The 111,678-nt window shown below is 69.2% G+C and carries 113 protein-coding genes and 4 tRNA genes (2 of these 117 running past the window's edge); 85 read left to right on the top strand and 32 right to left on the bottom strand.

The window, feature by feature from the left end:
* Both ACSQ18_RS12160 and ACSQ18_RS12155 read left to right on the top strand, forming a co-directional pair.
* A protein-coding gene (locus ACSQ18_RS12160; protein ID WP_436037650.1) for an AMP-binding protein crosses the window boundary here: on the top strand, window positions 1-152 show its 3' portion. Its footprint begins 1,048 nt before the window's first position; 152 of the gene's 1,200 nt are visible here — the last part of the coding sequence; the start codon falls outside the window, past its left edge; it ends in the stop codon at window positions 150-152.
* 25 nt (window positions 153-177) lie between these two features.
* Window positions 178-1,167, top strand: a complete 990-nt coding sequence (locus ACSQ18_RS12155; protein ID WP_436037649.1) for a 1,4-dihydroxy-2-naphthoate polyprenyltransferase — start codon at window positions 178-180, stop codon at window positions 1,165-1,167.
* 76 nt (window positions 1,168-1,243) lie between these two features.
* On the opposite strand, the gene ACSQ18_RS12150 is transcribed toward ACSQ18_RS12155, so the two are convergent.
* Complete coding sequence (locus ACSQ18_RS12150) at window positions 1,244-1,519, bottom strand: DUF4229 domain-containing protein (RefSeq protein ID WP_436037648.1); 276 nt, start codon at window positions 1,517-1,519, stop codon at window positions 1,244-1,246.
* A gap of 129 nt (window positions 1,520-1,648) precedes the next feature.
* On the opposite strand from ACSQ18_RS12150, the gene ACSQ18_RS12145 reads away from it, so the two are divergent.
* The 3 genes from ACSQ18_RS12145 (at window position 1,649) to ACSQ18_RS12135 (ending at window position 4,925) form a co-directional block, all read left to right on the top strand.
* Entirely contained in the window at window positions 1,649-2,119 is a 471-nt protein-coding gene (locus tag ACSQ18_RS12145) for a PLDc N-terminal domain-containing protein (RefSeq protein WP_436037647.1), read from the top strand.
* A gap of 1 nt (window position 2,120) precedes the next feature.
* Window positions 2,121-3,920 carry a 2-succinyl-5-enolpyruvyl-6-hydroxy-3-cyclohexene-1-carboxylic-acid synthase gene (gene menD / locus ACSQ18_RS12140; RefSeq protein ID WP_436037646.1) on the top strand — a complete coding sequence of 600 codons (1,800 nt, stop codon included), beginning with the start codon at window positions 2,121-2,123 and terminating at the stop codon, window positions 3,918-3,920.
* Between the two features lie 141 nt (window positions 3,921-4,061).
* Window positions 4,062-4,925 carry a PPK2 family polyphosphate kinase gene (locus ACSQ18_RS12135; protein ID WP_436038438.1) on the top strand — a complete coding sequence of 288 codons (864 nt, stop codon included), beginning with the start codon at window positions 4,062-4,064 and terminating at the stop codon, window positions 4,923-4,925.
* Window positions 4,926-5,010: 85 nt separating this feature from the next.
* On the opposite strand, the gene ACSQ18_RS12130 is transcribed toward ACSQ18_RS12135, so the two are convergent.
* Window positions 5,011-6,288, bottom strand: coding sequence for an isochorismate synthase (locus ACSQ18_RS12130; protein WP_436037645.1), 1,278 nt, complete (start codon window positions 6,286-6,288; stop codon window positions 5,011-5,013).
* Between the two features lie 211 nt (window positions 6,289-6,499).
* Window positions 6,500-7,942 carry a DUF222 domain-containing protein gene (locus ACSQ18_RS12125; RefSeq protein ID WP_436037644.1) on the bottom strand — a complete coding sequence of 481 codons (1,443 nt, stop codon included), beginning with the start codon at window positions 7,940-7,942 and terminating at the stop codon, window positions 6,500-6,502.
* 64 nt (window positions 7,943-8,006) lie between these two features.
* Between ACSQ18_RS12125 and ACSQ18_RS12120 the strand changes: the two genes are divergently transcribed.
* The 5 genes from ACSQ18_RS12120 (at window position 8,007) to ACSQ18_RS12100 (ending at window position 12,581) form a co-directional block, all read left to right on the top strand.
* Entirely contained in the window at window positions 8,007-8,261 is a 255-nt protein-coding gene (locus ACSQ18_RS12120; RefSeq protein ID WP_436037643.1) for a hypothetical protein, read from the top strand.
* Window positions 8,262-8,314: 53 nt separating this feature from the next.
* The gene (gene ubiE, locus ACSQ18_RS12115) at window positions 8,315-8,980 is read left to right on the top strand and encodes a bifunctional demethylmenaquinone methyltransferase/2-methoxy-6-polyprenyl-1,4-benzoquinol methylase UbiE (RefSeq protein ID WP_436038437.1); all 666 of its coding nucleotides are present in this window, start codon (window positions 8,315-8,317) and stop codon (window positions 8,978-8,980) included.
* A 105-nt stretch (window positions 8,981-9,085) separates the two neighbouring features.
* Window positions 9,086-10,147, top strand: coding sequence for a polyprenyl synthetase family protein (locus ACSQ18_RS12110; protein ID WP_436037642.1), 1,062 nt, complete (start codon window positions 9,086-9,088; stop codon window positions 10,145-10,147).
* A gap of 68 nt (window positions 10,148-10,215) precedes the next feature.
* Complete coding sequence (locus ACSQ18_RS12105; protein ID WP_436037640.1) at window positions 10,216-11,589, top strand: FAD-dependent oxidoreductase; 1,374 nt, start codon at window positions 10,216-10,218, stop codon at window positions 11,587-11,589.
* 23 nt (window positions 11,590-11,612) lie between these two features.
* A complete protein-coding gene (locus tag ACSQ18_RS12100; protein WP_436037638.1) occupies window positions 11,613-12,581 on the top strand; it encodes an alpha/beta hydrolase in 969 nt (322 codons plus the stop codon).
* A gap of 23 nt (window positions 12,582-12,604) precedes the next feature.
* Here the strand turns inward: ACSQ18_RS12100 and ACSQ18_RS12095 are convergent, their stop codons facing one another.
* On the bottom strand, window positions 12,605-14,803 hold the full coding sequence (locus tag ACSQ18_RS12095; protein WP_436037637.1) for an FG-GAP-like repeat-containing protein: 2,199 nt from the start codon (window positions 14,801-14,803) through the stop codon (window positions 12,605-12,607).
* A 92-nt stretch (window positions 14,804-14,895) separates the two neighbouring features.
* Window positions 14,896-15,384 carry a YajQ family cyclic di-GMP-binding protein gene (locus tag ACSQ18_RS12090; protein ID WP_144806136.1) on the bottom strand — a complete coding sequence of 163 codons (489 nt, stop codon included), beginning with the start codon at window positions 15,382-15,384 and terminating at the stop codon, window positions 14,896-14,898.
* Window positions 15,385-15,764: 380 nt separating this feature from the next.
* Here ACSQ18_RS12090 and ACSQ18_RS12085 point away from each other — a divergent pair, with 380 nt between their 5' ends.
* The 10 genes from ACSQ18_RS12085 (at window position 15,765) to ACSQ18_RS12040 (ending at window position 25,137) form a co-directional block, all read left to right on the top strand.
* Window positions 15,765-16,886: a LacI family DNA-binding transcriptional regulator gene (locus ACSQ18_RS12085; RefSeq protein WP_144806135.1), complete on the top strand. Its 1,122-nt coding sequence runs from the start codon at window positions 15,765-15,767 to the stop codon at window positions 16,884-16,886.
* A 9-nt stretch (window positions 16,887-16,895) separates the two neighbouring features.
* Window positions 16,896-18,188 carry an extracellular solute-binding protein gene (locus ACSQ18_RS12080; protein WP_144806134.1) on the top strand — a complete coding sequence of 431 codons (1,293 nt, stop codon included), beginning with the start codon at window positions 16,896-16,898 and terminating at the stop codon, window positions 18,186-18,188.
* 71 nt (window positions 18,189-18,259) lie between these two features.
* Window positions 18,260-19,201: a carbohydrate ABC transporter permease gene (locus tag ACSQ18_RS12075; RefSeq protein WP_436037634.1), complete on the top strand. Its 942-nt coding sequence runs from the start codon at window positions 18,260-18,262 to the stop codon at window positions 19,199-19,201.
* A complete protein-coding gene (locus ACSQ18_RS12070) occupies window positions 19,201-20,142 on the top strand; it encodes a carbohydrate ABC transporter permease (RefSeq protein WP_436037632.1) in 942 nt (313 codons plus the stop codon). Before ACSQ18_RS12075 ends, ACSQ18_RS12070 begins: the two co-directional genes overlap by 1 nt.
* A 56-nt stretch (window positions 20,143-20,198) precedes the next feature.
* Entirely contained in the window at window positions 20,199-21,167 is a 969-nt protein-coding gene (locus tag ACSQ18_RS12065; protein ID WP_436037630.1) for a family 43 glycosylhydrolase, read from the top strand.
* Window positions 21,168-21,176: 9 nt separating this feature from the next.
* Entirely contained in the window at window positions 21,177-21,665 is a 489-nt protein-coding gene (locus ACSQ18_RS12060; protein WP_301037980.1) for an FBP domain-containing protein, read from the top strand.
* An 85-nt stretch (window positions 21,666-21,750) separates the two neighbouring features.
* Window positions 21,751-21,835 (top strand) — tRNA-Tyr (locus tag ACSQ18_RS12055).
* Between the two features lie 109 nt (window positions 21,836-21,944).
* The gene (locus ACSQ18_RS12050; RefSeq protein ID WP_436037628.1) at window positions 21,945-22,883 is read left to right on the top strand and encodes an SH3 domain-containing protein; all 939 of its coding nucleotides are present in this window, start codon (window positions 21,945-21,947) and stop codon (window positions 22,881-22,883) included.
* Between the two features lie 127 nt (window positions 22,884-23,010).
* Window positions 23,011-24,129, top strand: coding sequence for a hypothetical protein (locus tag ACSQ18_RS12045; RefSeq protein ID WP_436037627.1), 1,119 nt, complete (start codon window positions 23,011-23,013; stop codon window positions 24,127-24,129).
* Window positions 24,130-24,204: 75 nt separating this feature from the next.
* A complete protein-coding gene (locus tag ACSQ18_RS12040) occupies window positions 24,205-25,137 on the top strand; it encodes a VOC family protein (RefSeq protein WP_436037625.1) in 933 nt (310 codons plus the stop codon).
* Between the two features lie 21 nt (window positions 25,138-25,158).
* Here ACSQ18_RS12040 and ACSQ18_RS12035 read toward each other — a convergent pair whose 3' ends face one another.
* Complete coding sequence (locus ACSQ18_RS12035) at window positions 25,159-25,638, bottom strand: MarR family winged helix-turn-helix transcriptional regulator (RefSeq protein WP_436037624.1); 480 nt, start codon at window positions 25,636-25,638, stop codon at window positions 25,159-25,161.
* A gap of 100 nt (window positions 25,639-25,738) precedes the next feature.
* Here ACSQ18_RS12035 and ACSQ18_RS12030 point away from each other — a divergent pair, with 100 nt between their 5' ends.
* Entirely contained in the window at window positions 25,739-26,650 is a 912-nt protein-coding gene (locus ACSQ18_RS12030; protein ID WP_436037623.1) for a hypothetical protein, read from the top strand.
* Between the two features lie 12 nt (window positions 26,651-26,662).
* Here ACSQ18_RS12030 and ACSQ18_RS12025 read toward each other — a convergent pair whose 3' ends face one another.
* Window positions 26,663-28,309 carry a phytoene desaturase family protein gene (locus tag ACSQ18_RS12025; protein WP_436037622.1) on the bottom strand — a complete coding sequence of 549 codons (1,647 nt, stop codon included), beginning with the start codon at window positions 28,307-28,309 and terminating at the stop codon, window positions 26,663-26,665.
* A gap of 32 nt (window positions 28,310-28,341) precedes the next feature.
* Here ACSQ18_RS12025 and ACSQ18_RS12020 point away from each other — a divergent pair, with 32 nt between their 5' ends.
* The 4 genes from ACSQ18_RS12020 (at window position 28,342) to ACSQ18_RS12005 (ending at window position 30,866) form a co-directional block, all read left to right on the top strand.
* Window positions 28,342-29,163, top strand: a complete 822-nt coding sequence (locus tag ACSQ18_RS12020; protein WP_436037621.1) for an inositol monophosphatase family protein — start codon at window positions 28,342-28,344, stop codon at window positions 29,161-29,163.
* A 133-nt stretch (window positions 29,164-29,296) separates the two neighbouring features.
* Window positions 29,297-30,628, top strand: coding sequence for a peptidoglycan DD-metalloendopeptidase family protein (locus tag ACSQ18_RS12015; protein ID WP_436037620.1), 1,332 nt, complete (start codon window positions 29,297-29,299; stop codon window positions 30,626-30,628).
* Window positions 30,629-30,692: 64 nt separating this feature from the next.
* A tRNA-Thr gene (locus tag ACSQ18_RS12010) sits at window positions 30,693-30,764 on the top strand.
* 25 nt (window positions 30,765-30,789) lie between these two features.
* Window positions 30,790-30,866: transfer RNA gene (locus tag ACSQ18_RS12005), tRNA-Met, on the top strand.
* A 190-nt stretch (window positions 30,867-31,056) separates the two neighbouring features.
* Here ACSQ18_RS12005 and ACSQ18_RS12000 read toward each other — a convergent pair.
* Entirely contained in the window at window positions 31,057-31,329 is a 273-nt protein-coding gene (locus tag ACSQ18_RS12000) for a tyrosine-type recombinase/integrase (protein ID WP_436037619.1), read from the bottom strand.
* Window positions 31,330-31,694: 365 nt separating this feature from the next.
* Here ACSQ18_RS12000 and ACSQ18_RS11995 point away from each other — a divergent pair, with 365 nt between their 5' ends.
* Both ACSQ18_RS11995 and ACSQ18_RS11990 read left to right on the top strand, forming a co-directional pair.
* Window positions 31,695-32,495 carry a hypothetical protein gene (locus tag ACSQ18_RS11995; protein WP_436037618.1) on the top strand — a complete coding sequence of 267 codons (801 nt, stop codon included), beginning with the start codon at window positions 31,695-31,697 and terminating at the stop codon, window positions 32,493-32,495.
* A 286-nt stretch (window positions 32,496-32,781) separates the two neighbouring features.
* The gene (locus tag ACSQ18_RS11990; protein WP_436037617.1) at window positions 32,782-33,441 is read left to right on the top strand and encodes an NYN domain-containing protein; all 660 of its coding nucleotides are present in this window, start codon (window positions 32,782-32,784) and stop codon (window positions 33,439-33,441) included.
* Between the two features lie 135 nt (window positions 33,442-33,576).
* On the opposite strand, the gene ACSQ18_RS11985 is transcribed toward ACSQ18_RS11990, so the two are convergent.
* A complete protein-coding gene (locus tag ACSQ18_RS11985) occupies window positions 33,577-34,038 on the bottom strand; it encodes a hypothetical protein (RefSeq protein WP_436037616.1) in 462 nt (153 codons plus the stop codon).
* 53 nt (window positions 34,039-34,091) lie between these two features.
* Between ACSQ18_RS11985 and ACSQ18_RS11980 the strand changes: the two genes are divergently transcribed.
* The gene (locus tag ACSQ18_RS11980; protein ID WP_436037615.1) at window positions 34,092-34,655 is read left to right on the top strand and encodes a hypothetical protein; all 564 of its coding nucleotides are present in this window, start codon (window positions 34,092-34,094) and stop codon (window positions 34,653-34,655) included.
* 8 nt (window positions 34,656-34,663) lie between these two features.
* Here the strand turns inward: ACSQ18_RS11980 and ACSQ18_RS11975 are convergent, their stop codons facing one another.
* Window positions 34,664-35,185 carry a hypothetical protein gene (locus ACSQ18_RS11975; RefSeq protein WP_436037614.1) on the bottom strand — a complete coding sequence of 174 codons (522 nt, stop codon included), beginning with the start codon at window positions 35,183-35,185 and terminating at the stop codon, window positions 34,664-34,666.
* A gap of 161 nt (window positions 35,186-35,346) precedes the next feature.
* Between ACSQ18_RS11975 and ACSQ18_RS11970 the strand changes: the two genes are divergently transcribed.
* Complete coding sequence (locus tag ACSQ18_RS11970; RefSeq protein WP_436037613.1) at window positions 35,347-35,616, top strand: hypothetical protein; 270 nt, start codon at window positions 35,347-35,349, stop codon at window positions 35,614-35,616.
* On the opposite strand, the gene ACSQ18_RS11965 is transcribed toward ACSQ18_RS11970, so the two are convergent.
* The 3 genes from ACSQ18_RS11965 to ACSQ18_RS11955 all read right to left on the bottom strand — a co-directional run bounded on the left by ACSQ18_RS11965 (window position 35,613) and on the right by ACSQ18_RS11955 (window position 37,220).
* A complete protein-coding gene (locus ACSQ18_RS11965; RefSeq protein WP_436037611.1) occupies window positions 35,613-35,906 on the bottom strand; it encodes a hypothetical protein in 294 nt (97 codons plus the stop codon). The genes ACSQ18_RS11970 and ACSQ18_RS11965 overlap by 4 nt on opposite strands.
* Before the next feature lie 147 nt (window positions 35,907-36,053).
* Window positions 36,054-36,863: a hypothetical protein gene (locus ACSQ18_RS11960; protein ID WP_436037610.1), complete on the bottom strand. Its 810-nt coding sequence runs from the start codon at window positions 36,861-36,863 to the stop codon at window positions 36,054-36,056.
* 126 nt (window positions 36,864-36,989) lie between these two features.
* Entirely contained in the window at window positions 36,990-37,220 is a 231-nt protein-coding gene (locus ACSQ18_RS11955) for a hypothetical protein (RefSeq protein ID WP_436037609.1), read from the bottom strand.
* 688 nt (window positions 37,221-37,908) lie between these two features.
* Here ACSQ18_RS11955 and ACSQ18_RS11950 point away from each other — a divergent pair.
* The 12 genes from ACSQ18_RS11950 (at window position 37,909) to ACSQ18_RS11895 (ending at window position 50,951) form a co-directional block, all read left to right on the top strand.
* Window positions 37,909-38,616, top strand: a complete 708-nt coding sequence (locus tag ACSQ18_RS11950) for a GntR family transcriptional regulator (RefSeq protein ID WP_436037608.1) — start codon at window positions 37,909-37,911, stop codon at window positions 38,614-38,616.
* Complete coding sequence (locus ACSQ18_RS11945; protein WP_436037606.1) at window positions 38,613-39,506, top strand: dihydrodipicolinate synthase family protein; 894 nt, start codon at window positions 38,613-38,615, stop codon at window positions 39,504-39,506. Before ACSQ18_RS11950 ends, ACSQ18_RS11945 begins: the two co-directional genes overlap by 4 nt.
* Before the next feature lie 19 nt (window positions 39,507-39,525).
* On the top strand, window positions 39,526-40,488 hold the full coding sequence (locus tag ACSQ18_RS11940) for a carbohydrate ABC transporter permease (RefSeq protein WP_436037605.1): 963 nt from the start codon (window positions 39,526-39,528) through the stop codon (window positions 40,486-40,488).
* Window positions 40,485-41,369 (top strand): carbohydrate ABC transporter permease, encoded by an 885-nt coding sequence (locus tag ACSQ18_RS11935; protein WP_436037604.1) that lies wholly within the window; start codon window positions 40,485-40,487, stop codon window positions 41,367-41,369. The genes ACSQ18_RS11940 and ACSQ18_RS11935 overlap by 4 nt, the downstream gene beginning before the upstream one ends.
* A 39-nt stretch (window positions 41,370-41,408) precedes the next feature.
* A complete protein-coding gene (locus ACSQ18_RS11930) occupies window positions 41,409-42,701 on the top strand; it encodes an ABC transporter substrate-binding protein (RefSeq protein WP_436037603.1) in 1,293 nt (430 codons plus the stop codon).
* Window positions 42,702-42,783: 82 nt separating this feature from the next.
* Window positions 42,784-44,301 (top strand): FAD-dependent oxidoreductase, encoded by a 1,518-nt coding sequence (locus ACSQ18_RS11925; protein ID WP_436037602.1) that lies wholly within the window; start codon window positions 42,784-42,786, stop codon window positions 44,299-44,301.
* A 360-nt stretch (window positions 44,302-44,661) separates the two neighbouring features.
* Entirely contained in the window at window positions 44,662-45,978 is a 1,317-nt protein-coding gene (locus tag ACSQ18_RS11920; RefSeq protein WP_436037601.1) for an ABC transporter substrate-binding protein, read from the top strand.
* Window positions 45,979-46,033: 55 nt separating this feature from the next.
* Window positions 46,034-46,924, top strand: coding sequence for a carbohydrate ABC transporter permease (locus tag ACSQ18_RS11915; protein WP_436037600.1), 891 nt, complete (start codon window positions 46,034-46,036; stop codon window positions 46,922-46,924).
* Entirely contained in the window at window positions 46,921-47,811 is an 891-nt protein-coding gene (locus tag ACSQ18_RS11910; protein WP_436037599.1) for a carbohydrate ABC transporter permease, read from the top strand. Before ACSQ18_RS11915 ends, ACSQ18_RS11910 begins: the two co-directional genes overlap by 4 nt.
* Window positions 47,808-49,304 carry an FGGY-family carbohydrate kinase gene (locus ACSQ18_RS11905; protein ID WP_436037597.1) on the top strand — a complete coding sequence of 499 codons (1,497 nt, stop codon included), beginning with the start codon at window positions 47,808-47,810 and terminating at the stop codon, window positions 49,302-49,304. The genes ACSQ18_RS11910 and ACSQ18_RS11905 overlap by 4 nt, the downstream gene beginning before the upstream one ends.
* 25 nt (window positions 49,305-49,329) lie before the next feature.
* Window positions 49,330-49,983, top strand: coding sequence for a class II aldolase/adducin family protein (locus tag ACSQ18_RS11900; protein WP_436037596.1), 654 nt, complete (start codon window positions 49,330-49,332; stop codon window positions 49,981-49,983).
* An 8-nt stretch (window positions 49,984-49,991) separates the two neighbouring features.
* Window positions 49,992-50,951 (top strand): ketose-bisphosphate aldolase, encoded by a 960-nt coding sequence (locus ACSQ18_RS11895; protein WP_436037595.1) that lies wholly within the window; start codon window positions 49,992-49,994, stop codon window positions 50,949-50,951.
* A gap of 42 nt (window positions 50,952-50,993) precedes the next feature.
* On the opposite strand, the gene ACSQ18_RS11890 is transcribed toward ACSQ18_RS11895, so the two are convergent.
* On the bottom strand, window positions 50,994-51,785 hold the full coding sequence (locus ACSQ18_RS11890; RefSeq protein WP_436037594.1) for a DeoR/GlpR family DNA-binding transcription regulator: 792 nt from the start codon (window positions 51,783-51,785) through the stop codon (window positions 50,994-50,996).
* A gap of 92 nt (window positions 51,786-51,877) precedes the next feature.
* Between ACSQ18_RS11890 and ACSQ18_RS11885 the strand changes: the two genes are divergently transcribed.
* The 5 genes from ACSQ18_RS11885 (at window position 51,878) to ACSQ18_RS11865 (ending at window position 56,596) form a co-directional block, all read left to right on the top strand.
* A complete protein-coding gene (locus ACSQ18_RS11885) occupies window positions 51,878-52,852 on the top strand; it encodes a LacI family DNA-binding transcriptional regulator (protein WP_436037593.1) in 975 nt (324 codons plus the stop codon).
* Between the two features lie 105 nt (window positions 52,853-52,957).
* Window positions 52,958-54,472: an FGGY-family carbohydrate kinase gene (locus tag ACSQ18_RS11880; protein ID WP_436037591.1), complete on the top strand. Its 1,515-nt coding sequence runs from the start codon at window positions 52,958-52,960 to the stop codon at window positions 54,470-54,472.
* The gene (locus ACSQ18_RS11875) at window positions 54,469-56,100 is read left to right on the top strand and encodes a fucose isomerase (RefSeq protein ID WP_436037589.1); all 1,632 of its coding nucleotides are present in this window, start codon (window positions 54,469-54,471) and stop codon (window positions 56,098-56,100) included. Before ACSQ18_RS11880 ends, ACSQ18_RS11875 begins: the two co-directional genes overlap by 4 nt.
* 38 nt (window positions 56,101-56,138) lie before the next feature.
* A complete protein-coding gene (locus ACSQ18_RS11870) occupies window positions 56,139-56,375 on the top strand; it encodes a hypothetical protein (RefSeq protein WP_436037588.1) in 237 nt (78 codons plus the stop codon).
* A 41-nt stretch (window positions 56,376-56,416) separates the two neighbouring features.
* Window positions 56,417-56,596 carry a hypothetical protein gene (locus ACSQ18_RS11865; RefSeq protein ID WP_301037959.1) on the top strand — a complete coding sequence of 60 codons (180 nt, stop codon included), beginning with the start codon at window positions 56,417-56,419 and terminating at the stop codon, window positions 56,594-56,596.
* 37 nt (window positions 56,597-56,633) lie between these two features.
* Here the strand turns inward: ACSQ18_RS11865 and ACSQ18_RS11860 are convergent, their stop codons facing one another.
* A complete protein-coding gene (locus ACSQ18_RS11860; RefSeq protein ID WP_436037587.1) occupies window positions 56,634-57,041 on the bottom strand; it encodes a hypothetical protein in 408 nt (135 codons plus the stop codon).
* On the bottom strand, window positions 57,023-57,412 hold the full coding sequence (locus tag ACSQ18_RS11855) for a hypothetical protein (protein WP_436037585.1): 390 nt from the start codon (window positions 57,410-57,412) through the stop codon (window positions 57,023-57,025). The genes ACSQ18_RS11860 and ACSQ18_RS11855 overlap by 19 nt, the downstream gene beginning before the upstream one ends.
* A gap of 130 nt (window positions 57,413-57,542) precedes the next feature.
* Between ACSQ18_RS11855 and ACSQ18_RS11850 the strand changes: the two genes are divergently transcribed.
* The 10 genes from ACSQ18_RS11850 to ACSQ18_RS11805 all read left to right on the top strand — a co-directional run bounded on the left by ACSQ18_RS11850 (window position 57,543) and on the right by ACSQ18_RS11805 (window position 67,128).
* On the top strand, window positions 57,543-57,755 hold the full coding sequence (locus ACSQ18_RS11850) for a DUF2945 domain-containing protein (RefSeq protein WP_436037584.1): 213 nt from the start codon (window positions 57,543-57,545) through the stop codon (window positions 57,753-57,755).
* Window positions 57,752-58,384, top strand: coding sequence for a DUF1684 domain-containing protein (locus ACSQ18_RS11845; RefSeq protein WP_436037582.1), 633 nt, complete (start codon window positions 57,752-57,754; stop codon window positions 58,382-58,384). Before ACSQ18_RS11850 ends, ACSQ18_RS11845 begins: the two co-directional genes overlap by 4 nt.
* An 828-nt stretch (window positions 58,385-59,212) precedes the next feature.
* Window positions 59,213-60,043, top strand: a complete 831-nt coding sequence (locus ACSQ18_RS11840) for an aldo/keto reductase (RefSeq protein WP_436037580.1) — start codon at window positions 59,213-59,215, stop codon at window positions 60,041-60,043.
* A gap of 120 nt (window positions 60,044-60,163) precedes the next feature.
* A complete protein-coding gene (locus tag ACSQ18_RS11835) occupies window positions 60,164-60,403 on the top strand; it encodes a hypothetical protein (RefSeq protein ID WP_436037578.1) in 240 nt (79 codons plus the stop codon).
* A gap of 117 nt (window positions 60,404-60,520) precedes the next feature.
* Window positions 60,521-62,248, top strand: coding sequence for an ABC transporter ATP-binding protein (locus tag ACSQ18_RS11830; RefSeq protein ID WP_436037577.1), 1,728 nt, complete (start codon window positions 60,521-60,523; stop codon window positions 62,246-62,248).
* On the top strand, window positions 62,245-64,266 hold the full coding sequence (locus ACSQ18_RS11825) for an ABC transporter ATP-binding protein (protein ID WP_436037575.1): 2,022 nt from the start codon (window positions 62,245-62,247) through the stop codon (window positions 64,264-64,266). The genes ACSQ18_RS11830 and ACSQ18_RS11825 overlap by 4 nt, the downstream gene beginning before the upstream one ends.
* A complete protein-coding gene (locus ACSQ18_RS11820; protein ID WP_436038436.1) occupies window positions 64,197-65,057 on the top strand; it encodes a sulfite exporter TauE/SafE family protein in 861 nt (286 codons plus the stop codon). The genes ACSQ18_RS11825 and ACSQ18_RS11820 overlap by 70 nt, the downstream gene beginning before the upstream one ends.
* A gap of 69 nt (window positions 65,058-65,126) precedes the next feature.
* Window positions 65,127-65,573: a MaoC family dehydratase N-terminal domain-containing protein gene (locus ACSQ18_RS11815; protein ID WP_144806113.1), complete on the top strand. Its 447-nt coding sequence runs from the start codon at window positions 65,127-65,129 to the stop codon at window positions 65,571-65,573.
* Window positions 65,570-65,992 carry a MaoC family dehydratase gene (locus ACSQ18_RS11810; RefSeq protein ID WP_436037574.1) on the top strand — a complete coding sequence of 141 codons (423 nt, stop codon included), beginning with the start codon at window positions 65,570-65,572 and terminating at the stop codon, window positions 65,990-65,992. The genes ACSQ18_RS11815 and ACSQ18_RS11810 overlap by 4 nt, the downstream gene beginning before the upstream one ends.
* Window positions 65,992-67,128: a UDP-N-acetylmuramate dehydrogenase gene (locus ACSQ18_RS11805; RefSeq protein ID WP_436037572.1), complete on the top strand. Its 1,137-nt coding sequence runs from the start codon at window positions 65,992-65,994 to the stop codon at window positions 67,126-67,128. Before ACSQ18_RS11810 ends, ACSQ18_RS11805 begins: the two co-directional genes overlap by 1 nt.
* 55 nt (window positions 67,129-67,183) lie before the next feature.
* Here the strand turns inward: ACSQ18_RS11805 and ACSQ18_RS11800 are convergent, their stop codons facing one another.
* The 4 genes from ACSQ18_RS11800 to aceA form a co-directional block, all read right to left on the bottom strand.
* Window positions 67,184-68,383 carry a pyridoxal phosphate-dependent aminotransferase gene (locus ACSQ18_RS11800; RefSeq protein WP_436037570.1) on the bottom strand — a complete coding sequence of 400 codons (1,200 nt, stop codon included), beginning with the start codon at window positions 68,381-68,383 and terminating at the stop codon, window positions 67,184-67,186.
* Between the two features lie 68 nt (window positions 68,384-68,451).
* Window positions 68,452-68,787 carry a YciI family protein gene (locus ACSQ18_RS11795; RefSeq protein WP_436037569.1) on the bottom strand — a complete coding sequence of 112 codons (336 nt, stop codon included), beginning with the start codon at window positions 68,785-68,787 and terminating at the stop codon, window positions 68,452-68,454.
* A 97-nt stretch (window positions 68,788-68,884) separates the two neighbouring features.
* Window positions 68,885-70,519, bottom strand: a complete 1,635-nt coding sequence (aceB, locus tag ACSQ18_RS11790) for a malate synthase A (RefSeq protein ID WP_436037567.1) — start codon at window positions 70,517-70,519, stop codon at window positions 68,885-68,887.
* 333 nt (window positions 70,520-70,852) lie between these two features.
* Window positions 70,853-72,184 carry an isocitrate lyase gene (gene aceA / locus ACSQ18_RS11785; protein ID WP_436037565.1) on the bottom strand — a complete coding sequence of 444 codons (1,332 nt, stop codon included), beginning with the start codon at window positions 72,182-72,184 and terminating at the stop codon, window positions 70,853-70,855.
* 159 nt (window positions 72,185-72,343) lie between these two features.
* On the opposite strand from aceA, the gene ACSQ18_RS11780 reads away from it, so the two are divergent.
* The 5 genes from ACSQ18_RS11780 to ACSQ18_RS11760 all read left to right on the top strand — a co-directional run bounded on the left by ACSQ18_RS11780 (window position 72,344) and on the right by ACSQ18_RS11760 (window position 77,585).
* Entirely contained in the window at window positions 72,344-73,813 is a 1,470-nt protein-coding gene (locus tag ACSQ18_RS11780; RefSeq protein ID WP_436037564.1) for a helix-turn-helix domain-containing protein, read from the top strand.
* A gap of 213 nt (window positions 73,814-74,026) precedes the next feature.
* Window positions 74,027-74,551: a hypothetical protein gene (locus ACSQ18_RS11775; RefSeq protein ID WP_436037563.1), complete on the top strand. Its 525-nt coding sequence runs from the start codon at window positions 74,027-74,029 to the stop codon at window positions 74,549-74,551.
* Between the two features lie 169 nt (window positions 74,552-74,720).
* Window positions 74,721-76,169, top strand: coding sequence for a ferredoxin reductase family protein (locus tag ACSQ18_RS11770; protein ID WP_436037561.1), 1,449 nt, complete (start codon window positions 74,721-74,723; stop codon window positions 76,167-76,169).
* Between the two features lie 28 nt (window positions 76,170-76,197).
* Entirely contained in the window at window positions 76,198-76,746 is a 549-nt protein-coding gene (locus ACSQ18_RS11765) for an FMN-binding protein (protein ID WP_436037560.1), read from the top strand.
* A complete protein-coding gene (locus ACSQ18_RS11760; protein WP_436037559.1) occupies window positions 76,743-77,585 on the top strand; it encodes an FAD:protein FMN transferase in 843 nt (280 codons plus the stop codon). The genes ACSQ18_RS11765 and ACSQ18_RS11760 overlap by 4 nt, the downstream gene beginning before the upstream one ends.
* 9 nt (window positions 77,586-77,594) lie before the next feature.
* Here ACSQ18_RS11760 and ACSQ18_RS11755 read toward each other — a convergent pair whose 3' ends face one another.
* From ACSQ18_RS11755 to ACSQ18_RS11745, 3 genes are all read right to left on the bottom strand, one after another.
* A complete protein-coding gene (locus ACSQ18_RS11755) occupies window positions 77,595-78,563 on the bottom strand; it encodes a sensor histidine kinase (protein ID WP_436037557.1) in 969 nt (322 codons plus the stop codon).
* Window positions 78,560-79,240, bottom strand: a complete 681-nt coding sequence (locus tag ACSQ18_RS11750; RefSeq protein WP_436037555.1) for a response regulator transcription factor — start codon at window positions 79,238-79,240, stop codon at window positions 78,560-78,562. Before ACSQ18_RS11750 ends, ACSQ18_RS11755 begins: the two co-directional genes overlap by 4 nt.
* Before the next feature lie 145 nt (window positions 79,241-79,385).
* Window positions 79,386-80,906, bottom strand: coding sequence for a PucR family transcriptional regulator ligand-binding domain-containing protein (locus tag ACSQ18_RS11745; RefSeq protein ID WP_436037553.1), 1,521 nt, complete (start codon window positions 80,904-80,906; stop codon window positions 79,386-79,388).
* Between the two features lie 125 nt (window positions 80,907-81,031).
* Between ACSQ18_RS11745 and gabT the strand changes: the two genes are divergently transcribed.
* The 14 genes from gabT (at window position 81,032) to rplA (ending at window position 94,314) form a co-directional block, all read left to right on the top strand.
* Window positions 81,032-82,387, top strand: coding sequence for a 4-aminobutyrate--2-oxoglutarate transaminase (gene gabT, locus ACSQ18_RS11740; protein WP_436037552.1), 1,356 nt, complete (start codon window positions 81,032-81,034; stop codon window positions 82,385-82,387).
* Window positions 82,388-82,581: 194 nt separating this feature from the next.
* Window positions 82,582-83,940, top strand: coding sequence for a flavin monoamine oxidase family protein (locus ACSQ18_RS11735; RefSeq protein WP_436037550.1), 1,359 nt, complete (start codon window positions 82,582-82,584; stop codon window positions 83,938-83,940).
* Window positions 83,937-84,155, top strand: coding sequence for a hypothetical protein (locus ACSQ18_RS11730; protein WP_436037548.1), 219 nt, complete (start codon window positions 83,937-83,939; stop codon window positions 84,153-84,155). The genes ACSQ18_RS11735 and ACSQ18_RS11730 overlap by 4 nt, the downstream gene beginning before the upstream one ends.
* Window positions 84,152-85,039 carry a universal stress protein gene (locus ACSQ18_RS11725; protein WP_436037546.1) on the top strand — a complete coding sequence of 296 codons (888 nt, stop codon included), beginning with the start codon at window positions 84,152-84,154 and terminating at the stop codon, window positions 85,037-85,039. The genes ACSQ18_RS11730 and ACSQ18_RS11725 overlap by 4 nt, the downstream gene beginning before the upstream one ends.
* On the top strand, window positions 85,036-86,592 hold the full coding sequence (locus ACSQ18_RS11720) for an APC family permease (RefSeq protein ID WP_436037544.1): 1,557 nt from the start codon (window positions 85,036-85,038) through the stop codon (window positions 86,590-86,592). Before ACSQ18_RS11725 ends, ACSQ18_RS11720 begins: the two co-directional genes overlap by 4 nt.
* Entirely contained in the window at window positions 86,589-88,061 is a 1,473-nt protein-coding gene (locus tag ACSQ18_RS11715; RefSeq protein ID WP_436037542.1) for an NAD-dependent succinate-semialdehyde dehydrogenase, read from the top strand. Before ACSQ18_RS11720 ends, ACSQ18_RS11715 begins: the two co-directional genes overlap by 4 nt.
* A gap of 18 nt (window positions 88,062-88,079) precedes the next feature.
* On the top strand, window positions 88,080-89,444 hold the full coding sequence (locus tag ACSQ18_RS11710) for an NAD-dependent succinate-semialdehyde dehydrogenase (protein WP_301037931.1): 1,365 nt from the start codon (window positions 88,080-88,082) through the stop codon (window positions 89,442-89,444).
* A 97-nt stretch (window positions 89,445-89,541) separates the two neighbouring features.
* Window positions 89,542-89,979: a pyridoxamine 5'-phosphate oxidase family protein gene (locus ACSQ18_RS11705; protein WP_436037540.1), complete on the top strand. Its 438-nt coding sequence runs from the start codon at window positions 89,542-89,544 to the stop codon at window positions 89,977-89,979.
* Between the two features lie 166 nt (window positions 89,980-90,145).
* Window positions 90,146-90,218, top strand: a tRNA-Trp gene (locus ACSQ18_RS11700).
* 69 nt (window positions 90,219-90,287) lie between these two features.
* On the top strand, window positions 90,288-90,551 hold the full coding sequence (gene secE, locus ACSQ18_RS11695) for a preprotein translocase subunit SecE (RefSeq protein ID WP_144806091.1): 264 nt from the start codon (window positions 90,288-90,290) through the stop codon (window positions 90,549-90,551).
* Window positions 90,552-90,618: 67 nt separating this feature from the next.
* Window positions 90,619-91,665: a transcription termination/antitermination protein NusG gene (nusG, locus tag ACSQ18_RS11690; RefSeq protein ID WP_436037538.1), complete on the top strand. Its 1,047-nt coding sequence runs from the start codon at window positions 90,619-90,621 to the stop codon at window positions 91,663-91,665.
* A 345-nt stretch (window positions 91,666-92,010) separates the two neighbouring features.
* Window positions 92,011-92,841, top strand: a complete 831-nt coding sequence (locus ACSQ18_RS11685; RefSeq protein WP_436037536.1) for an endonuclease domain-containing protein — start codon at window positions 92,011-92,013, stop codon at window positions 92,839-92,841.
* A 338-nt stretch (window positions 92,842-93,179) separates the two neighbouring features.
* Window positions 93,180-93,611, top strand: a complete 432-nt coding sequence (gene rplK / locus ACSQ18_RS11680; protein ID WP_144806088.1) for a 50S ribosomal protein L11 — start codon at window positions 93,180-93,182, stop codon at window positions 93,609-93,611.
* Window positions 93,612-93,624: 13 nt separating this feature from the next.
* Window positions 93,625-94,314: a 50S ribosomal protein L1 gene (rplA, locus tag ACSQ18_RS11675; protein WP_144806087.1), complete on the top strand. Its 690-nt coding sequence runs from the start codon at window positions 93,625-93,627 to the stop codon at window positions 94,312-94,314.
* Between the two features lie 66 nt (window positions 94,315-94,380).
* Here rplA and ACSQ18_RS11670 read toward each other — a convergent pair whose 3' ends face one another.
* Window positions 94,381-94,662, bottom strand: coding sequence for an acylphosphatase (locus ACSQ18_RS11670; RefSeq protein WP_436037534.1), 282 nt, complete (start codon window positions 94,660-94,662; stop codon window positions 94,381-94,383).
* A 46-nt stretch (window positions 94,663-94,708) separates the two neighbouring features.
* On the opposite strand from ACSQ18_RS11670, the gene ACSQ18_RS11665 reads away from it, so the two are divergent.
* Window positions 94,709-95,056, top strand: a complete 348-nt coding sequence (locus ACSQ18_RS11665; RefSeq protein ID WP_436037532.1) for an iron chaperone — start codon at window positions 94,709-94,711, stop codon at window positions 95,054-95,056.
* 67 nt (window positions 95,057-95,123) lie between these two features.
* On the opposite strand, the gene ACSQ18_RS11660 is transcribed toward ACSQ18_RS11665, so the two are convergent.
* A complete protein-coding gene (locus ACSQ18_RS11660; RefSeq protein WP_436037530.1) occupies window positions 95,124-95,774 on the bottom strand; it encodes a LysE/ArgO family amino acid transporter in 651 nt (216 codons plus the stop codon).
* 70 nt (window positions 95,775-95,844) lie between these two features.
* Between ACSQ18_RS11660 and ACSQ18_RS11655 the strand changes: the two genes are divergently transcribed.
* Entirely contained in the window at window positions 95,845-96,726 is an 882-nt protein-coding gene (locus tag ACSQ18_RS11655) for a LysR family transcriptional regulator ArgP (protein WP_436037528.1), read from the top strand.
* A 20-nt stretch (window positions 96,727-96,746) separates the two neighbouring features.
* Here ACSQ18_RS11655 and ACSQ18_RS11650 read toward each other — a convergent pair whose 3' ends face one another.
* The 4 genes from ACSQ18_RS11650 to ACSQ18_RS11635 form a co-directional block, all read right to left on the bottom strand.
* A complete protein-coding gene (locus tag ACSQ18_RS11650) occupies window positions 96,747-97,778 on the bottom strand; it encodes an NADP-dependent oxidoreductase (RefSeq protein WP_436037527.1) in 1,032 nt (343 codons plus the stop codon).
* 134 nt (window positions 97,779-97,912) lie between these two features.
* Window positions 97,913-98,371 carry a MarR family winged helix-turn-helix transcriptional regulator gene (locus ACSQ18_RS11645; RefSeq protein ID WP_436037525.1) on the bottom strand — a complete coding sequence of 153 codons (459 nt, stop codon included), beginning with the start codon at window positions 98,369-98,371 and terminating at the stop codon, window positions 97,913-97,915.
* Window positions 98,372-98,381: 10 nt separating this feature from the next.
* A complete protein-coding gene (locus tag ACSQ18_RS11640; protein ID WP_436037524.1) occupies window positions 98,382-100,073 on the bottom strand; it encodes an MDR family MFS transporter in 1,692 nt (563 codons plus the stop codon).
* A gap of 174 nt (window positions 100,074-100,247) precedes the next feature.
* The gene (locus ACSQ18_RS11635) at window positions 100,248-100,937 is read right to left on the bottom strand and encodes a YqaJ viral recombinase family protein (RefSeq protein WP_436037522.1); all 690 of its coding nucleotides are present in this window, start codon (window positions 100,935-100,937) and stop codon (window positions 100,248-100,250) included.
* Window positions 100,938-101,074: 137 nt separating this feature from the next.
* Between ACSQ18_RS11635 and ACSQ18_RS11630 the strand changes: the two genes are divergently transcribed.
* The 3 genes from ACSQ18_RS11630 to rplL all read left to right on the top strand — a co-directional run bounded on the left by ACSQ18_RS11630 (window position 101,075) and on the right by rplL (window position 103,276).
* On the top strand, window positions 101,075-102,034 hold the full coding sequence (locus tag ACSQ18_RS11630) for a DUF4349 domain-containing protein (protein WP_436037521.1): 960 nt from the start codon (window positions 101,075-101,077) through the stop codon (window positions 102,032-102,034).
* A 292-nt stretch (window positions 102,035-102,326) separates the two neighbouring features.
* Complete coding sequence (rplJ, locus tag ACSQ18_RS11625; protein WP_301037909.1) at window positions 102,327-102,842, top strand: 50S ribosomal protein L10; 516 nt, start codon at window positions 102,327-102,329, stop codon at window positions 102,840-102,842.
* Window positions 102,843-102,886: 44 nt separating this feature from the next.
* Window positions 102,887-103,276 carry a 50S ribosomal protein L7/L12 gene (rplL, locus tag ACSQ18_RS11620; protein ID WP_144806078.1) on the top strand — a complete coding sequence of 130 codons (390 nt, stop codon included), beginning with the start codon at window positions 102,887-102,889 and terminating at the stop codon, window positions 103,274-103,276.
* Between the two features lie 72 nt (window positions 103,277-103,348).
* On the opposite strand, the gene ACSQ18_RS11615 is transcribed toward rplL, so the two are convergent.
* The gene (locus tag ACSQ18_RS11615; protein WP_436037518.1) at window positions 103,349-104,404 is read right to left on the bottom strand and encodes a LacI family DNA-binding transcriptional regulator; all 1,056 of its coding nucleotides are present in this window, start codon (window positions 104,402-104,404) and stop codon (window positions 103,349-103,351) included.
* A gap of 236 nt (window positions 104,405-104,640) precedes the next feature.
* Between ACSQ18_RS11615 and ACSQ18_RS11610 the strand changes: the two genes are divergently transcribed.
* From ACSQ18_RS11610 to ACSQ18_RS11600, 3 genes are all read left to right on the top strand, one after another.
* Entirely contained in the window at window positions 104,641-105,978 is a 1,338-nt protein-coding gene (locus ACSQ18_RS11610; RefSeq protein ID WP_436037516.1) for an ABC transporter substrate-binding protein, read from the top strand.
* A gap of 103 nt (window positions 105,979-106,081) precedes the next feature.
* Window positions 106,082-107,221, top strand: a complete 1,140-nt coding sequence (locus tag ACSQ18_RS11605) for a carbohydrate ABC transporter permease (RefSeq protein ID WP_436037515.1) — start codon at window positions 106,082-106,084, stop codon at window positions 107,219-107,221.
* Window positions 107,221-108,177 (top strand): carbohydrate ABC transporter permease, encoded by a 957-nt coding sequence (locus ACSQ18_RS11600; RefSeq protein ID WP_144806074.1) that lies wholly within the window; start codon window positions 107,221-107,223, stop codon window positions 108,175-108,177. Before ACSQ18_RS11605 ends, ACSQ18_RS11600 begins: the two co-directional genes overlap by 1 nt.
* An 89-nt stretch (window positions 108,178-108,266) precedes the next feature.
* Here the strand turns inward: ACSQ18_RS11600 and ACSQ18_RS11595 are convergent, their stop codons facing one another.
* Together ACSQ18_RS11595 and ACSQ18_RS11590 are read right to left on the bottom strand one after the other, a co-directional pair.
* Window positions 108,267-109,046, bottom strand: coding sequence for a DUF305 domain-containing protein (locus ACSQ18_RS11595; protein WP_436037513.1), 780 nt, complete (start codon window positions 109,044-109,046; stop codon window positions 108,267-108,269).
* Between the two features lie 13 nt (window positions 109,047-109,059).
* Window positions 109,060-109,791, bottom strand: coding sequence for a DUF3105 domain-containing protein (locus tag ACSQ18_RS11590; protein ID WP_436037512.1), 732 nt, complete (start codon window positions 109,789-109,791; stop codon window positions 109,060-109,062).
* A 212-nt stretch (window positions 109,792-110,003) separates the two neighbouring features.
* Between ACSQ18_RS11590 and ACSQ18_RS11585 the strand changes: the two genes are divergently transcribed.
* Together ACSQ18_RS11585 and ACSQ18_RS11580 are read left to right on the top strand one after the other, a co-directional pair.
* Window positions 110,004-111,329 (top strand): multidrug effflux MFS transporter, encoded by a 1,326-nt coding sequence (locus tag ACSQ18_RS11585; protein WP_436037511.1) that lies wholly within the window; start codon window positions 110,004-110,006, stop codon window positions 111,327-111,329.
* Window positions 111,330-111,363: 34 nt separating this feature from the next.
* Window positions 111,364-111,678, top strand: partial view of a phosphatase PAP2 family protein gene (locus ACSQ18_RS11580; protein WP_301037903.1) — the start only. 315 nt of this gene lie beyond the right edge of the window; the window shows 315 of its 630 coding nt (coding positions 1-315); its start codon is at window positions 111,364-111,366; its stop codon lies off the right edge, out of view.

The raw sequence follows: 111,678 nt of genomic DNA, 5'->3' as shown, positions 1-111,678 counted from the left end.
GCGCGACCGTCGGCGACGCGGTGGGAGCGCCCGCGCGTCCCCGCGGCATCCTGTCGGTGCGGGAGCTCCCGCTCCTGCCGAGCGGCAAGCCCGATCGGCGCGCGCTCGCCGAGGCCGCACGTCGGGCCGCTCCCTCCGAGGCAGCTCCCTAAGAGCCGCACTCTAAGATGAGGGTTCGTGGCAGCCAGCACCCGTAAGAACACCCGCAAGAAGAAGTCCGGCAGCAAGAGCGCGGCGCGTACCGGCGGCAACCCGCAGAAGGTCCGCGTCTCGGGAGATCCCCGCCAGGTCGCTCGGGCCACCGCCGGCGACTGGATCGCGGCGGCGCGGCTACGCACCCTCCCGTTGGCGATCGCGCCCGTCGTGATCGGAACGGGCGCCGCGCGCGTCGTCGACAATCGCTTCCACTGGCTTCTCGCTCTCGCGTGTCTGCTGGTCGCGCTGGCGTTGCAGATCGGCGTGAACTTCGCCAACGACTACAGCGACGGCATCCGCGGCACCGACGATCACCGGGTGGGTCCCGCGCGACTCACAGCCTCTCGCAAGGCGTCGCCGCGGGCGGTGCTCACGGTCGCGCTCGTGTTCTTCGGGATCGCCGCGGTGGCGGGGATCGCGATCGTCGTGCGCACGGGGCACTGGTGGATGCTGGCGGTCGGCGCCGTCTGCATCGTCGCCGCCTGGTTCTACACGGGCGGCAAGCGGCCGTACGGCTACTACGGCCTCGGCGAGGTCGCCGTCTTCGTCTTCTTCGGACTGGTCGCGACGCTCGGCACGACGTTCGTGCAGGCCGGTGTGCTCCCCGACGAAGCGTGGTTCGGCGCCGTCGCCGCCGGCCTCCTGGCGTGTGCGGTGCTGCTGGCCAACAACCTCCGCGACCTCGACCAGGACCGTCTCGCCGGCAAGCGCACGCTCACGGTGCTCATCGGCAAGCGCGCGACGCAGGTGCTGTTCACCCTGCTGATCCTCGCGCCGTTCGTCATCGCCGCCGTGCTCGCGCTGGTCTATCCGATCGCGTGGCTGTCGCTGCTGGGGCTGCTCCCCGCGCTGGCCGCCGTGCTCATCGTGTGGACCTACCGCGACCCGCGGGAGCTCGTGGTGGCGCTGAGCGTGACCTCGCTCACGGCGCTGGCGTACGCCGGCTTCCTGTTCTGGGCGTTCGTCGGCTGAGGGCGCGGATTACTCCGGCGGCTGATCACTCCGGCCGGCTGATCACTCCGGGCGGCTGATCACTCCGGGCGGCTGATCACTCCGGGCGGTCGGTGACGGCATCCTCGACGTCCTCGTCGGTCGCTTCACGAGCGGCACGCCGAGAGGACTGGCGCGCGGCGAGGTCGGCGGTGAGGTCGTCGAGCGGTCGGCGCAGGAAGAGCATCGACAGGCTGAGGCCGATGAGTGCCGCGAACAGGGCGGAGAGCCAGTACTGCTCGCGCATGATCGGGATGAGCATCATGAGCCCGAACGGAACGAAGAAGGCCGCCAGCCGCAGAGCCGAGTAGACGAGGGCCGAGCGTGCACGCATGCTCCCAGTTTACGCGTGACCGCCGCACCTCTCCCGGCGTCGGCGCCGGCCGGTGCGCCCCGCGACAGGCCCGAGTGACGCCCAGGGTCTTCGGAGGCCGGTGGTCGCGCCGGAGCCTAGGATGGAAGGGTGGCGCGCGTGTACCTCATCCTGGCGCTGTTGGCCATCACTTTCTGGGTCTACAGCATCGTCGATTGCGCGTTGCAGCCGCCCACCCGCCACCGCGGGGTCAGCAAGCCCATGTGGCTGCTGATCGTCGTGCTGCTGCCGGTGGTCGGCGGCATCCTGTGGTTCGCGATCGGGCGCTCGCGCCGCCGGAGCGCCGTGATGTTCCGTGCGCCCGACGACGATCCCGACTTCCTCGGTCGCATCGGTACCGTGAGCGATCAGGACGAGCGCATCCGCCGCCTGGAAGAGGAGCTCGCCGCGCTCGACTCGGAGGCGGACGACCCCCGCGAGGGGCTCAGCGGTGACCCGCGCGATGACCCGCGCGACGACCTGCGAGGCGGTGACGGTGACGGCTCGGAGACTCCGGGTGCCACGCCGCCTGCCGACGGCGATGTCGACGGCACGCCCGGGCCCCGCGGCAGCCGCAGCTGACATGACCGCAGCGAGTGACGACGGGCGTTCCCCGGCGACGGATGCCGCCGCCGCTCTGCTCGGACGCCTCGTGGAGCGCGGCGTCGCGCACGTGGTCGTGAGCCCCGGTTCGCGGTCGCAGGCGCTCGCGCTCGTCGCGGCAGAGTTGGAGGCTCGCGGGCTGGTGCGTCTGCACGTGCGCATCGACGAGCGCGCGGCGGGTTTCACGGCGCTCGGAATCGGCCGCGAGACGGGGATGCCGGCCGCCGTCGTCTGCACGTCCGGCACGGCCACGGCCAACTTGCTGCCCGCCGCGCTCGAGGCGCACCATGCGGGGGTGCCGCTGCTGCTGCTGACCGCGGATCGTCCCCCGGAGCTCCGCGGCGTGGGTGCGAATCAGACGACGCGCCAGCCCGGCATGTACAGTGCCGCGACCCGGTGGGAGGCCGATCTCCCCGTGCCGGAGGACGTCGATCCCGACGGCGCCGGTGAGCAGTCGGCCATGCTGCGCCGCGTGGCCGACGAGGCCGTCGACGCGGCGCTCGGCGCGGGCACCCGTCAGGCCGGGCCGGTGCATGTGAATCTCCCGTTCCGGGAGCCGCTCGCGGGCGCGCTTCCGGCGTGGCTGGGAACACCTCCGCACGCGCCTCGCGTCGAGCCGCAAGACCTCGGCGAGCCGGTGGCCGTAGAGGCCGACCCGTCGGGCGCGCTCTACCAGGGCGGCGGGGGTATCGGTGAGTCGGACGTTCCCGCCGATCCCGACGACGATCCGTTCGTGCTCGTCCGCGGGCCGCGCACGCTCGTCATCGCCGGCGCGGATGCCGGGCCTGCCGCGGAGGACCTCGCCCACCGCGGCGGGTGGCCGCTCGTGGCGGAGATCGTCAGCGGCGCGCGCTTCGGCCGACAGCTCGTGCACGGCTACCGGGAGCTGTTGCGCGACCCCGACCTCGGGGGCCGCGTGGAGCGCGCGGTCGTCTTCGGGCATCCGACGCTCAGCCGCGAGGTGGTCGCGATGCTGTCGCGCGAAGACGTCGAGGTGATCGCCGTTCGCGGCCCGGGCGAGCCGCTCAACCTCAACGGCGAGACGGCGGCGGTCGACGGCGTCGTCGTCGCGGCCGGCGACGCGGACCGGGAGTGGCTGGGGGAGTGGATGCGCGCGTCGCGCGCGGCAGCGGTCGATCTGAGCCCGCCCGCGCCCGACGCGGAGGGCCTGGCATCCGCCGAGCCGAAGCAGCGGTTGGGGGCGATCGCCGCGGAGCTGGATGCGATCCGGGCGCCTCTCGATCGCGCCGCCCTCGTCGATGCGGTGTGGCGCGCGTCGTGGCCACACGACCGCCTGCTGTGGGCGGCGTCGCGCCTGGTGCGTGTGGCCGATCAGGTGCTGCCGGGCAAGAAGGTGCCGGTGCACGCCAACCGCGGCTTGGCGGGGATCGACGGCACCGTGGCGACCGGCATCGGGATCGCTCTCGCGAGCCAGCAGGACGGACGTCCCGGGGTCACCCGCATCGTCATCGGCGACCTGGCGTTCCTCTACGACGCGGGTGCGCTGCTGCTGCCGGCGGGCGAGACGGCGCCGCGCGTGCAGGTGATCGTCGGCAACGACGGGGGTGGCACCATCTTCGACGGGCTCGAGGTCGCGGGGGTCGCGGGGGAAGCGGCGATGGACCGCGTGCTCTACACGCCGCAGACCGTGCGGCTGGACGCGCTCGCGGATGCGTACGGCGCGCAGTATGTGAAGGTCGACACCCGCACGGCTCTCGATCAGGCGCTCACCGGTGCCGTCACCGGCATCCAGGTCATCGAGGTCGCCCTGACTCGCTGACGCGGCCCTGACGGGGTGGCTCTGTGCGGGGTAACTCTGCTGCACGGGGTGGCTCTGCTGCACGGGGTGGCTCTGCTGCACGGGGTGGCTCTGCACCGGCTGGCGCGTGACGCGGTGGCACTCCTCCGCCATGATGAGGTCATGACCGCCACCAGCCAGCACCACTGGAGCGCCGACCCATCCACGCTGCTGCGGGTGGGTGAGGGCTTCCGTCTCTCCGACGTCGCCCCGGACGCGACGCCCGGCTACGACGGCGACAAGAAGCACGCGCACGCCGACCTCGAGACGGGGGCGGAGCAGTTCGACGAGCTGCAGGAGCGGCTGTTCGCGCAGAGTCGCGAGGACGACGATGCTCCCGCGGTGCTTCTCGTCCTGCAGGCGATGGACTCGGCGGGCAAGGGCGGCATCGTTCGTCACGTGATCGGGGCGACCGACCCTCAGGGCGTGCATCTGAAGGCGTTCAAGAAGCCGACGGAGGAAGAGCTCGCCCACGACTTCCTGTGGCGGATCGAGCGGGAGGTGCCCAAGGCCGGGTACATCGGCGTCTTCGACCGCTCGCACTACGAGGACGTGCTGATCGGACGGGTGCGAGAGCTTGCGCCGCCGGAGGAGATCGAGCGGCGGTACGACGCGATCGTCGATTTCGAGAAGCGGCTGACGGATGCCGGGGTGCGCATCGTCAAGGTGATGCTGCACATCTCGCCCGACGAGCAGAAGGCGAGGCTGATGGAGCGTCTCGACCGGGCCGACAAGCACTGGAAGTACAACCCGGGCGACGTCGATGAACGCCAATTGTGGCCCGCGTACATGGAGGCGTATCAGACCGTGTTCGAACGGACCTCGACCGAAAATGCGCCGTGGCACGTCGTGCCGGCCAACGCCAAGTGGTACGCCCGCGTGGCGGTGCAGGCGCTGCTGCTCGACGCACTGGAGGAGATCGATCCGCAGTGGCCCGCGGCGAGTTTCGACGTCGCCGCGGAGAAGGCGCGTCTCGCCGCGACATGAGGCACTGCGGTGCATAGCGCGTCTCGCCGCGACGTGAGCAACGCGGGGCACGCGAGCGGCAGCCTGGGCGAGGTGGCCTACCGCGTCAGGCGAGGGCGTCGATGATCGGCCGGAACTTGACCCGTGTTTCGAGCATCTCGGCTTCGGGGTCGCTTCCGGCGACGATGCCCGCGCCCGCGTAGGCGGTGAAGGGCAGTGTGCCGGCGGTCACGGCGGGCCCGGTGGACGGCTCGGGCAGGTGGAACTGCGCGCAGCGCAGCGCGATGGCCCACTCTCCGTCGCCGTGCGCGTCGATCCAGCCGACGGGCCCGGCGTAGCGTCCGCGGTCGAACGGTTCGAGCCGGTCGATGACGTCGATCGCGGCGGCGGTGGGAGTGCCGGCGACCGCGGCGGTGGGGTGGAGGACGGCGACGAGGTCGAGGGCCGAGGCGTGACCGGCGAGGGTGCCTTCGACGTCGGTCGCCAGGTGCCACACGTTCGGGAGCTTCAGCATGAACGGTTGCTCTTCGGAGACGAGCGCCGTCGTGTGCGGACGCAGCGCCGTGAGCACGCTCTGCACCGCGAACTGATGCTCGTCGAGGTCTTTCGTGCTAGTGGCGAGAGCGACCGATGCGGTCGTGTCGGCATCGGCATCCGCCCCTCGCGCGGCCGTGCCGGCGAGTACGCGCGCAGTGACCGTTCCGCCGGAGACGGTGACGAGGGTCTCCGGGCTCGCGCCGATGAGGCCGTCCATGGCGTAGGTCCACGTGTCGGGGTAGGCGGATGCCAGTGCGCGCACGAGGCGGCGCAGGTCGGCGTCGGCGGGCACCGAGCCGGCGAGGTCGCGCGCGAGGACCACCTTGGCGACGTCACCGGCGGCGATCGCGGCGAGACCCTCGCGGACGGCGCCCTGATAGCCTTCGGGCGTCAGCGCGCCGGGGCCGAGTGTGGCGGACCAGTGCGGTCCGTAGCCGACGCGACGCGGTGAGGTCGCGGGAGTGTCGTCGCCCGGACCGATGTGGGTGATCCAGGAGCGACCGCCGCGGCGTCCGAGCACGATCGACGGGACCGTGAGGATCGCGTCGGCCTCTGACCGTCGGTCGAACGGGAATGCGCCGAAGGCGACGAGGCCGGTTCCCGGGATTCCGATCGGATCATCGATGGCGGCGGATGCCACGATGCCCTGCCACCAGGCGCTGGGGTCGGAGTCTTCGGCCCGCACGCGGTACTGCGCGGCAGCGCCGCCTGTGCCGACGAGGATGTCGCCGCGCCGGCTCCACACGATGGGGTCGGCGGCGTCGGCGTACTCGAGCATGTCGTCGATCGCATCGATCTCGCGGGTCACCGCCCGCAGCCGGGGGCTCCTGTCGGGCACGGAACTCACACCGCCAGCCTAATCCGGAGGAGCGCCCCCTGGATCGCGTCGGGGCGTGTGGTCTGCGCCAGCGTGGATCGCGTCGGGGCGTGTGGTCTGCGCCCGCGTGGATGACTCGGCTCGGGGCGGGGCGGGGCGGGGCGGGGCGGGGCGGGGCGGGGCGTCGGACGTCAACGACTTCGCGTCGGGGAGGCGGTCAGCGTCGAGGAAGCGCGCCGGGTTAGCACGGTGGTGGTTCGGCGGGCGGACCCGTGTCGGCCGTGACTGTCGCCGTCTCCTGTTCCGTGGTGACGGTGAACACGAGGGTGCGGGCGGGGTGGTCGGGGTAGTCGCGTCCGGTGGGGCTGGTCCAGTGGAGGATGCCGTCGGGTGTCTGCCTGACCCGCCAGGCGGAGTTGTGTTTCAACGTGTGGTGGCGTCGGCAGAGGTGGGCGAGGTTGGTGAGCTCGGTGGGGCCGTCGTGTTCGCGGGCGATGGTGTGGTCGATGTCGGACCGGCCGGTGGGCATGCGGCAGCCGGGGAACCGGCAGTGTTCGTCTCTGACGCGGAGGGTGCGTTTGAGGTGGTCGGAGGGCCGGTACCTGTCGATGGCGAGGACGTTTCCGGTGATGGGGTGGGTGAGTACCCGGTCCCACCCTGTCGCGGTGCCGGCCAGCCGGAGAGCGGTGGCCGTGTCGATCGGGCCTTTGCCGACCAGTTCGGCGGGGGCGTCGTCCGCCCCGACCGCGGTGAGCACCGGGACGGTGACCTGCACGCGGGCGATGATCGCCTCCCCGGCGGGGATCGCGTCGTTTGAGACGTCGGGTGAGGCGTGTCCGGTGAGGAGGAGGTCGGCGAACACGTCAGCCCGCACCTCGCTGACGCGGCGGGCGTCGATGGGGCGGGTGTCGGGGCGAGTGCCGGGCGTGTCGGCGTGGGGGAGGAGCGCACCGTCGGAGGTCGCGCCGACCGCGCCCGCGCCAGTGTTCACGCTGCCGGGGGTACCGCTCGTGTTCGCCCCGCCGCCCGTGAGCGCGCCTCGGGCGTCCATGACGCGTCTCGCGTATTGGTCGATGCGGTCGCGGATGCCGTGCGCGATCGCCGCGGGCAGGATCGCGATCAACTCCGCCATCCCGTCGTCGAGATCACGCACCCACACCTCCCGCTTGGTCGCGGCAGCCGTGTGACGTTCCTGCAGCGGGATCGGGTGCAACCGTGCGGCTAACAGCCGTGCGGCGGGCTTCAGGCGTCCTGGCGTCTCCCGCCGCGCGACTTCCAACGCCGCGTCTTCGAACACGGCCCGCGCGGCATCGTCCTCGATCGCCGCGCCCGTCTCGACGAGAACCCGCGCATGCCCGCGGGACACGTCTCCGGCGGCCCACGCGGCGAACGTCGCCGGGAACCGTTCGACGAGCACGACGGCATCCGACATGTGCTTCTGCACCGTCCGGTCCGACACCCGCGCGGCGGCACCGATCTGTGCCGCAAGGGAGCGGATCGGGATGTCGGTGACGGACGTCGGGCCGCCGGCATCCTGTGCCATCGCCTGGGCGATCTCGACCGCTTCGGCCAGCAGTGCGACCTCACGGGCTTGCGCTGCGGCGGCGTCGCGGCGGGCGTCGGCGAGCGCGCACAGCAGCGTGTCGATGCGCTGTTGCCATGCGGTCGGCGTGGTTCCTGTCATGCTCCGATTCTTCTCGGGGGCACCGACATTCAGGTCGACAAAACCCAGATCAAGAGTGCTTCCTGTGGACAACTTCCGACACGCCGAGGCTGTGGAGGAGGAGGCGGCGTTTCGTCTCGCTGCGCTCGCTCAACGACCGGATGGGCGGGTGCGCCGTTTCCGCTCGCTGCACTCGCTCAACGACCGCTCGCTCCACTCGCTCAACGACCGCTCGCTGCGCGCGCTCAACGACCGCTGGCCCACCCGCCGGCTCAGCCTCCCCGATCCTCCTCGCCGCGCACTCTCCTCACGCGTCCCCGCGCGTAGGATCGAACGGTGAGCGAACAGCCGAACCGCGCCGATCTTGGCAAAGATCCCGCCCGCGTGAGCGGCATGTTCGACGACGTGGCACCCGCGTACGACCGCACCAACACGGTGCTCAGTCTCGGCAACGATCGGTTGTGGCGGGTGGCGACGACGCGGGCGATCGCGCCGAAACCCGGCCAGCGCATCCTCGACCTCGCCGCCGGCACCGGTGCGAGCTCGGTGCCGCTCGCGCGCAGCGGCGCCGACGTCGTGGCCGCCGACTTCTCGCCCGGCATGCTCGCCGAGGGTCGTCGTCGGCACGGCGGCAACCCCCGGCTGTCGTTCGTGCAGGCGGATGCCATGGCGTTGCCCTTCGCGGATGGCGAGTTCGACACCGTGACGATCTCGTTCGGGCTGCGCAACGTCAACGAACCGAAGGTCGCTCTCGCCGAAATGCTGCGGGTCACGGCGCCCGGCGGGCGACTCGTCATCTGCGAGTTCTCCCACCCGCAGTCCAAGGCCTTCGCCGCGCTGTACGAGTTCTACAACGACCGCGTGCTGCCGACGGTGGCTCGCGCCGTCAGCTCGAACGCGGAAGCGTACGACTACCTCAACGAGTCGATCCAGGACTGGCCCGACCAACGCACGCTCGCCGGGTGGATTCGCGACGCGGGCTGGACCGACGTCGCCTATCGCGACCTCTCCTTCGGGATCGCCGCCCTCCACCGCGCCACCAAGCCCCGCACGACGTAGCTCCGCCCTCAGTCCCGCACGACCCAGTTCCACGCCACCAAACCCCGCAGGTACTTCACGGGCTCGGGCTGAACCGGCTCGTCGCGCTCCCGGTAGGCTGGAAGGGTGACTCCGAGCCCCACTGCGCCCGGCTCGCAGCTGGCGAGCCACCTCGGCATGACCGAGCGGATCTTCGGCGGACCCAAGATGCGACGTCTCGCCACGGTGGTCGAAGACGGGCTCGCGCGGGTCGAGGACAACCTCGCGGCGGAGCTCCACGTCGGCGATGCGCTGGCCGACGTCACGAGTCGCTATCTCTACGAGGCGGGCGGCAAGCGACTCCGCCCGATGCTGTCGCTCCTCACCTCTCAGCTCGGCGGGGGTGTCACCGACGACGTGATCGCCGGCGCTACCGCGCTCGAGATGACGCACCTCGGATCGCTGTACCACGACGACGTGATGGACGGTGCCGACGTGCGTCGCGGCGTGCCGAGTGCCCACGCGGTGTGGGGCAACAACGTCGCGATCCTCACGGGCGACCTGCTGTTCTCGCGGGCCAGCCAGCTCATGGCCCAGATCGGGGAGCGCGCCATCCGCCTCCAGGCCGATACGTTCGAGCGCCTCGTGCTCGGCCAGATGCACGAGACCGTCGGCGCGCAGGCCGGGGACGACCCCGTGGACTTCTACTTGCAGGTCCTCGCCGACAAGACGGGCTCGCTCATCGCCGCCGCCGGCCAGGTCGGCATCCTCTTCTCCGATGCGCCGGCCGAGTACGAGAAGCCCGTGCTGGAGTTCGGCGAGCGGGTCGGGATCGCCTTCCAGCTCCTCGACGACGTCATCGACCTCTCCGCGGATGCCGACGAGACCGGAAAGGTGCCCGGCACCGATCTGCGCGCCGGCGTCCCCACCATGCCGTATCTGCTGCTCGGGCGTGCGGCCGACCCGGCCTCGAAGGCGCTCAAGTCGGCGATCGACGACGGTGTCGCGCGCATCGCGGACGGTGCCGATCCTGCCCTGCTCGACGACGAGCTCGCGCGGCTCCGCGAGCACCCCGCGACCGAGGCGACGCGCCGGCTGGCGAACGAGTGGTCGCGCAACGCGGTCGCCGCGATCGAGCCGCTGCCCGTCGGGCCGGTGCGCGAGGCGCTCACCCGGTTTGCGCACGTCGTCGTCGACCGCTCCAGCTGACGCCGCGGCGGGCCGAACGGGCGCCGCCGCGACCTGCTCTACGACCGGATCCTCCGGAAAGGAAACTCATGACCAAGCTCAGGCTGGCCATCGTCGGCGCAGGACCCGCCGGCATCTACGCGGCGGACATCCTCTTGAAGGCCGAGCGCAAATTCGACGTCTCGATCGACCTCTTCGACCAGCTCCCCGCACCGTACGGTCTCGTCCGGTACGGCGTGGCTCCTGACCACCCGCGGATCAAGGGCATCATCACGGCCCTGCGCGACGTGCTCGACCGGGGTGACATCCGCATCTTCGGCAACGTCCGCTTCGGTGAGGACCTTCACCTCGAAGACCTCAAGAAGCACTACAACGCGGTGATCTTCGCAACGGGGGCGATCCGCGACGCGGCGCTCGACATCCCCGGCATCGACGCCGTCGGTTCGTACGGCGCCGCCGACTTCGTGAGCTGGTACGACGGGCACCCCGATTTCCCGAGGGAGTGGCCGCTGGATGCCTCGTCGGTCGCCGTGCTCGGAAACGGCAACGTGGCGCTCGATGTGGCGCGCATCCTCGCCAAGCATGTGGAAGACCTGCTGGTCACCGAGATCCCGGCGAACGTGCAGCACGGGCTGGAGGCGTCGCAGGTCACCGACGTGCACGTGTTCGGCCGCCGTGGTCCCGCGCAGGTGAAGTTCACGCCTCTCGAACTCCGCGAGCTCGGCGAGCTGCGTGACGTCGACTTGGTCGTGTACGACGAGGACTTCGACTACGACGACGCGAGTCGCGCGGCGATCGCGAGCAACAAGCAGGTCATGGTGATCGACCGGGTGCTGCAGTCGTGGCGTCAGCGTCCGAGCGTCAACAACGCGGGCGGAGAGGCGAGCCGACGGCTGCACCTGCACTTCTACGCGAAGCCCGTCGAGGTCAAGACCGACGACTCCGGCCGTGCGGCGGCGATCGTGTACGAGCGCACCCGGCCCGACGGCCAGGGCGGCGTGGTCGGCACCGGCGAGCTCCGTGAGATCGCCGTCCAGCAGGTGTACCGCGCGGTGGGCTACTTCGGCTCCCCGCTCAGCGGCATCCCGTTCGACAAGCGCCACGGCGTCATCCCCAATCACGAGGGACAGGTGCTCCACAAGGACTCCAACGAGCGTGTGCCGGGCGTGTACGCGACCGGATGGATCAAGCGCGGTCCCGTCGGACTCATCGGACACACCAAGTCGGATGCCATGGAGACGATCCGTCACCTCATCAACGACCAGGGCTCGTGGTGGAATCCCGAAGACCCGTCCGACGAGGCGATCCCGGCGCTGCTGGCCGAGCGCGGTGTCGCGTGGACGGATCTGGACGGCTGGCACCGCCTCGACGAGCACGAAGTCGGCCTCGGCGCCGCGCAGGAGCGCGCGCGTATCAAGGTCGTCGATCGCGACGAGATGGTCCGGGTCTCCCGCGGGGAGTGATCCTCCCGGGCGAGGTGGTCGGCATGGCGGGCTCCTGGCATCCGGACGTCTTGGGGGAGCCGTACGAGCAGCAGACCCTGCCCCTCGGGCAGGACCGAGAGGGCGAGCTCGTCGCCACGCTCGTGAGACGGATGCCGAGCGCGTTCCAGCGACTGTTCGGACCGTTGCGGGACGTCGACGTGCTCTACGTCCACGGCTGGTCGGACTACTTCTTCCAGACGAGGCTCGCCGAGTTCTGGACCTCACGGGGGGCGCGGTTCCACGCGCTCGACCTCCGCAAGTACGGCCGAAGTCTCCGCGACGGACAGACCCCCGGATACACGACCTCTCTCGCCGACTACGACGCCGACATCGACGCGGCCCTCCGCGCCATGAGCGATGGTCGGCCTCGTCGCCTGGTGCTCGTCGGGCATTCGACGGGCGGGCTCATCCTCTCGCTGTGGGCTGCGCGTCATCCGGGAAGGGCGGCGGCGCTCGTGCTCAACAGTCCGTGGCTGGAGCTGCAGGTCGGTGCCTTCGGACGACAGGCGATCGCCCCGCTCGTGCGCGCGGCCGCGTGGGTCGATCCGCTGGGGCGGCATCCGGAGGTCGATCTCGGCTTCTACACGCGTGCGCAGCGGGAGCTCGGAACTCTTCCCGAGGGGCACGAGCGCTGGCGCCCGGCGCGAGGGTTCCCGACGCATCCCGGCTGGCTGTCCGCGATCCTCGCCGGTCACGCCACGATCGCCGCGGGCATCGATGTGGGGTGCCCGACCCTCGTTCTCCTTTCCACGGGCTGGACGTCGCCGGTGCAGTGGTCGCCCGCGATGACGTCGACCGACTCCGTGCTCGACGTCGACGAGATCGCCCGCGCCGCCACCCGGATCGGCAAGACGGTCACGCTCGTCCGCATCCCGCACGCCATCCACGACGTCTTCCTGTCGGCGCCCGACGCGCGCGACAGGGCGTACGACTCCCTCGACAACTGGCTCACCGGAGGTGCCCTCGGCTGAGGGCCACGATCCCCCCGAGGCGCTCAGCCGGCGCTGAGTCCGCGCGGCTTGGTGCGAACCTTCCAGTTGCCCGTCGACTTCCCCCACCCGTAGTCGGGGTTCCAGTGGGCCGCGGCGTCGAAGCGGCTCCCGGAGCTCAGCGCGACGTGCACGCCGTGCCGGGCGAAGCCGACGATGTCTGCACGGCCGTCACCATCCACGTCGGCGACGGCGCGGGGCATGACACCGAGGGTCCACTCCGTCGAGCCGAAGTCCGTCGTCCACCGCGCCGCGGAGGTGAACGCCGATCCCGTGTTGCGCGCCACCCACACCCCGCCGGTGCGGAAGCCGACGATGTCGGGTCGGCCATCGCCGTTCACGTCAGCGATCACGCGTGAGTCTCGCGTGGTGCGCCATCCGCGCGACCCGGAGTCCTGACCGAAGCTGGAACTCCACCGACGCGCCGTGGCGAACGATGACCCCGTGTTCAGTGCGACGTAGACGCCGTCGCGGCCGAAGCCGACCACGTCGAGCCGTCCGTCGGCGTTCATGTCGACGAGTTGCCTCGGGGTCACGTCGGCGCGCCACCCGCGATCGAGGCCGAAGGCCGCGGTCCAGCGCGAGGGTGCGGCGAAACCGCTTCCTGTGCTGAGCGCCACCTGCACTCCCGACGCACCGAAGCCGATGACGTCAGCGCGGCCGTCGCCGTTCACGTCGGTGACGAACCGCTGATGGCGTGTGGTATCCCACGAACCCGCTTCCGATCCGCCCATCGCGCTCAGCCAGCGCCGGGATGCCGCGAACGAGCTGCCCTGGTTGAGCGCGACCGACACGCCGTACTTGCCGAAGGCGACGATGTCGAGGCGGTCGTCGCCGTTGACATCGGCCAGGGTGCGCACGTGGCCGGACAGCGTCCATCCGTCGTTCGCGCCGAACTCGGTCGTCCACCGACTGGCGGATCCGAAGCCGCCGCTGCCGTTGCCGCGCGCGACGAACACCCCCGACCCGGTGAAGCCGACGATGTCGGGTGCCCCGTCTCCGTCCACGTCCATCACCATGCGGAGTGTCTTGGAGGTGGTCCAACCGGTCTCGGACCCGAAGCTCGACAAGGCCCGGGTCGACGTCGTGAACACCGAGCCGGTGCTCCGACTGACCATGACGCCCTTCGAGCCGAATCCGACGATGTCGGCACGGCCGTCGCTGTTGAGGTCGGTGTCCCAGGCGTTGATCTCGGCGCGGTCGTCGATGCCGTTGCCGTTGGTGTCGGGGAGCACCGCCTTCGGGCTGGACGGCCCGATGCGTGTGGACGCGGTGAGGCAGCAGGTCACGCGGCGAGAGGTGAGCACCGTCGCGCCGGACATGTCGCGCCACACGCCGTTGTACGAACCGCTCGTGTCGTACAGCTCGAACCGGTCGAACTGCACGCCGCTGACCGGGATGTACTGACGCTTGCCGCTTGGAACATCGACCACCTCGTTCAGGATCGACAGGTGCACGTGCTTGCTGTCACCCGGCGTCCCGCCGCACGGCAGCGTCTGACCGGCCAACCCGAGCGCCGTGCCCGCCTCCACCCAGGAGCCGACGAGGCCCGACTTCGCCTCGCGCAAGTGGTAGTACTCCGACATCCACCCGCCGCCGTGGTCGATTCCGAGGAACCAGCCTCCCGCGCAGCTCACGCGGTACACGCGTCCGGCAGCGATCGCCCGGACCACGGTGGTACTCGAGCCCAGCGGTGCGAAGTCGATCGCGCCCTGGTAGATGCCGTCGCTGTCGGCGTGCGGTCCGCTCGCACCCCAGCGCTTGCCCGGCGACCAGGGGAAGTGGAACACCGGCTGCGGGCCATACTTCGCCGCGAGGCGCGCCGTCGGGGCGATGGAGAGCGAAGAGGACCACGGGATCTCACGCGTCAGCGGCATCGTGGGACCGTCCGTGTGGTGCTCGGCCTCTTCCTCTGGTTCGGCGGGCGTCGCCGTCGACGTCGGAAGCGGCTTCGGCAGGGCCGTCGGCGACGGAGAAGCGGATGCCGACGGCGTCGGAGTCGGGCTCGCGTCGGACGTGGGGCTCGGCGAGGCTTCGGCGGTGGACTCCGGAGACGGTCCGGCCGCGGGCGAGGCGGTGGGGGACGCGGTGACCTCCGGCGCGGGGCTCGCGGCATCCGCGACTGCCGCCTCCAGGGGCACGAGAGACAGTACGAGGCCGACGACGGCCGACACCCTCACGACGTTGAAACCTGCTCTGACCATCCACCCTCTCCGGGATCTCCCCAGATCGAGTCTTCAGCCTACGTGGTCAAAACTCCCCCGAGTTCAGGGTTGACGCCGGATCGCGCGGCGCGCTAGCGGTAGTTGACGAATTGGAGGTCGACGTCGAGGTCGGCCGCCTTCAACAGTCGCTGCACCTCTTGCAGGTCGTCGCGCGACTTCGACTGCACGCGCAGTTCGTCGCCCTGGATCTGCGACTTCACCGACTTCGGGCCCTCGTCGCGGATGAGCTTGCCGATCTTCTTCGCGTTCTCCTGCGAGATGCCCTCTTTCAGCGTCGACGTCAGGCGGTACTCTTTGCCGCTGACGACCGCCTCGCCCGACTCGAGCGACTTGAGCGAGATGCCGCGCTTGATGAGCTTGGACTGGAACACGTCGAGCACGGCCTTGGCGCGGTCCTCGCTGTTGGCCTTGATGAGGATGGCCTCGCCGCTCCACTCGATGGACGCGCCGGTGCCCTTGAAGTCGTAGCGCTGCTCGACCTCCTTGCGGGCCTGGTTGAGCGCGTTGTCCGCCTCCTGGCGGTCGATCTTGGAGACGATGTCGAACGAAGAGTCAGCCATGAGGGAAGTCTATCCGGGGGGCTCCCGCCCGTCAGGGGTGGGCTCGGCGGCCGCGGGGACAGGAGCGCCTCGGCCGATGGGAGGCACGCGCCTCGGCGGATGGGAGGAGATCGGCGGATCGGAGGGCCCGACACGCGCGATGCGCCCTCCGCAGCGCCGATCTCCTCCGCTGTGCCGCCCCGGTGAGCCGCTGTGCGCCCGGGTGACCGCCCCAGGCGAGAGCCGCCTGTGCCGCCCCTGTGCCGCCCCGGCGAACCGTCCATGCCGCGGCGATCTCGTGGAGAGGTGTTGACGACTACGACGTTCGTGTCCTACTATCCGATAAAACGTTTTATCAAAGCAGTGAAACGACCGATCAGCACAAGGATGTGAGGTGGGGCATGGGCAGGGCACGCATCTTCGACGTCGCCGCCGCCGCCGGCGTATCGGTCACCACCGTCTCACTCGTGCTCAACAACGCGCAGTCGCGCATCTCCGAAGACACCCGGCAGCGCGTGCGTGAGGCCGCCGACGCGGTGGGCTACTCCGCGAGCGCCGTCGCGCGCGGCCTGCGCACCCAGCGCACCCGGATCGTCGGGCTCATCTCCGACCAGATCGCCACGACGCCGTTCGCGGGGCGCATGCTCGCCGGAGCCCAGGATGCCGCCCGAGAGAACGGCCACATGGTCATGCTCGTCGACACCGGCGGCGACGCCGACGTCGAGACCGAGGCGGTGCGTGCGATGACGGCGCAGCAGGTGGATGCCGTGCTGTACGCAGCCATGTGGCACCGGGCCGCGACCGCACCGGTGGGCCTGCCGCACGGCACCGTCATGCTCGACTGCTATCCGGCCGCGGGCGGCTTCCGCAGCGTCGTGCCCGACGACCGCGCCGGGGGAGAAGCCGCCGTGCGCGAGCTCCTCGCCGCCGGCCACACCCGGATCGCCTACCTCGACACGATCGACCCGGAACCGATCGCCTCCCGCTTGCGTCACGACGGCTACCTCGCCGCGCTCGCCGAGGCCGGCATCGAGGCCGATCCCGCCCTCCACGTGCAGGGCGAGACGTCGGCGCAGGGCGGGAGGGAAGCGGCCGATCGGCTGCTCGACCTCCCCGAGGACCAGCGCCCGACCGCGATCTTCTGCTTCAACGACCGCATGGCGATCGGCGTGTACACCGCCGCCCATCGCCGCGGCCTCGGCATCCCGCGAGACCTCTCCGTCGTCGGCTACGACGACCAGCAGCTGGTCGCCGCGGAACTCGATCCCCCTCTCACCACCATCGCTCTGCCCCATTACGAGATGGGTCGCTGGGCGATGGAGGTCGCGCTCGGCGTCCGCGCGGAAGGGGATGAGGATGCCGCACACCGAATGGAGTGTCCCGTCGTCCGACGAGACTCTGTGGGCCCGCCGCCGGCGCAAGTCGCCAAACGAGACCGACGACGGGCTTCACACGCAACCGAAGGGCCGCGCTCGGCGGCCCCCGATCAGGTACCCGACGTGGGCGTCGGGCACCAGGAATAGGAAACCACAATGACGCGCAGAACGTCGCCCCTCTTCGTCGCGGCGGGACTGGTCACCGTCCTCGCCCTGACGGGATGCGGCCAGGCCGGTCAGGGAACCACGACCGGCGAGGACGGCCGCACCCAGCTCACGATGTGGACGCACTCGGCGGGCAACGCCGCCGAACTCGAGGTGTACGAGCGGATTATCTCCGACTACAACGCCTCGCAGGACGAGTACGAGGTCGTGCACGAGTCCTTCCCGCAGGGCGCCTACAACGACGCGATCGTGGCGGCCGCCGCCTCCGGCGACCTCCCGTGCCTCCTCGACCTCGACGGCCCGATCATGCCCAACTGGGCATGGGCGCAGTACCTGCAGCCCCTCGGCATCTCCAGCGAGATCACCGACTCGCTGCTGCCGACCGCCGTCGGAAAGTGGGACGGCGAGATCTACTCGGCGGGCTACTGGGATGCCGCGCTGTCGATCTTCGCGCGCAAGTCCGTGCTGGAAGGCAACGGCATCCGCATTCCGAGCACCGACCAGCCGTGGACCAAGGACGAATTCGACGCGGCGCTCGCCACGCTGAAGGATGCCGGTTACGACACGCCCATCGACATCGGCGCCGAGGACACCGGTGAGTGGTGGCCCTACGCCTACTCGCCCCTCCTGCAGAGCTTCGGCGGTGACCTGATCGATCGCGACACGATGCTCAGCGCCGACGGGTCGCTCAACGGCGACGCCGCCGTGGCCTGGGGAACCTGGTTCCAGGAGCTGTTCGACAAGGGATACGCGAGCAACTCCGGCACCGTCGGCAATCAGGAGTTCGTCGACGACGAGGTCGCCCTCAGCTACACGGGCGTGTGGAACGCCCTGGCATCCGTCGAAGCGATCGGCGACGACCTGCTGATCCTCCCGCCGCCGGACTTCGGCAACGGCCCGAAGATCGGTGGCGGCTCGTGGCAGTGGGCGATCTCGTCGAGCTGCAACGACGCCGAGGGTGCACGCGACTACCTCGAGTTCAGCTTCAACGACGAGTACATCACCGAGTTCGCGGACAAGCAGATCGTGATCCCCGCGACGGAGGCGGCCGCTCAGGCGTCGAAGTACTTCGGTGACGACGGTGTGCTCCGTCCGTTCGTGGAGCTCTCGCAGAAGTACGCGGTGCTGCGTCCGGAGACCCCGGCCTACGCGGTGATCTCGACCACGTTCGAGACGGCGGCGAAGAACATCATGAGCGGTGCCGATGTGAAGAGCACGCTCGATCAGGCCGTCACCGACATCGACGCGAACATCGCGTCGAACGACGGGTACGGCTTCCAGTGATCGGTGCGGAGGGGGCCCGCGACCGGGCCCCCTCCCCTCCGTGGACCTGCTGCTGAAAGGCACGACTCCTCATGACTGTCACACCTCCCACGGTGGCAGCCGAGACTCCTCGGCGCGCACTCCACCGTCTTCGCACGAGCCGCGGCCGCCAGGCGTGGGCCGGGTGGGGGATGATCGCCCCCGCCGCGATCCTCCTGCTCCTGTTCCTCGTGATCCCCGTGATCCTCGCCTTCACGCTCTCGTTCACGAACGCGCGACTGATCTCGCCCAACCCGCCGCGCTTCGTCGGCATGGACAACTTCATCCGCGCCTTCACCGCCGACCCCGTCTTCGTGCAGTCGATCGGCAATACGGCGCTCTTCGCGCTCGTCGTCGTTCCAGTGCAGGCGGGACTGGGACTCGCCCTCGCCGTGCTCGTCAACCGCAGGCTGCGGGGAACCACGTTCTTCCGGGTCGTGTTCTTCATCCCGGTCGTGACCTCCATCGTCGTCGTCTCGATCCTCTGGAAGTTCCTCTACCGCGAGGACGGGCTCGTCAACTCGATGATCGACGCGGTGACCTTCGGGCTGTGGAGCGGCACGGACTGGCTCAACGATCCGTCCACCGCACTCGGGGCGATCATCGTCATGTCGATCTGGCAGGCCGTCGGATTCCACATGATCATCTGGCTGTCGGGCCTTCAGACCATCCCGGAGGAGCTGTACGAAGCTGCGCGAATGGACGGTGCGAGCCCGTGGCGCCAGTTCACCAACGTCACCTGGCCGGGACTGCGACCCACGATGGTGTTCGTGCTCGTCACGATCACGATCGCCGCGCTCGGCCTCTTCGTGCAGATCGACGTCATGACCCAGGGGGGCCCGCAGGGCGCCACCTCCACCATCGTCTTCCACGCCGTGCGCAAGGGATACGAGCAGCAGGAGATCGGCTATGCGGCGGCCATCTCACTCATCTTCTTCGTCGCCGTGCTCATCATCGCGCTCATCCAGCGCCGCCTCACCCGGGAGAAGGACTGATGACCGACACCCTCGCCCCGCCCGCCCGCTCGCGTCAGAACGCGCGGCGCGCGCCCCGGTCCGCCGCGACCTCCCGCCGATGGGGCGTCGTCGCGACCTACGTCGCGATGTCGCTGCTGGCCGTGGTCTTCCTGTTCCCGCTCGTGTTCATGTTCGTCTCCAGCCTCAAGCCCGACGCGCAGATCCTGCAGGACATCGACTCTCCGATGGCGTTCCTGCCGGTCGGCGACATCAGCCTCGACAACTACTTCGGTGTCTTCGACCGCGTGCCGGTCGCGCAGTTCATGTTCAACTCGGTGCTGGTCACCGTGCTGACCGTGGGGCTCGGGCTCGTGGTCAACTCGATGGCGGGCTTCGCGCTGTCGCGACTCGCGTGGCGCGGCCGCATCGTCGTGCTCGCCATCATCATCGCGACGCTGATCGTGCCCTTCGAGACGATCGCGGTGCCGATGGTCTACTGGGTGGCGCAGTTGCCGACGCTCGTGTTCGAGGGCGGTGTGCTGAAGTACGACTTCGGATGGCTCAACACCTACGAAGTGCAGATCGTGCCGTTCATCGCCAACGCGTTCTCGATCTTCCTGTTCACGCAGTACTTCTCCACCATTCCGAAGTCGCTCGACGAGGCCGCCCGTATCGATGGGGCGAGCTGGTTCGGGATCTACCGCCGCATCATCGTGCCCCTGTCCGGGCCGGCGTTCGCCACGGTCGCAATCCTCACCTTCCTGCCCGCCTGGAACCAGTACCTCTGGCCGCTGATGGTCGTGCAGAAGGAGAACCTGCGGCCCGTCATGGTCGGCATGCAGTACTTCTTCCAGCTCAACACCGCCTGGGGCGAGGTGATGGCCTACACCTCGATGATCACGATCCCGGTGCTCGTCGTCTTCCTCGTCTTCCAGCGGGCGTTCGTCAGTTCCATCGCGGCCAGCGGCGTCAAGGGATGACCGTCCTCGTCGTCCCTTCCGCCCGCCCCCACGACCTCCAGTAAGGAACCTCTCTCTTGTTCGACCTCCCCGACTCCTGGGTGTGGGACTTCTGGTTCGCCGACGACGGCGACCGGTACCACCTCTTCTTCCTCTACGCCTCCCGCGCCCTGCACGATCCGGACGCGCGTCACTACCGCGCGTCCGTCGGTCACGCCGTGTCCGACGACCTCATCGAGTGGACGCGCATCGAGGATGCCCTCGTCCGCGGCGATGCGCCCGCGTTCGACGACCTCGCCACCTGGACGGGGTCGACGGTGCGGCATCCGGACGGCACCTGGTACCTCTTCTACACCGGCTCCTCACTGGCATCCGGCGGGAAGAACATCCAGCGCATCGGCTACGCCACCTCCCGAGACCTCCTCACCTGGCACAAGGCGCCGGGGCCCGTGCTGGAGGCGGCCGGCCCCTGGTACGAGACCATCGACAGCGGAGCGTGGCACGACGAGGCGTTCCGCGATCCGTGGGTGTTCCCCGATCCGGATGGCGACGGCTGGCACATGTACGTGACGGCGCGCGCGCCGCACGGGCCCGTCGATGGTCGAGGCGTGATCGGTCACGCCTGGTCGGCCGACCTGAGGGAGTGGGAGCTGCGCGAGCCGGTGAGCGTGCCGAGCGAGGCGGGGTTCGGGCAGCTCGAGGTCACCCAGGTGGAAGTCGTCGACGGCCGCGCGGTGCTGCTGTTCTCGTGCCTGGCCGAGCACTCGATGCCGTCGCGTCGAGGGGAGCGGGGCGGTACGTGGGCGATCCCCGCCGACAGCGTGCTCGGGCCGTTCGACGTCGACCGCGCTCAGCGGCTCACCGGCGAGGACCTCTACGTCGGGCGGCTCCTGCGCCGCCGGGACGACGGACGCTGGCTGCTGTTCGCGTTCCGCAACGTCGGCGAGGACGGGCGCTTCGTGGGAGGCGTCACCGATCCGATGCCCGTCGCGTGGAAGGGCGATGCGCTCGCCGTCGTCGAGCCGGCGACGGTGACGGGTTCGTAGACTGGGGGGATGCAGCCGCTCACCGAGGATGAGGTGCGCGCGGTCCTCGTGAACGCCGCACCCGACGAACTCGACCGGGTCGCCCTGCCCCCGGATTTCCTGCTCGTCGACTGGGACCACCTCGACTTCCTGGCTTGGCGCGATCCTCGCACCCGCAGCCGTGCCTACGTCGTGGCCGAGATCGACGGTTCGCCCACGGGTGTCGTGCTCCGCGCCACCGACGGTTCGGGTCGTGGCCGCCCCGCCATGTGCAATCTGTGTCACACGATGCAGCCCGGCGACCAGGTGGCCCTGTTCACCGCACGGCGGGCGGGGGATGCCGGTGCCCGCGGCGACAGCGTCGGCACCTACGTCTGCGCCGACCTGGGGTGCCACGAGAACGTGCGGCTGGCCGCGCCGCTCGCTCCCAGCGAGGTGCGCGCGAGCGTCGACAGGCGCATCGACGGCACCCGGCATCGCGTGGAGTCGTTCGTGGAGCGGGTCGTCGTCGCGGCGTGAGCGTGGTTTTTCGCACGCGCGTCGTGCAGGTAAGATAGGTGATCGCGCCTCCGGTCGACTGCACAAGCCGGGCGGGTGCGCACCTGGCGAGTTACCCAAGCGGCCAAAGGGATCTGACTGTAAATCAGCCGTCTTAGACTTCGGGGGTTCGAATCCCTCACTCGCCACCACCGCATCACCGCGGACGGCCCCGATCGGACAGAAGTCCGGACGGGGCCTCTTCTTTTTCCCCACGGCACAGGAGCGCGCGATTCGGCCAGCAGGTGGCAGGATGAGCGCATGCCCCCGCGTCGCACCTCTCGCAGCCTCGTCGCCATCGCCGCCGCTGCCGTTTTCGCCCTCACCGTCGGACTCGTGGGGGTGAGCCCTGCGCTGAGCGCCACGGCCGCCCCGATCGAGGAGCCGATCACCCCCGCCGTCGCGCGCATCGTGACGGTCGACACGACCGTGCGGGCCGAGCCGTCGCACAGTGCGGCCGCGGTCGAGATGTTGGCGGCCGGCGACGAGGTGTCGGTGTCGGCGCAGGTGCCCGCGTGGCGGAAGATCAGCGTGGACGGCGTTGAGGGGTGGGTTCCCTACTCGGTCACGCAGGTGGTGCCGACGGAGTTCGAAGGGGGGCGGGGTTTCCCCCGCGAACTGACCGCCGATGTGACGCTTCGCGCTCAGCCCGGCGAGAAGGCAGTCGCGGTGGCCACCGTGCTGAAGCACTCCTACGTCAAGGCGTACGCCACGGCCGGCACGTGGCGCAAGATCGAAACGGCGAACGGCACCGGATGGGTGATGTCGTCGAAAATCATCAAACCCACCTACACGTCGTACGCCGCGACGAAAGACCTGAATGTCCGCGCCAGCGCCTCGGGTTCGACGGAGATCGTGCTCACCCTAAAGAAGGGCCAGAAGGTCGTCGTGCTCGGCACGCGTGACGGCTGGAGCAGCGTGCGGGCCGGCTCCTACGGGGCAGCGGCCGCGACCTACAGCGGGTGGACGACCTCCAAGTACTTGGTGCCCACCAATATCCGCGTCACCGAGACCGCGCTGAACCTGCGGACGAAAGCCTGGACGGGCTCGGTCGTCACGGTGATCCCCAAGGGGGCGAAGGTCACGCTGACAGGCTCGTCCGTGAGCAACTGGTCGCGCTCCCCGAAGACGTGGCGCGAGGTCAGGTACGGGTCGTACCGCGGCTGGGTGGCAGCGGCCTACTTGGCGCTGCCCTACTGAGCCGACTCGCCGTCCTCACGGCTCGCGCGGGTAGCATCGGCCGCGAGGACCTATGCATTCGCCCCTGACGAGATTCCGCCGCGCGACTGCGGCGATCCTCGCGGCGGCGAGCGTGATTCTCGGATCGATGATCGCCGCACCCCCCGCGGTCGCGGCGACCGCTCCGCTTCCGAGCACGATCGTCGACGGCGGCACCCTCATCAGCGACGCCGAGTTCTACCGTTCCGGGTCGATGACCGCATCGGCGGTGCAGTCGTTCCTGGCATCCAAAGTCCCGACCTGCAAGGCGAAGACCGGCTCGCCGACGTGTTTGAAGAGCTTCACGGTCGACGTGCCCGCCAAGGCCGCGGATGCCTATTGCGCGGCGCTGCCGAAGGCGACGAAAGCGCGGGCGTCGGCGGTGATCGTCGCCGTCGCGAAGGCGTGCGGGATCAACCCGAAGGTGATCCTCGTCATGCTCCAGAAGGAGCAGGGCCTCGTCACCTCGACCGCGCCGACGGAGTGGTCGTATCGCGCCGCGATGGGCCAGTCGTGTCCCGACACCGCTCCGTGCTCGGCGGCGGCGGCGGGCTTCGTCAATCAGGTGTATCTCGGGGCGCGGCAGATGCAGATCTACACGAAGAAGCCTGAGGCGTTCCGCTACCGCGCAGGACAGACCAACACGATCCTCTGGCACCCGGATGCCGGTTGCGGCACCTCCCGGGTGTTCATCACCAATCAGGCGACGGCGAACCTCTACAACTACACGCCGTATCGCCCGAACCTGTCGGCGCTCAACGCCGGCTACGGCTCGGGAGACCCCTGCTCCACATACGGCAACCGCAACTTCTACAACTACTACGTGGACTGGTTCGCCCCGGACGTGAAGACGAGCACGGGGGCGCCGTCGACGGTCTCCTCGTGCCGGAAGCCGGTCGCCGACGACCTGCTGATCCCGCGCGCGAGTGTCGCCCGCATCAAGACGGATGCCACGACGGTGCGCACGGCCCCGTCCACCGCGTGCGCGGCAGGGCGCATCTCGGCGAAGAAGGGCACTCTCTACGTCATCACGGGGACGTACGCGGGATGGCTGCGGCTGAAGACGGGCGACGGCGCGACGCTCTGGACGTTCCGCACGAACGCGACGGTGATCGCTCTCACGCCGTCGCCGCTTCCGGGGCCGGTGCCCGAGCCGGCGCCCGTCCCCGCGCCGAAGCCCACGGCGAAGCCGGTGCCGACGGGCGCGCCCACGGCATCCGACGGCTGAGCGTCGTCACGCGGGAATACTCCGCACGTCAAGATGTTGTACCTACAACTGAATGATGCCCGAGCGGAGACGACCATGACCGACACCACCCCCGCACCTGCGGTGGCGCCTGACCGCGTGCTGAACCCCGACACGGGAATGGATGCCGTCACCCTCCGCGTCGGCGACCTCGATCTGATGTCGTCGTACTACTCCGCGGCGCTCGCGATGGAACCGCTGGAGGAGCGGTCGCGTGGCAGCGAAGTGCACCGCGTGCTCGGACGGGGAGCGACTCCGCTCGTGCGGCTCATCGCCACGCCGGGACTGCCGGCGGTCGACCCCCGTCAGGCGGGCCTCTTCCACACGGCCTTCCTCTTCGACGACGCGCCGTCGCTTGCGGCGACCGTGCTCCGTGCCGCGCAGGACCCTCGGAGCAGGTTCGCCGGGTCGAGCGACCACCTCGTCAGTGAGGCCTTCTACTTCACCGATCCGGAGGGGAACGGGATCGAGCTGTACACCGACCGCGCGCGCGACCAGTGGCGCTACGCGGCCGGTGAGCTGCAGATGTCGACGCTCTACCTCGACCCGAACGCGTACCTCCAGAAGCATCTGACCGACGCGGCGGTGGCGGGGGCGGCCGCTGCACACGGGAAGGTCGGCCACGTGCACCTGCAAGTCGGTGACATTCCCACCGCGCGCGCCTTCTATATCGACGCGCTCGGCTTCGAGACGACGGTCGGGTCGTTCCCAGGAGCCCTGTTCGCGTCGGCCGGCGGCTACCACCACCACGTGGCGATGAACACCTGGAACAGCGCGGGCGCCGGGCCGCGCGCGGCGAGTCTCGGCCTCGGCGACGTGGCGCTCACCGTGCCCGCGCGCGACGACCTCGATGCGCTGGCGGCGCGCTTGCGGCACCACCGCCTGCCCTTCGCCGACCGGGGCAACGAGATCGTCGTGAGCGATCCGTGGGACACGCAGGTCACCGTCGCGCTTCCGGCGGCGGGCATCGACGACGTGCTGTCGCGCTGACCGAGCGCGAGCGGACCGACGTCAGGTACGGCCGAGGCGCCCTCGTGGGCCGAGGCGATCGACGAGCGGCTCCAGGGCGTCCGTCAGCGCGTCGAGCTCGGCGGGGGAGAGCCGATCGATGACGAGGTCGCGCACCAGCGCGAGGTGAGACGGCACCGCGCGGACGAGGTCGCGCCGGCCCGCCGTCGTCAGCCGGACGTTCACGATGCGGGCATCGTCCGTGCCGCCCACGCGTTCGACGAGGTCGCGTTCTGCGAGCTTTCCCACCACGCGTGAGAGCCGCGGCATCGTGGCGCTGACCGCCGCGGCCAGGTCCTTCGTCTGCAGGGTGGCGCCCGGGGCCTGCTGCAGCGTGGACAGCACCATGAACTCGAAGTGCGTCATCCCGGCATCCGCCTGCAGCTGCGCGTCGAGGGCGGCGGGGAGGAGTTCGGTCGTCCACACGAGGGCGAGCCATGCGCGCGACTGCCGCTCGTCCATCCGGGGAACCTGGTAGGCCATCTCGAGGGCGAGTCTACCGACCGCTGTGGACGCGCCATCACGTCGCCGGGGTCATCGTGCAAGGATGAGGGGAGGTACGGCCACGACCGGAGGAGCAACGGTGAGCGAACCCATCACGCATCCCAGTTCGAGCAGGATTCTGCGCGCATCCATCTGGGTGGCGATCGGCGCCCTCATCGCCGCCGCCGTCGTGTGCGTCGTGTGGGTGCTGGTCGGCGACGCGAACGGCATGATCGCGAAGGCCTTCCTCACGATCCTGCTGCTCGCCGCTTTCGCCGGCGTCGCGATCCTCGAGGCGAACCTCGCGGCGCGCCGACCCGCGTGGTTCGCGCTGGCGAGCATGGTCACGTGGGTGCTGATCCTGCTGGTGGGCGCCTTCCTCATCTGGATGCCGGAGGCCACCGGCGCCTTCGGCAGCGGCATCGAACGCTTCACGAAGTTCCTGCTGATCGTCCTGATCCTGCAGGGCGCGCTGCTGCACATCCGTCTCTTCTCGAAGGCGCACGACCGCCACCGCACGACGTTCACCGCGATCGTCACCTACGTCACGATCGGGCTCGTCGTCATCCTCGCCGTCATGCTGATCCTGCCGCTGATGATCGAGGAGTACGTCGACTTCCGCCCGTTCTACTGGCGCGTGGTCGTCGCCCTCGCGATCCTCGCGGCCGTCGGCACCGCGCTCGTGCCCCTCGTCAACGCGCTGTTCGCGCCGAAACGCCCCCGCCCGCAGGCGCCCGCGCCGTCGGCGTACTACGCGCCCGCCCCTCCCGCGGTGCCGCAGTGGCCGACCTACGCCGACGCCCGCACGCCCCTGCCCGCCCTACCCGACGGCTCGCCGGACTGGAACGCGTACTACACGGGTCAGCCCACCTACCCGGCCGCCGCTGCCGCTCCGGCCGTTGCCGCTCCGCCTGCGCCGGCGGCTCCGGCTGAGCCCGCCCCGCCGTCGGCCCCCGCGGCCGGTCAGGGTTACCAGGGCTACCCGCCGCCCCCTCCGCCGCCCCAGCAGTGAGGCGATCCGCGGTCAGCCGCGGAGGATCTCGAGGGCGGCCATCGCGGCGTTGTGCCCGCCGATGCCGCTGACGGCGCCGCCGCGGCGGGCGCCCGATCCGCACACGAGCACGCGCTCGTGGCCGGTGGCGACGCCCCACCGCTGAGCCGGGGTGTCGAGAGGTTCATCGTCGTCCGCCCACGGCCAGGACAGGTCGCCGTGGAAGATGTCGCCGCCGATCATGCCCAGATCGGCTTCCAGATCGGCGGTGGTGCGCGCCTCGATGCATGGTCGCCCGTCGGGTGCGTCGGCGACGCAGTCCGCGATCGGCTCCGCCAGCACGGAGTCGAGCGACGCCTGAGCGGCGGCGAGGAGCTCTCCCCGCACCGTGTCGCCGTCGGCATCCGCGACGAGGCGGTGCGGCACCTGCAATCCGAAGAGCGTCAGGGTCTGCGCCCCACTGCGCTGCAGATCGTCGCCCAGGATCGACGGGTCGGTGAGGGAATGGCAGTAGATCTCCGCCGGGAGAGGCGAGGGGATGCCGCCTGCCGCAGCCATCGCGTGAGCGGCATCCAGTTGGGTCATCGTCTCGTTGATGTGGAAGGTGCCGGCGAACGCGGCCTCGGGGGCGACGTCCTCGTCGCGAAGGCGGGGGAGACGACGCAACAGCATGTTGACCTTCACCTGCGCGCCCTCTGGCCGGGGATCGTCGGGGCGCGCGTCGTCGGTGGGCGCCGCAGCAGGTGCCGTCGCCGGGGCGGTTGCCTCGGGAACGGCGCCCCCCGCACGCAGCAGGCCGCGGAGCACCGACGGGCCCACCCCGCTCAGCACGAGGCGGCCGTGGAACGTCTCGCCGTCGGCCAGCACAACCTCGCCGTCGGGGGAGACCGAGGCGACCTCGGCGTCGGTGCGCAGGTCGGCGCCCGCCGCACGGGCCGCGTGCTCGAGCGCCGCGCTGACGGTGCCCATGCCGCCGGCGGGCACGTCCCAGTCGCCCGTCCCGCCGCCGATGACGTGGTAAAGGAAGCACCGGTTCTGCCGCAGCGACGGATCGTCCGACGACGAGAACGTGCCGATGAGGCCGTCTGTCAGGGCGATGCCACGGGCGAGGTCGGTCGACAGGCTCTCGCGGAGCAGTTCGCCCAGCGGGCGCGCGGTGAGCGCATCCCATAGCCGTGCGTCGGCGACCGTGTCACGCACCGCGCTCGCTCGCCGCAGCGGCTCGGTGACCGTGGGGAACAGCGTCGCCGCCATCGGCAGGAGTCGGTCGGAGAACTCGGCGAACCGCTCCGCCTCGCGCGCGTCGCCGGTGGTCCGCGCGAAGCTCATCGCCGTCGCGAGGGCGTCGCCGTTGTCGACGAGGATGCCGCGACGCGGGTCGGCGGGATCGGGCGTATAAGAGGAGTAGCGGCGACGCCGGAGGTCGATGCGGAGGTCCAGATCGTCGATGACGCTGCCGGGAAGCAGGCTCACGAGGTAGGAGTAGCGCGACAGACGCGCATCCACGCCCTCCCACGGTCGCTCCGACACCGCGGCGCCACCCAGATGGTCCTGCCGTTCGAGGACGACGACGCGGTACCCGGCACGCGCCAGGTAGGCGGCGGCGACGAGCGCGTTGTGACCACCGCCCACGACGACGACATCGTGACGATCGGAGTGACTCGACGAGGAGCGGCTCATGGCATCCACGGTATCGGCGTAGCGTGGAATGCATGGAGGAATCTTCGTCCCGAGTCGACAGGACCGGACTGCTCGCGCTCGCCGTCGACATCGCGCGGGAGGCCGGTGCCCTCGCACGGCGCCGTCGGGCCGAGGGGGTCGCGGTCGCCGCGACGAAGTCGACCCTGGCCGACGTGGTCACCGAGGCCGACCGCGAGGTGGAAGACCTCGTCCGCGCGCGGCTGGCTGCCGCACGCCCGGGCGATGCGATCCTCGGCGAGGAGGGCGGCGCCACCGGAGCGCCCGCCGGAGACCCCACCGGCATCACGTGGGTGGTCGATCCGATCGACGGCACCGTGAACTATCTCTACGGCATCCCGCACTATGCCGTCAGCATCGCCGCCGTGACGGGGGAGCCGACAGCCGCGCGCTGGCAGCAGCAGGTCGGGGTCGTCTACCAGCCCGTCACCGACGAGCTCTTCCACGCCACGCGCGGCGGCGGGGCGTGGCTCGGCGACCAGCGGCTGCACGTCGGCGCGCCCACCGCGGCGGGTGCGCTCGTCGCGACCGGCTTCGGATACGACCCCGCTACCCACGAGGGCGACTTCGCGCGGCTGCGACGCGTCATGCCTCTCGCGCGCGACATCCGGCGGGCCGGCGCGGCGTCGCTCGACCTCGCGTACGTCGCCGCGGGGCGGCTCGACGGCTACTTCGAGCGCGGGCTGCACCCGTGGGACCACGCGGCCGGCGGACTCCTCGTGGTCGAAGCGGGCGGCCGGGTCGGCGGGATGCCGGACGGCGCTCCTGGGCGTGAGATGACGATCGCCGCGGGCCCCGAGTTGTTCGAGCGGATCAGCTCCGCGGTATATCAGTGAGCATCCATGGCATTCTCAGGCCGAGCGAGGTAGTGTTTACCCGATCGTTACCTTTCCCACCCGATTCGTGACGCTCGACGGAAGCCCCCCGAAGCCCGCGCAACCCGATGCGCCCGACCGAGAGCCTGCACTTTTGACCCTCGACGCCCCCTTGGCCGACGCTGCGCCCACGCGCCGGTCCAGCCGTGCCGCCGCGCCCGCCGTCCAGGCGGAGCTGACGCGCGCGCAGTGGCGTCGTCTGCAGGCGCAGGCCGTCGAGGTACCGCAGGTCGAGGTACCGCAGGTCGAGGCCGTGCAGGTCGAGGTGCCGCAGGTCGAGGCCCCGCAGGTCGAGGCCCCGCAGGTGTCCTCCCAGCACACCGAGCCCACGAACGGTCCGATCGCTCCGATCGCCGAGACCCGGGATGCCGCACCGGCATCCGTCTCCGCCCCCACCCTCCGACGCCGGGACCGCGCACACGCGAAGCCCGGCGTCTCTGCGTTCGCGCTCGCTGACACGCTGCCCGCCGAAGAGGTCGTCGCGACCGCGGAGGATGCCGCTGCGGAGTCCGTCCTCATCGACACGCACGCCGCCGACGCGATCCCGCTCGCGTTCGTCGCCGCTGCCGCCGAGCCGTGCCTCGCCGACGAGTTCGAGCAAGCCGCGCGCCTCCTCTCCTTCACGGGGCAGACGCCGATCCAGACCGTTCCCGTCGTGGCCGCGCCCGGTCCCGCCGCGCACGTCGTGCGTCGGCACCGTCGCGTGTCGTTCAAGCGCGTCGCCGCCACGTCGTTCTCGCTGGGTGTGATGTCGCTCGTCGGGCTGCTCGCCATCGGCACGACGCTCCCGGCATCCGCCATCTCGGCGACGCCGCCGAGCGCCGACATCGCCGTGGCCGCGCCCGAGCCGAAGGCCACCGAGAACATCCAGGCGTACGTGTCGTCGACCGACGGCGACAGCACGCTGGAGCGCTCGTCGAGCTTCGACGTCGAGTCGATGGAAGACATCGCCGCCGACTCCGGCGTCACCCAGTTCGCCGGCACCTGGGTGAGCGACCCGAGCGCCGCGATCCAGTGGCCGTTCCCGGTCGGCGTGCCGATCTCGGCCGCCTACGGCTCGCAAACCTACCTCTCGAAGTTCTCGTCGCCCCACCGCGGCGTCGACCTCACCCCCGGCACGGGCGCCGAGGTGCACGTGATCGCCGACGGCACCGTGCGCATCGCCACCGAGGCCGGCGGCGACTACGGCGTCACCGTCGTCGTCGACCACGTGATCGACGGTCGCCTCGTCTCCACCCGCTACGCGCACATGCAATACGGGTCGCTCACGGTGTCGCAGGGCGACACCGTCTCGGTGGGCGAAGTGATCGGCCGCGTCGGCCAGACCGGCAAGGCGACCGGACCCCACCTGCACTTCGAAGTGCTCCTCGACGGCACCACCCACACCGACCCGATCGCGTGGATGGAGCAGCACACCGACGGTTGACGCCGGTTCGGACGGATGCCGGTGCTCTGGTATTCTGTTCTGGTTGCCCGCACGCGGGTAGCACGCCCCGATAGCTCAGTGGCAGAGCACTTCCATGGTAAGGAAGGGGTCGTCAGTTCAATCCTGACTCGGGGCTCGCACGCCACCTTCGGGTGCATCGCGGCAGGGTAGCTCAGCTGGTCAGAGCGCACGACTCATAATCGTGAGGTCGCGGGTTCAAGCCCCGCTCCTGCTACCAAAACACCAGATCAGCCCCGGATTCGTCCGGGGCTTTCTGCGTTATGAGTCGGGCGATCCCGCACAAACCCCGCACATTCGGGCTAAGTTCCCGGGAACTTACCCCGTCCACCTCCTCGCCACTTGACGGTTGTGTTCCCGGGAACACAACCGGCGTCCAGTCCGGGAAGTGCGGAATTTCCGCACTTTCCCTAGCGGCCCATAACGGCATCGATCGCGTCTGCCGCACGCGAGCCACCTACGGTCTTGCTCATGTACGTGCCCATTGTCAGCGCCGGGTTCGCGTGCCCGAGATACTCGGCGATGTCCCTGGGGGAGAGGCCCGCTTGATCGAGCGCCGTCGCGACCGTCTTCCGGAAGCTGTGGAACGAGTACTCCCCGATCCCTAGCCGGGCCCGCGCCTCGGCCCAGTCCCGCGCAGTGTTCCTCGGGTCGCGGAGGTGCCCCAGGACGGTTGGAAACACGAGGCCGTGCAGGTGTGGGCCACCGCGGACGCGCCGGTCGCCAGGACGCCCAGGACGGCTTGGGATACCCGTAGCCGGCGGGCCCCGGCGTCGGTCTTGGTGTGCTCTTGCCGGATCACGCCTTTGCCAGTCGCTCGGACAGCATTCGCCCGGATTGTGACAGTCCCCGCGGACAGGTCGACATCGTCCCACGCCAGCGCGCACGCCTCGCTATCCGCACACCCGTCCCGGCGATGAAGTCGATCAGGTCGACGACGTCGAGCTCCCGCAGGCGGCTGTCCGTGCGGACGGTGGCGAGCAGATGGGGAGCGAGGTTGGGGTGGGGGGGTGGGTGCCCTGGTCGCGTTCCCGGCTACTCTCACGACATGACGCTGATCACCTTCGCGGTCACACCAGAGTACGTCGTCATGGCTAGCGATCGACGGCTAACGACCTCCGCCGGTCGGCGTATCATCGACCAGAGCGACCGGGCGACGAAGACGACTTTGCTCTGGGGTCAGATGCTGATGGGCTATACCGGCGTGGCGATTCTCGACGGGAAGCCGATGGAGATGTGGGCTGCGGAAGTCATCTCCGGTGTCGATCCTGCGGCTGCGCCCCAGGCGTTAGCCGACGCGATGAACGAGCATTACGCGAGCAATCGACACCTCCGGGGCGCACCTCATCAGTTTCAGTTGGCAGGGTTCGCGCACAGCCCTAACCGGACACCGTCGTCCTGGCCGGTTGGGGTCCGTGTGGGCAACTGTGAGTGGGGTGTCCAAGGGGAGATGATCCAGTTCATTCAACCTGTCGGGGACTTTCAAGTGCGCTACAGCTCGATGGGCAACCACAAGCTGATCGTCGGTGCCATCGGGGCGCCCTACCCGAAGGTCGCGATGGCGCATCTTCGGAGGACCGTGAAGTTCGCCGTGCGTGCGAACCCCTCGGACCCGGGCAGGATCTTCGAGGCGCTAGTCAACTTCACACGACTCGTCGCGTCGAGTAGCCGCGGCACAGTCGGGGAGGTCGTGACCGTCAGCTCTCTCCCTAGGTCCATCGTGCCCAGTCAAGAATTGGGTTGGACGGTACCTCTCGGCGACCAGCCACCCAGCAAGACGGCACAGTTCTCCCACACGTTCTATCCGAATGATCAGTCGAGCGCGTGGAATGGCTGCCGGCGGTCGTGACTCGCGATCTCGCGCTATCGGGGATGACTGTCGCCCCCGGCTCGAGCTCGATCGTTCCGCCGGACTTCCCAGCCTGACACTGTCGGCATCAACGGCACCGACTCCTCACCGCCACTCTGCGCCGCAGTTGCCGCGCAGACGACGGGATACCAGGAGATACCAGGAGATACCAGGACGTACTAGCAAAGTTGACACGTGGGAAAATACCCACCTAGGCTAGAAGGCAATCCACCCCGCCGTCCGGACTTAGCTTCCGCACGGCGGGGATTGTCTTAGGGGGGCCTCCGTGGCAGAGAGGGTCATCGTCTTTCTTGACTGGCAGAACGTCTACATGCGTGCCCGAGAGAGCTTCCACTCCCCCCATGACCCACACTTCAAGGGGCAGGTGAACCCTCTAGATCTGGGTTTGGATCTCGCTGCGCGCGGGCGTGATGGTGAACGCGACCTCCTCGAGGTGAGGGTCTACCGCGGTGTACCCGATCAGGCCCGCGACGCGAACGGGTACTCCGCCGCTCGGCGGCAGATGTCGATTTGGACGAGGAACAACCGCATCAACATCATCAAACGGACTCTCAGGTACCCCGCGGATTGGCCGGACTGCGAAGACTCCCCTCGCGAGAAGGGCATCGACGTGGCCCTCGCAGTCGACCTCGTGACGATGGCTTCGGAGGGGAAGTTCGATACGGCTATCGTCATGTCCTCTGACCAGGACCTGGCTCCAGCAGTTGAGTACGTCCGTGACAAGGCGCACCTCACCCACAGCAGAGTCGAAGTGGCGGCATGGCGAGGGCCGAACGGACGAAGGCCGAACAGGATCACGGCCGACCGGGTGTATTGTCACTGGCTGGACCAACAGACGTACTGGGGACTCCAAGACGAAACCGACTACCGGCACACTCCCGACACACCGACAGGAGCGTTCCCACGCCCTCCGCTCCGCTTCTAGCCGTTGGTGGTGCGGTAGGTGTCAGCGCTGGCGACGTCGGGCCTGCAGTGCGGTGATGAGTGCGATGACCGACACGACGAGTGCGGCCCCGATGATCAATCAGGTCAAGGTATCCACTCGAGAGGGTCGGGCGCGTTAGATCCCGGTGGCGAGTACCCATACCCATAGAAGTAGCGCGCCGGCCGTGAACAGGAACAAGGCGGTTAGCCACAGGTGGTAGACGCGAACCTTGCTCACATACCGCCACCACGTGGGCATACCCCATCGGGGCTCGGTCTGAGTGGTGAGCCACGTCTCGCCGTGGATTATGGGCATTCCGTGGTTGTGCTCCATCATTGCGAGCCATGCAGCGTCGGCGAGTTCGGCGATGCGGTGCCTACGCATGAGTGCGATCGCGGCGAGTCCGAGGAAGACGCCCAGAGCGCCGGCTGCCACGCGGATGAGGACAGGGATGTCGGGATTGGCGGTAATAGTGAGCGTGAAAGTGAGGGCAGTGATGCTCAGTGCTGGGGTACTCCAGACGGCGGCATCAAACTGAGCGCGCCGCGCGGCGACGGTCTGATAAGCGAGCTTCTCTTCCTCCGTAAGCGGGGTCATGCAGTCACCGTAGCGGAGTACACAAGACATACCGCTAGAGCTAGATTCCGAACATGACCATTGATTGGACGTTCCCATTCTGGGAAGCGATGGCGACGGTCGCGACCACCGCCATTGCCGTTCTGTTGGCCTTCATCGCGGTGTCGGCTGCGCGGAAGGATGCGCAGCGGGCTCGCCGCCGCACGATCGTTGATGCGATCACTTCGCTCATGCCCGAACTGATCGCGGGTGACATCGGCCAGTATCAGAGCGACCCTCGATGGCAAGCGGCCAAGCTGTTGGCCATCACGGAGCCCAAGGGTGCCGAGTTCTTCGAGTTTGCGTTCTGCGGGGTTGAGGCGGCTCGAGGGCTCGCCCACGAGAGCGAGCGTGAGAAATTCGGAGTACCGCCACGCCGGATAGCGAGGGAAGGTGTAACTCAGTACATCGCTCGAGCTGGAGCGGTTTGGGTGGAGGAGCCGGGCAAGTTTGTGAAGGAGTTCGCTAAGGACATCGTTCGGTTGAGACAGCACTCGATGGACCGACAAGAGATCGAGATCAAGTACACCGAACTCAATCTCGACGAGATCTACGGTGGGCCTGGTGAAGCGCCCAAGTACCCTGAGGACGATGACTAGGGCGGCGGCTATTGCTTGGCGTCACGGATCAGCTTGAAAGCGGCAAGTACGGCGTCCGGATGCCGAAGCGGGCTACCGTTGGCAGTCCGCGAAATCGAAGTGACGTCGAACTCGTCACCCTCGATCGAGACAGTGAATGAGACTCCCCGGTGCCGCGGTGAGCGTTCGGTGCCGTCGAAGTACATGTGCTCAGTCCGGATGCTCACCACTCGTACGTCGCTGAGGCGGTGCACCGTGACGGTCGTCGTCCCGCCGGTGGCGGACAACTCCTCGACTCGCGCCAGAACTACCCATTCCGGGTAGAAGAGCGCAATGAATCCAGTTCCCGTCCGGTCATCATCGAAGTCTCCCGCGACAGTCACCGGCTCGCCGCCACCGTCCGATGCCACGAGGATCGTAGACAGCAGTACTCCGAGCCGCCACCGGAAGTTGTCGGCGATCTGCGCAGCATCGTTGAGGGCTGAGTCCCAGCCCTTGAGGGACGCGATGCCGAAGTACACGCGGTCCGATATCTCGAGTTCTTCCGTCATACCGCGGACTCTACGCCGACCTGTCGAGGTCGGCGTTCTGTTTGGTGGTGAGGAAAGCCCGATGTCGGAGGCATCGCCGTACGATTGGCCATCGGCCGGAGGAGGGGAAACTCGGGCAGGTGGGGACGAACAGGCGGTACGCAGACGCGGTCGACGCTCGCATGAACGACCGGGTATTGCAGTCGATCGCCCGGGGCGCGAAGCTGCAGACGCTCACGCCTCTTGAGCTCCGGCTCGACGAGAAGCCGCTGACGATCGACCCGCGTCCGCGCCGGCGCGTGAAGGCGTGGGTGAGATTCGGGGACACACCCGTCCATGTCGACGCGGTCGCTGCTCGTTGGACCGCTGATGCCGTCGGGATCGTGTTCACCATCGACGGGCACGAGCATCGCTGTTGGGTCTGGTCTAGCGCTGTCGACGAAATCCCCTAGTCGAGGTAGGCGGTCTCGACCTCACCCGAGTCGAGATAGACCACCGCCATACTGAGCCGATCCACCGTTCCGCCGCATGCCCACTCGCCGCCGGGGTAGGTGCCGCGCCAGTCGACAGCGCCACCGGGCGTCTTGATCGTCTCGGTCAGTTCGAGCGATGTGGTCGAGATTGAGAGGTGTTCCGCGACCGCAGTCATGCACTGTTCGAGAGCGCGGTCTGCCTGAGGCGTGCAGGCGCTCAAGACCACCAAGAGTGGGATGACGAACGCGGCCGCCGTGGATCGATGCATGGTCGCACTATAGAGCCAGAGGACGCCCGATTGGGTTGCCCAGACCACCGAGCAATCTGCGCCGGTGAAGGCCGTAAGTGGACGAAGCACCTCCCAACCCTGGGGACAAGGTGTACGTAGAAATCGTCGCGACCGTCGCTCGTCCTGTCACTCTCGGCCGCCGGTCGGGCAGCCATCAACCGCCTCATCTGGTAGCGGTCTATTGGCGAGCCGTAGCAGTTCGTCGGCGACTCGATCCGCCGTCTGGCTGCGTGCCACTCGGACCCGCGGCGCTGCCTCCCGCGCGGCTTCCGCGAGCTCGGCGTACATGCGGTGCAGCGCGGCGTAACGCGCCGAAAGTGTCGGAGTTCCTGCGTCTAGCCAGCGTTGTAGCGCGTGGCTCGCTGAGATATCCCCGTCGTGCCATTGCTTGAGCCGCCGCGCCGTTGCCACGTCCTCATCTGACGCCGGGCGCATCCACCAGGGTTCACCTTTCGCGTCCGACTGCCTTTGGAACTCGCCTTGTCGGCGCAGCGCCGATCTCAGCAGCTCGAGGGCGGGGGCTGGCTGACGTGCACACAGCCGATGAAGAAGCATGTCGACCGTGGGCCACGGAAGCAAGTCGCCGTTCTCGTGGAAGGCATCCGCGTGGTGGCCCAGGATCTCGAATGTTGTCAGTCCGGATGCGGCGGCCAGCCGTGGAAGATCGCGGACGTGGAGGACACCCCCACAGCCGTCGCCCTCGAACTCGGCGACCTCGGGCGCAACGAGAGAACCGAGGAGTAGTTGAGCGGCATCACCGATGGGGGTCGGGGTAGCGTGCGACTCCGCCCGCGCCCACTTGTCGAGGGACACGAGGTACTCCGCACTCTCACCCCATGGGACTCGAAGACGCCGCGCGTGCACCCATTCCTGACCGCCAGTAGTGCCGGCTTCGATGTGCTGGATCTTGACTTTCGCCGACGTTTCAGACGGCACGATGACAATCTCGACACGACGCCAAACCCCTGCCGGAACGTCCCGATAGAGCCAAGTCGAACCCTCATCAGATGGGTCCGGGTGTCTCGCGCTTTCCCGAGTGATGCGCATCGATCGCGTCAGGGCTTAGATCTCGCTCTGTCGCTGCGACTCCTGGCGGTGCTTAGCGAGCTCAGCGGCGTTCCGTTCGTCACGCTCTGCGCGTGCGGCGACCACCCTGTCGATGCCGCCCTGGACGACCCATACCGAGTGTGAGCGCATGGCGTGGAAGACGGCCAGGCGGATCACCACGTACGAGATGAGCAGCCCGACGAGCAGCAGGAGGATGTTGATGAGCAGCACCGCTTCAATGTCCATGCCGCGATCATAGGAGCGACGGCTGACAGAGGTGGGGAAATTCCCACCTCTCTGGACGCCAACACGGGACGGCAACTGGGGAGATTCCCCAGTTGCGACCCTCACCAACCCCGCATTTACCCGCACATTCCGCGCTATCGCCTGACGTCTGCTGATAGCCCGTGCACAGTCGGGAACTGGGCAGAGCGATGCAGCGATACCCCGCAGTAACCCGTGATCACGCGGGTGACCTAAACGTGAGGTCGCGGGTTAAAGCCCCGCTCCTGCTACAGAAACAGCCCTCGAAACCCCGGAAATCCGCGGGTCTCGAGGGCTTCGCTGTTGCCGCTACCCGCGTCCGACTCTCGTCGACCGCCACGTGCGAGTAGAAGTGGGCTGCGATAGCGCAAAGCGCTGCCGATAACAGCGCACTCGTCGCCGACGTCTCCTCCCTGGCGGGAGGCGATGGGCGACCGACCGGGTGAAGATCACCATCGACGCCGACTCGAGGCCAGCGGGTAGGGCGGAACAGGTGCTTCCGCGCGTACGCCCGCGGTGGATGCAACTCGATGGGATGGTCGGGCGCCGCGCTCAGTGGGCGTCGGCGGAGCTCACGATTGAGTGCTTGACATCGATTTCACGACGTGTCATTCTGATGACGGTTAACCGTCAATCGATGACAGTTAGCAGCGAACGAGGGAGTTCAGTCGTGACGGATCTGGAGGCGCTGACCGGTGGTGTTCTCGCACCACGGCAGCAGATTCTGGGAGAACAGGTACTCGAGCAGCTGCGCGTGCTCATCATCACGGGCAAACTCCCGGCGGGGACACACCTCGTCGAGGCGCAGCTCTCGGCAACGTTCCAGGTGAGCCGAGGGCCCATACGCGACGCGCTTTCGCAGCTGGAGGCGGAGGGTCTCGTCGAGAGCCGTCGCCGCGGCTCGTACGTGCGCGGGCTCACCACTCGCGATATCGACGAGCTCTACTCGGTCCGAGAGGCGATCGAGCTGCAGGCGTTGCGCGTCGCCTCGCACATGCCCGCCGAGGCGTGGGAGCTCGCGCAGCCGTCGCTCGACGAGATGCGCGATGCGTCAGCGAGCGGCGATCACCTGCGCTTCGCGCACGCAGACATGGCGTTCCACGCGAGCTTCTACGACGTCGCCGGCCACACACGCCTTCGCCAGATCTGGAGCCAGTACGCCCCCACGTTCGCGGTGCTGCTCGAGCTGACCACCGCCGAGGACATCGACCTCGGTCCCTCCTACGAGTCGCACGTGGAGATCCACGAGCAGATGCGCGCAGGGGAGCTCGACCGCGCGACCGTCAGCCTCCAGGAACACCTTCTCGGATCGCGTGCCCGCCTCGTCAGCGCTTACGCCCGCATGACTCTCGACGGTCTCGGAGAGGAGACACGATGACACGCCCCCTCGTTTACAGCGCGGTGACGACAGCCTTCGGTCAGGACGGTTCGCTGGACCTGGCCTCGACGCGGCGACTGTTCGCCCACGCCCTGGCCGGTGGAGTCGACGCACTGTTCGTCAACGGCACCACCGCCGAGTTCCCGGCACTCACCCTCACCGAGCGGCAGGCGCTTCTCGCCGCCGCCGTGGAGGTTGCGGGAGCGGACCGCGTGGTCGCCCACGTCGGAGCCGCCTCGCCGTACCAGACCGCGATCCTGACCGCCGATGCCCGCGCACTCGGCATCCGGAAGCTCTCGGTGCTCACCCCCTTCTACATGCCGAGCGCGATCGACGGGGTCCGCGAGCAGGTGTCGGCGGCCGTCCACGCGGCGCCGGATGCCGAGATCTTCCTCTACCTCTTCCCCGACCGCACCGGAGTGCAGCTGACGCCGGCTGAAGGCGCAGCGATCATCGAGGAGTTCGACCTCGCCGGAGCCAAGATCTCCATCGCAGGAACCGACTACCTCGCGCAGCTCGTCGCCGCGCTGAGCTCGCCGCGCACCGTGCTCTCGGGCAACGACGGACTGCTTCGCGAAGTCGTGGCCGCAGGCGGGGCCGGCGTGGTCTCCGGCGTCTCGTCGGCGATCCCCGCGCCCTTCGCCGAGTTGGCGGACGCCATCGGCGAGGGCGACCAGGACCGGCAGCAGAGCATCGCCGCCCGGGTGTCCGAGATCGTGCCGGTGCTCGGGCCGAGCATCGCCGCCCTCAAGATCGCCCAGCGCGAGCAAGGACTCATCGAGACCGCCGTGTGCCGCATGGCGATCGACATCCCCGACGAGCGCTGGGTGGCGAAGATCACCCACGTGCTCGCGACCGCCTCGCCCGAAACCAGCTCACGCGTCGCCTGACGCCACGGAGGAGATGAAGATGGCCACCGCAGTCCATCCGATCCCGGAAGTCCGGGAGACGCCGCCGACAGAACCGCAGAGTCCGCCCGTGCGCGCCCGTCGGGGCCGCCGCGGCCAGGGAGTCGGCGACCGGTCGCCGGTCGGCCTGTCGTGGGGGCTCGTGCTCCCGTCGATCGTGATCGTCGCCGTCGTCTCGATCTTTCCGATCGTGTACGCGATCAACCTCAGCCTTCACGATACGACGTACATGGAGGTGGGGGAGCTCAACGACTTCGCCCACTTCCTCCGCATCTTCACGACGCCCGAGGGTCTCGGTCAGATCGGGCGATCTTTCATCTACGTCATCGGATCGCTCCTGATCGCGGTGCCGCTGAGCCTCGGGTTGGCGAATCTGCTGAACCAGCAGGTGCGCGGGCGCCGCATCTTCCGCGTCCTGATCCTGCTGCCGTGGGTGGTCTCACAGACCGTCGCCGCTCTGCTGTGGAAGTGGCTCGTCAACCCCGACTACGGCCCCCTGGGACTCGGCGACCTGCCCTTCGGGCGCGTCGACTTCCTCGCCGATCCGGCGCTGGCAATGATCCTTCTCATCGTCGTCAACGTCTGGATCAGCTACCCGCTGGCCACGATCCTCTGCCTTGCCGCACTGCAGACCATCCCCGAGGAACTGCGCGAGGCAGCGGAGGTCGACGGTGCCGGCCCGTTCCGCCGGTTCATGCAGGTGACGCTCCCGCTCATGAAGCCGACGCTGTTCGTCGTCGCGATCCAGCTCACGCTCCTGTACTTCAACATGGTCACCCTGGTGTACACGCTGACCGGAGGCGGGCCCCTCGACGGCACGAACCTGCTGTCGCTGGCGGCGTTCAAGCAGAGCTTCGAATTCTTCAACCTCGGACTCGGAGCCGCGTACAGCGTCGTGCTGTTCGCCTTCAACATCCTGTTCGGCGCGGCCTACATCCGCCTCCTGAGGAGTGATCGCTCATGACGGAACTCGTCGCAGGTCCCCTGCCCACTCCCACGTCGCGCGCACCGCGCCGCCGTCGCCGCCGCGGCAGGACCAATCCGCTGATCTACGTCGCACTCGTCGCTGCATCGATCTTCGCGGTGCTGCCGATCCTCTGGGGCCTCAGCACCTCTTTCAAGTCTGAGAGCGCCACGCTGTCGGACCAGGGCTGGATCCCGCAGAACTTCACTCTGGAGAACTACCGGCTCGTGCTGTTCGAGTCGAAGATCCCGGTGTACCTCGGCAACACGCTGCTCGTCGCGGGTCTCACCGTCGTCGCCACGATCCTCATCGGCATCTTCGGCGCCTACGCCGCCGCGCGGTTCCGCTTCCGCGGCAAGACCACGAGCCTGTTCCTGATCCTGATGACGAGCATGATCCCGGGTATCGCGATCCTCGTGCCGCTGTACTTCCTCGCGGTCAACCTCGGCCTCTACGACACGTATGGCGTCATGATCATCATCTACACCGCGTGGCAGATCCCGACGGTGATCTGGATGCTGAAGGGCTTCTTCGAGTCGATCCCCGACTCGATCGAGGAAGCGGGCCGGGTCGACGGCGCGTCGCACTTCCGCGTGATGCTGCAGTTGGTCTTCCCGCTCGCGGTGCCGGGCATCGCCGCGGCGGCGGTGATCTCGTTCGTGTACGTCTGGAACGACTTCCTCATCGCCTCGACGATGATCTCCACCGACGACAAGCGCCTGGTCGCCGTCGGCCTTTACAACTACCTCTCCCAGTACGGGATCGTCTGGGGCCAGCTCACCGCCGCGGTGGTGGTCTCCATCGTTCCCATCGTCATCGTCTTCGTCCTGATGGAACGACGAATCGTCGCCGGTCTGTCCGCCGGCGCCACCAAGGGCTGACGCCCGTCAGGCCCACCCTCACCAAGAAAGGTTCCACCCATGAGAAGAGGCATCATCCGCAACGCCGCGGCTGTCACCCTCGTCACGGCACTCGCTCTCTCGGCGGTCGCCTGCTCGTCCAGCACTCCTCCCGCTGCCGGCGGCGACGCCGAGCTCGAGCTCTGGACGTTCCTCGACCCCAACAGCGCCGACGACCCGCGCGGCGCCGCGCTGAAGGAGATCGTCGAGGAATACAACGCTCAGAGCGACGGTACGACCGTCACGGTCCGATCGATCAACTACGCGAAGATCGACGCCGAGGTCATCAAGGCCACCGCGAGCGGTCAGGGTCCCGATCTTCTGAACGTCTACTCCAACCAGCTGCCGATGCACGTCGCGGCCAAGACGGTGCAGCCGATCACCGAGTACGCGCAGCCTGCGCTGGATGCTCTCGGCGACGACTTCCTGTTCCCGATCGACGGCGTCACGTTCGACGGCGAGATCATGGCCATGCCGTGGGAGATCCGCGCCTGGTTGCTCTGGTACCGCGCCGACCTGCTCGAGGCGGCGGGCGTCGAGGTCCCGACCACGCTCGACGAGGTCGGCGAGGCGGCCGCAGCGCTGCAGAAGACCGGTGTCACCGGCCTCGGCGTCGGGTTCTCCAACGCCGGACTGGGCGCGAGCTTCATGGAGAAGTTCGTTCCCTTCACATGGGGCAACGGCGGTGAGATCCTCGACGGCGGCGACGCGGTCTTTGACGACGCCGCAGGCGTCGCCACGATGCAGCAGTTCATCGACTGGAAGAGCCAGGGCGCATTCGGAGATGAGGTGCTGAGCATGGGCGCCGACGAGATCCTCAACGGCGTGAAGGCCGGGACCATCGCCATGGCCATTGAAGGCTCGTTCCGCGTCGCGGCCGCGCGCAGCGGCGAGGGCGTCGGTGACAACCTCCAGACCGCGCCGATCCCGTCGGACGACGCTGCCACTCCGCTGCAGACCCCCGTCGCAGGCCAGACGCTCACCGTGGGAACCAACGCGACCGATACCGACGCCGCATGGGACTTCATCGAGTTCTACACCTCAGCGACGTCGCAGGAGAAGTTCGCGGCCGCCGGCGTTCTGCCGGTGCTCTCGAGCGTGTACGAATCTCCGGCGGTAACGGCGCTGCCCAACGCCGACGAGCTCAACTCGTGGCTCGACTACATCCGCGATTACGGCCGCCCGAACCCCGTCTCCGAGAACTTCTCGGAACTCTCGGACAGCCTCGTGACCGGCGCCCAACAGGTCGTCTTCCAGGGGGCTGATCCCGCCGAGACGCTGACCCGCGTCGCCGACGCGTACAACGCCCAATAGGAGCGCTGCGCCAGACCCGGGGGAGGTGGGGCTCACCGCGCCGCCTCCCCCGTACCACCCACCACCAGAAAGAAGGACACCAGTGAGCGACACCACCGACTACGACGTCATCGTCTGCGGCGGTGGCCCCTCCGGGAACATGGCCGCCATCGCGGCCGGACGCGCCGGGGCCAAGACCCTGATCATCGAGAAGTACGGTTTCATCGGAGGGATGGCCACGTCGGGCTGGCTCGGCCCGATCTCACCGATGCACTTCGGCGACGAGCGCGTCATCGCCGGCATCCCCGAGGAATTCGTCGACCGCATGCGTCAGGCGGGCGGATCCACCGGTCACCTTCGCTGCACCAACCCCCATGGGTCGGGTGCCTACCTCGGCTTCTACGACCGCGAGCACTACAAGTGGACCGCGATCCAGATGCTGCAGGAGGCGGGCGTCGACATCCTGTTCCACTCGTTCGTCTCCGACGTCGTCGTCGAGGGCGACACCGTGAAGGGCGTCGAGGTCGCCAACAAGTCGGGCAAACGCGTCTACACCGCGAAGACGATCGTGGATGCCACGGGCGACGGCGACGTCGCTGCTCTCGCCGGCGCCGAGCACACGGTCGGCAACGAGCACGGCGTCTCGCAGCCGGGAACGCTGATGTTCGACATGGCGAACGTCGACACCGATCGTCTCAAGGAGTACATGGACTCGCACCTCGACGCCTTCGAATGGGCGTCGGAGATGGTCGCGCTCCAGCCGTTCAGCGACGACCTCCAGCAGCAGCACTTCGTGGGCCAGGGGTTCCTCGACGAGATCGGCCGCGGACTGAACAGCGGCGAGCTCTACCTCGGACGCAACTCCATCCTCTTCCTCACGACGACCCATCCCGGTCTCGTGCACTTCAACTCCACGCGCATCGCCGGCGTCGACGGCCGCTCGGCCGAGTCGCTCACCGAGGGAGAGATCGATGGGCGCAAGCAGGTGATGAGCCTCTCGAGCTACCTCGTGAAGCACATCCCGGGATTTGAGAACGCCTATCTCGCCGGCACCGGAACGCAGATCGGCATCCGTGAGTCTCGTCACATCACGGGCGAGTACGTCATCACCGGCGAGGATGTGTACGAGGGCCGGAAGTTCGACGACGTCATTGCGCGCGGCTATTTCCCGATCGACATCCACAACCTCAAGGGCAAGGAAGGCTACAGCGAGCACGGTGCCGGGGGAGTGTGGACCGACCCGCAGGACTCCTACGACATCCCGATGCGCACGCTCATCCCGGTGCGACTGAACGGGCTGGTGATGGCGGGGCGCGCGATCTCCGCCACCCACGAGGCCCACGGTTCGTTGCGCACGCAGGGCGGTGCCATGGGCATCGGTCACGCAGCCGGCGTGCTGGCCAGCCAGGCGGCGCTGCGCGGCGAGCAGCCGCGAGAAGTCCCGTACGCGGCGGTCGAGAAGGTCCTGCTCGAGCAGAAGGCGTCGCTGCGCCGTGACCCCGCGAAGGTGGAACGGGAACGCGCGGCAGCTGCCGAAGCGAACGAGCGCGCCCTCGCCGAAGGAAAGATCACCGGCCTGTACTTCCCCGGGGCGCTGGCCGGCACCGCGCCGCGTCTGTGACGCGGTCGGGGGCATCCTCCGTCGACCCAACGCCGAGACGAGGTGGATGCCCCCGGGGGCGGGCGAACCCGCCGACACCCTGTCCGGTGTCGGGTCGATGGTAGCGCCCGCCTGCGGACCCGACGACGGAGATTCGCCCGAACGGCGCTTGCGATTAGGCAAGCGCCGTTTTCGGCTTTCTTCGGGGCGGGCGCTCGCCGCGCGGTTGCGAAAACGCAAGCTCGGGGTGAGGAAAACACAGGAAACAGAAGAGTTTCGACCGATTTGCCTGATTTTCTGGTCTTGAAACCGCAAGAAATCTAAACTTCAGACGTCCCGGTGACTACCGAGCACTTACAGAGACGTGAGGAGTTCACAGCAATGAAGCTCAAGAGAAGCGCGGCTGCGGCCGGCACGGCCGTCGTGGCCCTGAGCCTGGCGGCGTGCGCCGGTGGGGCTGCCCCCACCAACACTTCCGGAGGCGAGTCCGACACGGTCACCTTCCGGTCTTGGAGCCCGATCGAGCAGACGACCAGGCAGATGATCGACGCGTTCGAGGCATCCGGCGAGGGCAAGATCGACGCGACGATCTTCAACTACCCGGAATACATCGTCGACCTGCAGAGCCGCGCCAGCTCGAACACCATGCCCGACATCGTGGGCCTGCAGCCGGGCGCGCTCACCCAGCAATACCGCGACTACCTCATGCCGCTGCAGGACTGCGCCGCCGACACCTGGGGTGACGACTGGCAGAGCAAGTTCTACCCCATCGGCATCGAGCAGTCGCGGATGGGCAACCCCGACGGAGACGAGAACTTCTACTCGCTGCCGATTCTCACCCAGACGGTCAACCTCTGGGCCAACACGGAGATCTTCGACGAGCAGGGCAAGGAGCTGCCGACGACCTGGGACGAGCTCGAGAGCACCGTCAAGGACATGTCCGGTGGCGACTTCGCTCCGTTCTTGCTCCCCGCCAAGGACTCGTGGCTGCGGAACGTCGTTTTCCTGCAGATCGTCAACAACGTCGCTCCCGGTCTGGTCTACGAGGCCGAAGATGGGACTGCGTCGTGGACCGACCCGAAGATCGTCACCGGCTTCGAGTACTGGCAGAAGCTCTTCACCGACGGTATCGCGCAGAGCGGTGCCATCGGCCTCGACGCCTATCCGTCGGCGGTGAACCAGTTCGAAGCAGGCAACGCCGCGATGATCCCGCTGGGCGCGTGGTGGATCCAGCAGTCCGACCCGACGAAGACCGACATCCCGCCGCTGTCCGAGGGGATGTCCGGCTATCGTCCGTTCCTGTTCCCGACCATCCCGGGCGGCGCCGCGGAGTCCCAGTTCGTGGGCGGGATCGACGTGAGCCTGGGTATCTCGAAGAACTCCGCCAACCCCGAGCTCGCCTGCAAGGTGCTCACCGATTTCATCGCCGGTGCCGGCGCACAGAAGCTCGTCAACACGATGAACGACGTTCCGGCGGTGACCGGTATGTCGCCCGAGGTGTTCACGAGCGACCGCCAGGAGGAGATCTGGAACCTCTTCGTCGACGAGTGGCTGCCCAAGGTCACCTACTCGCGCTACTTCGAGTCGCCTGAGCTCGACCAGGCCGTCGCTGACGCTCTCTCGGCACTGGCCACCGGCAGCAGCACTCCCCAGGAGGCCGCGGAGTCGGTGCAGGCCGTGCAGGACTCGTTGAACTGATCGAACATGTGGGGTGGCCGGGGATGAACCCCGGCCACCCCGGAGGTGGACTTCCATGAAAGCGCGGACTCGTGAGAGGCTGACCGGCCTCGGCTTCCTGGCCCCGACGATCTTGCTGTTCTGCACGTTCGTGATCTATCCGATCGCCTACAACCTGCAGGCCAGCACGCTCGACTGGGACGGCGTGAACACCGGTACGGCCGTGGGCCTGGACAACTATGCCCAGCTGTTCCAAGACCCGACGTTCCTCATCACCCTGCGCAACTCGGCCTTCTGGATCGTGCTGACCATCGTGCCGCAGGCGGTCATCGGGTTCCTGCTGGCCGTCGCCCTCAACCAACAGTTGCGGGGCAGCACGGTGTACCGGGCGATCTTCTTCATTCCCGCGATCCTGTCGCCGGTCGTGGTCGGGATTGTCTGGCAGCGGATCATGGACCCCTTCAACGGAGTGCTCGTCGAAGTCGGCAAAGCGACGGGCCTGAGCTTCCTCGCGGGCGACTACCTCAGCAACCCCGATACGGCCATCTTCGCGGTGATCTTCGTGAACGTCTGGATGTGGACCGGTTTCTCGATGCTGTTCTACCTCGCCGGTCTCCAGCTGATCGATCCGAGCCTCACCGAAGCCGCTCGCATCGACGGCGCGAACGGGATCCAGACCATGGCCCGCATCACCTTCCCTCTCCTCAAGAGCACCACTCTCTCACTCGTTTTGCTGGGGATCATCGGGTCGCTCAAGACTTTCGAGCTGGTCTACGTGCTCACCGAGGGCGGGCCCAACCACGCATCCGAGATGCTCCCGACCTTCGCCTTCATGGAAGCCTTCCGACTGCAGAACGTCGGCTACGCCTCCGCGATCAGCGTCGTTCTGCTGGTGATCGCGGTCGTCAGCTCGCTGTCCATGGTCCGGGTCTTCGGGGCCGGTTTCATCACGGGAGACGAGAAGTGACCGCCACCGAGACCCGCCGCATCACCGTGCCCTCCTCCCGTCGCCGCGGGCGTCGCGGCGGCGGGAGCGCCCCGGGCCACCGCGTCGGATGGCTGCACTTCGTCCTGGTGCCCCTGGCAGTGCTGTGGATGGTGCCCATCATCATGGTCGTGGGGCTGTCGCTGATGCCGCCCGAGAACCCGTCGACCGGCTTCTTCGGCATCCTCCCCGAAGTGTTCAGCTTCAAGAACTACGTCAACATCTGGCAACAGAACCCGATCCTCCTGCATCTGCTCAACAGCGTGCTGATCACCGTGCCCTCCGTCCTGCTCGTGTGCCTGCTCGGGTCGATGGCCGCTTTCGCCTTGGCCCGCCTTCGCGTCCCGCTGAAGGCGCTCATCTTCGGTGCACTGATCCTCGCCCTGATACTCCCGATGTCGAGCATCGTCGTGGCGACCTTCCGCATCCTGCAGTCGATGCAGCTCTACAACAACCTCGCCGGGCTCGTGCTGGTCTATACGGCGCTTGGTCTGCCGTTCGCGGTGATCATCATCCGCACGTCGTACCTGGCGATCCCCATGGAGACCTACGAGGCGGCCCGGCTCGACGGTGCAGATTCGTGGCAGATCTTCTGGCGTGTCTACCTTCCGCTCGGCAAGCCCGCGCTCGCCGTCGTCGCCATCTGGCAGACGATGATGAGCTGGAACGACTTCCTGCTGCCGTTGGTCGCCCTCGGTGACAATGAGCTGAAGCCCCTCACCCTGGTGCCGCTGGCGTACCGCGGCATGTATCTCAGCCAGCCGGGCGCGCTGTTCGCCATTTTGGTGCTCATCTCCATCCCGGTGATCGCGCTGTTCGTCTTCATTCAGAAGTACCTGGTGAACGGACTGTCGGGAGCGATCAAGTGAGCGTCGTCGGACTCGACCTCGGCACGAGCGGAGTGCGCGCGGTTGCCTACACCGCGGATGGGTGTGCGCTCGCGTCGCGAGGCGTCTCCTTGCGGCTCTCGCGCCCGGCGCCGGGCACCGTCGAACTGGACGCCGGGCAGATCGTGGCGGCCGCCGAATCTGTCCTCTCGGGGGTGGCCGCCGAGGCGCGGGATGCCGGTGACCCGGTTCGCGCAGTCGCGTGCAGCGTGCTCGGCGAAGCGGTCGTTCCGCTGGACGCCGACGGGATGCCGTCAGCTCCGGTGGCGGTGAGCATGGACTCGCGGGGCGACGGTCCGGCCGCGAGGATGGCGTTGCCGCGGGGTCGGTTCACCGAGATCAGCGGCCAACCCCTGCACGGCATGTTCTCCGCGTTCAAGATCGCGGCGGGCGTCGGGTCGTGGCGCGACGCTCACGCCTATCGCTGCATGGGCGACCTTCTCGCCGAGCGATGGACGGGTACGGCCGTCATCGACTACAGCCAGGCCGCACGCACCGGTCTCTTCGACATCACGACGCGTTCCTGGAGCGACGAGATCATCGGCGCACTCGCGGACGACGCCCCGTGGCTCCAGAAGGAGAAGCTGCCGTCGGTGGCGCCCGGTGGGAGGGCCGTCGGCGAGATCGATGCCGCGACGGCTACTCGCCTGGGACTCGAACCGGGTACCCTCCTCGTCGCCGGAGCGCACGACCAGGCGGCTGCCTACCTGGGCGGCGGCGGCGTGCCAGGCATCCGCTCGATCATCTCGTTCGGATCGAGCGATTGCGTCACCGTCGGCACCATCTCCCGCCCGGCGCTCGCCGACGGGACCGGGTTCGCGGCGTATCCCGTGGACGACGAGCTGTGGGTCACCCTCGCCGGCACCGCCGCCGGCGGATGGGCGTTGGAGTGGTTCGCCGGCATCCTCGGCGAGTCGGTGCACGACGTCTTCGGTGCGCTCGCCGACGAGCCGCCGGCCCTGTTGATGCTGCCGTACCTCGCGGGGTCCGGGACCATCGACAATGACGTCCGCGGACGCGGGGTCGTGCATGGACTGACGCTCGAGACCTCGCGTGCCCAGCTCGCTCGCGCCGTCGTGGAGGCGGCCGGGTTCGAGTTCGCCAAGATCCTCTCGGCCTTCGACAGCCAGGGCGTCACGGTCGGCGACCTCCTCGTCTCGGGTTCGGGGGCGGCGAATCCCCTCGCCCTTCAGTGTCGGGCCGAAGCGGCGGGTGCAGCGCTCACCCCTACCGTGCCCGATGCCTCGGCCCGCGGCGCCGCGCTGCTGGCTGCTCGCGGTGCGGGTATCCATGCGCCCGGTCTCGCACGCCTGGAGGTCTCCGCCGAGTGTCGGTGCTCGCCGACCGCGGCCTACCACCCGTGGTACGCCTCGCAACGCCGCGCCTACGGAGACCTCTACGCCTCGACCCGCTCCCTCGCTCACCATCTGGCGGCTGGACCCGCCGCCGCTTCCGCCGACTCACCCCTCGCCTAGACCCTTCACGAACAGGAGAACACCCATGAGCACACTTACCGAGACCGAATTTGATCTGGCCGCCGCCAAGCGAGAGATCCACGAGTACTGCCTGCGGTCGATGGAGTACGGCCTGAACTTCAACACGCAGGGCAATATCTCGCTGCGCGTGCCCGGAGTCGAGGATCGCTTCCTCATCACTCCCACCGATCTCGAATACGACAAGATGTCGCCCGACGACATCGTGCTCGTCAACGGCGACAGTGAGGTGATCGACGGTCCCCTGCTCCCCTCGAGCGAGGTCACGGTGCACATGGCCGTGTACAAGCGCCGCCCCGACGTGAACGCGATCGTTCACTCCGAGCCCGTGTTCTCCAACGTATGGGGAGTGGTCGGGAAGCCGATCCTCGGCACCCTCGTCAATATGGTCATCTACACCAAGGGCGACGTGCCGATCATGCCGTTCGAACTGAGCAACAACACCGAGTTCGGTGAGCACATGTGCGATGTCATGGGCGACCTCAATGCGGTGGTCTGGGCCAACCACGGGTTGCTCACCGTAGGGCCCAACCTGCGCGACGCTTTCAAGACGTCGGTGGCGGTGGAGTCGGCCGCGCGCGTGCAGGCCTACGCCGGCGCGCTCACGGACTCTCCGATCGTGCTGGAGTACGACAAGCTCGGCATCACCCACTCGTTGTGAGGTGCGCTGTGAGTCTGGTCACGCTCCGGGTCGCCCTCGCCCGCGCAGAAGAGGGAGGGTATGCCGTCGGCGCCTTCAACGTGTCGAGCCTCGATCAGGCGATCGCCGTTCTCGACGCCGCCGAGGTGGAGCGCTCGCCGGTGATCGTCCAGTCGATCGCCGGAATGAGCGCCTACGCCGATGAGGAGCGCTGGTGGAAGCGTCTGCGCCGGATCATCGACGATTACCCCTCCGTACCCGCCGTTCTCCACCTCGACCACGGCCGCACGTACGAAGACTGCGCCCGGGCCGTCGACTGCGGGTTCTCCAGCGTCATGATCGACGCGAGTCGCGAGGCCGACGGGGATCTCCCGGCATCCTTCGACGACAACGTCGCGCTCACCCGCCGGGTCGTCGAGATGGCGCGCCCGCACGGGGTCAGCGTCGAGGGGGAACTCGGGACCATCGGTGGGGCGGAGGCCGGCATCGCGGGAATCGCCGAGAACATCGTCTTCGCTGATCCGGAGCAGGCTGCTCTCTTCGTTTCACGGACCGGGGTGGATGCTCTGGCCGTGGCCGTGGGTACGAGTCACGGATCGGTGAAGTTCACCGATGAGTCGGGCGGGCAGCGCCTGCGGATCGGGCTCATCGCCGAGATCAAGGAGCGTCTGCCGGACACCGCGCTCGTGCTGCACGGATCCTCGTCGATCCCGGCGGAGGCCGTTGCGGTGATCAACGCTCACGGTGGCGACGTTCGGCCCTCGTACGGCGTGTCGCCAGAGCAGAAGAGCGAGGCGATCGCGCACGGCATCCGCAAGATCAACCAGGGCACCGACTCGCATCTGGCGTGGACGGCGGCGATGCGACGGTTCCTGGGGGAGAACCCCGCCGTCGTGGAGCCCAGTGCGCTGCTCGCGCCTGCCGTCGACGCCTTCCGTGAGATGGTGGCGACGCGGATGCGGGAGTTCGGCTCTGCAGGACGCGCGTGAGCGTCCGTCCGCGCCGCCTCGGCCCGGTGCCCGAGGCTCGCGTCAGACGACCTCGACCTGCAGTCCGGACTCGCGCAGAGCGTCGACGTGCGGCTCGGGAGCTTCGGTACCCGTGATGAGCAGGTCGGCGCGATCGAGCGGAGCGATACGGATCACCTGGCTCTTACCGATCTTCGAGCTGTCGGCGACGATGATGCGGCGTTCGGCGGCGTCGAGGAAGCGTCGCTTCATAGTGACGTCGGGCAGGCTGGAATTGGTGAAGCCCGCTGTGGACACCCCGTTGCACCCGATGAAGCACAGATCGCCGTGCACCGAGCCGACGAACATATCGCCGAGCGGATCGACCAGCGAGCGCTGCTTGTGTCGCACCGTGCCGCCGGTCACGACGGTCGTCAGGTGCTCGGCGACGCCGAGCTCGAGCGCGATCGTGAGCGAGTTGGTGAAGACGACGACGCCGCGCAGGTCATCGCGAGTCAGCAGGGCGCGGGCGATCGCGAGCGTCGTGGTGCCGGCATCCAGCAGCACTGCCATTTCACTTTCGATCAGTGCCGCCGCCGCGTAGCCGATGCGCCGCTTCTCGGTGATCGCTCGGGTAAGCGCGAGCTCGTAGTCGGGAACCTGCGCGGTCGATCGGATGCCAGCTATCGCTCCGCCGTGCACCCGCTGAATCACGTTGGCCTCGGCGAGGTAGTCGAGATCGGCCCTCACGGTGACCTCGGAAATGCTGAGCAGCCGGCTGAGTTCGGCCACTCGGGCGAACCCCTGGCGTTCGATGATCGACACCACCTGCTCGCGGCGAACCGCGGCGGGGACGGGCTGCGACCATTCCGGCATGACGTCAGCGTAGCGGGGAGGTCGCCCGAGCCGTGGAATCGATGTCACGGTTGCCGCATCCGTGCCCTGTGGCCGGATAGCCTGGTCGCAACATGGCCACGATCTACGACGTCGCTCGGCGCGCAGGGGTATCCCCGGCGACGGTGTCGCGCGTCTTCAATGGTGTCAACGTCTCGCCCGAGAAGGTGGCAGCGGTGCGCGAGGCCGTCGCCCACCTGGGCTTCGTTCCCAGTCGCGCCGCGCGCGCGCTGCGCACACGGAGCACCGAAGTGATCGCGCTGATCATCCCCGACATCGAGAATCCCTACTTCACGGAGGTTGCCCGCGGGGTCGAGGATGTCGCCCAGGAGGCGGGCTACTCGCTCGTGCTGTGCAACTCCGACGCGCGGCGCGAGAAGGAGGCCGACTATCTCGACATCGCGGTCTCGGAGCGGATGGCGGGGGTGCTCGTGGCGGGTGCGGACGCGGGTACGGATGTGTCGGGGGTGCTCGCCGCGGGCCACGCCGTCGTCGCGGTCGATCGCCCGGTTGCTGCCGACGTCGACACCGTCACGATTGCCAACCGCGAAGCGGGACGTGCCGCCACGGCCGAGCTCCTCGGCGCGGGCTACACACGCATCGCGTGCGTCACCGGTCCCGAGCAGATCGAGACGGCACGCGAGCGGGCGCTCGGCTGGCGCCAAGCACTCACGGATGCGGGCATGCCGGCACCGGATGAGCTTCTCGTCCATTCGTCGTTCCATGTCGACGGTGGGCGCGCGGCCGCTGCGGCGCTACTGTCGTCGCCCGAGCCGCCGGATGCGATCCTGGCGGGCAACAACCTGTTGGGCGTCGGCGTGATCCAGCACCTCTCGGAGATCGGGTCGGCTCCACCGGCGTTCGGCGTCGCCGTCGTCGGCTCGCTGCCGTTCACGACGCTGGCGCCGTCGGCGGTGACGGTCGTTCGGCTGCCGGCACGCGAGATGGGGGCACAGGCGGCGCGCATGCTGCTGGAGCGCATCAGCGGCGAGCGTGGTCCCGCGCGCACGATCGTGCTGGGTGGCGAGCTGCAGGCCGCGCGGCGGTAGCCGGCACGGCGGCCGGAGCCGTCCCGTCGTGCCGTCGGTTGTCCATGAAATCGATTTCGCGTAGACTGATCCCCAGCGCCGCGTCACCGGATTCGAGGAGGAACGATGGTCACCCGCTGCACGATCGGGGTCGACATCGGCACCTCCAGCAGCAAGGGCGTGCTGGTTGACGAAGACGGCCGCGTGCTGGCCTCGTCGACGGTCGCACACACCGTCGACCGCCCGCGCACCGGGTGGGTGGAGATGGACGGCGAGCTGTGGTGGACCGAGTTCGTCCGCCTGACCGCCCAGCTCCTGACCGCCGCCGCAGCCGAGGCTCCGGAAGTCGTCGGCGTCGGCGTCAGCGGTATGGGGCCGTGCGTGCTGCTCGCCGACGAAGACGGCCGGCCAGTCCGCCCCGCAATCCTCTACGGTGTCGACACCCGTGCAGCAACGCAGGTCGACCGGATGACCGCCGAGATCGGCGAGGCGGAGATCGTGCGCGTCGGCGGATCGCGCCTGAGCTCCCAAGCGGCCGCGCCGAAGATCCGCTGGGTCGCCGACGAAGAACCCGACACCTACAGTCGAGCCCGCCGGCTGTTCATGCCGGCATCCTGGCTGGCGCACCGACTCACCGGGGCCTACGTACTCGACCACCAGTCGGCGAGCCAGACCAGCCCGCTCTACGACGTGGATGCCGGGTGCTGGCACGACGGGCTGTGGCAACGGTATGCCGCGGGCATCGAACAGCCCGAGTTGCGCTGGGCGGGAGAGGTCGCCGGCGAGGTCACTGCGGCGGCAGCGGCTGAGACCGGCATCCCGGTCGGTACGCCGGTGATCGCCGGGACCATCGACGCCTGGACCGAGGCGGTCAGTGTGGGCGCCCACGGCGACGGCGACCTCATGCTGATGTACGGCACCACGATGTTCCTCATCGCCACCGGATCACGCACCCTGCGCACCCCGTCGATGTGGACGACGGTGGGAGCCTTCGCGGGAACACGCAACCTCGCGGGAGGGCTCGCGACCTCCGGTGCGCTCACCGACTGGATCAAAGACCTCACGGCATCCGACTACACCAGCCTCGTCGCCGAAGCGGAACGCTCGGGTATCGGCGCGCGCGGTCTGGTGATGCTGCCCTACTTCTCGGGGGAGCGCACGCCCATCCTCGACCCCGACGCGCGCGGCGTGGTCGCCGGGCTGACGCTCGGCCACGCCCGAGGGGATCTGTACCGCGCCGCGCTGGAGGCAACCGCGTTCGGGGTGCGGCACAACGTCGAGACGATGCGCGCCGCCGGGGCCGACATTCGGCGGATCGTAGCCGTGGGCGGCGGTACTCAGGCTCGTCTGTGGCTGCAGATCGTCTCCGACGTGACCGACCTCGTTCAGGAGGTGCCGAGCGTGACGATCGGAGCCAGCTATGGCGCCGCCTTCCTGGCGGCCGGTGCGACCTCGGCGATTCCGCGCATCGACCGTTGGAACCCCGTCGACGTCGTCATCCGACCCGACCCTGCCGCCCGCGCCGCATACGACGCTCTGTACGCGCTGTACCTCGAGCTCTACCCGGCCACTCGTGACATCGCCCATGCGCTCGCCGCTCGCGAGCGCGACCGAGCCCTCACCCCACAGGAGACATCATGACCTACACCCTTCCCACCGCGACCGCTCGCCCCCAGCTCGACCCGAAGACGGCATACCTCATCGCATCGGGCGACCTCCGAGAGTCGGCCAATGTCGCCGGGTGGCCGACCCAGGTCGAACTCGAGGCGGCCGTGACTCGCGTGCTGAACGAGCTCGGCTGGAAGGTCGTGCGCGCCAACGGTGTCGACCCCGAAACCGGGCACGGCTTCATCTCCAGCCAGCGCATGGGTCTGAACGTGTTCACGAGCATCCCCGACGAGGCTCCGCTCATCGTCGCTGAGGCGGTGTGGCAGTACTCGCATCACGTGCTGGCGGGCCTGCGCACGCATCGGGGTCCGATCCTCACCGTCGCGAACTTCGCCGGCGAATGGCCGGGTCTCGTGGGTCTGTTGGGTCTCAATGCGGGTATGACCAAGATGGGCAAGGACTACGCCACCATCTGGTCGGTCGACTTCACCGACGAGTGGTTCCGGAACGGCATCCGGGAGTGGACCGAGACGGGACGCATCACGCACGACGCGTCGCACGTGCGCGCACTTCCCTCCCTCCCGGACGTCGCCGAGGTGGAGCTGGGTCGGGCGCTGGGCGACCAGCTGCTCGCTGACAAGGCCATCATCGGCGTCTTCGACGAGGGTTGTATGGGCATGTACAACGCGATCTTCGACGACGAACTGCTCAACACGACCGGCATCTACAAGGAGCGGCTGTCGCAGTCGGCTCTCTATGCGGAGATGCTCACCGTCACCGAGGCCGAGGCCGATGCCGCTTACGACTGGCTCACCGACCGCGGCATGACCTTCGTCTACGGCGAGGATGCCGCCACCGAGCTCACGCGCGAGCAGGTGCAGTGGCAGCTGAAGATGTACATCGCCGCCCTGCGCATCGCCGACGACTTCGGACTGGATGCCGTCGGCATCCAGTACCAGCAGGGCCTGAAAGACCTCGTGCCCGCCTCCGACCTCGCCGAAGGCATCCTCAACTCGACCGAGCGGCCCCCCGTGCTCTCGCGTGACGGTAGCCGGGAGCTGTTCGCGGGACGCGCCTTCCCGCACTTCAACGAGGCCGATGAGGGGGTGGCGGTCGACGCGCTGATCACCGACCGCGTGTGGACGGCGATGGGGCTCGTGCCCGACAACACCCTCCACGACGTTCGGTGGGGCGAACAGTACGGCGACCACTTCGTGTGGGTCTACGAGATCTCGGGGTCGGTACCCGCGTCGCACCTGGGCGGCTGGGACAAGGCCGAGGGATGGCGGCAGGGCCACGTCTTCTTCCCCGCCGGCGGCTCGACCATCAACGGGGTGAGCAAGCCCGGAGAAGTGGTGCTGTCGCGCGTGTTCGTCGCCGACGGCATCCTGCAGGCCGATGTCTTCCGCGCTTCCGTCGTCGAGTTGCCGGCGGAGGAGACCCAGCGCCGCAAGGATGCCACTAACCCCGAGTGGCCGATCGCGCATGTGGTGCTGCACGGCGTGACCCGCGACCAGTTCATGGCACGCCACAAGGCCAACCACGCCCAGCTGGTCTACGCCCCGGACGCCGAGACGGCCGACAAGGCGCTGCTGGCGAAGGCCGCGATGTTCGATCGCATCGGCATCCGCGTCAATCTGGTGGGCGACACCGCGGTCTGAACGCCGCGAGACTGCCGCGACCCGCTACGCTCGCGCACATGGCGGATGACGAGGACGAGTTCGGTCCCGTCGGATCCTTCATCGCGGGCGTCATCGTCTTCATCGTCAGTGTCCTGGTGTTCGCGGCAGCGGACGTCGGCGTGCGGTGGGCATTCAGCCCCCTCACGGGCGAGGGCGGCGAGCCGGACTGGGGCCACGCGTTCGGCGTGGCGATTGCGACGGTGACGGCAGCGGCGGTGGCCAAGATCTGGACCAACAGACGCCGCAAGAGTTGAGTCTTCGCTTGCTTCCGGCCGCCCGTCGATAGAGTCCGGGCATGGACCTTCTCAACATCGTTCTCGCCATCGCCGGCTACGCGATCGGCATGGTGATCCTCTTCTTCGTCATCAAGGAGGCGGTGCTCGCCGCGCTGCGGGAGCACACGCTCAACAGCACGACCGCCGTCATGATCCGGCAGTCTGTACCGCTCGAAGTCACACGCTCGAACGCGGAGTGACCCGCGGGCGTGAGTGAGGCCGCGCCGGCCCGCGGACTCAACTCGAACCCTTGAGCCCACGAACGACGCGCGCGACGTCTTCGGGCAGCACCGTCATCTCCATCCGGATGCCTTCGACGTTCAGCATGATGATCGACTGCTCTGGGAGCGGGTTGGCGATGAGTTGACCCGTCGTCGGCTCACCCGTTTGTGGGACTGCGTCCCGTACCCGCCACGCATGCTCGTCATCCGACATCTCACCGGGCAAGACGGTCACTTCTCGCAGAGACCAGTGCGCCGTGAGCCCTTCGACCGAGCCGGCGGGCACACGCAGGGCGGCCAGCAGTCGCCCCTTGCGTCGAGCTCGACGCGCGGCACGGCGCAGACCCCACCCCGCTCCCCACTCGCCGCCCCAGGCGCTCAACACCTCGCCGATGAGCTCGCCGATCATCGGCCCGCCTGCCACTGACCGAGGATGCCGTCGGCATCCGCTTCGGGAAGAGCCCACTCCACGACCGCGTCACCGGAACGGATCTCTATGAGCGCCGGATCGGGGACCACAAGGCCGAACGCATCGCGAGCGCGGGGTCGCCCCGACCGACGCAGGTCGTCGAGGGGGAGTCGCTGCCGTTCGAACGCGAGACGGCGACCGTCGAGTCGGGCTTCGACCTCGCGCCAGCGACGTCCGAGCCCGGACACCACGCCCTGCCGCACACGGAATGCGCCGAGCACCCGGCCGGACTCCGCCGCAACCGCCGCCCGCTGCCGCCACGCGATCGGGTCGACGGCGGACTGGGCGACGCCGCCCGTGATCCAGGCGATGAGGTCGGCGAGCACTCGTCCTCCAGGCGTTCCGGTGGGTGCGGGCCGGGCGACGCCGCAGAGTCAGCCTAGAGCCGGGATCGTCAAGCCCCTGGTGCGGCCGCTCCGTCAACGTGAGCATGGGAACGAACGAAGAGGGAGACCCATGGCCACGGAACTGTCGGTCGGCGACCGCGTCAGCTGGAACACGTCGCAAGGGCGGACGAAGGGAACGGTGATCGAGGAACGCCGGTCCGACTTCACGTTCGCCGACCAGCACTTCACGGCATCCGACGACGACCCTGCCTACATCGTCGAGTCCGAGAAGACCGGCGCGCGGGCCGCCCACCAGCGGTCCGCACTGCGACGACTGCCATGAGCGCGATCACGGAGGCCCGCACCGCCCTCGATGTCGTCGACTGGCGGCGGCGCGTGTACGCGCTGTACGCCGAGGTGCGCGCGACGACGGATGCCGAGGCCGCGCACGACGTGTGGCGACGCGGACGCGATCACCTCATGGCGGAGCATCCCGCGTCGCCGCTGTTGCCCGCCGATCGCGAGGCGTTCGCCGGCCTCCCCGTCGCGCCGTACGATCCGGCGTGGCGGTTCGAGGTGCCGCTCCTCCCCGCGGAACTCGAACGGTTCACGTTCACGACCGGCACCGACGGCGACGTGGAGTTCGCCCGCGTCGCGCGCGTCGAGATCCCGCACGTCGGGAGCCTCGACGTCTGGCGTCTGACGTCGTACGGCGGGGGACTGTTCATCCCGCTGCGCGATGCGCTCGCCGGGACGCCGGGCGGTAGCTACGGCGGTGGGCGCTACCTCATCGACACGATCAAGGGTGCCGACCTCGGTGCGAGCATCACGGCGGATGCCGCCTCGATCGTGCTCGACCTCAACTTCGCCTACAACCCCTCGTGCGCCTACGACCCCGCGTGGGCGTGCCCGCTCGCGCCGCCGGGCAACGTGCTGACGGCCCCGGTCCCCGTCGGCGAGCTCTACGGCTGAGCTAGCTCGCGTCGTTCCGAAGTCGTAGGCATCCTCCCCCTCAGGGAGGATGTGGCCGCGCCTCGTGCTGCGTAGCGTGGATGCCACGGGGTACGGCTTCACCTCGCCGGGCCGGGTGCGGGATCACCCGGCCCTTTCTCGTTTCCGGCGCGAGCGCACCTCACCACCGACGAGCATGCCGGGGACCCGGCGGACCGATGGCCCCGACGAAGTCCCCCAACCCGTCGGGGCCACCGCATGAGCGAGGCGGACGCGGTGGCCTATCGCATCCTTTCGCGCCCGGGCCGTGGCTCACGAAGAGCCGGCCCCAGGCTCGCCCACGCTACGCGCGAGAAATTACGTCGCTGGGCGGAGCGTCGCCCAGGGCGTTGACGGCGGTGGCGGCTCTTGATATGCGCCGAAGGGAACATAACGCGGAGGCGGGGGAGATTCCGGTCCACGACGCCCACCGCCGACACGCCCGGTATCGGCGCAGACGAGGGCGCCAGGGGCCGGGGGCATAGCCTGGCGACGCGGGTTTCATCACATCGCATATGACACTCCCCCCGTGTCCCAGGAGTCCCCAGCTCCGCGCGACGTACCCGCCGGAGCCCTCTCGGCCTCACGGCCTCGAGAGGGCTCTGTCGCACCATGCTCGCCGATAGTTCAGTGAGAGAGTCCTCATCTCCCGTAATGAAATCGGTGTTCGCGCGTCTGCTTCTTCGAGTGCCTTCTTGTTCGGCTGGCACTCCCGGCCTGGGGCCGACCGCGATCCGGGGGGAGGCGGAGCGGCCCCGGGCCACCACAGCACGCGACCCACGAGCGCGTCGGGGATGACAGGCTGGGAACATGACGATTCCCGACATCACCCTCAACGACGGCCACACGATCCCTCAGCTCGGGTTCGGCGTCTTCAAGGTCGACCCCGCGGAGACCGAGCGCATCGTCTCCGACGCGTTCGAAGCCGGCTACCGCCACATCGACACCGCCGCCGTCTACCGCAACGAGGAGGGCGTGGGGCGGGCCATCGCCGCGAGCGGCATCCCTCGCGAGGACCTCTTCGTGACGACGAAGCTCTGGAACTCGGAACAGGGCACCGACACCGCGCGTGCCGCGCTCGCGACGAGCCTCGAAGCCCTCGGCCTCGACTACGTCGACCTCTACCTCATCCACTGGCCGCGCCCCGACCTCGACCGCTACGTCGCGTCGTGGCAGACGCTGGAGGGTCTGCGCGACCAGGGACTGACCCGATCGATCGGCGTCTCGAACTTCCACCGTCCGCACCTCGAGCGACTGCTGGCAGAGACCGACACCGTGCCGGCGGTGAACCAGATCGAACTGCACCCCGCGTTCGCCCAGCGTGAGCTGCGCGCCTTCGGCGACGCGCACGGCATCCGCACCGAGGCCTGGGGCCCGCTCGGCCAAGGCAAGTACGACCTGTTCGGCGAGAAGGCCGTGCAGGATGCCGCCGCCGCGCACGGCGCGACGCCCGCTCAGGTCGTCATCCGCTGGCACCTGCAGAACGGCATCATCGTCTTCCCCAAGTCGTCCACGCGCGAGCGCATCGTCGAGAACGTCGACGTGTTCGGCTTCGAGCTGACGGCGGACGAGGTCGCCGCGATCGACGCACTGGACCGCGGGCAGCGGGTGGGCGCCGACCCCGACACGGCGACGTTCTGACCCGACGCTCTCCCTCATACCCGTTCCCGGGGTGACCGACACTTGATCCGGCACCCCGGGAACTGGTATTTCTGGAGTGACGGGATGGGGGTCCCGTGCATCGATCACTGGGGGGATTCGATGAGCGACGTCATTTTGGTGCCGGCAGTCTTCCGCTGCCCCGACCACGACAACCACGAACTCCTGACCGCGCGCGTGCGCGAGCAGGTCGACCGCGAGGCCGAGTGGTTCAGCGAGCGCAGCTCGGAGGTGTTCCGCGTCTCCGTGGTCTGCCCGGGTGGCGCATCCGACGCGATGCCGCACCGCCGCATCTACGACGGCACGTGGAGTCGCGCCGTCGCGGCATCCCGCGTCGCCTGACCTCGAGGATCGTGGGCGCGCTCTCGCGCTGACAGCGAACAGCGAGCCGGACGCTTACAACGGTGTCGCCGGGCGGCGTTAGCATGGACCGTTCGCCGTCAGACCCGGAGGTTTCGCATGCTCGGCAAGCTCCTCATCCGTTACCTCTCGACGTATCGGTGGTGGCTCGCCGGGGTGCTCGTGTTCCAGTTCGCGTCGGCGATGGCGTCGCTGTACCTGCCACGCCTCAACGCCGACATCATCGACAACGGGGTGTCCACGGGTGACACCGGCTACATCTGGTCGCACGGCGTGCTCATGCTCGGTGTCGCGCTCGGTCAGATCGTCGCGTCGGTCATCGCCACCTACTTCGCCGCGCGCGCGGCGATGAGCGCCGGTCGCGACATCCGCCGCGACGTCTTCCAGAAGGTGAGCGGCTTCTCCGAGCGCGAGGTCTCGCGCTTCGGGGCGGGAACCCTCATCACCCGCAACACGAACGACGTGCAGCAGGTGCAGATGCTCGCGATGATGGGCGCGACGATGCTCGTCACCGCGCCGCTCCTGGCCATCGGCGGCATCATCATGGCGCTGCAGCAGGACGTCGGCCTCAGCTGGCTGATCGGCGTCGCGGTGCCGGTGCTGCTGGTGGTGGCCGGCCTCATCATCAGCCGCATGGTGCCGCTGTTCCGCGCCTACCAGCAGAAGCTCGACGGCGTGAACCGCATCATGCGCGAGCAGCTCACCGGCGTGCGGGTCGTGCGGGCGTTCGTCCGCGAGAGCATCGAGGAAGCGCGGTTCCGCGTCGCGAACACCGACATCATGATCGTCGGCCGCAGGGTCGGCTCGCTGTTCGTGCTGATGTTCCCGCTGGCGATGCTCGTCCTCAACATCACCGTCGTCGGCGTCATCTGGTTCGGCGGCATCCAGGTCGATCAGGGCAACGTGCAGATCGGCACGCTCTTCGCCTTCATGCAGTACGTCGGCCAGATCCTCATGGGCGTGCTCATGGCCACGTTCATGACGATCATGATTCCGCGCGCCGCCGTCTCGGCCGACCGCATCGGCGAGGTGCTGGCCTCCGACGACCAGCTGACGCGCCCCGCCGAGCCCGTCGGGTCGTTCCCGGCCCCCGGCACCGTCGAGTTCGACGACGTGTCGTTCACGTACCCGGGTGCGGAGTCGCCCGTGCTCGAAGGGCTCTCGTTCCGGGCCGAGCGCGGCGAGACCCTCGCGATCGTGGGTTCGACCGGTTCCGGCAAGACGACGCTGGTCTCGCTGATCCCGCGCCTGTTCGACGTCACCGGAGGCGTCGTGCGCGTGGCCGGGGTCGACGTCCGCGACGCCGACCTCGACCTGCTCTGGCAGGGGATCGGCTACGTCCCGCAACGTGCGTTCCTCTTCACCGGCACGGTCGCCTCCAACCTCCGATTCGGGCGTGAAGACGCGACCGACGAAGAGCTGTGGCAGGCGCTCGAGATCGCCCAGGGCCGCGACTTCGTCGAGGAGATGGAGGGCGGTCTCGACGCCCGCATCTCCCAGGGTGGAACGAACGTGTCGGGTGGCCAGCGTCAACGCCTGGCGATCGCGCGGGCGATCGTGCACCGGCCGGAGATCCTCGTGTTCGACGACTCGTTCTCGGCGCTCGACGTCGCTACCGACGCCCGGCTGCGCCAGGCGCTGTGGCGTGCGCTCCCCTCGGTGACGAAGATCGTCGTCGCTCAGCGCATCTCCACCATCACCGACGCCGACCGCATCGTCGTCCTCGACGACGGAAAGGTGGTGGGGCTCGGCACGCACGACGAACTGCTGGCGGGCAACGAGACCTACCGCGAGATCGTCGAGTCGCAGCTGGGGGTGGACGCATGAGCACGGATGCCGGAGAGAAGATGCTGACCGAGGAGGAGCGTCTCGACCTCGAGCGCGCGGAGCAGGCGCGCCTGACCTCGGGCGACTGGGACTCGGTCGCGCCGGGCAAGGCCGCGAACTTCGGGAAGAGCTTCGCCCGGATGATCGGTCTCCTCGGACCGCACAAGTGGGCGTTCGTGTTCGTGTCGCTCATGGGCGCGATCGGCGTCGTGCTCGCCGTCTGGGCGCCCAAGGTGCTCGGTCAGGCGACCGACATCATCTTCCAGGGCTTCCTCTCGCGCACGCTGCTCGAGTTCTTCCCCGAAGGCACCGGCCAGCAGCAGGTCGTCGATGCGCTGCGGGCCGGCGGTCAGGACGACCAGGCCAAACTCATCGCGGGCATGTCCGGCTTCGAGGTCGGCGCGGGGATCGACTTCGATCGCTTGCGCTGGGTCGTCGTCTCCGTGCTCGTCATCTACGTCGTCTCGGCGGTGCTGACGTGGCTGCAGGGCTACGTCATCAACGTCATCATGGTGCGTTCCATGTGGCGCCTGCGCGAGGAGGTGGAGGCGAAGATCAACCGCCTTCCGCTGGCGTACTTCGACCGCGTGCAGCGCGGCGAGCTCATCTCGCGGGTGACGAACGACATCGACAACATCACGCAGACGATGCAGCAGGCGCTGTCGACCGCGATCACGAACATCCTGACCGTCGTCGGCGTGCTCGTCATGATGTTCTCGATCTCCTGGCAACTGGCCATCGTCGCCCTCATCGCGTTGCCGCTCATGGCCGTGATCTTCGGCGTCATCGGGCCCAAGTCGCAGAAGGCGTTCGCGACGCAATGGCAGAAGGTCGGCCGGCTGAACGCCCGCGTCGAGGAGTCCTTCTCCGGTCACGCCCTGGTCCGCGTCTACGGCCGCGAGGAAGACTCTCGCGACAAGTTCCAGGAGGAGAACGAGGAGCTCTACCAGGCGGCGTTCACGGCGCAGTTCCTCTCCGGCCTCATGATGCCGTCGATGATGTTCATCGGCAGCCTCACATACGTCGGAATCGCGGTGCTCGGCGGTCTCATGGTCGCCTCGGGACAGCTCACGCTCGGCAGCGTGCAGGCGTTCATCCAGTACTCCCAGCAGTTCACGCAGCCGCTGTCGGAGCTCGGCGGCATGGCCGCCGTCGTGCAGTCGGGCACGGCATCCGCCGAGCGCGTCTTCGCGCTTCTCGACAAGCCCGAGCAGGAGGCGGATGCCGACGACGCTCCGGAGCTCGTCGACGGGCGCGGTGTCATCGAGTTCGAGCATGTCGCGTTCTCCTACTCGCCCGACAAGCCGCTCATCACCGATCTGTCGTTCCGGGTCGAGCCGGGGCAGACGGTCGCGATCGTGGGTCCGACGGGCGCGGGCAAGACGACGCTCGTCAACCTCCTGATGAGGTTCTACGAGCTCGACGGCGGGCGCATCCTGCTCGACGGTCAGGACGTCGCGACCCTCACCCGAGACGACGTCCGCTCGCGCACCGGCATGGTGCTGCAGGACCCGTGGCTGTTCGCCGGGACCATCCGCGAGAACATCCGCTACGGCAACGAGGACGCCACCGACGAGGAGATCGTCGACGCGGCCGTCGCGACGCGCGTCGACCGCTTCGTGCATTCGCTGCCCGACGGCTACGACACGGTGCTCGACGAGGATGCCGCGAACGTCTCGGCCGGCGAGAAGCAGCTCATCACGATCGCCCGTGCGTTCGTCGCGCAGCCCGCCGTGCTCATCCTCGACGAGGCGACCAGCTCCGTCGACACCCGCACGGAACTGCTGCTCCAGCACGCCATGTCTGCGCTGCGTGAGGGGAGGACGTCGTTCGTCATCGCCCACCGCCTCTCGACGATTCGCGACGCGGACCTCATCCTCGTGATGGAGCACGGCGACATCGTCGAGAAGGGCAGCCACGAGGAGCTCATCGCCGCGCAGGGTGCGTACTGGCGGCTCTATCGTTCGCAGTTCGAGAAGGCCGCGACCGAGCCGGAGCCGTCGGAGAACGGGGCGTGACGGCGCGCGCAGACGCGCGCACCCCGCGCTACGTTCTCTCCTGCCTCGGCATCGGTCTCGCCGCCGGGCTCCTGTCGGGCCTGTTCGGCGTCGGCGGCGGCACGGTCATCGTGCCGATGCTGCTCCTCCTGCTGCACATGGACCAGCGCCTCGCGGCGGGCACGTCGCTCGCCGCGATCGTGCCCACCGCGACCGTGGGCGTCGTCTCGTACGCGATCCACGGTTCGGTCGCGTGGGTGCCCGCCGTGATCCTGGCCGCGGGTGCTGTGATCGGCGCGCAGGTGGGCACGTGGCTGCTCGCCCGACTTCCGCAGAACGCGCTGCGCTGGGGCTTCGTCGGGTTCCTCGTCGTCGTCATCGTCATGCTCTTCGTCGTCGTCCCCTCCCGGGATGCCGAGCTCGCACTCACGTGGGGGGTCGGCCTCGGCCTTGCCGCGCTCGGCGTGTTCACGGGCATCATGGCGGGCCTGCTCGGCGTCGGCGGCGGCGTGATCGTCGTCCCCGCGCTGATGTTCCTCTTCGGCACGAGCGACCTCATCGCGAAGGGAACGTCGCTCCTCATGATGATCCCGACCGCCCTGTCCGGCACGATCGGCAACCTGCGGCGCGGAAACGTCGACCTGGTCGCGGCGGCGCTCGTCGGCGTCGCGGCGTGCACCACGACGGCACTGGGCGCCTGGGTGGCGACGCTCCTCGACCCGTTCGTCTCGAACGTGCTCTTCGCGGTGTTCCTCACCTTCATCGCCATCCAGCTCGGCATCCGCGCCTGGCGCGCGCGCCGCACGCGATAGTCCCCGCGCCCCTGGGCTTTCCCGGTCGGCGCCGAGGCGGGTGCGCGCCCCGCTCGGTAGGATTGCCGGGTGTCCGTGAACCCTGAGCTCGTCGGCCGAGACTTCCCGCCGACCGCGCCGTACCTCGTCGGGCGGGAGAAGGTGCGCGAGTTCGCGCGCGCCGTCTTCGCGACCGACCCCCAGCACGTCGATCCGTCCGCCGCGCAGGCCCTCGGGTACCCCGATGTCGTCGCGCCGCCGACCTTCGCGATGGTCATCCAGGACCTCACCCTGCAGCAGCTGCTGAGCGAGCCCGACTCCGGCATCGCGCTGGAGCGCACGGTGCACGCCGAGCAGCGCTTCCGCTACACGCGGCCCATCGTCGCCGGCGACGAACTGTCGGCCCGGCTGCAAGTGACGGGTGTCCGCCCGTTCGGCAAGGGAGCCATGGTCACGAGCGAAGCGGAGATCACGGATGCCGGCGGCGCCCACGTCGTGACGGCCATCTCGGTCCTGCTGATCGGAGGCGAGGAATGAGCGAGGCACTCGAAGTCGGCACCGTCGTCGCCGAACGCACCGTCGCCCTCACGCGCGAGTCCCTCGTGCGTTACGCGGGAGCGTCGGGCGACTTCAACCCGATCCACTACCGCGACGACATCGCGGAGCGTGTGGGCCTTCCCGGAGTGCTCGCCCACGGCATGCTGACCATGGGGCTCGCCGTCGAGACGATCGTCGAGTGGCTCGGCGACAGCGGCCGCATCGCCGAATACGGCGTGCGCTTCACCCGCCCGGTCGTCGTCGACGCGGAGGCCGGCGCCGAGCTGACGGTCGTCGCGAAGATCGGTGCGATCGACGAGGAGACCCTGCGGGTCGATCTCACGGTGTCTCACGGTGAGACGGTCGTCCTCGGAAAGGCGCAGGTGCGGGTGCGGCGCGACGCGACCGTCGAGGCCTGATGACCGAGATCGCCCCCCTGCCGCTGGCCCGGCTGACGACGCTGCGCACCGGAGCGACCCCGCGCCGCATGGTCGAAGCGGCCACCTGCGACGACCTCGTCGCGGAGCTGCGCGACGTGTGGTCGCGCGATGAGCCGTGGCTCGTCGTTGGTGGAGGGTCGAACTTGCTCGTCGGCGACGAGCCGTTCGACGGCACCGTCGTGCTCGTGCGCACGGAGGGTCTCGAGACGCTCCCGTCGCCTCGCCCGGGGTATGTGCGCGTGCGTGCGCAGGCGGGGCACAACTGGGACGAGCTGGTCGCCTACACGGTGGCCGAAGGGCTCCAAGGGATCGAGGCGATGTCCGGCATCCCCGGAACGTCGGGTGCCGCGCCCGTGCAGAACATCGGCGCGTACGGGCAGGAGCTCGTGCAGACGCTCGTGGAGGTGGAGCTCCTCGATTACGAGACCGGCGAGACTGCCGTCGTGCCGGCGGCGGAGCTCGAACTGGGCTTCCGCACGTCGGTGCTCAAGGCGCATTACGGGTCGGTCGCCCGCCGGGATGCCGTCGTCCTCTCGATCACGCTGGAGCTCGCCGATGTCGGTCACGGAGAGATCCCCGTGCGCGGCGCACAGTTGCGGCAGTCGCTGGGGCTGGAGGCCACGGCATCCGTCTCCCTCGCGTGGGTGCGCGAGACGGTGCTGGCCACGCGCGCCCGCAAGGGCATGGTGCTCGACGACGCCGACCCCGACACGTACAGCGCGGGGTCGTTCTTCCAGAACGCGATCGTGTCGGCGGCCTTCGCGCGGACGCTGCCGCCCGAGTGCCCGCGCTGGCCGGTCTCGGTCGATCTCGACCCCGTCACCGTCATCCCGCTCGACCGATTCGACGGCGTGGTGCCCCCGCCCGTCGAGCACACCCCCGATGTGAAGGTGAGCGCCGCCTGGCTCATCGAGCATGCCGGCCTGCGGAAGGGCTTCTCGCTGGCGCGGTCGCGCGCCGGACTGTCGACCAAGCACGCTCTCGCACTGACCAACCGCGGCAACGCGACGGCGGGCGAGATCGCCGAGCTCGCGCGCTTCATCCGCGGACGCGTGCAGTCGGAGTTCGGTCTGCTGCTGCAGCCCGAGCCCGTGCTCGTGGGCGTGCAGATCTGAACCGCGTCCAGATCTGAACCGCGTCCAGATCTGAATCGGGCTCCCGGCCTCGGCGTCAGCCGAAGAGTCGCTGCAGGCGCTGCACGCCTTCGAGGAGGGCGTCGTCGCCGAGCGCGTACGACAGGCGCAGGTAGCCGCTCGGGCCGAACGCCTCACCCGGCACGACGGCGACCTCGGCCTCGTCGAGGATGAGGTCGGCGAGCTCGAGCGTCGTCGAGACCGTCTTGCCGTGCCACTCGCGGCCGAGGAGGCCGCGCACGTCGGGGTAGGCGTAGAAGGCGCCCAGGGGGTTGGGCACCTCGACGCCGGGAATCTTCGACAGCTCCGAGACGATCAGGCGGCGGCGGCGGTCGAACGCCTGCCGCATGTCCTCGGCTTCGGTCTGCGGTCCCGTCAGCGCGGCCAGCGCGGCACGTTGCGCGATGTTGTTGACGTTCGAGCTCAGGTGCGACTGCAGGTTCCCGGCGACCTTGATGGCATCCGCCGGTCCGACCATCCAGCCCACGCGCCACCCGGTCATCGCGTACGTCTTGGCGACGCCGTTGACGAGGATGGTCTGCCCGGCGAGGGCGGGCACCGCCTCGACGATCGACACGGCGCGCGCGCCTTCGTAGACGAGGTTCTGGTAGATCTCGTCGCTCACGACCCAGATGCCGTGCTCGAGCGCCCATTCGCCGATCGCGCGCGTCTCCTCGGGCGTGTAGACCGAGCCGGTGGGGTTCGACGGCGACACGAAGACGAGCACCGTCGTCTTCTCGGTGCGAGCGGCTTCGAGCTGTTCGACGGTGACCTTGTAGTCCTGGTCGGCGCCGGCAAAGACCTCGACGGGGATGCCGTCGGCCAGCGCGATCGCCTCCGGGTAGGTGGTCCAGTACGGCGCGGGCAGGAGCACCTCGTCGCCGGGGTTCACGACCGCCTGGAAGGCCTGGTACACGGCCTGCTTGCCGCCGTTGGTGACGATGATCTGGGCGGGGGAGACCTCCAGGCCGGAGTCGCGGAGGGTCTTCGCCGCGATCGCCTCCCGCAGCACGGGGAGACCCGCGGCCGGTGTGTAGCGGAAGTTCGCGGGGTCGTGGAGCGCTTCGGCGGCGGCGTCGACGATGAACTGCGGCGTCGCGAAGTCGGGCTCGCCGGCGGCGTAGGAGATCACGGGGCGTCCTGCGGCCTGCAGCGCCTTCGCCTTAGCGTCGACCTTGAGGGTCGCCGACTCGGCGATGGCGGAGAGCTTGCGGGACAGGGGAGCGCGTTCGGTCACGCCTACGAGCGTAGTCGGCACGCGCTCCCCGTGGTCACTTCCGACCGCGGGTCGCGGCGGCCTCGACCTCAGAGATCGAGCGGCCAGGCCGGGTGCAGCTGGATGACCCCGCCGGAGGCCATCGGATGCCGAGAGGCGATCTCGATCGCCTCGTCGAGGCTCCCGCATTCGAGCACGTCGAACCCGCCGATGAGCTCGTACGCCTCCGCGAACGGGCCGTCGCTGACGATGACCTCGCCGCGTCGGCGCCGCACCACTTTCGCCTCCGCGGCGGGGCGGAGACGATCGCCTTCGACGGCGCGACCGGTGTCGTAGGTTTCGGCCGCCCACTCCTCGATCGTGATCGGCGGGGCGTCGGGATCGGTGAGGGCGGGGTCGGTGAGGACCAGCATGAGGTAGCGCATCGTCGTGTTCCTTTCGTTGCGAGCGACGTTACGTGAACACGTCGAACGGCCCGTGGCGGAATCGACATTCCGTCACGGGCCGTTTCTGACGCAGCCCTCAGTCCAGGTAGCGCGCGTAGGCGACGCTCGTGAGGAAGGCGGGGAACTCCTCCTGCAGCGCCACCTCTCGGAAGACCTCCGCCGCATCGTCGAACCGGTCGCCGTCGCCGCGCTCGATGCTCCCCAGCACGTCGGCGATGAGCGACTCGACGTACTCCCGGGTGATCGGGATGCCGTCGTCGGTGACGCGGTCCTGGTGAATCCACTGCCAGACCTGGCTGCGACTGATCTCGGCGGTCGCGGCATCCTCCATGAGGTTGTCCAGGGCCACGGCGCCGAGCCCGCGCAGCCATGCCTCCAGGTACCGGATCGCGACCGACACGTTGCCGGCGACGCCCGCCGCCGTCACGGGGAGACCGATGTGTACGTCGAGCAGCTGCTGCGCCGTGACGTTCACCTCGGGACGCTGCCGGTCGATCTGGTTCGGGCGTTCGCCGAGCACCGCGTCGAACTCCGCCATCGCCACCGGGATGAGGTCGGGGTGGGCGACCCATGTGCCGTCGAACCCGTCGCCGGCCTCCCGCTTCTTGTCGGCCGACACCTTCTCGAACGCCTGCGCCGTGACCTCGGGGTCGCGTCGGTTCGGGATGAACGCGCTCATGCCGCCGATCGCGAACGCCCCCCGCTTGTGGCAGGTCTGGACGAGCAGCTCGGTGTAGGCCCGCATGAACGGCACCGTCATGGTCACCTGGCTGCGGTCGGGCAGGACGAAGCGCGCGCCGCGTCCGCGGTAGTTCTTGATCATCGAGAAGATGTAGTCCCAGCGGCCGGCGTTGAGGCCCGCGGCGTGATCGCGCAGCGCGAAGAGGATCTCCTCCATCTCGAAGGCGGCCGGCAGCGTCTCGATGAGCACGGTCGCGCGGATCGTGCCGTGCGGGATGCCGATGTAGTCCTCGCTGAACGTGAACACGTCGTCCCACAGCTTCGCCTCTTCGGCCGACTCGAGCTTCGGGAGGTAGAAGTAGGGCCCGACGCCCCGCGCGATCAGCTCCGCAGCGTTGTGGAAGAAGTACAGGCCGTAGTCCACGAGCGACGCGGAGGCGGCCATCGTCCGCCCCGTTCGGTCGGTGAAGCTCAGGTGCTTCTCCACGAGGTGCCAGCCGCGGGGGCGCATCACGATCGTCGGCGTGCGCTCGGCAGTGACGGCGTACTCCTTCCCCTCCGGCGACGTGTAGGAGAGCTGCCCGCGGATCGCGTCGAACAGCGACAGCTGCCCTTCGATGACGTTCCGCCAGGTGGGGCTCGTGGCATCCTCCTGGTCGGCGAGCCACACCCGCGCACCCGAGTTCAGCGCGTTGATGGTCATCTTGGGATCGGTGGGTCCGGTGATCTCCACCCGCCGGTCTTCGAGACCCGGACCGGGGCCCGCGACCCGCCACGACGGATCGTGGCGGATGTGCACCGTGTCGTCGCGGAACTGCGGGTCGTGGCCGTTGCCGATTTCGAAGCGGCGACGCATCCGATCGGCGAGCCGGTCGTGGCGACGGCCGGAGAAGCGGTGATGCAGTTCGGTGAGGAAGGCGAGGGCCTCGGTGGTGAGGATCTCGTCGTAGCGCTCGCCGAGCGGTCCCGTCACATCGATCGACGGTCCGGTGCGAGTGGTGGGCGCGGTGCCCGTGGCGGTGGGAGTCATGGCCCTGACTTTCTGTGTGGGATGGAGGTACGACGTTTCGTCTCGCTGCGCTCGCTCAACGACCGGGGGTGCCGCCCGGATCGGCGTTTCGTCTCGCTGTGCTCGCTCAACGACCGGGGGTGCCGCCCGGATCGGCGTTTCGTCTCGCTGCGCTCGCTCAACGACCGGGGGTGTGGCCCGGATCGGCGTTTCGTCTCGCTGCGCTCGCTCAACGACCGGGGTGTGGCCCGGATCGGCGTTTCGTCTCGCTGCGCTCGCTCAATGACCGGGGGTGTGGCCCCTCGGTCGTTGAGCGACGAGCGAAGCGAGGAGACGAAACGCGAAGAGAACATGTCAGTGGAACTGGGCGGTCTCGGTGGACCCGACGAGGGCGAGCGTCGCGCTGTCGGGGTTGAGGGCGGTGGACACGGCATCGAAGTAGCCCGTGCCCGCCTCCCGCTGGTGCTTGGTGGCGGTGTAGCCGCGCGCTTCGGCGGCGAACTCCGCCTCCTGGAGCTCGACGTAGGCGCTCATGGCGCGCTCGGCGTAGCCGGAGGCCAGGTCGAACATCGAGTGGTTGAGGGCGTGGAAGCCCGCCAGCGTGATGAACTGGAACTTGTAGCCCAACTCCGCGAGCTCGCGCTGGAACGACGCGATCTGCGCATCGTCGAGGTGCCGCTTCCAGTTGAAGCTCGGGGAGCAGTTGTAGGCGAGCATCTTGCCCGGGAATCGCTCGTGCACGGCCGCGGCGAACGCCCGCGCCAGCTCGATGTCCGGTTCTCCGGTCTCGACCCACAGCAGGTCGGCGTAGGGCGCGAACGCGAGCCCGCGGCTGATGACGGATGCCAGTCCCGGCCGCACCCGGTAGAAGCCCTCGCTCGTGCGCTCGCCGGTCGTGAACTCCTGATCGCGCGGGTCGACGTCGCTCGTGAGCAGGTCGGCGGCGAGGGCGTCGGTGCGGGCGATGACGACGGTCGGCACCCCGGCGACGTCGGCGGCCAGGCGCGCGGCGTTCAGGGTGCGGATGTGCTGCTGGGTGGGCACCAGCACCTTCCCGCCGAGGTGGCCGCACTTCTTCTCCGACGCCAGCTGGTCTTCCCAGTGGATGCCGGCGGCACCGGCCTGGATGAGCGACTGCGCGAGCTCGTACGCGTTGAGCGGACCCCCGAAGCCCGCCTCGGCGTCGGCGACGATGGGTGCGAGCCAGTCGCGGGAGATCTCGCCGTCGCCGCCGAACGTCTCCGCGTGCTCGATCTGGTCCTGCCGGAGGAGGGCGTTGTTGATCCGACGGACGACGGCGGGAACGGAGTTGGCAGGGTAGAGGCTCTGGTCGGGGTAGGTCTGACCGGCGAGGTTGCCGTCGGCGGCCACCTGCCACCCCGAGAGGTAGATCGCCTTCAGGCCCGCGCGTACCTGCTGCACGGCCTGACCGCCGGTGTACGCGCCCAGCGCCCGGATGTACCCCTCGGTGTGGAGGAGGTTCCAGAGGTTCTCGGCGCCCCGACGCGCGAGTGTGTTCTCCTCGCGGACCGAGCCGCGGATGCGGATGACGTCTTCGGCCGTGTAGGTGCGCTCGATGCCGTCCCACCGGGGGTCGGTGTCCCAGATCTCCTGGAGCTCGGCGGCCGTCTCGACCTGGTCGCCGGCGCGCAGTGCGGGTCGTCCGGGGGTGGAGTGGATCGTCATGGTGTCTCCTTCGTCGGATGCCGGGCGACGATGCCCGGGTGGTCGTGGCATCCACTCTGAGTGAAGAAGATCACCCTGCCTCGCCAGATCGGCTGTGAAGTTCGTTGAATCTTCTGCTTCTGTGATGACTATGGGGCTCGGGTGTGGCACACTCGCGGGATGACGAGCATCGAAGACGTCGACGGAGCGGGGAGCGACGAGGCCGACGCGCTCACGATCGGACGCCGCGTGCGCCAGCTGCGCACCGCGCGGGGGATGACCCTCGACGACCTCGCGGCCGCCGTCGACCGGGCGCCGAGCCAGTTGTCGATGATCGAGACGGGCAAGCGCGAACCGCGGCTCACGCTCCTGCAGGCCATCGCCCGCGCCCTGGGGACGACGATCGACGCGCTGCTGGAGGCGGAGACCCTCGACGAGCGATCCACGATGGAGATCGCGCTCGAACGGGCGATGAAGGGTCAGACGTTCCAGGCGCTCGGCATCCGGCCGTTCCGCATCGGCAAGTCCGTCCCCGACGACGCGCTGCGCGCCCTGCTCGCACTGCAGGGCGAGATCGAGCGTCTCCACGACGAGCGCTCGGCGACGCCCGAGGAGGCGCGGCGCGCGAACGTGGAGCTGCGTCACCTCATGCGGCGACAGGACAACTACTTCGCCGATCTGGAGGAGCAGGCCCGCGGCATCCTGCGCGCCGTCGACCATCCCGGTGGCCCGCTCACGCAGCGCACCGCGTCGGACATCGCCGCCCACCTCGGCTTCTCGCTGCATTACGTGCCCGACCTGCCGCCGTCGGTGCGCAGCGTCGCCGACCTGAAGCACGGGCGGCTGTACCTGTCGAGCACGGTGCCCGCGAAGGGCGACTCGCGCACGGCTGTGCTGCAGGCGCTCTCGAGCCGCATCCTCGGCCATAGCGAGCCACGCTCGTACGCGGAGTTCCTGCGGCAGCGGGTGGAGACCAACTACCTCACGGGGGCGCTCCTCATCCCCGAAGACCACGCAGTGCCGTTCCTGCAGGATGCCAAGGCGCGCCGCGCGATCTCGATCGAAGACCTTCGCGACGCCTACTCGGTGTCGTACGAGACGGCGGCGCACCGCTTCACCAACCTCGCGACGCCGCACCTCGGCATCCCCGTGCACTTCCTGAAGGTGCACGAATCGGGGACGATCACGAAGGCGTACGAGAACGACGACGTCAACTTCCCCGCCGACCGGCTCGGCGCGATCGAGGGGCAGCTGTGCTGTCGCCGCTGGACGAGCCGCGTCGTCTTCGACATCCCCGACAAGTTCAACCCGTACTACCAGTACACCGACACCGGCAACGGCACCTACTGGTGCACGGCGCGCGTGGAGGCCTCCAGCGAGGGCGCGCACTCGGTGAGCGTCGGTGTGCGCTTCGACGACACGAAGTGGTTCATCGGCCGCGAGACGACCAACCGGGGCGTATCCCGTCACGCGGTGGAGGTGTGCTGCCGCCGCGCGCCCGCTGACCTCGAGAGCACCTGGCGCGACCAGGCCTGGCCCAACGTCCGCACGCCGCGCACCCTGCTGGCGACGCTTCCCACGGGGGCGTTCCCCGGCGTCGACACCACCGACCTCTACGAGTTCCTGGCCGGGCACGCCCCGGCATCCTGAACCGGCAAGCTCCGCCCCGCGCCGCGGTGGTGGGTGCGGGGTGGCTGCGGGGGTGCGATGGCGCCAGTTTCCCGTTGCGGTGCCGGATCTTCGCGGCGCCACGACCGCAACCTGGCGCCATCGCGCGGAACGGCGACACCCACGGGAGCGCTGAGATGCATAAGCTCCTGCGCGGATGCCAGTGACGGCGCCGAGCATAGGGGAGCGGATGCCGTGAGGGGGGATTTCACAGACGTCGAGTTGAGCGGCTCGCGCGGCGGCCGTCGGGCGCGCGCACGGGCGGCGGCGTGTGCGGTGGCATCCCTCGTCGCGATCGGGGTAGTCGCGGGGTGCGCGGCGACCGTCTCGACGCATCTCGACGCCTCCCCGAGCACGCCCGCGGCCCCGGTCTCGTCGCCCCGCGCGACGTTGGAGGTTCCCGCACCCCTCGACGGTGAGGTCGCCCGCGCGCTCGCCGAGGGGGATCCGCTGCAGGTGTCATCCACGTCGTCGGGATCGACCGAGATCGGCCTCGACTACGTCGTCGATGCGGTGTGTGTGGCGCGCGATGCGACGACCCGGGCGACGTATGAGCTCTTCGTGGGCGCGGATGCCGTGAGCGGCGGCGCCATCGCGTGCGACGGAAGCATCCATCGGAACACCGGCATGACCGGCACGGGTCAAGGGGTGCGCCTCGAGTTCGATCCCCCGGCCGAGGCGACGCAGGCGTACGCGCGCGTGGTGCCGAGCGCTCCCTGAGCCGACCGCCGGCATCCCCTGATTGGCGGGCTCCGGCCGTCGCGGGATCGCGGGTGGGCACTGCGCGAGTCTGTGTGAAAGCTATGCGTCGCCACAGAAGTCGCCACGCATCGCGGGTGCGCGGCCGATTCTTGGCGTCGCCTGAGAGCGGGGGCGTCAGCGTGGGCGCATGACCACCTTCGCCGAGCCCGGCCTCGCTCCCTCCGTCTCGACCGCGCCGACCGCGTCGCCCGCGTCGCCGACCGCGACGACCGACCGGCGTCGGGCGCAGCGTGCGCGGTGGCGGCTGCTCGCCGTGTCGGTGATCTGGGGCACGTCCCTGTTCGTCGCCGCGCTGTGGGTGAGCGGCGGTGGCATCCAATCGCTGCTGTCGTGGGATGCCGAGGCCCTCAACAGCCTGGGACGCATCACGGGTCTCGTCTCGGCCAATCTGCTGCTCTACCAGGTGCTCCTGATGGCGCGCGTGCCCCTGTTCGAGCGGGGCCTGGGCCGGGACACCATCACCCGGATGCACCGGTGGACGGGTTTCTGGTCGTTCTGGCTGCTGATGGCGCACATCGCGCTGCTCGCCATCGGGTACGCGGCGCAGGCGGGACTGTCCCCGCTCGTCCAGCTGTGGACGTTCGTCTGGGACTATCCCGGGATGCTCCTGGCCACCGCGGGGACTCTCCTGCTGGTGCTGGTGGTCGTCACGAGCATCCGGCGCGCCCGGCGGCGGCTGCGCTACGAGTCGTGGCACCTGCTCCACCTCTACGGGTATCTCGGAGTGGGCCTGGCCGTCCCGCACATGCTCTGGACCGGTGCGGACTTCCTCGCGAACCCCGCCGCCACCGTCTACTGGTGGGGCGTGTGGGCGCTGACGGCAGCCGCCGTGATCGTCTTCCGCGTCATCGCGCCGCTGTACCGGTCGATGCGGCACGGCATCCGGGTGGTGTCGGTCGAGCGCGACGGGCGCCGCGGCGTGGTCGTGCGCATGCGCGGCCGCAATCTCGAGCGTCTCGGTGCGGAGGGGGGTCAGTTCTTCGTCTGGCGTTTCCTCGACGGACCGGGCTGGACGCGGGGGAACCCGCTGTCGCTTGCCGCCACCCCGCACGGCGGCGAACTGGTGATCGCCGCCCGCATGGTCGGCGAAGGAACCCGGCGCCTCGCGCGACTCGCCCCCGGCACCCGCGTGCTCGTCGAAGGGCCTTACGGACACCTCACCGGTGCCGCGCGCCACGGCCGCAAGCTCCTCATGATCGGCGCCGGTGCCGGCGTCGCGCCCCTGCTGTCGGTGCTCGAGTCCGAGCAGTTCGCCCCGGGCGAGGCGGTGCTGCTCACCCGTGACCACGACGCCGACGACCGCACCCGCGCGGATGCCGTGCGCACGCTCGTCGCCTCGCGCGGCGTGCGTCACCTCTCTCTCGACGGCCCCCGACGCACGGACTCCTCGACCTGGATGCCGGCCAGCCACCGCGCGTGGCGCGGCTCCGACCTGCTGCGGCGCGCGGTGCCCGGGATCGAGGACTTCGACGTGTTCCTCTGCGGACCCGACGCCTGGATGGCGTCGCTGCGGGCCGACCTCCGCGGCGCGGGCGTGCCCCGCGAGCGCATCCACACCGAGTCTTTCGCGATCTGACCGCGACACCCCGAAGAACGGACCGACCATGAAGAAGATCGTCTACGGCATCCTGGCCACCCTGAGCGGGCTCGTGCTGCTGTTCAGCTATCGCACGTCTCTCGGCGACGAGATCGTGCCCGATGCCGCGGCCGTCGACGCCCCCACCTCGACGGCCGCGGGCTCCACCCCCTCGCCGTCGGCGTCGACGGGTTCGGCGGACAGCGCGGACACGAACTCGGGCTCGACGGCCGGCTCGGACACGAGCTCCGCGGCGGAGTCGACGTCGGCGTCGGAGTCGGCGTCGACGAGCGGTCTGGCCGACGGCTCGTACACGGGGGATGCCGTGAACACGCGCTACGGCCCGGTGCAGGTGGCCATCACGGTGTCCGGGGGCGCGGTGTCCGACGTGCAGGTCGTGGACTACCCCTCCAGCAACCCGCGCGACCGCCAGATCAACGAGCGTGCGATCCCCGAGCTCGTGTCCGAGACGATCTCGGCTCAGAGCGCCGAGATCGACATGGTCTCGGGTGCCACGTACACGAGTGACGGCTACATCCGCTCGCTGCAGTCCGCGCTCGACGAGGCCGCGGCGTGAGCGCCCCGACCCGGCGGGTGCGGACGGCGCACCTGATGGGCACGGTCGTGAGCGTGCACGTCGTCGGTGACCTGCCCGCCGCCCGCGTCGACGCGGCCGTCGACGCGTTCGTCGCCGAGCTGGGGGCGATGGAGCGCGTGTTCTCGACCTTCATGGACGACTCGGACATCTCCCGCCTCCGTCGAGGCGAGGCCGGTCTCGACGACCTCGACCCGCGGGTGCGCGAGGTGCTCGCCGCCTGCCGGGAGGTGGAGCTGGCCACCGGGGGACGCTTCAGCGCGCAGTGGCGCGGCGGCCCCGACCCCACCGGCTATGTCAAGGGATGGGCCGTCGATACGGCGGGGCAGGAGTTCCTCGCCCCGCTCCTGCACGAGCGCGGAGGCGTCGCCGTCGGAGTGAACGCCGGCGGCGACCTGCGACTGTGGACGGCCGCCGACCAGACATGGGCGTGGCGCGTCGGGATCGCCGACCCGACGGCATCCGGAACGGTCCTCGCGACGCTCGACGTGCGCAACGGCGCGGTCGCCACGTCGGGCACGGCCGAGCGCGGCGCCCACATCATCGACCCCCGTACAGGTCTGCCGGCGACGTCGGTCCGCAGCGCGACGGTGGTCGCCGACACGTTGACCACCGCGGACGTCTGGGCGACCACGGGCGTCGTCGCCGGCTTCGACGACCTCGCGTGGATCGCCGACGCGCCCGCGCGCTCCGGGATTGTCGTCGCCGCAGACGGGCGCATCCGCCGGTGGGTCGGCGGGGTGGAGGTGCAGCGCGAGGCGGCGGGTGTCGACGCGCTCACGGCTGTCGCTGGACCTGTGGGGTTCCCCTCGGCCGCGTGAGGGATGCCGTCAGGCCCGCGGGACGGTGAGTGCGAACGTCGTCCCGCGCGGCGAGGTCTCCTCGATGCGCACGCTTCCGCCGGCCGCGGTCGCGGCTTCGCGGACGAGTGCGAGTCCGAGTCCGAAGCCGCGTCGGCGACCGACCTCTCCCGAGCGTGCGAAGCGCTCGAAGATCCGCTCGCGGTCTTCGTCGGCAACGCCCGACCCGGCATCCCGCACCCGGAAGGTCACGTCGCGCGTGCCCTCCTCGACGTCGAGCGTGACGGACGAGCCGCGCGGGGCGTGCTGGACGGCGTTGTCCAGGAGCGCCACCAGCAACCGGGTGAGGGTCACGGGCCCGAGCGTCACCCGGGCCGGCGCCGTGGTGGCGACAGCGAGGTGCACCTCGGCGTCGTCGGCCAACGGCCGCACGGTCGAGGCGGCGGCCTCGACGGCGGCACCGACATCGGCCGGCTCTCCCGTGTGCTGCCCCTCCGCAGCCAACAGCATGTCGGTGAGCACCTCGTCGAGCACGGCCGCGTCGCGGCGCAGCTCGGTCACGGCGGGCCGGGCGTCCTCACCGCGGTCCAGGCGACGCTGCACGATCTGGATGCGGCTCGTGAGGGCGGTCAGCGGCGTGCGGATCTCGTGACTGGCATCCGCCACGAACGTCCGCTGCGTCTGCAGCGCGTCGGCGAGGGGACGCACGGCTCGGCGCGCCGCGAACCAGGCGACGAAGCCCAGGAGCAGCACCCCGACGACGCCGAGGACGACCACCCACGGCAGGACGTGGTCGACGTCCACGACGAACCGGTCGCCGTCGGGGTCGGCATCGGGCCGGGGGTCGCCGTGGCGCCCCTCGGGGCGGCCGGAGGTGAGGAGCAGCAGCACGAGCGTCACGACCCCGCCCGCGATGATGAGGGCCGAGGCGAGACCGACGAGCACCCCGATGCGCATCGCCGCGCGCTGCACCCGCACGCGATCGGCCGACGCGTTCACGCGCTCGCCCCCGCCCGGTAGCCGCGGCCGCGGACGGTCTCGATGAGCTCCGGGGCGCTCTTGCGGCGGATGTAGTGCACGTAGGTGTCGACCGAACTCAGGGCGTCGTCTGAGGCGAACACGGAGCCGAGGATCTCCTCCCGGGTGAAGACGTGCTCGGGGCTCTCCGACAGGAGGGCGAGCAGCCGCGCCTCCGTCGCCGTGAGCGAGACGCGCTCGCCGCCCGGCCCGTAGAGCGCGAGGGAATCGGGGACGAAGGTCCAGTCCGCGACGGTGCGACGGCGGCCTTCCGCGCGGTGGCCGCGAACCAGGGCGCGCAGCCGCGCCAGCAGTTCGTCGAAGTCGAAGGGCTTCACGAGGTAGTCGTTGGCTCCGGCATCCAGCCCTTCGACGCGATCGGCGATCGCGCCGAGCGCCGTCAGCAGGAGCACCGGTGTGGTGATGCGCGCCGTGCGCAGCGCCTCGATGAGGGCGATCCCGTCGAGGCCGGGGAGGCGCCGGTCGACGACCATCACGTCGTACCGGCGTGACAGCGCGGTGCGCAGGGCGAGAGCGCCGTCGGCCACGTGATCGACCTCGTAGACCTCGCCGAGCACGTCGACGGTCATCGCCGCGATCGTCGCGTCGTCTTCGACGTAGAGCAGCCGCGGACGTGCCGGTGTCGCCGGTGCGCTCATCCTGGCTCCCTCCTCGCCGAGTCCATTCACCCACACCGCAGCCAAGAAGGCACCAAGACGTCGCCGGGGGCCCGGTTCTTTCCGGCGCCGCGACCGCAATCCGGCGCCATCGGTCGGAAACGGCAGCAAGGGGCGCCCGCGGCGGTCAGTCGGCGGCGACGAGCGCGGCCCACAGCTCGGCCCGCGCGGGGAACGAGGACAGGTCCACCCCCAGCAGCGACTGCGCCTGCGCCACGCGCGCGCGAACCGTGTGCCGATGGATGCCGAGGGCCGACGCGGCGGCGTCGATGCGCGCGTCGTTCTCGAGCCACGTCCGCACCGTCGTCAGCAGCTGACCGCCCGCCGCGTCGTGTTCGCGCAGCGGAGCGAGGCGGGCGGCGGCCAGCGCACGCGCCTCGTCGGTGTCGAGCTGGCTCAGGATGCCGCGCGCGGCGACGTCGCCGAACGTGCGCGGCATCCCGCGCTCGCCGTACCGCCGGGCGGTGACGGCCTGCGCGTGCGCGGCGGCGAAGGCGGTGTACGGGGCGGGGAGCGAGATGCCGACGGCGGCGTCGAACAGGTCGGCGAACGTGCGCAGCGTGGCGGTGTCGTCGGCGCCGACGACGAGCACGAGCCCGTCGGGGCCGCGCCCGTGGAACAGCGTGCCGCGGTGCTCGGTGACGGCGAGCTCGAGCCAGTCGACGGCGGCGTCGAGGCGGGCCGACGCGACGTCGGCGACCGCCACGACGACAGGCGGGGTCGGCAGAGCCCCCCACAGCTCCCGGGAGACGCGACGGGCGAGCGACGGGTCGTCGGAGAGGAGGCTGTGCACGAGGCCGGCGCGCAGCGCTCCGCGGGCTCTGCCGAGTCCGACGTTCTGCTCGAGGGCGAGCCCGGCCATCGCGATGACGGACGTGACGACGCCGCGGCCCTCGAGGTCGAGGTCGCCCCCCGCGATGACGATCGCCCCGCGGAGGTGCCCGCCCCGGCCGAGCGTCTGCAGCGTGAACCGCGTGCCGGCGACATCGAGGGTCGACCCGGCGCGCACCCCTCGGCGCAGCACGCTCCCCACCTCGTCGGTGAGCGACGCCAGCACGTCGGGGGAGATCGCCTCGACGGGATGCCGTTGGGTCAAGACCCCGGCCGCGTCGAACATGCCGACCCACGTATCGAGCTGACGGGCCAGTTCGGCGACGGTCGCGCCGAGCCCGTCGGGGCGCAGGGCGGCCAGGGAGATGGCGCGCTGCGCGTCGAGGGCCCACGTGCGCCGGGCGTAGGACTGCGCCGCGATCGCCTCCGCGTTCGCGCGTGCGACGGCGATGAACGGGGTGCGGTAGGGCACTTCGAACAGGGGGATGCCGTGCGCGGCGCACGCCTCGATCAGGTGCGTCGGGATGCCGTCGCGCACGACTTCGGTGCCGAATCCGAGGCCGCGCACGCCGCGGGTGCGCAGCCGGGAGACGTAGGCGGTGACGGTGTCGCGGGGCGCGTCGGGGGCGAACTGGGTGCCGGTGGTGAGGAGGAGGAGGTCGTCTGCCAGGAACGGAGTGGGGTCGAGGAGATCGGAGCTGTGCACCCATCGCAGCGGCGCGTCGAGTGCGTCGGAGGGGAGGTCGTCGAGGTCGGATTCGAGCCGCAGGTGGAGTTCGCGGCGGGAGAGGAGGGCGCGCAGGGTGGGGTCGGTCATGGCATCCTCGCCGTCGTGGCATCCGGTCCCGCCGGTGCGGGAGTGTACGTCGCGTACGTGCGACTCGTCAGAATGTACACCGCGGCGGCTGTGGTGGGCGCGGTGCCCCCCGTACGCTCGCCCGCATGACCCTCGCCGAACTCGACGCCCTTCCCCTCGGCGGCCCCTCGCTCCCGCAGGAGCGCCGCCTGGTCACCACGATCCCCGGACCGCGCTCGCAGGAACTGCTGGCCCGAAAGGCCGCAGCGGTCGCTGCCGGCGTCGGGCACACCGTTCCCATCGAGGCGGTCGCCGCCGGTGGCGGTGTCGTCGTCGACGCCGACGGCAACTCCCTCATCGACCTCGGGTCGGGCATCGCGGTGACGACCGTGGGCAACGCGCACCCGAAGGTGGCCGAGGCGATCGCCGCGCAGGCCGCGCAGTTCACGCACACGTGCTTCATGGTGTCGCCGTACGAGTCGTACGTGGCCGTCGCCGAGGCGCTCAACCGCTTGACGCCCGGCGACCACGAGAAGAAGTCGGCCCTGTTCAACTCGGGCGCGGAAGCCGTCGAGAACGCCGTCAAGATCGCCCGCAAGTTCACGGGACGGCAGGCCGTCGTCGCGTTCGATCACGGCTACCACGGCCGCACCAACCTGACGATGGGGCTCACCGCGAAGTCGATGCCCTACAAGAGCGGCTTCGGACCGTTCGCGTCGGAGATCTACCGCGCCCCCATGTCGTACCCGTACCGCGACGGCCTCACGGGCCCCGAGGCGGCGGCCAAGGCGATCTCGATCATGGAGAAGCAGATCGGCGCCGACAACCTCGCCGCCGTCATCATCGAGCCGATCCAGGGCGAGGGCGGCTTCATCGTCCCCGCCGACGGGTTCCTGCCGGCGCTCGTGGACTGGTGCCGCGCGAACGGCGTCGTCTTCATCGCCGACGAGGTGCAGTCGGGCTTCGCCCGCACCGGCGCCATGTTCGCCAGCGAGATCTTCGGCATCGTGCCCGACCTGGTCACGACGGCCAAGGGCATCGCGGGCGGGATGCCGCTCGCGGCCGTCACGGGTCGCGCGGAGATCATGGATGCCGCGCACGCCGGCGGCCTCGGCGGCACGTACGGCGGAAACCCCGTCGCGTGCGCCGCCGCTCTCGCGGCGATCGATGCCTTCGAGAACGACGGACTGCTCGAGCGGGCGCGTGAGATCGGGGGGATCCTCCGCGCCCGCCTCGAGTCGCTGCAGCAGGACGACCCGCGCATCGGAGAGGTGCGGGGTCACGGGGCGATGATCGCCGCCGAGTTCGTCGACCCGGCGACCCAGGCTCCGGATGCCGCGCTGACGGCGGCCGTGGCGAAGGCGGCGATCGCCGAGGGCGTGATCGTCCTGACGTGCGGCACATACGGCAACGTCATCCGCTTCCTCCCGCCGCTGAGCATGCCCGACGCGCTGCTGGAGGAGGGCCTCGACGTGGTCGCCGCCGCTCTCGCCGCGAACTGACGGCTCACGACCGTTTCGAGCGAGACCAGCACGACGCGCAACACGACCAGGGGGAGAGGCGGAGGATTCGTCCCGGCAGGGCAATCGGGGGTCGGGGGGTCCCCGCTCTTGTCCTCCCGGGACGAATCCGAAGCCGGGCGCACACCCGGAGCCGGTCCCGATGAAGCACCAAGGAAGATACGAAGGAGTACCCGATGAGTGAGATCACTCGAGACGTCGTGATCGTCGGCGCCGGCGCCGCCGGGCTGACCGCGGCGAACCAGCTGAAGAAGGCGGGGTTCTCGGTCGCCGTGCTGGAGGCCCGTGAGCGCGTCGGCGGACGCCTGTGGACCGACGTGATCGATGGCGCGATGCTCGAGATCGGCGGTCAGTGGGTGTCGCCCGATCAGGACGCGCTCATCGAGACGGTCGCCGAGCTCGGGCTGGAGACGTACTCCCGGTACCGCGAGGGCGACAGCGTCTACGTCGGTCCCGACGGGCAGGCCCGCCGTTTCACGGGGGAGATGTTCCCGGTCTCCGCCGAAACGGAGAAGACGATCGCGGAGATCACCGAGCGGCTCGACGCGATGGTCGCCGAGATCGACCCCGACCGGCCGTGGGCGCACGAGAAGGCCGCCGAGTGGGACCGCGTCTCCTGGGACGCGTGGCTGCGCGCGCAGACCGACGACGACGAGGCGGTCCGCAACCTCGCCTTCGCGACGGGCTCGGCGATGCTGACGAAGCCGACGCACACGTTCTCGCTGCTGCAGTCTCTGCTCATGGCGGCATCCGCCGGTTCGTACTCGCACCTCGTCGACGCGGACTTCATCCTCGACAAGCGGGTCGTGGGTGGCCTCCAGCAGGTGCCGCTGCTGCTCGCGGAGCGTCTCGGCTCCGACGTGTTCCTGAACGAGCCCGTGCGCACGCTCGCGTGGTCGGAGGACGGCGTGACGGTGACGTCCGACGGGATGACCGTCCACGCCCGCCAGGCGATCCTCGCGCTGGCTCCCGTGCTCTACAACCGGATCTCGTTCGTGCCGGCACTGCCGCGGCGCCAGCACCAGATGCACCAGCACATCTCGATGGGGTTCGTGATCAAGGTGCACGCCGTCTACGAGACCCCGTTCTGGCGCGAGAAGGGACTGTCGGGAACCGCCTTCAGCCCCTACGAGCTGTCGCACGAGGCGTACGACAACACGAACCACGGCGATGAGCGCGGCACCCTCGTCGGCTTCGTCTCCGACCAGAACGCCGACGACCTGTTCACGCTGACCGCCGAGGAGCGCAAGGAGCGCATCCTCGAGTCGCTCTCGCACTACTACGGTCCCGAGGCCAAGAACCCCGTCGTCTACTACGAGAGCGACTGGGGTTCGGAGGAGTGGACCCGCGGCGCGTACGCGGCGAGCTTCGACATGGGCGGCCTCCATCGCTACGGCGCCGACCTGCGCAGCGCCGTCGGCCCCATCCGGTTCGCGTGCAGCGACCTCGCGGGCGCCGGCTACCAGCACGTCGACGGCGCGATCCGCATGGGTCGCCTCGCCGCCGACCAGATCATCGAGGAGCTGCGCGCATGAGCCGTTTCGTCTCGCTGCGCTCGCTCAACGACCGCAGGGGAGCTGCGCGCATGAGCCGTTTCGTCTCGCTGCGCTCGCTCAACGACCGCAGAGGAGCTGCGCGCATGAGCCGTTTCGTCTCGCTGCGCTCGCTCAACGACCGCAGGGGAGCTGCGCGCATGAGCCGTTTCGTCTCGCTGCGCTCGCTCAACGACCGGAAGGGAGACCGCGCATGAGCGGCCACATCGTGGTGGGCTACACCGCCACCAAGACGGGGCGGGATGCCGTCGCCTTCGCCGCCCGGCTGGCATCCGCCGTCGACGCCGTCCTCGACGTCGTCGTCGTGCTGCCGGGTGAGGGTCGCAGCGTCATCACGCCGCCCGACGCCTCGTACGACCGGCTGTTGCGCGAACAGGCGGCGCGGTGGATCGCGGAGGCGATCGACCGCATCCCCGCCGAGGTCGTCGCCCACGCTCACGTGCGCACGGCGGAGTCGTTCGCGGAGGGGCTCATCGCGGTGGCCGACGAGCTCGAGGCGGCCTACATCGTCGTCGGCGCCGCCGACGGCGCCACCCGCGGCCGCCACCGCCTGGGTACGACGACCACCGAGCTGCTCCATTCGTCGGACGTTCCGGTCGTGCTCGTGCCGCGCGGGGCCCGCAAGATCGCTCCGGAGACGGGCATCACCCGCCTCACCGTCGCCGTCGGCACGCGCCCCGGCGCCGACGCGCTCATGGACGATGCCGCCGCCCTCGTCGCCGCGACCGGTGTGCCGGTGCGGCTCCTGTCGCTGCTGACCGTCGATCTGCCCCCTACCGCCGACACGGGTGCGATCCGGATCGCCGGATCGACCCAGGTCGACGAGGTGCTCGCCGCCGCTCAGACGCGCCTCCCCGACGGCCTCGACGCCGAGGTCGTCGTCGCCGAGGGCGAGAGCATCGAGGATGCCGTCGCCCACCTCGACTGGCAGCCGGGGGAGTTGCTCCTCGCCGGCTCCAGCCGTCTCGCCCAGCCGCGTCGCCTGTTCCTCGGGTCGACGGCGGCGAAGATGCTCCACGAAGTCCCCGTGCCGGTCGTCGTCGTCCCGCGCACGCGCCACAAGGAAGAGGCCGGATCATGACTCAGGATGCCCCCGCCGTGACGGGCGAGCCCGTGGACGGCGGCCTCTCGAAGAAGGGGCTGAGCGCAGGGACGATCGGCCTCCTCGGTGCCGTCGTCATCGGCATCTCCTGCATCGCACCCGCGTACACGTTCACGGCGGCCGTCGGCCCGACGGCATCCGTCGTCGGCGCGCAGATCCCCGCCATCATCCTCGTGGGCTTCATCCCCATGCTGCTCGTCGCGTTCGGCTACCGGGAACTCAACAACCGGATGCCGGATGCCGGCACGTCGTTCACGTGGGCCGCGCGCGCCTTCGGTCCGTGGGTGGGGTGGATGGCCGGATGGGGACTCGTCGTCGCGACGATCCTCGTGCTGTCGAACCTCGCGGGCGTCGCGGTGGAGTTCCTCTTCCTGCTGATCTCGCAGATCACGGGCAATCCGGGCATCGCCGACCTCGCGTTCGAGCTGTGGATCAACATCGGCGTGTGTCTGCTGTTCATGCTGGGGGCGACCTACATCTCCTACCGCGACATGCAGACGACGCAGAAGCTGCAGTATGTCCTCGTGACCTTCCAGGTCGCCGTGCTCGTGATCTTCGCCGTCACGGCCATCGTCACCGCGGTCGGCGGCGGCGGCTTCGACTACACCCCGTTCTCGCTCGAGTGGTTCAACCCGTTCGCCGTCTCGTCGTTCGGGGCGTTCGCGGCAGGACTGTCGCTCTCGATCTTCATCTTCTGGGGGTGGGACGTCACCCTCACCATGAACGAGGAGACGAAGGACCCGGAGAAGACCCCGGGCCGGGCGGCCACCGTCACGGTGATCACCATCGTCTCGCTGTACCTCTTGCTCGCCGTCGCGATGATCATGTTCGCGGGCGTCGGCACGGGCGAACTGGGCCTCGGCAACGAGGACATCCAGGCGAACGTCTTCTTCTTCCTCTCCGACCCGGTGCTCGGCCCGCTCGCCTTCCTCGTGTCGCTCGCGGTGCTGACCAGCTCCGCGTCGTCGCTGCAGTCGACGTTCGTCGGCCCCGCCCGCACCTTGCTGGCGATGGGGCACTACGGCGCGCTGCCGCCGGCGTTCGCGAAGGTGAGCCCGCGGTTCTTCACGCCCGGGTACGCGACGATCGTGTCGGCCGTCGTGGCATCCGTCTTCTACGCCGTCATGCGGGTCGTGAGCGAGGACACCCTCTGGGACACGATCCTCACGCTCGGCATGATGATCTGCTTCTACTACGGCATCACGGCGTTCGCGTGCGTGTGGTACTTCCGCAAGCAGTGGTTTGACTCGGTACGGAACGTCTTCTTCACGTTCCTGTTCCCGCTCATCGGCGGTGTGATCCTCGGTGTGCTCTTCTTCACGACGCTCATCGATTCGATGGACCCCGCCTACGGCTCGGGCTCGAACATCGCCGGCATCGGGATCGTGTTCATCCTCGGAATGCTCATCATCCTCGTCGGCATCGGCGTGATGATCTGGCAGGCGTTCACGCGTCCCGCGTTCTTCCGCGGCGAGACCCTGTCGATCGATGCCCCGCCGAGTGCGCGGGCGATGAGGAAGGCGGCCCGATGAGCCGGGAAACGGAGCGGGCGCTGCTCGCACAGGTGCCGACGGGACTGTTCATCGGCGGGGAGTGGACCCCCACCGGGGCCACCTTCCCCGTGAAGGACCCGGCGACGGGAGACACCCTCCTCGAGATCGCCGACGCGTCGCCCGAGGATGCCGTGCGCGCCCTCGACGCCGCCGTCGCCGCACAGGACGCGTGGGCGGCGACCCCGCCCCGCACCCGCAGCGACATCCTCCGCCGGGCGTTCGACCTCGTGCAGGAGCACAAGGAGGACCTCGCGCTCCTCATGACCCTCGAGATGGGGAAGCCGCTCGCCGAAGCGCGCGGCGAGGTCGTGTACGGCGGCGAGTTCCTGCGGTGGTTCAGCGAGGAGGCCGTGCGCATCGCCGGCCGCTACGGTCTGAACCCCGAGGGCACGGGCCGCATGGTCGTCTCGCAGCGTCCGGTCGGACCGTCGTTCTTCATCACGCCGTGGAACTTCCCGTTCGCGATGGCGACGCGGAAGATCGCGCCGGCGCTCGCCGCCGGGTGCACGGTCGTCATCAAGCCACCGGAGCTGACGCCGCTGACGACGCTCTACTTCGTGAAGCTCCTCGTGGAGGCGGGACTGCCCGAAGGGGTCGTCAACGTCTTCACGACGACGCGCTCGAGCTCGACGTCGGCGCCCGTGATCTCCGACCCGCGGCTGCGCAAGCTGTCGTTCACCGGCTCGACCGAAGTGGGACGCAAGCTCATCGCGCAGGCCGCCGAGGGCGTGCTGCGCGTGTCGATGGAGCTCGGCGGCAACGCGCCGTTCGTCGTGTTCGACGACGCCGACCTCGACAAGGCGGTCGACGGCGCGCTGGCGGCGAAGTTCCGCAACATCGGCCAGGCCTGCACCGCCGCGAACCGCTTCATCGTGCACGAAGCGGTCGCCGACGAGTTCGCCCGCCGTGTCACCGAGCGCGTCTCGGCGATGCGCATCGGGCGCGGCACGGAAGACGGGGTGCAGATCGGTCCGCTCATCGACGACAAGGCGGTCGCGAAGGCCGAAGAGCTCGTCGCCGACGCCGTCTCGCGCGGCGCCACCGTCCTCGCCGGCGGTCGGGCGCCCGACGAGGGAGCCTTCGCCGCGGGCACGTTCTACGAGCCGACCGTGGTCGCCGGCGTCGTGCCGGGAAGCGCCATCCTGCGCGAGGAGATCTTCGGGCCGGTGCTCGCGATCTCGACCTTCGCCGACGAGGACGACGCCGTGCGCCTCGCGAACGACACCGAGTACGGGCTCGTGTCCTACGTCTTCACGCAGGACCTCGCGCGCGGCCACCGGATGATCGATCGCCTCGAGACCGGCATGATGGGGCTGAACGTCGGTGTCGTCTCCAACGCGGCGGCGCCCTTCGGCGGCGTCAAGCAGTCCGGTGTCGGCCGCGAGGGCGGCCTGGAAGGCATCCACGAGTACCTGTCCACGAAGTACACGCTGATCCCCGTCGACTGACGGGAGTGAGGGAGCACCATGAGTGACTATGCGGTCGTGAACCCGGCCACGGGAGAGACCCTGGCCACGTACCCGACGGCCACCGATGCCGAGGTGGAGGCCGCCGTCGCGGCCGCCGACGCGGCGTTCCGCGGGTGGGGGCGCACCTCCACGCCGGCCGAGCGCGCCGAGCTGCTGCGCGCCGCCGCGCGGCTTCACCGCGAGCGTCGCGACGAACTCTCGGCGATCATCGTCCGCGAGATGGGCAAGCCGCTCGCCGCCGCCGAGGGTGAGGTCGACTTCGCCGCCGACATCACGGAGTACTACGCCGACCACATCGACAAGATCACCGCCGACGCTCCGCTGGAGATCGACGGCGACGGCACGGCGGTCATCCGCAAGGCTCCGTTGGGGGTGCTGCTCGGCATCATGCCGTGGAACTTCCCCTACTACCAGGTGGCCCGTTTCGCGGCGCCGAACCTGGCGCTGGGCAACACGATCCTCCTCAAGCATGCGCCGCAGTGCCCGGAGTCCGCCGCGGCGATCGCGAAGATCTACGCGGATGCCGGGTTCCCCGCCGGCGCCTACGCCGACGTCCGACTGACGAACGACCAGGCGGCATCCGTCATCGCCGACCGTCGCGTGCAGGGTGTCTCGGTGACGGGTTCGGAGCGCGCGGGCGCCGCGGTCGCCGAGATCGCCGGCCGCAACCTGAAGAAGGTGGCCCTGGAACTGGGCGGGTCCGACCCGTTCATCCTCCTGTCGACCGACGACCTGGACGGTGCCGTGCAGGCCGCGGTGGACGCCCGCCTCGACAACACCGGGCAGTCCTGCAATGCGGCCAAGCGGTTCATCGTCGCCGACGACCTCTACGACGCGTTCCTGGAGAAGTTCACCGCCGCGATGTCGGCGGCGACCGTGGGCGACCCGTTCGCCGAGGACACCGTCCTCGGCCCGCTGTCGTCGCTGGCCGCGGCCGAGCGCCTCGCCGCACAGGTCGACGCGGCCGTGGCGGCGGGCGCGACGCTCGTGACCGGCGGTTCCCGCGACGGGGCGTTCTACCCCGGCACGGTGCTCACCGACGTCACGCCCGACATGGACGCCTACCGCGAGGAGTTCTTCGGCCCCGTGGGTGTCGTCTACCGCGTGTCCGGTGAGGACGAGGCCGTCGAGGTCGCCAACGCCACGCCCTTCGGCCTGGGGTCGTACGTCTTCACGACCGACCCGGAGCAGGCCGAGCGGATCGCCGACAAGATCGACGCCGGCATGGTCTACGTGAACCTCGTGCTCGCCGACGAACCGGCGCTGCCGTTCGGCGGCGTGAAGCGCAGCGGCACGGGCCGCGAGATGGGTCTGCTGGCCGCTGACGAGTTCGTGAACAAGAAGCTCATCCGCATCGGCTGAGGCCCCTCGCGCCTTCGCGACCGCGCACGCCGGACGGGCCGGGATTATTCCGGCCCGTCCGGGTGCGGAGCGGGCCTCGGAGGAGGACCATGGTGTCATGGACGACAAGAGTGCGGTCATCACCTACCTGACCGACGAGGAGTGCTTCGCACGCCTCGGCGAGCACCAGCTCGGGCGCCTGGTCACCCACGCGGGCGACATCCTCGACATCTTTCCGGTGAACTACACGGTCGATGCCGGGACCATCGTGTTCCGTACCGCGGAGGGCAGCAAGCTCACGGAACTGTCGATCAACGACGAGGTCCTGTTCGAAGTCGACGACTACACGGCGACGGATGCCTGGAGCGTCATCGTGCGCGGCCATGCGCAGCGCCTCGAGACGTCGGACGAGGTCCGCGCGGCCGACGAGCTGCCGCTGACTCCGTGGATCCCGACGCTGAAGTACAACTACGTCCGGATCGTTCCCGCCTCGCTGTCGGGCCGGCAGTTCCGGCGGGGCGAAGAGCCCGATCGCTACGGCATCCAGCAGTACTGAGGGCGGCGTCCGGTTCGCGCGCCGTCGCGGATGCCGTACACTTGTGGACGCAGTTGTCTGCATTCTTTCGTCATGCCCGCGGGTCGCCATACGGCCCGTTCCGGTTACGGTGGAGGGGTGCAGGAGACTGTGCAGCATCCGGAGCGGATCTCGCACGAGGTCCCTTAGGGCGGTAGCTCAATTGGCAGAGCAGCGGTCTCCAAAACCGCAGGTTGCAGGTTCGATTCCTGTCCGCCCTGCGCGTCAGCGTTCGCGTTGACACACGTCCCAGCACCGAGCTGGAACGACGCATTCATACAGGTGGGTACATGGTCCAGGACGAGGCGAACAGCGAGATCGTCGCGGTCGGCGGCGCTTCCCGTGAGAAGAAGCTCAACTTCTTCCAGCGCATCGCCCTGTTCATCCGTCAGGTCTTCGCCGAGCTCCGCAAGGTCGTCACTCCGACCCGGCAGGAGCTGGGGAAGTTCACGGCGGTCGTGCTGGGCTTCGTCGTCGTCATGATGGCGCTCGTCTACGGCCTCGACCTGCTGTTCACCTGGGTCGTGAACGTCGTCTTCGGCGTGCCGAGCTGAGCGGAACACTCGCTCGCCCCACGCGCCGCGCTTGACGGCATCCGACCAACCGACGGAAGAGAACCAATTGTCTGAGAAGTACACGGACGACGCCGACTGGGCGACCGCTGCCGAGCAGTCCAGCGAGGACGACGAGGCCCAGGAGGGCAACTACCTCGCAGACCAGGAGCGCTCCGTGGAACCCGCCGAGCACGTCGCCCTCCACGTCGTCGACGAGGACTCCGACGACGAGGCCGACGCGGACGCCGACCTGGACGACATCGACATCGACGACCCGGAGGCCGACGCCATCGTGAACGACGCACTCGAGATCGACCACGCCGAGGAGGCGGAGGCCGCCGCCGAGGTCCTCACCGACTCGCTCGCCGAGGAGCAGGCCGAGGCTGCCGCCCAGGCCGCCGAAGAGGTCGCCCCGTACGACGGACCCGAGCTCGGTGACGACGACGAGGCTGCCGAGGTGTCCGACGCCGACGAAGAGGCCGCCGACGAAGACCTCGACCCGTACGAGGCCTACCGTGCCGAGCTGCGCAGCCTCCCGGGCAAGTGGTACGTCATCCACTCCTACGCCGGCTTCGAGCGCAAGGTGAAGGCCAACATCGAGCAGCGCAAGTCGACGCTCGAGGTCGAGGAAGACATCTACCAGATCGAGGTCCCCATGGAGGACGTCGTCGAGATCAAGAACGGTCAGCGCAAGATGGTCACGCGCGTCCGGATCCCCGGCTACGTGCTCGTTCGCATGGAGCTCAACGAGGACACCTGGTCGGTCGTGCGCCACACGCCCGGCGTCACGGGCTTCGTGGGCAACGCCCACAACCCCACGCCGCTGCGCTTCGAAGAGGCCTTCAACATGCTGAAGTCCCTCGTGCAGGTCACCGAGGCTGCTCCCGCCAAGGGCGGCGCCGCCAAGGGCCAGGCCACGCAGTCGCGTGCGATCCCGGCCGAGGTCGACTTCGAGGTGGGCGAGACCATCACGATCAAGGAGGGCTCGTTCGCGGGTCTGCCCGGCACGATCAGCGAGATCAAGCCCGAGAGCGGCAAGCTCACGGTGCTCGTGTCGCTCTTCGAGCGCGAGACCCCCGTCGAGCTGTCGTTCGACCAGGTCACCAAGCTCTGACGCACCGCTCTTCGCACGCGCCCCGCCCGGTTTCGGACGGGGCGCGTGTGGTTTGTGTGGTGCGCGTGGGGGCGTGGGGTGCTGTGAGGTGTGCGCGGGGGCGTGCCTCGGGTGCGCGTGGGGGCGCGCGGAGCTGTGAGGTGTGCACGATCGCGGAGATGTGCGCGATCGCGGATGCCGCGGCCGCATCCGGTCCGCGATTCGGCACATCTCCGCGATTCTGCGCAGCCGGGCGCATGCCGAGGTGGCGCACGCGTCTCCTCCCCAGCGGTGCAGATCGACGTGTCCTTCACGGATAGCAATCGCGCCGCGATGGGGCAGGCGACGGTCGCTCAGCATGAGGGTATGACTGATCTGTTGGCCGCCGTACGGGATGCCGGGGGAGTAGCCCGCGTGTCCGCCCTCCGAGCCCGGGGTCAGCCGCGTCGCGGGATCGACCATGCCGTCGCGAGCGGCGCGCTCGAGCGTCCTCGCAACGGCTGGGTCGCTGCGCCGGAAGCGGACCCCCTGCTCGTGGCCGCGGCGCGAGCAGGGGTCGTGCTCACGTGCCTCACGCAGGCGCGGCGGCTCGGCCTCTGGGTGCTGCACGAGCCTCAGGTGCACGTGGCCGCGCCGCCGCACGCGCACGTGGGTGATGTGCGGGAAGGCACGCGTGTGCACTGGTCGCGGCCGGTGGTGCCCCGGCATCCGGACTCGCTGGTCGACCCCATCGAGAACGTGCTGTCGCTGTTGGCGGGCTGCGTTCCGCACGAGGAAGCGCTCGCCGTCTGGGAGTCGGCGCTGCGCCAGGGTGCGGTCACGCGCGAAGCGCTCCGGCGCCTGCCGATGCCGACGACGGCTCGCATGCTGCTCGAGGAGTGCTCGTTGATCTCGGACTCGGGCCTCGAGACGTTCATACCGCTGAGGCTGCGCTTCCTTCGCCTGCCGATCCGCCAGCAAGTGCGGCTGGCGGGCCATGCGGTGGACTTCCTCCTCGGCGACCGGTTGGTACTGCAGGTCGATGGAGGTCACCACGTCGGTCCGCAGCGGCGCAGCGACATCGATCACGATGCGAGGCTGACGCTCCAGGGCTATCACGTCATCCGCGTCGACTTCGCGCAGGTCGTGGCGGGGTGGCCGGAGGTGCACGACCTGATCGTCCGCGCCGTGGCCCAGGGCCTCCACCTCGCGCGGTGAGGGGGTGCGATGGTGTGGGTGCGGCGTTCGACATGGAGTGGGGCGGCGCGGGTGAATCTGCGGAGATGTGCAGAATGACGGATGCCTCGCGCGGCAGCACTCCGCGATCCTGCACATCTCCGCGATTCTGCTTGGCAGCAGGCAGCAGGCAGCAGGCAGCAGGCAGCAGGCAGCAGGCGGCAGCAGGCAAGAGCGGATGCCGTGGCATCCGTGATCGGGTAGACTTGAGCGGTTGCGCGCGTGTCGTGCGACGACCCCACCACCGTCAGGAACCGCCTGATCCGTGGAAGCGCGCCCGCTGAGCATCCGCTCGCAGGCGCTCGACAGAAGGAAAGAGAATGGCACCGAAGAAGAAGGTGACCGGCCTGATCAAGCTCCAGATCAACGCCGGTGCCGCCAACCCGGCGCCGCCGATCGGCCCCGCGCTCGGTCAGCATGGCGTCAACATCATGGAGTTCTGCAAGGCGTACAACGCGGCGACCGAGTCGCAGCGCGGCAACGTCATCCCCGTCGAGATCACCGTCTACGAGGACCGCAGCTTCACCTTCATCCTGAAGACCCCGCCCGCGGCGGAGCTCATCAAGAAGGCCGCCGGTCTGCAGAAGGGTTCGGCCACGCCGCACACGACCAAGGTGGGCAAGCTCACCAAGGACCAGGTGCGCCAGATCGCCGAGACCAAGCAGCCCGACCTGAACGCGAACGACCTCGAGGCTGCCTCGAAGATCATCGCCGGCACCGCCCGTTCCATGGGCATCACGGTTGAGGACTGAGGGGAAGACGCACATGGCTAAGTCCAAGGTTTACGAAGCAGCCGCGGCCAAGATCGACCGCGACACGTTCTACACGTCCACCGAGGCCGTCGTCCTCGCCAAGGAGACGGGCTCGAAGAAGTTCGACTCCACCGTCGAGGTCGCCCTGAAGCTCGCGGTCGACCCGCGCAAGGCCGACCAGATGGTCCGCGGCACGGTCATCCTGCCGCACGGCACGGGCAAGACCGCCCGCGTCATCGTCTTCGCCACGGGCGCTGCGGCCGAGGCCGCGATCGCCGCAGGCGCCGATGAGGTCGGCGGCGCCGAGCTCATCGAGAAGGTCGCCGCCGGCTGGACCGCGTTCGACTCGGCCGTTTCGACGCCCGAGCTCATGGGCCAGGTCGGCCGTCTCGGTAAGGTGCTCGGTCCCCGTGGCCTCATGCCCAACCCGAAGACCGGCACCGTGACCCCCAACCCGGCCAAGGCCGTGGAGGAGATCAAGGGCGGCAAGATCGAGTTCCGCGTCGACAAGCACGCCAACGTGCACTTCGTCGTCGGCAAGGCCTCGTTCTCGGCCGAGCAGCTCGACGAGAACTTCAAGGCTGCGCTCGAGGAGATCATCCGCCTCAAGCCCTCCAGCTCGAAGGGTCGCTACATCCAGAAGGGCGCCGTGTCGACCACGTTCGGCCCCGGCATCCCGCTGGACGTCAACTCGCTCGCCTGATCCCACGGGTTCAGGAACAGCGCGAAGGGCCTCACCTCCGGGTGGGGCCCTTCGTCGTGCGTGCCGTCAGCCGTCGGCGCGCACCTCGAACGACGTCGCAGCGGATGCCGAGGCCTCGAGCTCGGTGACGTGCGCGCGCGTCACCGACGACCCTCGCGGGCCCTCCGCCATCCACGCGAGCACCTCGTCCACTTGCGAACCGGTGCCCTGCACCTCGGCCTCGACCGTGCCGTCGCGGAGGTTGCGCACCCAGCCCGAGACGCCGGCCTCTCGCGCGACCATCCGCATCGTGTAGCGGTAGCCGACGCCCTGCACGGAGCCTTCGACGATGACGTGGACGCGTCTCATCGCTCCATCCTGGCATCCGCTTGCGTGCCGGTGGGAGGATGCCGTCATGGGCACGATCGATGACTACCTCGCCGCACTCGACCCCGCTGACGCCGCCGTGATCGGTCACGCGTATGACCTGGCGCGCGAGGTCGTACCGGATGCCGCGCAGGGACTCGGTTACGGGATGCCGGCGCTCATCCACCGCGGGAAGCCGCTCGTGTCGCTCATGCGCGCGAAGTCGCACATCGGCGTCTATCCGTTCAGCCCCGCGGCCATCGTGGAGATCGATGATCTGCTGGACGGTGTCGATCGAGCGAAGGGGACGATCCGATTCGATCCGGCCGCCCCGCTTCCGGACGCGACCGTGCGGGCGCTCGTCGAGGCGCGGCGACGCGAGATCGACGGCGCCTGAGCCCGGGCGACGCCCACCGTCGGCAGAGGCCCGCCGCCGCCGAAACCTCAGCGCCAGCCGGACGGACTCAGGGCCAGACGAGGCTGACGGCGATCGCGATCATCACGACCGCGATGACACCGTCGAGGATGCGCCAGGCGCGCGGCGTGGCGAGCCAGCGGCCCAGGTAGCGTGCGCCGACGGCGAGACCGAAGAACCAGACGACGCTGGCGATCACCGCCCCGGCGGCGAACCACCATCGCTGCTCGCCGTGCGTGCTCGCGACGGAGCCGAGAAGGAACACCGTGTCGAGGTACACGTGCGGATTGAGCCACGTCAATGCCAGGCACGTCAGCAGCACCGGCGTGAGCCGCGTGGCGGTCGCGGTGCCGGCCCGACCGTCCTGCTCGCGCGCTGCGGACGACCCCGCCGGCTCGACGCGCAGCGCCGCGCCGCTCGGGCGGAGGGCCCGCCGGGCGGCGAGCAGTCCGTAGACGAGGAGGAACGCGAACCCGGCCCATCGCACGACATCGACGAGCCAAGGCACCGTGTGGAGCACGAGACCGAGCCCCGAGACGCCCAGCACGATCAGCACGGCATCCGACACGGCGCACACCGCGGCGACGGCCAGGGCGTGCTGTCGCCTGATGCCCTGGCGCAGCACGAACAGGTTCTGGGCGCCGATCGCGACGATGAGGGAGAGGCCGAGACCGAGACCCGCGATGAGGGAGGGGAGCACGTCGTCGACGCTACGGCGTCGCCTCGAATGAAGTCCAGTTCAGGATTCTTCAGTCGCGTAAGCTGAGCTCATGCACCTGTCGGCGGAGTTCGCCCGCACGCTAGCCGTCGTGCTCGACGAGGGCAGCCTGGATGCCGCGGCGCGCCGCCTCCACATCACCCCTTCCGCCGTGAGCCAGCGCATTCGCGCGCTCGAGGAGCAGGTGGGGCGTGTCCTGCTCGTGCGGGCGCGACCCGTGCGGCCGACCGACGCCGCGCACGCCGTGGTGCGCTACGCGCGGCAGCTGGCCCTCCTCGAGCACGACGCCGTCGCGGAGCTGGGCTCGGAAGAGGATCAGGTGACGATCCCGCTCGCCGTCAACGCGGACTCGCTGGCGACCTGGTTCCTCGCCCCGCTCGCGCGGCTGACGGCATCCCGCTCCGTCGTGTTCGACCTGCACCGCGACGACCAGGACTTCACGGCGGCGCTCCTGGAGGCGGGCACGGTGATGGGGGCGGTCACGTCGCGGGCGGATGCCGTCGCCGGCTGCCGTGTCGTACCGCTCGGCGTCATGCGCTACGAAGCGGTCGCCACCGCGTCGTTCGTCGCGCGGTGGTTTCCGGACGGTGCGGGTACGGCATCCCTCGCTCGAGCTCCACGCGTCGACTTCGACCGTCGCGACGACCTGCAACGCCAGTGGCTCGCCGACCGTGGCGGGGGAGGCGACGGCGGACCCCGTCACTTCGTGCCCGCATCGCACGACTTCGCGGTCGCGATCGGGCTCGGGCTCGGGTGGGGTCTGCTCCCCGGCTTCCAGTCGGCGGAGGCGCTGGCCGACGGCAGGCTGGTGCGCCTGGGCGGGGCGCCGGTCGACGTTCCCCTGTACTGGCAGCAATGGAATCTCCGCTCCCCGCTGCTCGACGCCGTCGCCGACGAGGTCGTCGCCGAGGGGCGCCGCGTGCTCGCCTCCTGACGGGGCCGACGAAAGTCGGGTCAGGCGTCGCCGACGCGCAGGACGATCTTGCCGCGCGAATGCCCGCGCTCGAGTTCGACGTGGGCCTCCGATGCTTCGGCCAGGTCGAAGACCCGGTCGATGTAGACCTGGATGGCGCCGGAGTCGAGCAGTCGGGCGAGAGTCGAGAGCACGCCTCCGTCGGGGACGACCTTGTACGACGTCGCCCGCACCCCGGCCTCGGCGGCCGCCTCGGCGTAGCCGGGCCAGGAACCGCTGGGCACCATGATGTAGAGGCCGCCGCGCCGCAGCACCGAGAGCGAACGGCTGCCGGTGTCGTCGTGGACGTTGCCGACCAGGTCGATCACGACGTCGACCTCTCCGACGACGTCCTCGAAGCGGGTCGTGGCGTAGTCGATCGTCACGGCGGCGCCGAGTTCGCGCAGCCACGGGAGGTTCCGTTCCGAGCCGGTGGCCGTCACGTGCGCGCCGAAGTAGGCGGCCAGTTGCACGGCGAAGTGCCCGACCCCACCGGAACCCGCGTGGATGAGCACGCGCTGACCCTCGTGCGCGTGCGCCGTCTCCACGACGAGGCCCCACGCCGTCAGTGCGGCCAGGGGCACGCCGGCGGCTTCGACGTGGGAGAGCGAGGAGGGCTTGCGGGCGACGGACAGCGACGGCACGACGACGTACTCGGCGTAGCTGCCGCCCGAGCGCGGGAACGGCACCATGCCGAACACCTCGGTGCCGGGCGGCAGCGGGTGAGCCTCGTGCGGCGCGGAGATCACGACGCCGCTGAAGTCGAACCCGAGGGTGCTCGGATGCCGATCGATCCCGCCGTGGACGCCCGCACCGGCGCGGGTCTTCGCGTCGATCGGGTTGGTGCCGGCCGCGACGACGCGCACCAGCAGCTCGCTCATCACGGGCGACGGCACGGGCACCGTGCGTGCCTGCAGGACGTCGGCCGCACCGGGGGCGTCGAACACGATCGCGCGCATCTCCTCAGGCGGGACCACCGCGTCGGCGGTACCCGTGACCGCGTGGGGTGAGGTGCGCAGGGGACGGAACTTCATGGGACGCTCCTTCCGCGCGCATGTCTACGTCGGCAGCACTCGTTGCTGGTGCAGACAGTCAATCGCGGGATTGTCTCAGTCGTGTTACGTCGGTGCTACCAAGCTGATCGCCTACGGACGTGACCCCTGATCGCCTAGGGACGTGACCCCGTGGTGAGCGCGTGCAGCAGCCGGGTGAGGCTGCGGATGTCGTCGACGGGCCAGTCCTCGAGGTTGCGCAGCAGCAGGTCCTCTTGCGGCAGGCGGGCGGCGGAGAGTCGCTCGAGACCCAGCACGGTGGGGGAGAGCAGGCTCGACCGTCGGTCGCGCGGATCGGGTGCGCGCTCGATGAGGCCGAGTTCCTCGAGCTCCCGCACGGTGCGTGAGAGCTGACCCTTGTCGACGAGCAGGTCGTCGGCCAGCGCCGACTGCGTGATCGACTCGCGGCGGACGATCGTCGTGAACACCTTGTACGCGCCGGGCAGCATCCCGGGACTCACCCGATTCGCATTCTCGGTGAGGATGCGGCGGAAGTGATTGATGAGCTCCCCGAACTGGGCCTCGAGGGCGCGCACCGCGTCGGTGCGCGCCTCTCGGGTATCGGTGGTCGACATCGGATCGACCCTAGCGCGTCGCCTTGCCGCGCCCGGGGGATGCGGCATCCACGGTCGGGACGGCGCCGGTCGCGGTCAGCGTGCCCATGGCCTGCGGCGCGGACACGGTGGCGAGGTCGGCTTCGCCGGCCTGCAGCCGCTCGGTCGTGGTCATGGTCGTGAGCGGCTTGTTCGGCAGGAAGACGATCGCCAGCAGGCTCAGGACCGCGAACGGCACGGCGATGAGGAACGAGTGCGAGATCCCGTTGGCGTAGATGTCCTCGAATACGACGCGCAGGGCCTCCGGCATCGCCGACACCTGCGGAAGCGTTCCCGACTGCAACTGCTCTGCCCACGTCTGCGCATCGGCGCCGAGGGATGCCAGGGCGGTGCGGATGTCGTCGGCCCGCTCGGTCACGAGCTCCGTGACGCGCGTGGCGAGCGCCGCTCCCATGACCGAGACGCCGACGGTGCCGCCGAGGCTCCGGAAGAACGTGACGCCGGAGCTGGCGACGCCGATCTGGCTGGGTTCGGTGGTGTTCTGCACGACGAGGACGAGGTTCTGCATCGTCATGCCGACGCCGGCACCGAGGAGGAACATGTAGATCGACACGAGGGTGAAGTCGGTGTCGTAGTGGATGGTCGACAGCAGCGACGATCCGGCGATGAGGAACACGGCACCCACGACGAGGAACGCCTTCCACTTGCCGAACCGGGTGATGAGCGCGCCGACGCCGATCGAGGCGACGAGCAGTCCGCCGATCATGGGGATCGTCATGATGCCCGCTTCGGTGGGCGTCGCGCCGCGCGCGAGCTGCATGTACTGGCTGAGGAACACGGATGCACCGAACATCGCGATGCCCGTGGCGATAGAGGCGATGACCGACAGGGTGAAGGTGCGGTTGCGGAAGAGCGTGAGCGGCACCAGCGGCTCGCGGGAGCGCAGCTCGACGATCACGAACAGCACGGAACCGACGATCGCGCCGCCGACCATGAGCACGGTCTCCGTGCTCCACCAGTCGAACGAGTCGCCGGCGAGGGTCACCCAGATGAGCAGCAGCGACACCGACGCCGACAGCAGTACGATGCCGATGTAGTCGATCGACGCCTTCTTCTTGGCGCGGGCCGGAACGTGGAGGGTCTGCTGCACCAGGATCAGCGCGACGATGGCGACCGGCAGTGCGACGAAGAAGTTCCATCGCCATCCCCACGCATCGGTGATGACGCCGCCGAGGAGCGGACCGCCGATGGTCGCGACGGCCATCACGGCACCGAACAGGCCCATGTAGCGGCCGCGCTCGCGCGGGCTGATGATGTCGGCCATGAGCACCTGGCTGAGGGCGGCGAGACCGCCGGCGCCGATGCCCTGCACGGCGCGGAAGGCGATGAGCATCTCGGGGTTCTGCGAGAAGCCCGCCGCGGCGGTGGCGAGCACGAAGATGACGATCGCGAGCTGGTACAGCACCTTGCGGTTCGTGAGGTCGGCGAGCTTGCCCCAGATCGGGGTGGAGATCGCGGTCGTCAGCAGGGTCGCGGTGACGACCCACGTGAAGGCGGCCTGGGTGCCGTCGAGGTCGTGGATGATGACGGGGAGCGAGGTGGACACGACGGTCGATGCGAGCATCGACACGAACATGCCGAGGAGGAGGCCGGAGAGTGCTTCGAGCACCTGCCGGTGGCTCATCCGAGGCTTCTCGACGGCGTCGGGAGTGGAAGAGGACATGCGGTTCCTTGCGGCTTTTAGTTGATATAGGTCAACGGTTGAGATCGGTCAACTATAAGCTCAATCGTTGACACGCGTCAACTATTCCCGCAGGCACGAACGAATCCTGCCGTGAGCGCGCCGAATGTCGTCGGGGAGCGCGTCGGATGCCGACGGGCGTCGGCGACGGGAGGGTCAGTCCGCGAGGGCGAGCGCGCGGAAGGGCTCACGCGGGCGTGGCGGAACGGCATCCGTCGGGGCCATCGGCGCGCGGCGCAGCGTCGTGCGGCGGTAGAGCTCGTCGATCAGTTCGGTGGCGAGGCCCACCAGGTGGCGGATCTCGCGCTCGTCGCGATCGACCCAGGCGCACCGCGGCTCATCGCCCACCGGCACGAAGTCGGAATGCTCCTCCCAGACCACGAGCGTGCGCTCGGCGCCCAGGACGTGCTGCTGCCACCACACTTGCCGCAGATACGTGCGGGGGATCGAGCGCCACGTCTTGTTCGTCGTCTTGATCTCGCACAGCGTGACGCGGCCCGCCGGGTCGACGGAGATGCCGTCGGGGGTCGCGAGGTGGCGCTTCTCGACCTCGGCGTGGAAGAGCGCGGAGGACGGCTGGATGGCGTGGGTGGCGGCCACCCACGCGGCGATCTCGGGCTCGCGGCGACGGCCGTGGGCCGTGTACGCGTTGCCGGAGAAGCTCGAACCGCCCGACAGCTTGGCGTCGGCGGCGCGCTGGATCGCCTTGCCGCTCGTGAGCTGAGCGACGTCGGTGGCGGTGATGCCGCGAGAGCGCGCTCGCATCCAGCTGACGCGGTCGCGCGAGTCGGCGATGATCCGGGATGCCAGGTGAGGCGCGACGCGTGCGATGGCCTCCGGACTCATGTTTCGAGGGTAGCCCGCGCATCCGACGTGCTCCCGCACGACACCCGGGTGCGCGCACCGCGAGGTCTCGTCGGGGGAACAGCGATCGTTATGGGACCGACACGCGCCGTCAGTCGGCCGCCCAATACGGTCAGAGAATGGGCCTCGATGCGACCTCCACCCGATCCCCCCGACGTCGACCGCTGGCCGCGATGCTCGTCGCGTCCGCGCTGATCGTGCTGGCGCTGGCGGGATGCTCGGCGATGAGCGGTGCGTCGGATGGCGGCGGAGTGCCCGAAGGTGTCGTCGACGACGGCGGGGTGGAAGGCGGCGGCGAGATCGCGGAGGAGGGGCGCTCGGTCATCGTCGAGGGGTGGATGGCGATCTCGGTCGACGACGTCGTGTCCGCCTCCGCCGACGCGCAGGGCATCGTCGCGCGAGCCGGTGGCCGCATCGATGCCCGCGAGGAGTCGACCGAGGAGGGCGGGGAATGGTCGACGCTGACTCTCCGCGTGCCGGCAGCGGCGCTCGACGCCGTCGTGGAGGATCTCCGCGGCCTCGGCGAGGTGGATCGCGTGTCGACGTCGTCGACCGATGTGACGGGCGCCGTCCGCGACGTGGACGCCCGCATCGCGGCGCTCGAGACGACTCTCCAGCGGCTCACGGCCTTCCAAGACAAAGCGACGCGCGTCGACGACCTCCTCGAGATCGAACGTGAGGTCAGTGCCCGCCAGGCCGAGCTGGAGAAGCTCCGGGCCGAGCAGCAGTCCTACGCCGAGCGGGTGGACTACTCCTCCCTCGAACTGGAGCTGCACCCGGTCGGAACGGCCCAGCCGCTGCCCGGCACGTTCGGTGACGGCTTCGTGACGGGGTGGAACGCGCTCGTCGCCTTCGTCGGCGTCCTGCTCGTCGTGTTCGGCGCGATGCTGCCGTGGCTCGTCGTCGCGGGGCTCCTGACGGTTCTCATCATCTGGCTCGTCCGCCTCCTCGGCCGCGCCGCCGCGCGCCGTCGCGCCGCCCGCGCACCCGAGGTCGCTCCGCAGGGCGGGCCTCCGGCCGGTCAGCCGGTCATGTCGCAGGGCGAGCGAGAGCCGTCCGAGGCTCCGCCGGCATCCTGACCCGGGCGCTCCGGCATCCGGGCCGCGTCGGCGCTGGCGCCGATTTTGGCTCGACCGTCTTGTGCCGTAGACTTCGGGTAAGCCAAAGACCGCTGGTCTCGGTGGTGCCCGCGAGGGTGCCGTCGATGAAGCTCTGCATTGCAGGGGCCCGCGCAGGTACACGAACTCCTCGGGAAACCGAATCGAAGCTCCGTGCGCTTGCGCCGGAGCTTTTGTCATGTTCGGGGTCGACCAGCGCGCGGAGGCTGACGCACCGCCACCGCGGCGCGTCACGCACACACAAGGAGTGGCCATGGCGCAGAAGGAAGCATCGGTCGCCGAGCTCACGAAGCACTTCGAGGACTCGACTGCCGTTCTGCTCACCGAGTACCGCGGTCTGACGGTTGCCCAGCTCAAGGAGCTGCGCAACACGATCCGTCAGGACGCGGAATACGCCGTGGTGAAGAACACGCTGACCAAGATCGCCGCGCGCAACGCGGGGGTCGAAGGTCTGGATGACGAGCTCAAGGGCCCGTCCGCCATCGCCTTCGTGCACGGTGACCCGGTCGCCGTCGCGAAGGGCCTGCGTGCCTTCGCCAAGGCACACCCTCTGCTGGTGATCAAGGGCGGGTACTTCGACGGTGCCGCCCTGACCGCCGACGAGGTGAACAAGCTCGCCGATCTCGAGAGCCGTGAAGTCCTGCTGGCGAAGCTCGCCGGTGCGATGAAGGCCTCGCTGACCAAGGCGGCCTACGTCTTCAACGCGCTCCCGTCGAAGGCCGTTCGCACGGTCGACGCGCTGCGCGAGAAGCAGGAGTCCGCGGCCTGAATCCGGGCTTCGGCATAGTACAACCCCAATCAAGGAGAATCATCATGGCAAAGCTCAGCACTGAGGAGCTGCTCGAGGCGTTCAAGGAGCTCACGCTCATCGAGCTCAGCGAGTTCGTCAAGGCGTTCGAGGAGACCTTCGACGTCACCGCCGCCGCTCCCGTCGCGGTCGCCGCTGCCGGCGCCCCCGCCGGTGGCGCCCCCGCCGAAGAGGCCGAGGAGAAGGACTCGTTCGACGTCGTTCTCGAGGCCGCCGGCGACAAGAAGATCCAGGTCATCAAGGTCGTCCGCGAGCTCACCTCGCTCGGCCTGGGTGAGGCGAAGGCCGTCGTCGACGGTGCTCCCAAGGCTGTCCTCGAGGGCGCCAACAAGGAGACCGCCGAGAAGGCCAAGGCCGCTCTCGAAGAGGCCGGCGCTTCGGTGACCCTGAAGTAATCTCGCTCACGCGAATCGAAGGCCCCCGGGTTCATCCCGGGGGCCTTCTGCGTGCGGTCACTGTCCGTGCGGTCACTCCGTGGCCGTGCCGCGGATGAGGTCGGCGTCGAGCACGGCGGAGCTCTGTGCGTCGACGGCCGAGGTGGTGCTGCGCACGATGAGGCGCGCGTGCATCTGCACGTGGGTGATCGGACGGTCCGGATCGGCGATCTGCGCGAGCAGCATCTCGACGGCGGCGCGCCCCTGTTCCCGCGGCACCTGCTGGAGGGTCGTCAGCGAGAACATCTCCGCGTACTCGTGGTCGTCGATGCCGACCACGCTGAGCTCGCTCGGAACGTGGATGCCGAGGCGTCGTGCCGCGATGATGGCACCGACGGCGACCTCGTCGCACACCGCGACGATGCCGGTCGGCCGCTGCCGCGCATCGCCCAGCAGGTCGACGGCGGACTGGTAGCCGCCGGGGAGCGAGACCTCGGAGCGCACGTGGCGGATGCGGTCGCTCATGCCCGCTTCGGACATGGCGCTCTCGTACCCGGAGAGCCGCTGACGGTCGACGTGGGCCCAGTGCACCCCCGTGCCGCCACCCAGGAAGGCGATCTGCGTGTGACCGAGCCCCAGCAGGTGCTCGGTCGCGCGCCGCGCCGCGTAGTCGTCGTCGATCGCGATGAGACTGGCATCCTCGCCCGAACCGACCACGCTGACGATGGGGCGTCCGATCTGCACGAGCTGCTCGAGCTCGTGATCCTGCGGCTCCAGTCCGACGGCGATGAGACCGTCGAACCGCTTGCGCGCCAGGAAATCGCCGAAGATGCGGTCGCGCCCCGGCGTTCCCGGTTTCGCGTCGTAGAGCGTCAGGTCGAGGCCCCGTTCCAACAGCGCCTGCTGGATGCCTTCGAGCACTTCGGCGAAGAACCAGCGGTTGACGTAGGGCATGACCACGCCGATGTTCTGCGTTCGGCCCGTCGCGAGGCTCACGGCGCTCGTGGAGGGCACGTAGCCGAGCTCGTCCGCCACCTCCCGCACGCGCTGCCGCGTAGCATCCGAGACGTATCCGCTGCCGGTCAGAGCACGACTGGCCGTCGCCTTCGAGACGCCCGCGCGAGCGGCGACCTCTGCGATGCCGGCCATGAACTCCCCTTCGAGTCGGAACGGGGGAACTCTATCCGATTTCCCCCCGCTTATGGAACCGGTTGCGTTGCCGGTCATCGTCGAGTATCCGCGGAATCCCGGCCCGTTATCGGGTTGTGATGTGGGTGATGTTGTGAGTTCCCTGGCCGTTCCCCTAGCCTGTGCTGGAAGCGGTTCCCTATCGGGGAATCGGCGTGCGCCCGGAGCCTTCCGGGCACTCAACGAGGAGGAATCACATGGGGATGGCACAGCGACGTCTACTCGCCCCGCTCGCCGTCATCGGCGTTGCCGGCATCGCGCTCGCAGGCTGCAGCGGCGGCCCGGGATCGGGTAACAACGGCAACAACGGCTCGGAAGGTACCGACGACAACGTCGTCACCGTCTACGGCACGATCGCCGACACCGAGGCCGAGCTGCTCGAGCAGTCGTGGGCCGACTTCGAGGCGGAGTCCGGCATCGACATCAAGTACGAGTCGTCGAAGGAGTTCGAGGCGCAGATCGCCGTCCGGGCGCAGGGAGGCAGCGCACCCGACATCGCGATCTTCCCGCAGCCGGGACTCATGGCCGACATCGCCAACCTCGGCTACCTGAAGGAAGCCCCCGACGCCGTGAAGGCCAACGTCGAATCCGGCTGGTCCGAGGACTGGGCCAACTACGGCACGGTCGACGGCACGCTCTACGGCGCGCCGCTCATGGCATCCGTCAAGGGCTGGATCTGGTACTCGCCGTCGTTCTTCGCGGACAACGGCTACGAGGTTCCGACCGACTGGCAGGGCCTGCTCGACCTGACGGCGCAGATCCAGGCCGACACCGACCAGCCGCCGTGGTGCATCGGCTTCGGCTCGGACGCCGCGACCGGCTGGCCGGGCACCGACTGGATCGAGGACCTCGTGCTGCGTCAGTCGGGTACGGAGGTCTACGACAAGTGGATCGCGAACGAGACGCCCTTCACCGACCCGGCCATCAAGTCGGCGTTCGACGAGTTCGGCAAGATCGCGCTGAACCCCGACTACGTCAACGCCGGATTCGGCGGCACCGACACGATCGTGACGACGCCGTTCGGCGACCCGGCACAGGCTCTCGTCGACGGTGACTGCGCGCTGCACCACCAGGCATCCTTCTACGACGGCTTCGTGACCGACGCCGGCGGCGAGGTCGCCGAAGACGGCGACATCTGGGCCTTCCTGATGCCTCCGTACGAGGCCGGCGGCGCCAGCGACGGCGCAGTCGTCACCGGTGGTGGCGAGATCGTCGCCGCGTTCGACGACGCCGAGTCGACCCAGAAGGTGCAGGAGTACCTCTCCAGCCCCGAGTGGGCCAACTCGCGTGTGTCGCTCGGCGGTGTCATCAGCGCCAACAAGGGCCTCGACCCGGCCAACGCCTCCAGCAACATCCTGAAGGCGGCCATCGAGATCCTCCAGGCCGAGACCACCACGTTCCGCTTCGACGCCTCCGACCTCATGCCGGGCGCCGTCGGTTCGGGCACGTTCTTCAAGGGCATGGTCGACTGGGTGAACGGCACCGACACCGACAGCGTGCTCCAGCAGATCGAGTCCGGCTGGCCGTCCGAGTGATCTGACAGCGAGTGGGACCGTCCCGGAAGGGGCGGTCCCACTCCCCACTCTCCCGGCGGTAGCCCGCCGCCGCCGAGTCCGATGTCGCACTCGAAAGGCTTCCATGACCATTCAAGACTTCTTCCGGTGGCTGTCCACCCTCAACCCGTGGCTGGAGATCGTCGTCATCATCGGCGTGTTCCTGGCCGTGGTGGCACTCATCCTGTTCCTCATCGAGATCGCGCCGCGACCCGGGCGCGTCTACACGATCATCCGATTGATCGCCTGCGTGGTGGGCCCTGCGCTCGTCCTCGTGATCATGCAGTCCTGGGTCGAGGCGGCGGCAGCCGCCGCGGTGCTCGGTCTGCTGTTCTTCTTCCTCGATAAGCGCGCCAAGGGCGGCGCGGGATCGATGTTCCAGCTCGTCGGATTCCTGACGCCGGCGCTCGCGCTGCTGATCGTCGGTCTCGTCATCCCGACGGTCCAGACGATCTTCCAGGCGTTCATGAACCGCACCGGCGACACGTTCGTCGGCTTCGAGAACTTCGCGTGGATCTTCACGCAGCCGCAGAACGTGCGCGTCATCATCAACACGATCCTGTGGGTGCTGATCGCGCCGGTCATCTCGACGATCGCGGGACTCGCCTACGCGTACTTCATCGACAAGACGCGCGGTGAGAAGTACTACAAGATCCTCGTGTTCATGCCGATGGCGATCTCGTTCGTCGGGGCATCGATCATCTGGCGCTTCATGTACACGGCGCGTCCCGAGGGACAGAACCAGATCGGCTTCCTGAATCAGGTGATCGTGTGGTTCGGGGGAGAGCCCTACAACTTCCTCGCCGACGACCCGTGGAACACGTTCTGGCTCATCGTCGTCTTCATCTGGATCCAGACCGGTTTCGCGATGGTGGTGCTGTCGGCCGCGATCAAGGGTGTGCCCGGTGAGCAGCTGGAAGCGGCGGAGCTCGACGGCACGAACGCGTGGCAGCGCTTCATCAACGTCGTCGTGCCCGGCATCCGTCCCGCGCTGATCGTCGTGCTGACGACCATCTCGATCGGATCGCTGAAGGTGTTCGACATCGTCCGGACGATGACCGCCGGTGCCAACAGCACCTCGGTGCTCGCGAACGAGATGTACACGCAGTTCCGCAGCTTCGAGCAGGGCCGGTCTGCGGCCTTCGCGCTGATCCTGTTCGTGCTGGTGCTCCCGATCGTGATCTACAACGCCGTCCAGCTCAAGAAGCAGAGGGAGATCCGCTGATGACCGTCGCACCCGCAGCCCTGTCGGTCGACGACCAGACGGCACGTCGCGTGAAGCGCGGCGAGAAGAAGATGTTCACCGGTACGAAGAAGCGCCTCAGTTCGCCGTGGGCGACGGCGGCGGCGCTCATCATCGCCGCCGTGTGGACGGTCCCGACGTTCGGACTCTTCCTCACCTCGTTCCGCCCTCGCGAGTTCATCAACACCACCGGTTGGTGGACGATCTTCGAGAACTGGGGCTTCACGCTCGACAACTACGCGACCGCGCTCCAGACCGGCAACAGCCAGCTGAACATGGCGGGGGCGTTCGTGAACTCGTTCGCGATCACCCTGCCGGCCACGGTGCTGCCGATCGCGATCGCCCTCCTGGCGGCCTACGCGTTCGCGTGGATGGACTTCCGCGGCAAGAACATCCTCTTCATCGGGGTGTTCGCGCTGCAGATCGTGCCGATCCAGATGGCGCTCATCCCCGTGCTGCAGTTCTTCGCGCGGGGCGAGATCCTCGGGTTCCCCGTCATCGAGGCGTTCGGCTCCGTCGGGTACGCCCAGGTGTGGATCGCGCACACCATCTTCGGCCTGCCGCTGGTGATCTACCTGCTCCACAACTTCGTCTCGGAGATCCCGGGCGAGGTCATCGAGGCGGCACGCGTGGACGGTGCCGGTCACGGACAGATCTTCTTCCGGATCATCCTGCCCCTGACCGCTCCCGCCATCGCGTCGGTCGCGATCTTCCAGTTCCTCTGGGTCTGGAACGACCTGCTCGTCGCGCTCATCTTCGCCGACGGCAACGTGGCACCGATCACGAAGCTGCTCGCCGAGATGACCGGCAGCCGCGGTCAGGACTGGTATCTGCTCACGGCCGGTGCGTTCATCGCGCTGATCGTGCCGCTGATCGTGTTCCTGTCACTCCAGCGCTTCTTCGTCCGCGGCCTGCTGGCCGGGTCGACGAAGGGCTGACGCAGAGGCAACAGCCCGGCAGCATCCTCATCGGGGTCGCACACATCACGTGTGCGGCCCCGATGTCCGTGTCGGCACCGATGTCGGCGTCAGCCGGTGCAGCCGAGTCGCTGCTGCATCGAGGTCATGGCGTCGATCTCGAACTGCTGCGCGTTCTTCATCCGTTCGGCCACCGCGAGCACCTGCGGGTCGCTGCCGAGTTCGAGCACCGCGTCGGCCATCGGGATGGCGCCCTCGTGGTGGCGGATCATCAACGTGAGGAACGTGCAGTCTGCGGCCCCGCCCGTGGCGTCGGCGAGTTCCGTCAGTTCGGCGTCGCTGGCCATGCCCATCGCAACGCGCGCCTCCTCCTCGGTGAGCGGGGCGTCGCTCGTCCCGCCATGCTCGTGGCCGGCCTCGGATGCCGACATCCACTGCATCGTCGGTCCGCCGATCTGGGGGAGACCCCACTGCACGAGCCACCCGTACAGGAGACCCTTCTGCTCGGACTGTCCGGTGGCGATGTCGTACGCGAGCGTCCGCAGGTCACCGTCGGACGTCTTCCGATAGATCGTCATCGCCATGTCGATCGCCTGGGCGTGGTGCACCTGCATGTCGCGAGCGAACCCTGCTTCCGCGGAGGTGTCGGCGGGTGTCGTGGGGGCGATGTCGAAGGCGGAGAATCGACCGATCGCGAACGCCGTCCCGGCCACCGCGAGGGCGACCAACAGCACGGCCCACCACGGCGGGAGGGTGCGCGCGTCGGACGCCGCGGGCTCCGTCGTCGCGGGCTCCGTCGTCGCGGGCTCCGTCGTCTCGGGCTCCGTCGTCTCGGGCTCCGTCGTCTCGGGGTCCGTCGTCTCCGCTTCCGTCGTCTCGGGGTCCGTCACGATCGTCGCCGGGTCAGGACTGCTTGCCCGGGGCGTCGAGCGCTCCCGTGCAGGCGGCGTTGGGCTCGGGCGCGCTCGTGCTGCGCCAGTACGCGCTGAGGAACTCGCCGATGCGGGCGTCGTCGGCCGAGTCGACCTGGATCTGGGCATTCCAGGCGCTCACGACGATGGGCGAGGGGAGGCCGTCGTACGGCGAGAGGATGACGTAGCTCGACGGCAGCTGCGACCGCAGGGCGGACACCTCGGACTCACCGACGCGAGCCGGGTCGTACGTGATCCACACGGCACCGTGCTCGAGCGAGTGGACGGCGTTGACATTGGGAACGGCCTCGGAGTACACGCCGCAGTTGAGCCAGACGGGGTTGTGGTCTCCGCCGGCCGGCGGGGTCTGCGGGTAGGTCACATCGCCCTCGACGTGGGTGGCGGTGTTGGTGAAGGTCTCGAGGCCCGTGATGCCCGCGCCGTCGCCGTCGCCGCGCTCGAGGGTCACCGGTCGCGGCGTGAAGAGGATCGACGCGACGACGAGGGCGACGACGGCCAGACCGGCGGTCGACCCGACGACCCACCAGAGGAGCTTGCTGCGGCGGCGCTTCTCGAGCTGACGCTGGTACTCCGCGAGCTTGGCCTGCTTCTGCGCCTCGCGCTGCTGCTTGGCGGTCTGGGCGATCTTGGCCTGCGTCGCGGGGTTTCCGCTCGCACGCTGGTTCGACGAAGAAGGCTGGCCGGACGAAGAAGTCGGGGTCATGTGCGTGATCTCGGCTCGGGGGGCGATGGGAGCGTCCGCGCGATGCGCAGGGGCGGGTCAATTCTATGCACCGGCATGAGCCCGGATGCTGGGAAAGCGCTAAGATCGATATGCCTTCGAATCGATTCGGCACCGCCCACCGCAGGAACTTCTCCGCTTATCCGGGCGCTCATGCTCTTCGATCCTCCGTCTCCTCCCCTCGTCAGGACCTCGTGCGCGACAACGCTTCCCCCTCCGATCCAGCCGCCCGTCCCACCGCCACCGGCGCCATCCGCACCCTCGGCGCGCACCCCGCGACGGCGCCGATCGTGCTGCATCCGGGTGACCGCATCCCCACCTCGCGCCGGGTGCTCTACGTCATCCTCCTCGGCGCCCTCACGGCGCTCGGCCCCTTCACGATCGACCTCTACCTGCCGGCCTTCCCCGTGCTGCGCGAGGACTTCGGGACGACGGATGCTGCGATCCAGCTCACCCTGACCGGCACCATGATCGGCTTCGCGCTCGGGCAGCTGATCGTCGGCCCGCTGAGCGACAAGGTGGGGAGGCGGCTGCCGCTCCTGGCGGTGACGGCTCTGCACGTGCTGGCCAGCACGGCGGCCGCGCTCGCGCCGTCGCTCGAGCTACTGTCGGCGGCGCGTGTGCTCATGGGCGCGGGCGCTGCGGCGGGCGGGGTCGTGGCGGCGGCGATCGTCCGCGACCTGTTCGGCGGACGCCGGCTGGTGGTCATGCTGTCGCGGCTCGCACTGGTCTCCGGGGTGGCACCGGTGCTCGCCCCGCTCGTGGGATCGGGCCTGCTCCTGGTCACCTCCTGGCGCGGGATCTTCGGCGTGCTCGCCGTCTACGGCGCGGTCATGCTGATCTCGGCCATCGTGTTCATCCCGGAGACGCTGCCCAAGGCGCGGCGACAGGATCGCGGGGCGACCACCGTGTGGCAGCGCTACCGGAGCGTCTTCAGCGACCGCGTCTTCATCGGCGTGCTCATCATCGGCGGCATGACCTTCTCGGGCCTGTTCTCCTACCTCTCGGCGTCGTCGTTCCTGTTCCAGGAGTCGTACGGCTTCGACGCGCAGCAGTACGGCCTGCTCTTCGCGGCCAACTCCCTGGGCGTCGTGCTCGGCGTGCAGGTGGCCGCGCGTCTGGCAGCTCGGTTCGGTCCGCAGTGGGTGCTCGCCTGGTCGACGTCGGTGCTCGCCGTGGCCGCGGTGGCCATCATCGTCACCGATCAGCTCGGCCTCGGGCTCTGGGGCACCGTGGTGCCGCTGTTCTTCTTCATGACCGCGTGCGGGTTCACCTTCCCCTGCGTGCAGGTGCTCGCCCTCGACCGGCACGGCAACGCCGCCGGCACCGCGCAGTCGATCGTCGGCGCCACGAACTTCGGCGTAGCCGGGATCATCTCGCCCCTCGTCGGCTGGATCGCGAAGGATGCCGGTATCACCGCCACCACGATGGCATCCGTCATGGTCGGCTGCGCCGTCATCGGATTGGCGTCGCTGTGGCTGATCGTGCGGCCCCGGTCGGTGGAGCGCCTCGCGCCCTGACGCCGCGCGCCGAGTCATCCTCTACGCTGAGGCGATGCGCGTGACGGATGTCGAGATCACCTGGGGGCTGCAGCGCCTCGTCATCGGACTCGTGCTGGCGACGGCCGCCGTCGTCCTCGGCATCGCGGTGGCGCTCGAGACCGACATCGACATCGACCTCTGGTGGAACACGACGGTCGGATCGATCCTGCCGGCCTTCACCGAGCTCTCCTACCTGCTCGACTTCCTCGGCGGCGGCTGGTTCGCCACCTACGTCGTGCCGCTCGGCGGATGCCTCGCCCTCGTCGCGGCGCGGCGGTGGCGATCGGGCCTGTACTTCTTGACGGCATCGGCGGTGAGTGCCGCGATC

The organism is Microbacterium sp. LjRoot45, assembly GCF_964253325.1.
Classification (GTDB): domain Bacteria; phylum Actinomycetota; class Actinomycetes; order Actinomycetales; family Microbacteriaceae; genus Microbacterium.
The sequence above is the reverse complement of the archived record's forward strand: the minus strand, read 5'-3'. Positions and strand labels throughout refer to the sequence as shown.

Coding starts and splice junctions, on each gene's coding strand:
- ACSQ18_RS11850 (WP_436037584.1), top strand. CDS start 57,543: ATGGCCACGGAACTGTCGGTCGGCGACCGCGTCAGCTGGAACACGTCG.
- ACSQ18_RS11610 (WP_436037516.1), top strand. CDS start 104,641: ATGGGGATGGCACAGCGACGTCTACTCGCCCCGCTCGCCGTCATCGGC.
- ACSQ18_RS11770 (WP_436037561.1), top strand. CDS start 74,721: ATGACCACCTTCGCCGAGCCCGGCCTCGCTCCCTCCGTCTCGACCGCG.
- ACSQ18_RS11845 (WP_436037582.1), top strand. CDS start 57,752: ATGAGCGCGATCACGGAGGCCCGCACCGCCCTCGATGTCGTCGACTGG.
- ACSQ18_RS11655 (WP_436037528.1), top strand. CDS start 95,845: ATGCACCTGTCGGCGGAGTTCGCCCGCACGCTAGCCGTCGTGCTCGAC.
- ACSQ18_RS12090 (WP_144806136.1), bottom strand. CDS start 15,384: ATGGCTGACTCTTCGTTCGACATCGTCTCCAAGATCGACCGCCAGGAG.
- ACSQ18_RS11725 (WP_436037546.1), top strand. CDS start 84,152: ATGAGCGGCCACATCGTGGTGGGCTACACCGCCACCAAGACGGGGCGG.
- ACSQ18_RS12125 (WP_436037644.1), bottom strand. CDS start 7,942: ATGACAGGAACCACGCCGACCGCATGGCAACAGCGCATCGACACGCTG.
- ACSQ18_RS11750 (WP_436037555.1), bottom strand. CDS start 79,240: ATGAGCGCACCGGCGACACCGGCACGTCCGCGGCTGCTCTACGTCGAA.
- ACSQ18_RS11875 (WP_436037589.1), top strand. CDS start 54,469: ATGACCTACACCCTTCCCACCGCGACCGCTCGCCCCCAGCTCGACCCG.
- ACSQ18_RS12045 (WP_436037627.1), top strand. CDS start 23,011: ATGATCGCCGCACCCCCCGCGGTCGCGGCGACCGCTCCGCTTCCGAGC.
- ACSQ18_RS11970 (WP_436037613.1), top strand. CDS start 35,347: ATGAACGACCGGGTATTGCAGTCGATCGCCCGGGGCGCGAAGCTGCAG.
- ACSQ18_RS12060 (WP_301037980.1), top strand. CDS start 21,177: ATGCAGCCGCTCACCGAGGATGAGGTGCGCGCGGTCCTCGTGAACGCC.
- ACSQ18_RS11630 (WP_436037521.1), top strand. CDS start 101,075: ATGGGCCTCGATGCGACCTCCACCCGATCCCCCCGACGTCGACCGCTG.
- ACSQ18_RS11590 (WP_436037512.1), bottom strand. CDS start 109,791: ATGACCCCGACTTCTTCGTCCGGCCAGCCTTCTTCGTCGAACCAGCGT.
- ACSQ18_RS11825 (WP_436037575.1), top strand. CDS start 62,245: ATGAGCACGGATGCCGGAGAGAAGATGCTGACCGAGGAGGAGCGTCTC.
- ACSQ18_RS11685 (WP_436037536.1), top strand. CDS start 92,011: ATGACTGATCTGTTGGCCGCCGTACGGGATGCCGGGGGAGTAGCCCGC.
- ACSQ18_RS12025 (WP_436037622.1), bottom strand. CDS start 28,309: ATGAGCCGCTCCTCGTCGAGTCACTCCGATCGTCACGATGTCGTCGTC.
- ACSQ18_RS11955 (WP_436037609.1), bottom strand. CDS start 37,220: ATGGACATTGAAGCGGTGCTGCTCATCAACATCCTCCTGCTGCTCGTC.
- ACSQ18_RS11885 (WP_436037593.1), top strand. CDS start 51,878: ATGGCCACGATCTACGACGTCGCTCGGCGCGCAGGGGTATCCCCGGCG.
- ACSQ18_RS11900 (WP_436037596.1), top strand. CDS start 49,330: ATGAGCACACTTACCGAGACCGAATTTGATCTGGCCGCCGCCAAGCGA.
- ACSQ18_RS11980 (WP_436037615.1), top strand. CDS start 34,092: ATGACCATTGATTGGACGTTCCCATTCTGGGAAGCGATGGCGACGGTC.
- ACSQ18_RS11795 (WP_436037569.1), bottom strand. CDS start 68,787: ATGCGCTACCTCATGCTGGTCCTCACCGACCCCGCCCTCACCGATCCC.
- ACSQ18_RS11605 (WP_436037515.1), top strand. CDS start 106,082: ATGACCATTCAAGACTTCTTCCGGTGGCTGTCCACCCTCAACCCGTGG.
- ACSQ18_RS12100 (WP_436037638.1), top strand. CDS start 11,613: ATGGCGGGCTCCTGGCATCCGGACGTCTTGGGGGAGCCGTACGAGCAG.
- ACSQ18_RS12095 (WP_436037637.1), bottom strand. CDS start 14,803: ATGGTCAGAGCAGGTTTCAACGTCGTGAGGGTGTCGGCCGTCGTCGGC.
- ACSQ18_RS11805 (WP_436037572.1), top strand. CDS start 65,992: ATGACCGAGATCGCCCCCCTGCCGCTGGCCCGGCTGACGACGCTGCGC.
- ACSQ18_RS11975 (WP_436037614.1), bottom strand. CDS start 35,185: ATGACGGAAGAACTCGAGATATCGGACCGCGTGTACTTCGGCATCGCG.
- ACSQ18_RS11705 (WP_436037540.1), top strand. CDS start 89,542: ATGGACGACAAGAGTGCGGTCATCACCTACCTGACCGACGAGGAGTGC.
- ACSQ18_RS11880 (WP_436037591.1), top strand. CDS start 52,958: ATGGTCACCCGCTGCACGATCGGGGTCGACATCGGCACCTCCAGCAGC.
- ACSQ18_RS11665 (WP_436037532.1), top strand. CDS start 94,709: ATGGGCACGATCGATGACTACCTCGCCGCACTCGACCCCGCTGACGCC.
- rplJ (WP_301037909.1), top strand. CDS start 102,327: ATGGCGCAGAAGGAAGCATCGGTCGCCGAGCTCACGAAGCACTTCGAG.
- rplK (WP_144806088.1), top strand. CDS start 93,180: ATGGCACCGAAGAAGAAGGTGACCGGCCTGATCAAGCTCCAGATCAAC.
- gabT (WP_436037552.1), top strand. CDS start 81,032: ATGACCCTCGCCGAACTCGACGCCCTTCCCCTCGGCGGCCCCTCGCTC.
- ACSQ18_RS11870 (WP_436037588.1), top strand. CDS start 56,139: ATGGCGGATGACGAGGACGAGTTCGGTCCCGTCGGATCCTTCATCGCG.
- ACSQ18_RS11935 (WP_436037604.1), top strand. CDS start 40,485: ATGACGGAACTCGTCGCAGGTCCCCTGCCCACTCCCACGTCGCGCGCA.
- ACSQ18_RS11840 (WP_436037580.1), top strand. CDS start 59,213: ATGACGATTCCCGACATCACCCTCAACGACGGCCACACGATCCCTCAG.
- ACSQ18_RS12035 (WP_436037624.1), bottom strand. CDS start 25,638: ATGGCCTACCAGGTTCCCCGGATGGACGAGCGGCAGTCGCGCGCATGG.
- ACSQ18_RS11945 (WP_436037606.1), top strand. CDS start 38,613: ATGACACGCCCCCTCGTTTACAGCGCGGTGACGACAGCCTTCGGTCAG.
- ACSQ18_RS12020 (WP_436037621.1), top strand. CDS start 28,342: ATGGAGGAATCTTCGTCCCGAGTCGACAGGACCGGACTGCTCGCGCTC.
- ACSQ18_RS11865 (WP_301037959.1), top strand. CDS start 56,417: ATGGACCTTCTCAACATCGTTCTCGCCATCGCCGGCTACGCGATCGGC.
- ACSQ18_RS11650 (WP_436037527.1), bottom strand. CDS start 97,778: ATGAAGTTCCGTCCCCTGCGCACCTCACCCCACGCGGTCACGGGTACC.
- ACSQ18_RS12085 (WP_144806135.1), top strand. CDS start 15,765: ATGGGCAGGGCACGCATCTTCGACGTCGCCGCCGCCGCCGGCGTATCG.
- ACSQ18_RS11920 (WP_436037601.1), top strand. CDS start 44,662: ATGAAGCTCAAGAGAAGCGCGGCTGCGGCCGGCACGGCCGTCGTGGCC.
- ACSQ18_RS11730 (WP_436037548.1), top strand. CDS start 83,937: ATGAGCCGTTTCGTCTCGCTGCGCTCGCTCAACGACCGCAGGGGAGCT.
- ACSQ18_RS12050 (WP_436037628.1), top strand. CDS start 21,945: ATGCCCCCGCGTCGCACCTCTCGCAGCCTCGTCGCCATCGCCGCCGCT.
- ACSQ18_RS11645 (WP_436037525.1), bottom strand. CDS start 98,371: ATGTCGACCACCGATACCCGAGAGGCGCGCACCGACGCGGTGCGCGCC.
- rplA (WP_144806087.1), top strand. CDS start 93,625: ATGGCTAAGTCCAAGGTTTACGAAGCAGCCGCGGCCAAGATCGACCGC.
- ACSQ18_RS11765 (WP_436037560.1), top strand. CDS start 76,198: ATGAAGAAGATCGTCTACGGCATCCTGGCCACCCTGAGCGGGCTCGTG.
- rplL (WP_144806078.1), top strand. CDS start 102,887: ATGGCAAAGCTCAGCACTGAGGAGCTGCTCGAGGCGTTCAAGGAGCTC.
- ubiE (WP_436038437.1), top strand. CDS start 8,315: ATGTTCGACGACGTGGCACCCGCGTACGACCGCACCAACACGGTGCTC.
- ACSQ18_RS12150 (WP_436037648.1), bottom strand. CDS start 1,519: ATGCGTGCACGCTCGGCCCTCGTCTACTCGGCTCTGCGGCTGGCGGCC.
- secE (WP_144806091.1), top strand. CDS start 90,288: ATGGTCCAGGACGAGGCGAACAGCGAGATCGTCGCGGTCGGCGGCGCT.
- ACSQ18_RS11635 (WP_436037522.1), bottom strand. CDS start 100,937: ATGAGTCCGGAGGCCATCGCACGCGTCGCGCCTCACCTGGCATCCCGG.
- ACSQ18_RS11780 (WP_436037564.1), top strand. CDS start 72,344: ATGACGAGCATCGAAGACGTCGACGGAGCGGGGAGCGACGAGGCCGAC.
- ACSQ18_RS11940 (WP_436037605.1), top strand. CDS start 39,526: ATGGCCACCGCAGTCCATCCGATCCCGGAAGTCCGGGAGACGCCGCCG.
- ACSQ18_RS11810 (WP_436037574.1), top strand. CDS start 65,570: ATGAGCGAGGCACTCGAAGTCGGCACCGTCGTCGCCGAACGCACCGTC.
- ACSQ18_RS12070 (WP_436037632.1), top strand. CDS start 19,201: ATGACCGACACCCTCGCCCCGCCCGCCCGCTCGCGTCAGAACGCGCGG.
- ACSQ18_RS12080 (WP_144806134.1), top strand. CDS start 16,896: ATGACGCGCAGAACGTCGCCCCTCTTCGTCGCGGCGGGACTGGTCACC.
- ACSQ18_RS11915 (WP_436037600.1), top strand. CDS start 46,034: ATGAAAGCGCGGACTCGTGAGAGGCTGACCGGCCTCGGCTTCCTGGCC.
- ACSQ18_RS11710 (WP_301037931.1), top strand. CDS start 88,080: ATGAGTGACTATGCGGTCGTGAACCCGGCCACGGGAGAGACCCTGGCC.
- ACSQ18_RS11965 (WP_436037611.1), bottom strand. CDS start 35,906: ATGCATCGATCCACGGCGGCCGCGTTCGTCATCCCACTCTTGGTGGTC.
- ACSQ18_RS11715 (WP_436037542.1), top strand. CDS start 86,589: ATGAGCCGGGAAACGGAGCGGGCGCTGCTCGCACAGGTGCCGACGGGA.
- ACSQ18_RS11615 (WP_436037518.1), bottom strand. CDS start 104,404: ATGGCCGGCATCGCAGAGGTCGCCGCTCGCGCGGGCGTCTCGAAGGCG.
- ACSQ18_RS11600 (WP_144806074.1), top strand. CDS start 107,221: ATGACCGTCGCACCCGCAGCCCTGTCGGTCGACGACCAGACGGCACGT.
- ACSQ18_RS12075 (WP_436037634.1), top strand. CDS start 18,260: ATGACTGTCACACCTCCCACGGTGGCAGCCGAGACTCCTCGGCGCGCA.
- aceA (WP_436037565.1), bottom strand. CDS start 72,184: ATGACGATCCACTCCACCCCCGGACGACCCGCACTGCGCGCCGGCGAC.
- aceB (WP_436037567.1), bottom strand. CDS start 70,519: ATGACTCCCACCGCCACGGGCACCGCGCCCACCACTCGCACCGGACCG.
- ACSQ18_RS11745 (WP_436037553.1), bottom strand. CDS start 80,906: ATGACCGACCCCACCCTGCGCGCCCTCCTCTCCCGCCGCGAACTCCAC.
- ACSQ18_RS12040 (WP_436037625.1), top strand. CDS start 24,205: ATGACCGACACCACCCCCGCACCTGCGGTGGCGCCTGACCGCGTGCTG.
- ACSQ18_RS11670 (WP_436037534.1), bottom strand. CDS start 94,662: ATGAGACGCGTCCACGTCATCGTCGAAGGCTCCGTGCAGGGCGTCGGC.
- ACSQ18_RS11930 (WP_436037603.1), top strand. CDS start 41,409: ATGAGAAGAGGCATCATCCGCAACGCCGCGGCTGTCACCCTCGTCACG.
- ACSQ18_RS12135 (WP_436038438.1), top strand. CDS start 4,062: ATGACCGCCACCAGCCAGCACCACTGGAGCGCCGACCCATCCACGCTG.
- ACSQ18_RS11890 (WP_436037594.1), bottom strand. CDS start 51,785: ATGCCGGAATGGTCGCAGCCCGTCCCCGCCGCGGTTCGCCGCGAGCAG.
- ACSQ18_RS11835 (WP_436037578.1), top strand. CDS start 60,164: ATGAGCGACGTCATTTTGGTGCCGGCAGTCTTCCGCTGCCCCGACCAC.
- ACSQ18_RS11830 (WP_436037577.1), top strand. CDS start 60,521: ATGCTCGGCAAGCTCCTCATCCGTTACCTCTCGACGTATCGGTGGTGG.
- ACSQ18_RS11640 (WP_436037524.1), bottom strand. CDS start 100,073: ATGTCCTCTTCCACTCCCGACGCCGTCGAGAAGCCTCGGATGAGCCAC.
- menD (WP_436037646.1), top strand. CDS start 2,121: ATGACCGCAGCGAGTGACGACGGGCGTTCCCCGGCGACGGATGCCGCC.
- ACSQ18_RS11995 (WP_436037618.1), top strand. CDS start 31,695: ATGACGCTGATCACCTTCGCGGTCACACCAGAGTACGTCGTCATGGCT.
- ACSQ18_RS11735 (WP_436037550.1), top strand. CDS start 82,582: ATGAGTGAGATCACTCGAGACGTCGTGATCGTCGGCGCCGGCGCCGCC.
- ACSQ18_RS12105 (WP_436037640.1), top strand. CDS start 10,216: ATGACCAAGCTCAGGCTGGCCATCGTCGGCGCAGGACCCGCCGGCATC.
- ACSQ18_RS11985 (WP_436037616.1), bottom strand. CDS start 34,038: ATGACCCCGCTTACGGAGGAAGAGAAGCTCGCTTATCAGACCGTCGCC.
- ACSQ18_RS11720 (WP_436037544.1), top strand. CDS start 85,036: ATGACTCAGGATGCCCCCGCCGTGACGGGCGAGCCCGTGGACGGCGGC.